Genomic DNA, 112,043 nt, shown 5'->3' on the forward strand with positions numbered 1-112,043 from the left:
TGCTTGATCCACAGGGTTTGTACGAATGGGACGCCAAGGGCCTGGCGGTGGCCGACCTGGCGGTCGCCCAGGACTCGGCCGGGCTGGTCATGCTGTACCACTTCGAGGGGTACATCGACGCGGGTGAGGCCGGCGAGCAGATCGTCGAGCGGCTCCTGGACACCCTGCCCCATCAGGTGGTCGCCCGCTTCGACGCGGACCGGCTGGTGGACTACCGGGCCAGGCGCCCGCTGCTGACCTTCCAGCGTGACCACTGGACGGAGTTCGAGGAGCCCCGGCTGGAGGTCAGGCTCGTCCAGGACGCCACCGGAGCGCCCTTCCTGCTGCTCTCCGGCCCGGAGCCGGACGTGGAGTGGGAGCGTTTCTCCGTCGCCGTCCGGCAGATCGTCGAGCGCCTCGGCGTCCGGCTCTCGGTCAACTTCCACGGCATCCCGATGGGCGTCCCGCACACCCGCCCCGTCGGCATCACCCCGCACGGCAACCGCACCGACCTCATGCCGGGCCACCGCAGCCCCTTCGACGAGGCGCAGGTACCCGGCAGCGCGGAGTCCCTGGTGGAGTTCCGCCTGTCCCAGGCCGGGCACGACGTGCTGGGCGTCGCCGCGCACGTACCGCACTACGTCGCGCGCTCCGCGTACCCGGACGCCGCGCTGACGGTGCTGGAGGCGATCACCGCGGCCACCGGGCTGGTCCTGCCGGCCGTGGCGCACGCCCTGCGCACCGAGGCGCACCGCACGCAGACGGAGATCGACCGGCAGATCCGCGAGGGCGACGAGGAACTGGTCGCCCTGGTGCAGGGGCTGGAGCACCAGTACGACGCGGCGGCCGGCGCCGAGACCCGCGGGAACATGATCGCCGAGCCGGCGGAGCTGCCGTCGGCCGACGAGATCGGCCGCGAGTTCGAGCGGTTCCTGGCCGAGCGCGAGGGCGAGAACTGACGTACGGGCGGCGCCCCCTATGCTGCGGGGCATGCTGAAAGTAGGCCTGACGGGCGGAATCGGTGCCGGCAAGAGCGAGGTCTCGCGACTGCTGGCGGGGTACGGGGCGATCGTCGTCGACGCCGATCGGATCGCACGCGAGGTCGTGGAGCCCGGTACGCCCGGGCTCGCGGCCGTCGTGGCGGCCTTCGGGGAGTCGGTGCTGACCGCGGAGGGCACGCTCGACCGGCCGAAGCTGGGGTCCGTCGTGTTCGCGGACCCGGCGAAGCTCCGGACGCTGAACTCGATCGTGCACCCCCTGGTGGGGGCCCGGTCGGCGGAGCTGGAAGCCGCCGCGGGGGCCGACGCGATCGTGGTGCACGACGTACCCCTGCTCACGGAGAACGGCCTGGCGCCGCTCTACGACCTGGTCGTCGTGGTGGACGCGACCGCGCACACGCAGCTGGCGCGGCTGACCGCGCTGCGCGGGATGGCCGAGGAGGAGGCGCGGGCCCGGATGGCCGCGCAGGCCACGCGGGAGCAGCGGCTCGCGGTGGCGACCCTCGTGATCGACAACGACGGGCCGCTGGAGGCCCTGGAACCGCAGGTGCGCAAGGTGTGGGACGAGCTCACGGCGCGGGCGGCGGGCGGGTCCGCCTGAGGTAGGCATCTGACGTGTGCATGGAATAGCGGGTGGGGCGGGGGCGTTGAACGCGCCCGGAGAGGGAAGGATTTCGAACGTGTCCGAGACCGCGCGCCCCACACCGTCCAGCCCGGAAACCCACGTCATCGACTACCGGGCCGCCGAGCAGCTGCTCGCCGCCCGCGACCCGCGCGGCGCGGTCAAGCTGCTCGACTCGGTCATAGCCGCCCACCCGGAGAACACGGCGGCGCGGCTGCTGCGTGCCCGGGCCTTCTTCGCGGCGGCGCAACTACGACCGGCCGAGCTGGAGTTCGAGCTGGTGCTGGAGCGGGAGCCGGACAACGCCTTCGCGCACTACGCGCTGGCCCGTACGTTCGAGCGCTCGGGCCGGCCCGAGCAGGCGCGCAAGCACTTCCGCCTCGCCGCGGCTCTCGACCCGCAGCCCGACTACCTGGCGGCGGCCCGCTTCGAGGGCCCGGCCGCGGAGGGCCGGGCGGGAGACGGCCCGGTGGGAGAGGGCTCGGCCGGAGCCGACCCCGCCTGACTCACCGGCCGCGAGGCGGCTCGTACGGCGGGATGTCCGGGCCGGGCTGGTAGTGCGGCCCCTGGTGGATGTGGCGCACGATCATGAACAGGTCCACGGCCACGACCACCGCCAGCGCCCCGCAGGCGGCCGCCCACCCGGGACGGCCCACCAGCGAGAACAAGGCCGTGCCGGCGGCAGCCCAGACCAGCCCCCAGACACCCAGCCAGAACCGCAGCCGCAGCGGACTGCGCGCGGTCACCGGCTCATTTCCGGAACGCATGGACATCGCCTCTCACGTCCATGGTCCCACCCCCCGCCGTCAGGGGTTGAGCTTGTTCACGGCCTTGGTGGTCGTCTTCTTGAAGTCGGCGACCGGGGCGTGGGACAGGTCGCCCATCTGGCCCCACTGCACGACCGTCACCGTGGCGCCGTCGCGCCCGATGCCGAACAGGTGCACGCCGGGCTCGGACTCGGGGATCGAGGTGTGGACCCCGTAGACGTGCGCGCCCTCCTCGACCGGGAGCGTGCCGTAGTCCTGCCAGGAGGCGGTGCCGCCGGGGGTCGTGCGCAGCCAGTCGGCGGCGCAGGCCGCGACCTTCCGCTCCAGGGTGCCGGCGAGCTTGGCGGCTGCGGAGGGGGAGGCGGAGCGTACGGAGACCTGCACGGCGCCGGTGTCGTACTCGGTACCGAAGACGCGGTGCCAACTGCCCGCCGCCGGAAGCACGCCCTCCAGGCAGAACGGCGCGGACTCGGGCAGCCCCTTGGTGACCGCGCCCGCGTACCAGGGCGAGGACGGGTGCGGGGGAAGGTCGGCGCCGGCCAGGAAGCCGGGCGCGGTGGCGGCCGCGGCGGAGGTGGAGGCGGTCAGGACGAGGGCGGCCGCCGCCGCGACGAGTGCGGTGGTGAGCGTGGTGGCGGTGCCGGAACGTCGGAACATGGTCGGTTCTCCCCGTGGGTGCTGTGGTGGTGTGTGCCTGACGAGCCTGTTCCCCGGACGGCGTGGCGGGCGACGGATCGCGACGAATCCGGGACGCTGGAACGGCCGTACGCACCGTCACCTGGGGGAACACCTCATGCATGGAACGCGGTCGCGGGACGCGGAACGGGGGAGTGCGTGAGCGAGGCCGAGGATTTCGCACGGTTGCTGCGGGAGCTGAAGGAGCGTGCCGGGCTCAGTTACGGGGCTTTGGCGCGCCGGTTGCACACGAGTACGTCGACGCTGCACCGGTACTGCAACGGGGAGGCGCTGCCGGCGGAGTTCGCGGTGGTGGACCGTTTCGCCCGGGCCTGCGGGGCGACGCAGGGGGAGGCGTTGGACCTGCACCGGGCGTGGCTGCTGGCGGACGCGCGGCGGCGCGCCGGAGCCGCGGCGCAGCCCGTACCTGTAGCGGTACCTGTGCCGGAGCCCGTACCCGTGCCCGAGCCGGAGCCCGTACCGGAGCCGGAGCCGGTTCCCGAGCCGACCGTGGTGGTGGCGCCGGACACCGGGTCGGAGCCGGTGGCCCGGGGGGCCTGGTACCGGCGGCGGGCGGCCGTGGTCGCCGCGGCGGGCGTGACGGCCGGGGCGGTGGCCGTGGCGCTGCTGGCGGCCGCCGGACCCGAGCGGGGCGCGCCGCACGCGGGCGGAAGTACGGGTACGGGAACGGGGACGAGTGCTGCGGTGTCCCCGGGGTCGGGGTCCGCCTCGGCACCCGCGGCGACGGGCGCACCGGAACCGACACCGCCGGCCGGGTCGGCGGGGCCGACCGGGGCGACGGCTCCGGCGCCCGGCCGGACCTTCGTGTCACCGTCGGCGTCGGCCCCGGGTCGGGCGCCGGTCGTGCCCTTGAAGGCGGCGGTGCGGTCGCACGTGTGGACCGCGGGCTGCGATCACGCCTACCTGAGCGAGCGCGCTCCCGGATCGGTGCCCCCGCCGCCCGTGGAGGCGGACGCGCCCGCGTGGGCGGCGGCGCAGGGCGCGGTGCACGCCGGGTCGCAGATCGTGGAGGTGACCCTGCACGGCACGGGGGAGGGCGCGGTGGTCCTGGAGGACCTGGAGGTACGGGTGGCCGCCCGCCGCAAGCCACCGGCCTGGAACGTCTACCAGATGTCGCAGGGCTGCGGCGGCGGGCTCACCCCCGCCGCGTTCGCCGTCAATCTGGACGCGCCGCGTCCGCTGGCCCGGCCCGTCGCCGGGAACGACGGCGGCGACCCGTTGCCCGCCCCCGCCTTCCCCCTGCGGGTCTCGGCGTCCGAACCGGTCGTCCTGCGGGTGGAGGCGGCCACCACGGGCTGCGACTGCGACTGGTTCCTCGACCTCCGGTGGACCGGCCCGTCCGGGTCGGGCACCCTCCGCATCGACGACGGCGGACGGCCGCTGCGCACCAGCGCCGCCACCGGTCGGCCGGCGTACGGGTACGCGCTGGAGCAGGGCCGCTGGGCCCGCTGAACCGCAGGTCAGAGGGTGTTGTCGGTGGTGGCGCCTAGACTCGTCGGCAGAGGGGACCGACAGATTCGCCAGGCCATCGACGGGCAGACGGGGAGGGGGACACGCCATGACACAGCACGCGTCGGCGCAGGTGCAGCTGCGGCCGCAGGCGCGGCCGCAGCGCTCGTCGCCGCCGCCGGCCACCGCGCTGCTGCGGCACGCCGCGGTCTTCCTGCCCGCCGCCGTTCCCCGCGAGGGGCGCGTCGCCTTCTGGGCGCCCGACGGGGACGCCCTCCCCGAGGTCGGCACGCCGACGCCGCTGACCGTCGTACGTCCGCACGGCGACGGGGTCCGCAGCCGGACCGTGCCCGCGGTGACCCTCTCCGTCGCCTCCGCCCTGCCCCTGCTCGCGCAGGCGCCCCACAGCCCCGCCGCGCATCCCGCCACCCGCGCCTGGGGGACCGCCGCCCGGCAGGCGCTGACCCTGGCCTCCCGTGGCCGGCTCCTGCCCGGACTCACCCCCGAAGGCGTCGACGCCTGGCGCGCCGGACCGCTCGACGCCGCCGACATCGACCACCTCCGCGCGGTGGCCGCCGCGCTGCCGCACGAGGGGTACGCGACGCCCCTGGCCGGGCGTCGCCCGCTCCAACTGCCCGAACCGGAGGCGCTGGTCCGCGCGTTCCTCGACGCCATCGCCGACGGGCTGCCCCGCACCCCGGCCGCCGCCGTGGCCGCCGGGCGGCCGTTCGCCGCGCGGGAGCCGCAGCAGGTGCCCGGGATACAGGACTGGGCCGCGCAGGTCGCGGCCGGCTCCGACACCGGCGTCGGGATCTCGCTCCGGCTGGACCTGTCCTCCTTCCAGCTCTTCGACGAGGCCGAGGAGGATGACATCCGGCGGGCCGGGGCCGCCGTCGTCCAGGTGCACAGCCTCGCCGACCCGACCCTGGTCACCGATGCCGGGCAGCTGTGGGCGGGCACGGCGGCGGCCGGGTTCGGCCCGCGCGCCCGGATCGACGCCGTGCTCGCGCTGCGCCGGGCCGCCCGGATCTGGCCGCCCTTGCTGCGCCTGCTGGACCAGCCCGTGCCCGACGCCCTGGCCCTGTCCGATCCGGAGCTGGAGGACCTGCTGGGGGTGGCCGCGAGCCGACTGGCGGCCGCCGGGGTCCTGGTCCACTGGCCGCGCGAGCTGGCTCGTACGCTGTCGGCGACCGCCGTCGTCCGGTCCACCGCGCCCGGTTCCGCGACCGACGGGACCGCCTTCTTCGACGCCGAGCACCTCTTCGCCTTCTCCTGGGAGCTGGCGCTGGGCGGCGACCGGCTCACCCCGGGGGAGATGGACGCGCTGGCCGCGGCGCACCGGCCCGTCGTCCGGCTGCGCGACCGGTGGGTGCGGGTCGACCCGGAGCTGGTGCGCAAGGCGCGCAAGCGGGAGCTGGGCGTCCTGGACCCGGTCGACGCGCTGGCCACCGTACTGACGGGGACCGCCGAGATCGACGGCACGACCGTCGAAGCGGTCCCGGTGGGCGCGTTGGCCGCCCTGCGGGACCGGCTGACGCGGGAGCAGGCCCCGCTGCCGCAGCCCCCCGCCCTCCAGGCCACCCTGCGCGACTACCAGGCGCGCGGCCTGGCCTGGTTGGACCTGATGACCTCCCTCGGCCTCGGCGGCTGCCTCGCCGACGACATGGGCCTCGGCAAGACCGTCACGCTGATCGCGCTGCACCTGCACCGGGACCGGCCGGAGCCCACCCTCGTGGTGTGCCCCGCGTCCCTGCTGGGCAACTGGCAGCGGGAGATCGAGAAGTTCGCCCCCGGCACGCCCGTGCGGCGCTTCCACGGCAACAGCCGCAGCATCGAGGACCTGACGTCCTGCGCGGGCGGCTTCGTCCTCACCACCTACGGGACGATGCGCGCCAGCGCCGCCCTGCTCGCCGAACAGAGCTGGGGCATGGTCGTCGCCGATGAGGCGCAGCACGTGAAGAACCCGCATTCGGTGACCGCGAAGGCGCTGCGCACGGTGCCGGCGCCGGCCAGGGTGGCGCTGACCGGCACCCCGGTGGAGAACAACCTCTCCGAGCTGTGGGCGCTGCTCGACTGGACCACGCCGGGACTGTTGGGCCCGCTCACCGCCTTCCGGGCCCGCCACGCCCGCCCGGTGGAGCACCAGAACGAGGAGGACGGAGGCAACGAGGCGGCGGTCGCCCGACTGTCCGCGCTCGTCCGGCCGTTCCTGCTGCGCCGAAAGAAGTCCGACCCGGGTATCGCGCCCGAGCTTCCGCCGAAGACGGAGACCGACCATCCGGTCTCCCTCACCCGGGAGCAGGCCTCGCTCTACCGGGCGGCGGTCGACGAGGCGATGGCCGTGATCGAGTCGAGCGAGGGCATGGAACGGCGCGGCATGATCATGAAGTTGCTGGCCTCGCTCAAGCAGATCTGCAACCACCCCGCGCAGTACCTGAAGGAGGAGCAGCCCCGGATCCCGCACCGCTCGGGCAAACTCGCCCTGCTGGACGAGCTGTTGGACACGATCCTGGCGGAGGGCGGCTCGGTGTTGGTCTTCACCCAGTACGTGACCATGGCCCGCCTGATCGAACGGCACCTACAGGCCCGCGGGATCAACTCGCAGCTGCTGCACGGGGGGACGCCGGTGCCGCGCCGTGAGGAGCTCGTGGACCGGTTCCAGGCGGGTGAGGTCCCCGTCTTCCTGTTGTCCCTGAAGGCGGCGGGCACCGGGCTGAACCTCACCCGGGCCGGGCACGTCATCCACTTCGACCGCTGGTGGAACCCGGCCGTCGAGGAACAGGCCACCGACCGCGCCTACCGCATCGGCCAGACCCAGCCCGTCCAGGTCCACCGGATCATCGCCGAAGGCACCGTCGAGGACCGGATCGCCGAGATGCTGGAGGCGAAGCGGGCCTTGGCGGACGCCGTGCTGGGCTCCGGGGAGTCGGCGCTGACCGAGCTGACCGACCGCGAGCTGGCCGACCTCGTCTCGCTGCGGAGGCCCGGATGATCACCGCGCGGGACGATCGCCGCCGCACCTTCGAGACCGTGCCCGTCGGCGCCGAGGCGGTCAGTTGGTGGGGCCGGGCCTGGGTGTCGGCGCTGGAGGAGGTCTCCCGTGACGGGGCCCGCCTGGCCCGGGGGCGTACGTATGCCGAGGGCGGGCACGTCAGCGCGGTCACCGTCACCCCCGGCCGGATCGTCGCGTACGTCCGGGGCAGCCGGCCCCGCCCGTACCGCACCGAGCTGACCCTGCCGGCCTTCCCGGACCCGGAGTGGAACGACCTGCTGGAGACGGTCGCGGCCGACCCCGCGGCGCTCGCCGCCCTGCTGGAGCGGGAGGTCCCGCAGTCGCTCGCGGGGGCCGTCCTGCCCGGCGCGGGCGAGCTCGTCCCGCACTGCTCCTGCCCGGACTTCGGGCGTCCGCCGTGCAAGCACGCGGCGGCCCTCTGCTACCGGGCGGCCCGCCTCCTGGACGAGGACCCCTTCGTCCTGCTGCTCCTGCGCGGCCGCGGGGAGCGGGAGCTCCTCGACGAGCTCACCCGCCGCAATGCCGCCCATGCCGCGCGCGAACAGCCGGACGCGGCGCCCGGCTTCCCCGGCGTCGCGGCCCGGGCGGCGCTCGCTCGCACCGGTCTGCCCCTGCTGCCCGCGCCGCTTCCCGTGCCCGCCGCCGTCGGTCTTCCGCCCGCCTACCCGGCCGACCCGGCGGCGCCGGACCCGCTGGCCCTCGACCAGCTCGCCTCCGACGCGGCCGCCCGCGCCCTGGCCCTCCTCACCACCGGCGAGGACCCGATCGCCGGGCTCACCGTGTGGCAGGACGCCGTCCGGCTGGCGTCCGCGCACCCCACCGCCGGGCTGACCGGCGCGGCCCGCACCCTGTACCGGGAGTTGGCCCGCGCCACCGGCCGCACCACCACCGATCTCGCCCGGGCCGCCGCGGCCTGGCGCCAGGGCGGACGCCCGGCCCTCGACGCCCTCGAAGACCCCTGGGACCCGCCGGCGGGCCCCTTCGACCGGGCCCGCCCGGCCCTGCTCGCTGCCGGCCAGGGCTCCTTCCGCCCCGACCGCAACCGCCTGACGATGCGCAACCGCCAGCTCCGCCTCGGCCGGGACGGCCTCTGGTACGGCTACGAGGACCGCCTCGGCGACCAGGACTGGTGGCCCGTGGGCGACCCCGCCCCGGACCCGGTCAGCGCTCTGCTGCGCTGACGCCCTCCGCCCAGCGGGTCAGGGTGGTGAAGTCGCGGTCGCGCAGTCCGTGGCGGGGGTGGACGCGCAGCAGGAGGGCCGGGGCCGGATGGTGCTCGGCGACCCAGGCGCGGTCGCGCGGGGTGATCATGTCGTCGACCCAGGCGAAGGGCCGGCCGGCCGCCCAGTCGCGGAGATGGCGGGTCTTCCAGGAGAGGCCGTCGGGGTCGTCGGCGAAGAGCTCGGGCCACTCGACGACGGTGAGGTCACCCGGCAGCCCGATGTGCGGGGAGATCATCGTATTGGCCTGGTGCGTCCAGGCGGTGGCCCAGGTCAGCTCGAAGGGCAGGGCCAGCAGCCGTGCTCCGTGGGAGGGGTGAAGGCGTACGCGGGCGCCGCGCCGGGCCCTGCGGGACTCCGGATCGCGGTAGGAGAGCCAGACGTCGGGCCACATCCGGTGGCTCCGGTATCCGCGCAATCCGGCCAGGGGTGAGCGGAACGGGTTGAGGGGGCCGTCCACATCGAGGAGGAGCAGCGGGCGATCGGTCATGAAGTACCCAGTACCCAGTACACGATTGAGTGAAATGTCTACCGTCTCTATAACCCGAATGGGGTCGGCGCGTTGTTCCGGTGCGGGGACATTGCCCGCGAACTTCTCCGGAAGGCAGGGAAACTGATGCGTCACAGTCGTCGGAATGGCTTGATCGCGGCGATGGTTGCGGGAGGCGGACTGGCGGTCGCGGGTGTGGGCGGACTCGCCCACGCCGATGCGGACGCGAGTGGTCGAGCCGAGCGCTCGCCGGGACTGCTGTCCGGAAACCTCGTACAACTGCCGGTGAACCTTCCCGTGAACGCGTGCGGGAACACCGTGAGCGTGGTCGGCGTGCTCAACCCGGCCGCCGGGAACCGCTGCAGCAACCAGTCGTCGGGCGGTGGCGGCGGACACGCGACCTCGGGGACCTCCCACTCCTCGAAGCCGGCGGGCAACAGCGGCGGCAACAGTGGCGGCAACAGCGGCGGAGCCGTCGCCGTGGGAAGCGGAAAGGATTCACCGGGAGTGCTGTCCGGCAACGGGATCCAGCTCCCCGTCGACCTCCCGCTGAACATCAGCGGCAACTCGGTGAACGTGGTCGGCATCGGCAACCCCTCGGTGGGTAATACGTCCGTCAACGGCGAGGTGCCCACGGGCGGCAAGCCCGTCCAGCCGCCGGTCGTCGAGAAGCCGGTGACCCCGGTCGTCCCGGTCGTCCCGGCCGTGCCGACCGCGCCGGTCACGCGGGTCACCCCGCCCGAGGCCCCGCGGCACGAGGCCCTCGCCCACACCGGGGCCGACGGCGCCGGATACCTGGTCCCCGGCGCGGGCGCGCTCCTCCTCGGCGGGGTGCTGCTCTACCGTCGCTTCCGCCTCAACTGAGCGGAGGGGACGACGGGTCCGGGGCGGGCGCGGACGCGTGCCCCGGGGGCGGAACACGCCACCCGTCCAGGATGGCGTCGATCCGCGGAGCCAGCCGGGCGCGGGCCGCGAACCGTGGGACCCCCGCCATCAGCAGGGCGTCGTACTCGGTGTCGGTGTGCCGCACCGCCGCCCGGACCGCGACGGAGACCGCAGGCTCGTCAAGAGCACGACCGGCCGCGGTCCGGCCCACCCGGCCGCTGCCGCGCACCGAGGCGTGGGTGGCGATCGCCACCGCCCGGTCGGCCGGACATCCGGGGAACAGCCGCACGATCTCGGCGGCGAAGGCCGCCGTGAACCGGGTGTCCTCGGCCGCACGCCGCCGCCGGTCGCGCTCCCGGCGGCGCGCCCGCGCCTCCGAGTCCGCGAGGCAGGCGCGCTCCGCGCCGGCCAAGGCGGCTTCCTCGACGAGGAGACCCAGGCGCTCGTAGCGGTGCCGACGCTTGTTGAAGCGAACGACGACCGCGCACAGCGAACTGGCCTCGCGGGAGCGGCGGGTGAGCGCCGTGTCCCCGCGCGGGAGATAGACGAGATGGCCGAGATCCGTACAGTCCAGGCAGCGGGGCACGCCGGACTCGCGGACGAGGTGCCGCAGGGGCCCTTGCCGGCAGTCGGCGCAGTGGATCTGCTTCAGCGATTCGAAAACCACCAGGCTCATAGACGTGTGATACCGCTGTATGACCCTCATATCACCTGGTGAAGACGGCATGTTGATGTTTCGTCGAGTGTTCCTTGATGCCCAGGGGCCCTTTTACCGTGGGGCGGTGGACCGCAGGAGGTCCGCCGAGGAGGGGCACATGGGTGGGCGACGGACGATGACGGCACGGCCGGGCGGGGCATGCGTCGCCACGCTCCCGACTGGCCGGGAGATAGTCATCCCGCCGGGCGGCTGCACAGGCTGGCACTTCCACCGGGTCAGGCTGGACGCGGTGGTCCTGGCGGGGACCCTCACCCGGGTCCTGCACGACCGCACCGTCGAGGTGCACACGGCCGGGACCACCTTCGTGGAACCCGCGGGCATAGGACACATCCACCTGGGGCACAACCTCGGCACCGAGCCGGTCGTGCTCCACGTGACCCCCGCGCTCCCGGCCGGGACGCCCTTCGCGATACCCACCCCGGCCCCGGCCGGCGTCACGCAGGCGGTCTGCGGACAACACGCCCGCTGACCCCGACCGACGCACCTGGCGCGGCCGACGCACCTGACGTGGCCGACGCGCCCGACGCGGCCGTCCCCGCCACCCCGGCCGGACCGCCCCCGGGCCGCCCCGGACCGGCCCGCACCCGGTAGGCGCTCACACCAGTCGGCGTATCTCCCCGCGCACCCGGTAGAAGCCGCCCGAGGCCGCGTGCAGCCCGTCCACCACGTACCGGGCGCCCGCCTCCCGTATCCCGCGCGGGAACTGCACGTTCCACGTGGGTTCGAAGCCGCCCGACACCACCTGCACCCGCATGCGGCCGCCCTGCTGGACGCACTCCACCACCACGCCCGCCGACGGGTCCGAGGTCATCGCCGTCATGGAGACGGTCGCCACCGCCGAGGCCGACGCCGCCGGCGTGAACACCGGGAGCGCCGCCGCCGACTTCACGTCCATCGGCGCGGGCACCGAGCCCTGCTGGGCCGCCGCGATCGCCTGCTCGGTCGCGTCCACACAGACCAGCGACCCGTCGGTGGTCACGAGGTACAGCCGCTCGTCCAGGTACTGCATGGACAGTGCCGACCCGCCGCCCGTCCCCAGTTTCCAGAGCCGTCGGCCGTCGGCGTCGAAGCAGTAGACCGAAGAGGAGGAGTCACCCGCGAAGACGTGCCGTCCGTCGGGCGAGGTCGCGCACGAGTACACCGCCGCGTCACAGGAGTAGGAGGCCTCCACCGACCCCGTCGCCTTCGAGAGCCGCTGCACGGTCTTGTGGGTCGTCCCCGCGTACACCGCGTGGTCCTCCTGCCAGCCGAACAGCACGCCGCCGGGGGTCCTGGTGTGCCACAACTGCCCGGTGCCGTCCGCCGCGTACGCCGTCACACCGCCGCTGTGCCCGTGGAAGACGGCCCGCTCGTCCGCCCGGACCATCCAGGCACCGTGGCCGCCGGACTTCCGGGACCACTGGTGCTCGTCCTCGTGGTCGATGACCGTCAGGCCGCCGTTCGCGTCGGAGACGTTCAGCACGCCCTCGTGGATGTCGAGCCAGTAGATGTCCACGTCCGCGGCGATCGTGTACGCCCCGAACGGCACCTTCGACGACAGGTCGTACACCGTGCCGTCGTCACAGCCCGCGTATATCCAGAACTCGTCCGCCACCAGGCACTTCACCCCGTCCGGCAGCGAATACCGGGCCAGTACCTCGCCGCCGTGGCTCAGCGTGTAGACATCGCCCGCCTGGTTGCCGACCCAGCAGCGGTCCTCGTCCACATGGATGCCGAAGGCCGACGAACCGGTCCGGAAGCGCCACAGCACCGGGGCCACCGCACGCGCCGTCGAGGGCGCCGAGGTCACCTGGCGGCGGGTCACCGATCGCGCGGCGCGCTGCCCCTGCACCGCCGGGGCGTACCCCTTGCGGACCTTCTCCCCGATCTTCTTCGCGGCGGCCGCCCGGGCCTTCTCGGCGCTCGGGAACGCGGAGGTCTGCAGCTGGCCGCCCGCACCGATGCGCCCGTACCGCACGGACACGGCCGTGCCGTCGACGGTCACCTCGTAGAACTTGTGCGCCGCGCCGTCGTCCTGCGACAGCTCCAGATACGTCGTCTCCCGAGCCATGACAAACCTCTCCCCAAAGGCAGCGCCGCCGGCTCCCTTTCGGCCGGTGATCCCCTCGTGAAAAACGCTACGACCCACCACTGACAATGGGGCCGTGCAGTGGGAAGCGATCACATGGCAGCGGATGGCCGAGCGGCTCGCCGGTCACCTCGACGACCCCGACCAGGCCTCCGACGACGCCCCTGACGCGTCGTCCGGCAACGACCCCGACCGTGCTCATGGGCAAGGCGGTTGGCAGCGGGTGGGCATCGACGGCGCCCCCGCCGCCGACACCGGCGTCCTCGCCGGTGAACTGGCCGAAGCGCTGCGGCGGCGCGGACGCCCGTCCCTGGTGGTGCCGGCCGACGGATTCCTGCGGCCGGCCTCCCTCCGCTTCGAGTTCGGCCGGCAGGACGTGGATTCCTACCTCGGCGGCTGGTACGACACGGCCGCCCTCTGGCGGGAGGTCTTCGGCCCCACCGACCCCGGCGGCACCGGCCGGGTCCTGCCGGACCTCTGGGACCCGGTGACCGACCGGGCGACCCGCAGCCCGTACGTCGAACTCCCGCCCGGTGGCGTGCTGCTCGTGCACGGCCCGCTGCTGCTGGGCCAGTGGTTCCCCTTCGATCTGAGCGTCCACATCCGGCTCTCCGCCGGCGCGCTCGCCCGCCGCACCGAGGAGTCCGCGCGCTGGACGCTGCCCGCCTTCGCGCGCTACGAGTCCGACACCGACCCGGCGTCGGCCGCCGATGCGGTGGTCCGGGCCGACGACCCCCGCCACCCCGCGTGGACCGGCATCCGAAGCCGCTGACGGGGAGGGGCAGGCCGGGCCAGGCCGGATCGGGGTGGGCCGGGACGAGACGGGCCGGGACGGCCTCGTCCGCCCGACATCCCTACGGCCGCCCGCCCTGCCGGGTCACCGCCAGGGCCGCGGCCCGGCACCCGGCGCGGGCGGCCTCCGCCGGATCCGCGCCCTCCAGCCGGGCCGCGAGGAAGCCGCCGGTGAAGGCGTCCCCCGCGCCCGTGGAGTCCACCGCCTCCACCGGCTCCGCCTCGACCTCGGCGGTGACCCGGCCGCGTTCGGCGATCAGCGCCCCGGCCGCGCCCCGGGTCACCACCACCAACGGCACCCGCCGGCTGAGCTCCGCCGCCGCCCGATCCACCCCCGTCGGCTCGGGCAGTCCGGCCAGCAGTCGGGCCTCGTCCTCGTTCGGCAGCAGCACGTCCACCCCCGCCACGGCGTCCAGGAAGCGCTGCGGCCCGAGACCGGCCAGGAATCCGGCCGAAGCGGGGTCCACGCTCACCGACACCCCCCGCGTCCGGGCCGCCCGCAGCGCGACCATGGCCAGCTCCCGGCTGCTGTCGGCGAAGAACAGATAACCGGACAGGTGCAGATGGGCCGCCCCGTCCAGCAGGGAAGGGGTCCAGTCGGCGGGGCACAGGCGCAGCGAGGCCCCGCTGTCGGTCAGGAACGTCCGCTCCGCGTCCTTGCCGACCAGCGCGACCACCGTCCCGGTCGGCTCCCGCGCGTCGATGACCAACCGCGGCCGCACCCCCGCGTCGACCAGTGCCCGCTCGTGCCAGCGGGCCGACTCGGCACCCACCCGCGCCAGGAGCCGTACCTCCGCGGTCCCCGTACGGGCGGCCCAACAGGCCGCGTTGGCCCCGGCCCCGCCCGGCAGGGTCCGGATCCGGGCCGCGGTGTCGGTGGCCGGAGCCAGCGGCTCCGGATGTATGGCCACCACGTCCGTCACCACGTCCCCGACGACGAGCAACGCCCCCGGCCCGGTCATGCCCGCGCCGCCCAGGCCCCCGCGATCCGGGCGCCGAGGCGCACGTTGCCGCGTACCGCCGCCAGATTCGCCTCCAGCGAGGCCCCGTCCGTCTCCCGTACCAGGAAGCCCAGCAGGAACGGCGTCACCGCCTGCCCCGTGATCCCGCGCTCGCGGCACTCGGCGAGCGCCTGCGCCAACACCCGGTCGTGCAACTCCGGATCCAGCTGCTCGTCCCGCGCCACCGGATTGGCCACCAGCAGCGCCGAGTCGGCGCCGCCCAGCGCGTCCTGGGCGGCCATCACCGCCGCGACCTCCTCGGGCCCGTGCACCGTCCAGTCCACCGGCTCGCCCGAGTCGGCCAGGTAGAACCCGGGGAAGCGGTCCGTCCCGTAGCCGAGCACCCCCACACCCAGCGTCTCCAGCCGCTGGAGCGTGCCCGGCACGTCCAGGATCGACTTCACCCCCGCGCACACCACGGTGATCCGCGTCCGCGCCAGCAGCGACAGGTCCGCCGACTCGTCCTGCGTCCGGGCCCACTCCCGGTGTACGCCGCCCAGCCCGCCCGTGGCGAAGACCCGCAGGCCTGCCCGGGCCGCGAGGAAGGCCGTCGCGGACACCGTCGTCGCCCCGGTCGCCCCCGTCGCCAGCGCGGGCGCCAGATCCCGGTGACCGAGCTTGCGTACGCCCTCGCCGCCCGCGATCCGCTCCAGCTGCGCCTTGTCCAGGCCCGCGTACGCCACCCCGTCCACGACCGCGATCGTTGCCGGAATCGCGCCCTCCGCACGGACCAGGCCCTCCAGTTCGAGGCCCACCGCCAGGTTGCGGGGGCGCGGCAGCCCGTGCGCGATGATCGTCGACTCCAGGGCCACGACGGGCTTCCCCCGGGCGAGCGCCTCGCGTACCTCGTCCGACAGGACCGGGATCTCAGATGCTCTGTGCTGTGACATGTCCCCATCCATGGCACGGGATTGACGCCCCCAAACTCTCTCCCGCCACACCCGTCCCAACCTGTCCGAGTAGCGTTCCTCCATGGACACCCGCGGCTTCTACGACGAACTGGCCGAGCGATACGACCTGATCTACGCGGACTGGGACGCGAGCATCACCCGCCAGGGCCGAGCCCTCGACACCCTGCTCACCGCCGCGCTGGGCCCCGGCCCGCACAGGGTGCTCGACAACGCCTGCGGCATCGGAACCCAGTCACTGGGCCTCGGCGCGCTGGGCCACCGGGTCACCGGGACCGACCTCAGCCCCGTCTCCGTGGCCCGCGCCGCCCGCGAGGCCGGTCGGCGCTCGCTCACCCTGCCCGTCGCGGCCGCCGACATGCGGGCCCTGCCCTTCGCCGACGCCTCCTTCGACGCCGTGGTCTGCGCCGACAACGCCCTGCCGCACCTGCTGACCGCCCGGGAGGTGGGCGAGGCCCTGGCCGAAACCCGGCGGGTGCTGCGCCCCGGCGGACTGCTGCTGCTCTCCACCCGCCCCTACGGGGAGCTGCGCCGGGCGCGGCCGCAGAGCGCGGCCCCGCACGTCCACCAAGGCCCCGCCGGGCGGACGGTGACCTTCCAGCTGTGGCACTGGCACGCCGACGGGGAGCGGTACGACCTGGAGCTCTTCCAGTTGCAGCCGGACGGCGACGGCTGGACGACCCGGACGTCGAGCGCGACGTACTGGGCGCTGCCCGAGGAGGAGACGGCCGAGTACGCCCGGCGGGCCGGGCTCGCCGACCCGCTCTGGCACGCACCGGCGGACACGGGCTTCCACCAGCCGGTACTCGCCGCCCGGCGCCCGAGCGCGTCATGACGCGCAGGCGTCGGGGCGGGGTGGGCGCTGGACAGGGTGACTCGTCAGGCAGGCCGTTCCTGGACGCTGTGGTCAGCGCGCCGCGGGGTGGGCCGCACTAGGCTGGCGCGCCATGAGCACCAGTGATCACCCCGCCGCCTCCGCACCTGCCCCCGCTTCCTTCTCCGTCTCCGTCGCGGACGTCGAACTGGAGGCGGACGACCTGGACCCCGGACAGATCGTCTCCGGGGAGCCCGTCGTGACGGGCAAGGTGCTGTGGGAGTCGGCGGACGGCAAGCAGGTGCGCGGGATCTGGCAGATCACCCCCGGTGTCGTCACCGACGTCGAGGCGAACGAACTCTTCGTGGTGGTCAGCGGCCGTGCCACCGTCGAGGTCGAGGGCGGCGAGACCCTGGAGGTCGGCCCCGGCTCCGCCTGCGTGCTCCGGGAGGGCGACCGGACCACCTGGACCGTGCACGAGACGCTGCGCAAGGCCTACCACATCAGCTACTGACCACGCCCTTCGCGGGTACGGGGTGGCGGCGCGCGGTGAACAGCGCGAGCGCCGCCATCGGCAGCAGCAGCGCGGCGCCGACGGCGTTCAGCCAGCCGTAGCCCGCGCCGGACATGATCAGGCCGGCGGCCGCTCCGCCCAGGCCGGCGGCCGCGTTCATCGTGAGGTCGCTCAGCCCCTGTACGGCGGCCCGCGCGGGCTGCGGTACCGAGTCGGTCAGCAGGGCCGAGCCGGACACCATCCCGGCGGACCAGCCGAGGCCGAGCAGGAAGAGCCCGAGCGCGCTCCGCCCGTGGCTGGGCCCGGCCGTCCCGGCGAGCAGCGCGGCGACCGACAGGAGCCCCGCGGCCAGCCCGATCACGGAGAGTCGGCCGAGCCGGTCGGCGAGCCAGCCCATCACGGGGGAGAAGGCGAACATGCCCGCGATGTGACCGCTGATCACCAGCCCGATGAGCTCCAGTTCGGCCCCGTGGTGACTCAGGTCCATCGGGGTCATCACCATGATCGAGACCATGGTGGTGTGCGACACGGCGACCGTGAGCAGGGCGAGCCGGGCCCGCGGCGAGGCCTTCACGGCGGCGATGCCGGCCCGCAGCGAGCGTCCTTCGCGGGACTGCTCCTCGGGCGCGGCGAGCGCCCGGGCCGTCAGCAACGGGTCGGGTCGCAGGAGTACGCCGATCAGCGTGCCGGTGAGCAGGAAGACGGCGGCGGCCCAGACGAACGGGCCGGCCGTCTCGGGTATCGCGGTGCCGGCGAAGCTGCGGCTGGCCGGTGCGGACAGGTTGGGCCCGAGCACGGCGCCGATGGTCGACGCCCACACCACGACCGAGATGGCCCGCGCGCGGTGGTCCGGTGCTGCCAGGTCCGCGGCGGCGAACCGCGCCTGCAGGTTGGCCGAGGAGGCGGCGCCGAAGGCGGCCATGCCGAGCAGCAGCAGCGGGAAGCTCTTGATCGTGGCGGCGAGCACGACCAGGCCGGCTCCGGCGGCGCCGATCAGATAGGCCAGGACCAGGCCGGGGCGGCGGCCGCGCGCGTTCATCAGCGCGGCGAGCGGCAGCGAGACGACGGCGGTGCCGATCACCGCGGCCGTGGACGCGACGCCGGACAGTGCCTCGGTGCCGCTGACCTCGGTGGCGAGTACGGGGGCCAGGGCGATACTGATCGGCACGCCGAGGCCGCCGAGGACCTGACCGGCCATGAGGACCCGGGAGGTACGACGCTGCAGTCGGGCCAGCTCGGGCGGGCCGATCGGCCGCACGGGCCGGTCGGTGCCGGGCGCGGCGGTCACGGCGTACACCGGTTGCGCGGGTGCGTGACACGGGGCGCGGGGGACGCGGGGAGGCCGGGTGCGGCGGCAGGAGTAGTCACCGCCGCAGTGTGCCAGCCCTTACCGCGCGACGGAACCGGGAAAGAACCGGGCAGGAGCCGGCCGGAGCCGGGCCGGGGTCGAGCCGGAGCCGGGCCGGGTGTGCGCCGGGGTCCGACCGCGCCCGAGGCAGCCCCGCGGGTCGGGCCGGGGCGGCGGGCCGCAGGTCAGGGCGCGGCTCAGAACAGCGGCTGCGGGAGGACGCCCTCCAGCGCCAGCAGTTGCCGTTTCGTCTCCACCCCGCCGCCGAAGCCTCCGATGCCCCCGTCGTTCTCCACGACCCGGTGGCAGGCCACCACCAGCGGCAGCGGGTTCGATCCCATGGCGTTGCCGACGGCCTGGGCGGCGCCCGGCTGTCCGACGCGGGCGGCCAGCTCCCCGTAGCCGACGACCGATCCGTAGGGCACGGAACGGTCCAGCTCCAGGAGTACCTGCCGGTTGAAGCCGGAGCTCAGGCGCCAGTCCAGCGGCAGCTCGAAGCGCCGCAGCGACCCCTCGAAGTACGCGGTGAGCTGGCGTATCGGCTCGGCCAGCAGTACTTCCTCGCCCGGCGCGGGACGCCGGGCATCGGCGCCGAGCCGGGAGACGAGCGGGCCGATCATCCTGTCGACCCGGTCCGGTTCGGCATGGAACTCCACCCGGACCAGCCCTTCCGGGGTTGCGGCCAGGAGCAAGGGCCCGCCGAGGACACCGTCGCCGGTGACGACGGTCCATTCGAGGTGCGGCCCGCGGGGCCGCTCGGTGCTGTCCACGCGTCCACCGTACGACCACCGACCGACACCGCGGTCACGGTTGTGGATGTCGGCCACATCGCCCGCCCACCCGCACGCCACCCGCCGCCCACCCGCCCGCCGCGCGTGTGCCCGTCCGTCGGCCCGGACGGGGCGCGGGGATCAGAATCCGCCGACCGCGTCCTGGACCACGTCCGGCGCGTTGGTGATGATCCCGTCCACCCCCATGTCCTGCACCTTCCGGGCGGTGGCCGCGTCGTCCACGATCCAGGTGTCCACCTCCATCGCCTTGCCGTGGGCGCCGCGCAGGCTGTGCACGGCCGAGACCCAGTCGGCCGAGATCGTCGTGTGCCACGGGTTGATGCGGTCGGTGAACTCCGCGTAGCGCGGCAGGTCCGCCACGGTGGGGGTGCCCAGGAAGGCCGTCACCAGGTCCGGGCGCAGTCCGTGCACGATGCGCACGGAGTCGGCGCTGAAGCTCTGCACCACCAGCCGCTGCGCGACGTGGCGCGCGTCGAGCCAGCCGGCCTCGTCCAGCACCTTCAGCGTCTGCTCCTCGATCCCGGGGTAGAGCTCCGGCTTCTTGATCTCCAGCAGCAGCCGCTGTCGGTTGCTCTGTACCCGGTCGAGGTACTCCCGCAGGGTCGGTACGGAGGCGCCCGCGTACTCGTCGCCGAACCAGCTGCCCGCGTCCAGCTGGGCGATCTCGGCCGCCGTGAAGTCCTGGACCTTCCAGGGCGCCCGGTCCGGGAACCGCTGCTCGACGTCCGTGGTCCGGGCCAGGGTGTCGTCGTGGATCACCACCAGCACGTCGTCCTTGGTGCGCTGCACGTCGTTCTCGACCCAGTCGAAGCCCATCTGCATCGCCAGGTCGATCGCGTCGAGGGTGTTCTCCGGGGCGTACGCGGAGGCCCCTCGGTGGGCGTACACGACGGGGTCCCCCAGCGCGGCAAGGCCGGGGCCGGTTCCGGGGCCGGTCGCGGATCCGGGTCCGGTGGCGGCGTACGAGGCCGTCCCGCCCAGCAGGGTGAGAGTGAAGCCCAGGAATGCGGCGGCGGCCGCGGCGGCGGGTCGGACGTACATGTGCGTTCTCCTCGGGTCGTGAGCCCTGTTCCTGCGTCAGACGGGTGCGGAGCGGCAGACGTTGTGGCGATGCACTTCACCGCGATCATGGGGTTGAAGATCACTGAGCCGCCACCGAACTACGACAAACGGACCAGAACGAATGACAGCGGCCCGGGCGGCCGGGAGCGGCCGGCGCGCGTCGCCGGCCCCTGGGGGCGCGTGAGTGTCGGTGGGGGGTCGTACGGTTGACCCATGCGGCCCGTATCGAAGATCGAACGCACGGTGGCGCCTTTCGAGGTCGTCAGCCCCTACCAGCCCAGCGGCGACCAGCCGGCGGCCATCGCCGAGCTGGAAAAGCGCATCCGTGCAGGTGAGAAGGATGTCGTCCTGCTGGGTGCGACCGGCACCGGCAAGTCGGCGACCACGGCCTGGATGATCGAGAAGCTCCAGCGCCCCACCTTGGTCATGGCGCCGAACAAGACGCTCGCCGCCCAGCTGGCGAACGAGTTCCGCGAGCTCCTGCCGAACAACGCCGTCGAGTATTTCGTCTCGTACTACGACTACTACCAGCCCGAGGCCTACGTTCCGCAGTCGGACACGTACATCGAGAAGGACTCCTCGATCAACGAGGAGGTGGAGCGACTGCGCCACTCCGCGACCAACTCGCTCCTGACCCGGCGGGACGTGATCGTCGTCGCGTCCGTGTCCTGCATCTACGGCCTCGGTACCCCGCAGGAGTACGTCGACCGGATGGTCTCCCTCAAGGTGGGGGAGGAGGTCGACCGGGACCAGCTGCTGCGCCGCTTCGTGGACATCCAGTACACCCGCAACGACGTCGCCTTCACCCGTGGCACCTTCCGGGTGCGCGGCGACACGATCGAGATCTTCCCGGTCTACGAGGAACTGGCCGTCCGGATCGAAATGTTCGGCGACGAGATCGAGGCCCTCTCCACCCTGCACCCGCTGACCGGCGAGGTCATCAGTGAGGACCGCGAGCTGTACGTCTTCCCCGCCAGCCACTACGTCGCCGGCCCCGAGCGCATGGAGAAGGCGGTCCGCGGCATCGAGGCCGAGCTGACCGAGCGCCTCGCCGAGCTGGAGAAGCAGGGCAAGATGCTGGAGGCGCAGCGGCTGCGCATGCGCACCACCTACGACCTGGAGATGATGCGCCAGATCGGGTCCTGCTCCGGCATCGAGAACTACTCGCTGCACATGGACGACCGTGAGCGCGGCTCCGCGCCCAACACCCTCATCGACTACTTCCCGGAGGACTTCCTCCTGGTCATCGACGAGTCGCACGTCACCGTGCCGCAGATCGGCGCCATGTACGAGGGCGACGCCTCCCGCAAGCGCACCCTCGTCGACCACGGGTTCCGACTGCCGTCCGCGCTGGACAACCGGCCCCTGAAGTGGGAGGAGTTCCAGGAGCGCATCGGGCAGACCGTCTACCTGTCGGCGACCCCCGGGAAGTACGAGCTCTCGCGCGGCGACGGCTTCGTCGAACAGATCATCCGCCCCACCGGCCTCATCGACCCCGAGGTCGTGGTCAAGCCCACCGAGGGGCAGATCGACGACCTGGTCCACGAGATCCGGCAGCGGGTCGAGAAGGACGAGCGGATCCTCGTCACCACCCTCACCAAGAAGATGGCCGAGGACCTCACGGACTACTTCCTGGAGCTCGGCATCCAGGTCCGGTACCTGCACAGCGACGTGGACACCCTGCGCCGCATCGAGCTGCTGCGCGAACTGCGCGCCGGTGAGTACGACGTCCTGGTCGGCATCAACCTGCTCCGCGAGGGCCTCGACCTGCCCGAGGTGTCCCTGGTGGCGATCCTCGACGCCGACAAGGAGGGCTTCCTGCGCTCCGGGACCTCCCTGATCCAGACCATCGGCCGAGCCGCGCGCAACGTGTCCGGCCAGGTCCACATGTACGCGGACAAGATGACCCCGGCGATGGAGAAGGCCATCGACGAGACCAACCGGCGCCGCGAGAAGCAGATCGCCTACAACACGGCCAACGGGATCGACCCGCAGCCGCTGCGCAAGAAGATCAACGACATCGTCGCCACCATCGCCCGCGAGGAACTGGACACCGAGGAGCTCCTCGGCACCGGCTACCGGCAGACGAAGGACGGCAAGGCCGTCAAGGCCCCGGTACCGGCGCTCGGCGGGCGGGCCACCGCGGCCAAGACGGGCGGAAAGGGTGCGAAGGGCGCGAAGGGGGGCGCCGGTGCCGAGGTGCTCACCGACCGGCCCGCAGCCGAACTGGCCGCGCTCATCGAGCAGATGACCGAGCGCATGCGCGGGGCGGCCGCCGAGCTGCAGTTCGAGGTCGCGGCCCGGATCCGCGACGAGGTGGGCGAGCTGAAGAAGGAGTTGCGGCAGATGAAGGAAGCGGGCCTCGCCTGACCGGGAGCCGGTCAGTAGGGTTGGGTCTCAGCCGCAGGTACACGCTGCACGCTCGTCATGGGGCGGGCCAGGGAGAGGGGACAGTACGTGACGGTCAACATGACCAAGGGTCAGGCCATCAGTCTGCAGAAGGCGGACGGAGGCACGCTGACCGCGGTCCGTATGGGCCTGGGCTGGCAGGCGGCGAAGCGCCGCGGGCTGTTCGGCTCGCGCACCCGGGAGATCGACCTCGACGCCTCGGCGGTGCTCTTCGCCGACAAGCAGCCCGTCGACGTGGTCTTCTTCCGGCACCTGCAGAGCGATGACGGCTCTGTGCGCCACACCGGCGACAACCTCGTCGGCGGCGTCGGCCAGGGCGGGGACGACGAGGCGATCCTCGTCGACCTCCAGCGCGTGCCGGTGCACATCGACCAGATCGTCTTCACGGTGAACTCCTTCACCGGCCAGACGTTCCAGGAAGTGCAGAACGCGTTCTGCCGCATCGTCGACGAGACCAACGGCCAGGAACTGGCCCGCTACACCCTCGACGGCGGTGGCCAGTACACCGCGCAGATCATGGCCAAGGTGTCCCGCGTGGGTGCCGGCTGGCAGATGACGGCCCTCGGGAACCCGGCCAACGGCCGCACCTTCCAGGACCTCATGCCGGCGATCCTGCCGCACCTGTAGCAGTACCGGACAAGAGAAGAAGGCACGGGGGAGGGGCTGCACGATGACGGCCGAACTGGTCCGGGGGCAGAACCACCCCGTGTCCCAGAGCCGGGTGGAGATCAGGGTCTCGGCGGGCACGCCTGTGCTCGCCCTGGCCTCGCTCGCCGACGAACAGGGCCGGTTCTCCGGCAACGGGATACTCGCCCACCCGGGCGCCAGGTCCCTGCCCGGCGTCGAGTCGCCCGCCGAGCTCGCCGACCGGCACACCTTCGCCGTCGACCTCGACGAGGTCGCGGCGGACGTCCACCGGCTCGGCGTACTGCTCGTCCTGCCGCCCGGCGGCCCGGTCCGCTTCGGCGCGGTACCGGCCTCCTACGTGGCCGTGGCCGACCCGGAGGGCGCCGAACTCGCCGGATACACCCTGACGGGGCTCGACGCCGAGACGGCCGTCGTCGCCCTGGAGCTGTACCGGCGCCAGGGCGCGTGGAAGGTCCGCGCCGTGGGCCAGGGCTACGCCGAGGGCCTCGGCGCCCTGCTCACCGACGGCGGGCTGCCCGCGATGGCGGCCGCGGAGCTGGCCGCCGCCGCGCTGGGCACGATCCCCCGTACCGCGGGGGCCGACGCCACCCTCGCGACCATGCCGACCCTCGTCGGCGACCTCCGCGCCCCGCAGACCCCGGCGCAGGCCCCCGCGCCCACCCCCGAACCGCCGGACCCGCTCCCCGTCTCCGGGCACCCGTACGCCGGCACCCCCGGACCCGGTGACACCCCGACCGCCCCGCCCACCATCAGCTACGCCCACCCGCGGCGCCGCCGCACCAGCACCGAGCCGCCCGAGCCCGCGCCGCGGGCCGCCGCGCCGCAGGAACCGGGCCAGGCACCGCGGCCCGTCGCCGGGGACGCCAGCGGCTGGTCCATGGAGGAGCGGCTCTACAACCAGGTCTGGGGGATGTTCGAGGACCTGGCCCGCACGGTCGCCGCCTACCGCAGCGCCGTCGAGTTCGCCGACTCCCGCATGGACCGCGAGCTGGACGAGGCCCTGTCCGACCCGCGCCACCGCCTCGGCGGTTCCGGGAACGCGGCCCGCGACACCGCGCGGGCCCGCCGCGAGGAGCTCGTCGCCCAGGCCCAGGCCGTCCTAGACCGGGACCTGGCCCAGCTGATCGCCGAGTCGGAGGTCGTCGAGCCCGCCCTGCCGGCCGCGTACGCCCGCTGGGACAACCCGGTCTGGCACGGCCACCGCACGCCCGAGGAGAGCCCGCTGGCCCTGCGCCTGGGCGACCTGCACCTGCCCGAACGGCCCGATCTGCGCATCCCCATGCTGAGCCGGCTCCCGCTGGAGCGCGGGCTCTGGATCGACAACGGTCGGACCGGCTCCGAGGCCGCGATGACCATGGACACCGACCGGCTGCGCCGGGCCGCCATGGACATGGCCGTCACCTTGGCGGTCCGGCTGCTCGCGGTTCACCCCGCAGACCGGTTCTCCGTCCATGTCATCGACGCGGCCGGGGCGGGATCCGCCTCCCTGGCGCCGCTGGTGCGCGCCGGGGTGCTGGCCGGGCCGCCCGCCGCCGGGGCCGCCGGAGTCACGCAGACCCTGGCGGGGCTGACCCGGCGGGTGGACCTCGTACAGATGGCCCTGCGGGCCGGCGCCCCCGAGGACCTGCCGCCCGATGTGGACACGGCCGACCAGCTGCTGATCGTGCACGACTTCCCGCACGGCTTCGACGACCGCGCCGTGACCCAGTTGCGCTACCTCGCCGACGAGGGCGCGGCGGTCGGCGTCCACCTGCTGATGGTCGCGGACCGCGACGAGGCCTCGGCCTACGGACCGCTGCTCGACCCGCTGTGGCGGTCCCTGATGCGGCTCTCGCCGGTACCGGACAACCACCTCGCCGACCCCTGGGTCCATCACGCCTGGACCTTCGAACCGGACCTGCCCCCGCAGGGCAGCAGGGTCCTCGACCAGGCACTGGAGCGGGTGATGGAGGCCCGGCGCACTACCCGCCCGTGACCATTCTTTGGGACTCTCTTTACCTAAACCGTCTCCGGCAGGTATGCTCGTGTGTGCGGAGGGGAGTATTCCTGCTTTCCTGCTACGGCGTACCCGTCAATACGGATCACTTCGACTGAACGGACGAAGTCGGTCCCGGGGCGTCGGCCCACGGCCTCCAGGCCTCCTGGGTGGAAGAGACCTCCGGCAGCGATGACGCTGACGAAGTGCTGAGCCATCCGCCGGAGGCGTGTTTCACCATGGAAGTTTCCTGGGCCCTTTGGGCGCTGACCATTCTCGGTCTCTCCCTTCTGATCGGCGCCGATTTCTTCATCGGCCGCAAACCGCACGACGTGTCCATCAAGGAAGCGGGCACCTGGACGATCATCTGGATCGTCCTCGCCGGACTCTTCGGCCTCGGCCTCTGGTTCTTCGGGAACGGCCAGGCCTCACAGGAGTTCTTCGCGGGCTTCATCACCGAGAAGTCCCTGAGCGTCGACAACCTCTTCGTCTTCGTCCTGATCATGGCGAAGTTCGCGGTGCCCTCCCACCTCCAGCAGCGGGTGCTGCTCGTGGGCGTGCTCATCGCACTCGTCCTGCGCGCGATCTTCATCGCGGCCGGCGCCGCGATCATCGCGAGCTTCTCCTGGGTCTTCTACATCTTCGGCGCGTTCCTGATCTACACCGCGTGGAAGCTGATCCAGGAGGCCCGCAAGGACGAGGAGGACGAGGAGTTCGAGGAGAACCGCCTCCTGAAGTCCGTCGAGAAGAAGTTCGGCGTCGCCGACCGGTACCACGGCACCAAGCTCTTCATCCAGAACAACGGCAAGCGCGTGCTGACCCCGCTGATGGTCGTCATGCTCGCCATCGGCACCACCGACGTGCTGTTCGCCCTGGACTCGATCCCCGCGATCTTCGGCCTGACCCAGGACCCGTACATCGTCTTCACGGCCAACGCCTTCGCCCTGATGGGTCTGCGTCAGCTGTACTTCCTCATCGGCGGCCTGCTGAAGAAGCTGGTCCACCTCAGCTACGGCCTGTCGATCATCCTCGGCTTCATCGGCGTCAAGCTCGTGCTGCACGCCCTGCACGAGTCCGGACTGCACGTCCCGGTGATCTCGATCCCGGTCTCCCTCGGCGTCATCTGCGGTGTCCTGGTCATCACCACGATCACCAGCCTGATGGCCTCGAAGAAGCAGGCGGCGGCCGAGGCCGCCGCCCGCCCGGAGAACATAGACGCGTAACCGGATCGGTGGATCCACGGATCCACCGATCCGCGGGTCTACGGATCTACGGATCTACACGGGGGCGGCCGCTTCGGCCGCCCCCGTTTCCGTCGCCCGGACCGCGACCGCCCGCTTGTGCACGGCCGCCGGACCGGTCTCCGGCAGCAGGGCGAAACAGACCAGGCTGACCAGGGCGATCCCGGTCAGGTACAGCGCCACGCCCCACGGCGGCCCGGATCCGTCCGCCAGGGCCGTCGCCACGATCGGGGTCAGCGCCCCGCCCAGCACACCACCCAGGTTGTAGCCGACGGCCGCGCCCGTGCAGCGGATCCGCGGCGCATACAGCTCGGGCAGGTACGCGGCCACCACCGAGAACATCGTCACCATGCCCAGCAGCGCACCGACGAAGCCCACCGTCATCAGCAGCGGATCGGCCGTCCGCAACAGCGCCACCAGCGGGAACATCCACACCGCGCAGATCGCGCACCCGATCAGGCACAGCGGCCGCCGCCCGTAGCGGTCACCGAGCACCGCGATCAGCGGGGTCACCATGCCCTTGATCGCGACCGCGACCATGATGCAGGCCAGCATCGTCGTACGGCCCACCGAGAGGTGCTCGGTCGCGTAGGCGAGGGACCATGTGGTGACCGCGTAGAAGACGGCGTACCCGACGGCGAGCGCCCCGCCGGTCAGCAGGAGCAGCCGCCAGTGGCCCCGGAACACCTCGGCCAGCGGGGCCTCGGCCCGGCGGTCCGTCGCGGCGAGCGCCCGGAACTGCGGGGTCTCCTCCACCGAGCGGCGCAGCCACAGCCCGGCCAGCGCCAGCACCCCGGCCGCCCAGAACGGCACCCGCCACCCCCACGCGGTGAACTGTGCGTCGGTCAAGGACGCGGACAGCCCCAGCATCAGACCGTTGGCGAGCAGGAAGCCGACCGCCGGCCCCATCTGCGGGAAACTCGACCACAGTCCGCGCCGCCGCTCGGGGGCGTGCTCCGCGGTCAGCAGTACGGCGCCGCCCCACTCCCCGCCGAGCCCGAGGCCCTGCACGAAGCGCAGCAGGAGCAGGAGTACGGGCGCGGCCGTGCCGATCGAGGCGTACGAGGGCACGCAGCCGACGGCCACCGTGGCGAGCCCGGTGAGCAGCAGGGAGGCGAGGAGCACCGGGCGCCTGCCGTAGCGGTCGCCGATGTGGCCGAAGACCGCCGAGCCGAGCGGGCGGGCCAGGAAGCCGACGCCGAAGGTGCCGAAGGCGGCGAGGGTTCCGGCGAGCGGGGAGAAGGACGGGAAGAAGAGCGGGCCGAGCACGAGGGCCGCGGCCGTCCCGTACACGAAGAAGTCGTAGAACTCGATCGCGGTGCCGGCGAGCGAGGCCGTGGCCAGGCGCAGCATGCCGGGTCCGGCAGAGCCGTCGGCTTCGACGGGCGGGGGCTCGGGCGCGCGTTCGCGCCGGGTGGCGGGGGAAGGGGCGGGGGAGGCCTCGGGGGCGGAGGAGGCCGGTGGCGGGGACGGGTCGTGTGGCATGCCGCACCAGATACCCGTTCCCCGCCCCTCAGGACGTGAGTTCGGTCGTAAGCGACCGGAAGGAGTGCGTCGCGTCTCGAAGTTGACGCGTTGCGGTGCCTACCAGCCGCGCTCGCGCCATTCGGCCAGGTGCGGCCGCTCGGCGCCGAGGGTGGTGTCGTTGCCGTGGCCCGGGTAGACCCAGGTCTCGTCCGACAGCTGCTCGAAGAGCTTGTGCTCGACGTCGTCGAGCAGGTCGGTGAAGGCCTTCGGGTCGTCGTGCGTGTTGCCGACGCCGCCCGGGAAGAGGCAGTCGCCGGTGAACACGTGCGCGTGCCCGTGCGGGTCGTCGTAGACCAGGGCGATCGAGCCGGGGGTGTGGCCGACCAGGTGGCGGGCGGTCAGGCTGACCCGTCCGACCGTGACCGTGTCCCCGTCGGCGACGAGCACGTCGGTCGCCACCGGGATGCCCTCGGCGTCGAAGGCGCCCGCGTAGGTGCGCGCTCCGGTCGCCTCGACCACCTCGGCGAGCGCGCCCCAGTGGTCACCGTGCCGGTGCGTGGTGACGACGGAGGTGATGCCGTCGTCGCCGATCAGGCTGAGCAGGGTGCCCGCCTCGGCGGCCGCGTCGATGAGCAGCTGCTCGTCGGTGGCGCGGCAGCGCAGCAGGTAGGCGTTGTTGTTCATCGGGCCCACCGCGACCTTGGAAATCATCAGGTCCGCAAGTTCGTGCACGTCGGCGGGACCGCCGACCTTGACCTCTCCGGTGTACGTCATGTCCTGATCCTAGAGCGGCGGGAGCTCGGGGAGCGGGCCGCCCGAGGTGGTCAGGGAGGCGCCCTTGTCGCCACGGCCGGCCAGCCAGGCCAGTAGGCCCGCGGGGGTGCCGGACACGGTCACGGCGGGATCCCCGGCGGAGCCGGTCCGCCAACGCCGGCCGTCGTCCGCGACGAGGGCCACCGGGGGCACCTCGGGGCGGCCGGACCAGCGGTCGGCGAGGAAGACGATCTCGTGCTCGGTGAACTCGTCCGGGAGGTCGGAGAGCTCGTAGCCGATGTCGAGGTCGACGTGGTGCAGGTCGACCTCGACCCAGCGGCGGAAGGGCACGTTGGCGGCGAGGTCGGTGATGCCGTTGCGCAGCTCCACCGTGCGGGACCAGTCCTGGTCGTGCTCGGTGGTGGCCAGGAAGCGGGCCCCGGAATCACGGAGGTCCGTCAGGTGTTCTTCCAGGGGCCTGCCGGCGTCGCGCTCGATGTCCGCGTCGCGGGCGGTGGCGCTCTCGTACATCGGGCGCCCCTCGAAGACGTTGACGAGGGCGTCGGCGTTGCGTGCGAGGTGGGCCAGGATGTGGCCGCGGGTCCAGCCCGGAAGGTGTGACTCCTCGGCGAGGACCGCGTTGTCCAGTTTCGCGACTGCGGTCAGCAGCCGGTCCGTGGCTTCACGTACAGATCGCAGGTCGTGCACATGATCAGTCATGACGGCGAGCCTAGTGGCTCACCCGGCCCGGCCACACGATTGGGTGAAGCGGTCTGCGGAGTGCCGTAAATCGAATGTGCGTGCTATACGCTCGGAAGTCCAAGGACCCAGTCCATCGCAGAGGCGCCCCCCATACCCTGGGACGGGGGCCCGTGCCCCCGCTCTCTCAAGAAAGGTGCGGACCGGCGTGACCGACCGTCTCATCGTTCGTGGCGCTCGCGAGCACAACCTGAAGAACGTCTCGCTCGACCTGCCCCGCGACTCACTCATCGTCTTCACCGGACTCTCCGGGTCGGGCAAGTCCTCCCTGGCCTTCGACACGATCTTCGCCGAGGGTCAGCGCCGCTACGTCGAGTCGCTCTCGTCGTACGCCCGCCAGTTCCTCGGGCAGATGGACAAGCCCGACGTCGACTTCATCGAGGGCCTCTCCCCGGCCGTCTCGATCGACCAGAAGTCGACCTCGCGCAACCCGCGCTCGACCGTGGGCACCATCACCGAGGTCTACGACTACCTCCGTCTCCTCTTCGCCCGTATCGGCAAGCCGCACTGCCCCGAGTGCCGCCGGCCGATCTCGCGCCAGTCGCCGCAGGCGATCGTCGACAAGGTGCTCGCGCTTCCCGAGGGCAGCCGCTTCCAGGTGCTCTCGCCGCTGGTGCGCGAGCGCAAGGGCGAGTTCGTCGACCTCTTCTCCGACCTGCAGACCAAGGGCTACAGCCGTGCGCGGGTGGACGGGGAGACCATCCAGCTGTCCGAGCCGCCCACGCTGAAGAAGCAGGAGAAGCACACCATCGAGGTGGTCATCGACCGCCTCACCGTCAAGGAGAGCGCCAAGCGCCGGCTCACCGACTCCGTGGAGACCGCCCTCGGCCTCTCCGGCGGCATGGTGATCCTGGACTTCGTCGACCTCGCCGAGGACGACCCCGAGCGTGAGCGGATGTATTCCGAGCACCTCTACTGCCCGTACGACGACCTGTCCTTCGAGGAGCTGGAGCCGCGCTCCTTCTCCTTCAACTCCCCCTTCGGCGCCTGCCCCGAGTGCACGGGTATCGGTACGCGCATGGAGGTGGACCCGGAGCTGATCATTCCGGACGAGGACAAGTCCCTGGACGAGGGCGCGGTCTCGCCGTGGTCGCTCGGTCACACCAAGGACTACTTCCAGCGACTGATCGGCGCACTCGCCCAGGAGCTGGGCTTCCGTACCGACATCGCCTGGGCCGGGCTGCCGGCCCGCGCGAAGAAGGCCCTGCTGTACGGCCACAAGACGCAGATCGAGGTCCGCTACCGCAACCGGTACGGCCGGGAGCGGGCGTACACGACGGCCTTCGAGGGCGCCGTACCGTTCGTCAAGCGGCGGCACGCGGAGTCGGAGAGCGACGCCAGCCGCGAGCGCTTCGAGGGCTACATGCGCGAGGTGCCCTGCCCGACCTGTGAGGGCACCCGCCTCAAGCCGATCGTGCTCGCCGTGACGGTGATGGAGAAGTCCATCGCCGAGGTCGCCGCCATGTCGATCAGCGAGTGCGCGGACTTCCTGGGGCGGATGCGTCTCGACGCCCGCGACAAGAAGATCGCCGAGCGGGTCCTCAAGGAGGTCAACGAGCGGCTCCGCTTCCTCGTGGACGTCGGTCTCGACTACCTCTCGCTCAACCGGGCCGCCGGCACGCTGTCGGGCGGCGAGGCCCAGCGCATCCGGCTCGCCACCCAGATCGGCTCCGGCCTGGTCGGCGTGCTCTACGTGCTGGACGAGCCGTCCATCGGTCTGCACCAGCGCGACAACCACCGGCTGATCGAGACCCTGGTGCGGCTGCGGGACATGGGCAACACGCTCATCGTGGTCGAGCACGACGAGGACACCATCAAGGTGGCCGACTGGGTCGTGGACATCGGTCCGGGCGCGGGCGAGCACGGCGGCAAGGTGGTCCACAGCGGCTCGCTGAAGGAGCTGCTGAAGAACACCGAGTCGATGACCGGGCAGTACCTCTCGGGCAAGAAGTCCATCGAGATCCCGGACATCCGCCGGCCCGTGAACGGAGAGCGCAAGCTGACCGTCCACGGCGCCAAGGAGAACAACCTGCGGGACATCGACGTGTCCTTCCCGCTGGGTGTGCTGACGGCCGTGACCGGTGTCTCGGGCTCCGGCAAGTCCACGCTGGTCAACGACATCCTCTACACGCACCTGGCGCGCGAGCTGAACGGCGCCCGCTCGGTGCCGGGCCGGCACACGCGGGTCGACGGCGACGACCTCGTCGACAAGGTCGTGCACGTCGACCAGTCGCCGATCGGCCGCACCCCGCGGTCCAACCCGGCCACGTACACGGGCGTCTTCGACCACGTCCGCAAGCTGTTCGCGGAGACGATGGAGGCGAAGGTGCGCGGCTATCTGCCGGGCCGCTTCTCCTTCAACGTGAAGGGCGGCCGGTGCGAGAACTGCGCCGGTGACGGCACGATCAAGATCGAGATGAACTTCCTGCCGGACGTCTACGTCCCGTGCGAGGTCTGCCACGGCGACCGGTACAACCGGGAGACGCTGGAGGTCCACTACAAGGGCAAGTCCATCGCCGAAGTCCTGAACATGCCGATCGAGGAGGCGCTGGGCTTCTTCGAGGCGGTCCCGACGATCTCGCGTCACCTCAAGACGCTCAACGAGGTCGGGCTGGGCTACGTCCGCCTCGGCCAGTCCGCGCCGACCCTGTCGGGTGGTGAGGCGCAGCGCGTGAAGCTGGCCTCGGAGCTCCAGAAGCGGTCGACGGGCCGGACGGTCTACGTGCTGGACGAGCCGACCACCGGTCTGCACTTCGAGGACATCTCGAAGCTGATCAAGGTGCTCTCCGGGCTGGTGGACAAGGGGAACTCGGTGATCGTCATCGAGCACAACCTGGACGTCATCAAGACCGCCGACTGGGTCATCGACATGGGCCCGGAGGGCGGCTACGGCGGCGGTCTGGTGGTGGCCGAAGGCACGCCGGAGGCGGTCGCCTCGGTGGGCGCCAGCCACACGGGCAAGTTCCTGCGGGACATCCTCGGCGCGGACCGGGTCTCCGACGCGGGCGCGTCCCCGGTGCGGGCCGCGGCGAAGAAGGCTCCGGCCAAGAAGGCCCCTGCGAAGAACGCTGCCGTGAAGCAGGCTCCCGCGAAGAAGGCCGTGGCCACCAAGGCCGCCGCCGCGAAGAAGGCGGCCCCGGCGAAGAAGGCGACGTCCCGGGCACCCAAGGCGTAGCCGCCGCGCGGCGTTCGCTCGGGTTCGCGTACGACGGAAGGGACGGAAGGGTCCGGCCCATGGCCGGGCCCTTCCGCGTCCTCGTCCTTGCGGACGGACGCGGAAGGGCGGCCCTGCTTCCAGCGGGCCTTCTTCCTGCACTTCTCCGGGGCCCATGTGGTCCAGCCCGTCGAGGAGTTCGCCCCGGCCATGGCGCGTACCGTCTGGGCGGCGCTGCGCTGATCGGAGCGCCGCCCAGCCGTCACCGTTGCGTCCAGCCGTCAGAGCTCCGCCGCGTACGGCGGCTCCGCTCCCGCCCGGGTGCAGGTCAGGGCCGCCGCGTGGGCGGCGTGGGCCAAGACCTCCGGCCAGTCGACCGGACCGCCCGGCGCGCCGACGAGCCGGTGCAGCAGGGCGGCGTTGACGGTGTCGCCCGCGCCGATCGTGTCCACCACCGCCACCGGACGGGCCACCGCCGAGTGCTCCCCACCTTCGCGGGTCCGGACCGTCAGGCCCGCCGCGCCCCGGGTCAGCACCACCGCCGACGGCCCGGCGGCCAGCCAGTCCTCGACCCGGCCACCCAGCCAGGCCGCGTCCTCCTCCGACAGCTTCAGCACGCTCGTGTGCGGCAGCAGCCGCTCCAGGAAGCGCGCACGGTAGGCCGCCGGGTCGGCGATCAACGCGGGCCGGATGTTGGGGTCCAGCAGGGTCAGCACCCCGCGCCGGGACTCCCGGCGCAGCAAGGCCTCGTACGCGCTCGCGCCCGGTTCCAGGACCAGCGAGCACGTACCGAGCGCGAGGGCCCGTACCCCGTCGGGGAGGGTCGGCGGCAGCGTGAACAGGCGGTCCGCCGTGCCCTCGACGTAGAAGCCGTACGAGGCCGACCCGTCCGGGGCCAGCGAGGGCACGGCGAGCGTGGTCGGCTCCGGCCCGCGCTGGACCAGTGACAGGTCCACCCCGGCGGCCCGCAGCCCGGCCAGCAGACTCTCGCCGAAGCCGTCCGAGGAGACCCGGGAGCAGAACGCCACCTCGGCGCCGAGCCGCCCGAGCGCGAGCGCGGTGTTGTACGGTCCGCCGCCCGGCCGGGGCAGCAGCGCCCCCGCCGGCTGCGCGACGGGCACCAGGTCGATGAGGGCTTCTCCGCCGACGACGATCACGCGGGGGAAGCTACCTCATGGGGCGGGGGTATCGTCGGGTGGGCCGGAGCCCCGGCCGGGTTCCGGCCCGCGCCCCGATCCCGCGCCCCTTTCCCAGGTGCCCGCACCTCGTCCCGTAGCCCAGGAGAACCGCATGCCCGCGCCCCAGTCGCCCGCCCGCCGTACCGTCCTCAGGGGCGCCGCCGCGCTCGCCGGGGCCGCGGGCGCCGGAGCGACCCTCGCGGCGTGCTCCACCGAGACCGACAGCGGAGGCCACACCCCCGCCACCCCCGGCGCGCCGGTGGACCTCGGCGCCGCGGCCGACGTCCCGGTGGGCGGCGCGAAGCTGTACCGGGAGAGCAAGCTGATCGTCAGCTGCCCGGCGGCGGGCGAGTACAAGGCCTTCAGCGCGCAGTGCACGCACGCCGGCTGTGTCCTGGACAAGATCGTCGAGGGTGAGGGGAACTGCCCCTGCCACGGCAGCCGCTTCGACGTGAAGACCGGCAAGGTCCTGCGCGGTCCGGCCGCAGCCCCGCTGCCCGCGGTCCCGGTCCGGGCCGAGAACGGCAAGCTCGTCGCGGGCTGACCTGGCCGGCCTGGCCGACCCGGCTGGGCCGACGGCTGCCGGTGGCGCGCCCGGACGTCCGGATCAGTCCCAGTCCCAGGCGATCCCGAGGATTCCGCGCCGCACCGACTGCTCCACCAGGTGCACCGCCCGGTGCCGGCCGCTGGGCGTCAGGTCCACCAGGCCGGTGCGCGGGGCCTCGGGGCCGCTCCGGGCGAAGCGCCGGCAGCGCACCGGCAGGGCCGCCTCGTCGAAGCTGACCTGGAGCATGTACTGGCCGCCGGCGTAGCTGAACCCGCGCACGTACTCGCCGCTGCGGGCTCCGGTGCCGTCCTCGACCCCGTAGCCGAAGACATGCGTGTCCCCGCGCCGCAGCCGCGCGTCGAAGAGCAGTTCCGCGACCACCACCCCGGACTCCGGGTGGCACCGCACCCGGCCCGTGCGGCAGTTCTCGTACGCCGTCACGCGCATCCGGGACACGTCGCAGCCGGGGTCGCCGTGGTGGACGGCGAGGTAGCGGTCGACACCGTCGCGGTGCGCCCGGACGATCTGCTGGGACTCGCGGACCCGCAGCTCGCCCGCCGGTCCTATGCGGACTCGCTCGTGGTGGCCGACCGAGTGCAGCCCGCCGTCCGGCGGGAGGTCCATCCCGTCCAGCAACCGCTCCACCGTCCCACCCATGCTGAACAGCGCCCGGTAGGAGCGGGTGGGCGGGCGCGCCGACCCGGGGCCGGGATCCTCGGCGGCCAGCAGGCGCAGGAGGGCGCCGTCGGGCAGTTCCAGGATCCGCTCCAGGGCGGTGACCGCCCGCAGCGACTCCGGGTGACGCGGCCGCCGGGCGCCCTGCTGCCAGTAACTGAGGCTGGTGACACCCAGCTTGATGCCCTGCCCGGCGAGTCGGTGCTGCACCCGGTGCAGGGGCAGTCCGCGCGCGGCGAGGGCGGCGCGCAGTGCGAGGTGGAAGGGGCCGCCGCGCAGCAGCCGGCCGAGTTCCGTCGTGTCCTCGGTCGGTCGCACGGCGACTCCTTCGTGAACGTTCACACGGGCCGGCGCGGGGGATCGCGGCGGGGGCTCCGGGAGACCAGGTGACACGGCAGCAACCGTTCACACCGCAGCCCCACCGTTCACACAGCAATGTCACCGCGTATTGAAGCGTGTTGACCTGATCGCGACAACTGCCTGATGCTCCTGGACAGCGTCCGGACGCGCTCCTCCACCCCCACACCCCACATGGGAGGAACGCGATGCGCAAGCGAAACCGGCGGCATTCCCCAGCTGCCGCCTGCCTCACCGCAGTGCTCACCGCTCTGCTGTTCACCCTGCCCCTCGGCGTCGGCACCGCCGCCGCCGCCGAGGTCGGCACCGACTCCGCCCTCGCCACCAAGCGCCTGAACATCACCATGCAGGCACAGCAGAAGACCAACTGGTGCTGGGCCGCCGGCGGCAACACCATCGCCACCTGGTTCGGCCGGAACTACAGCCAGAACCAGTTCTGCAACGCCGCCTTCAACCGCGGCCAGGGCAGCGAATGCCCCAACAACCAGGCCACCCTCGGCAACGTCCAGACCGGGCTGCGCTGGGCGGGCGTCAACCCCGGCTCGTACGTCAGCGGCTGGCTCCAGTACTCCACCGTCCAGACCGAGATCAACGCCGACCGGCCCGTCGAGACCCGCATCCAGTGGTCGAACGGCGGTGGCCACATGCACGTCCTCTACGGCTACGACACCGCGAACAACTGGGTCTACTGGGGCGACCCCTGGCCCTCCAGCGACCGATACAACTGGGCCTCCCACGCCTGGTACGTCAACAACAACACCTTCTCCTGGACCCACTCCCTCTACCGGATCGGGGCGTGACCGCCATGACCCTGCGCGCTTCGGCCGCCGCGGCCGTCCTCGCCGCCACCGCCCTCCTCGGCCTCGCCCCGCAGGCCGCCGCGGCTCCCGGGGGCGGCCCGGTGCCGCAGCCCCAGGCCGTGACCGCCGAGAACAAGGCCGCCGCCGCGCAGGCGGCCACCGCCCCCGACACCCTGGCCACCCTCTCCCGCTTCTTCGCCCGGGAGGGCAAGGTCTCCCTCACGGCCGCGCAGCCCCGGATCGAGGGTGAGGCGATACCGGTCAACCACCTCTCCCCGGAGTTCGTCGCGGGCAGAGCGGGCGCAAGCGTCGCCCGACTGGAATTCCTCGCCAGCCGGGCCGTCTCCTCCGACGGACAGCAGGCCGCGCTGTGGACCGCCCGGACGGAGGCCGGCTGGGCGGTCGTCAACATCGCCACCGGCGACGACGAATTCCGCTACGCGCGGCTGGGCGCGGCGAAGCTGCCGGGTGGGACGGTGTTCCGGGAGCCGCAGATCGACGCCTGGTACGTGGCCGGGGGCAGCCGAGTGCTTCCGCTGGACGAGGACGCGGTGCGGGTGGTGGGCGCGGGCGGGACGACGCTCGGCGCCTATCGCGCGCGGGTCGCCTCGGCGTACGGGGACAAGCTCCCCGGGTCCCCGTACGCCGAGCGTGGCGCGGCCGGTGGCTACGCGGAGGGCTCCGCGGGTGCCGGGGCCCCGGTCGCGGCGGCGGTGGCCGGTGGCGCCGGGGCGCTCGCGCTGGGCGGGGGCGGTGTGCTGCTCGCCCTGCGGCGGCGGCGGACCGTGGCCGCGGGGTAGCCGCTGCACCGCCCGCAGGGTCCGGCTCCCGCCGAGGCCGGGCCCTGCGGGCGGCTCTCCCCGCCCCGCCCTTTCGCCGTTTCCCGGGCTCAGCCCGGACCCGCGCCTCAAACGCCGGCGAGGCTGAAAGAGCGGGGCTGAGCCCGGTGCCCCGGCGCGCGGATTCCGGATGCCGGCCCGGAGGGCTACGGCCTGTTGTCGGTGCGCGCAAGTAGGGTGGTCGGCATGGCCGACCCTTCCAGCTATCGCCCCGAGCCGGGCCAGATCCCGGACTCCCCGGGGGTCTACAAGTTCCGCGACGAGCACCGCCGGGTGATCTACGTCGGGAAGGCCAAGAGCCTGCGCCAGCGCCTGGCCAGCTACTTCCAGGACATCGCCGGCCTGCACCCCCGTACCGCCACCATGGTGACCACGGCCGCCTCCGTCGAGTGGACCGTGGTGTCCACCGAGGTCGAGGCGCTCCAGTTGGAGTACTCGTGGATCAAGGAGTTCGACCCCCGGTTCAACGTCAAGTACCGGGACGACAAGAGCTACCCCTCCCTCGCCGTCACCCTGAACGAGGAGTACCCGAGGGTCCAGGTCATGCGGGGCCCCAAGAAGAAGGGCGTGCGGTACTTCGGCCCGTACGGTCACGCCTGGGCGATCCGCGAGACCGTCGACCTGATGCTCCGGGTCTTCCCGGTACGGACCTGCTCCGCGGGCGTGTTCAAGCGCTCCGCGCAGATCGGCCGCCCCTGCCTGCTCGGCTACATCGGCAAGTGCTCCGCCCCCTGCGTCGGCCGGGTCACCCCCGAGGAGCACCGCGAACTGGCGGAGGACTTCTGCGACTTCATGGCCGGCCGCACCGGCGCCTACCTCTCCCGGCTGGAGAAGGAGATGCACATCGCGGCCGAGGACATGGAGTACGAGAAGGCCGCCCGGCTGCGTGACGACATCGGGGCCCTGCGCCGGGCGATGGAGAAGAACGCCGTCGTGCTCGCCGACGCCACCGACGCCGACCTGATCGCCGTCGCCGAGGACGAGCTCGAAGCCGCCGTACAGATCTTCCACGTCCGCGGCGGCCGGGTCCGCGGCCAGCGCGGCTGGGTCACCGACAAGGTCGAGGCCGTCGACACGGCCGGGCTCGTCGAGCACGCCCTCCAGCAGCTGTACGGCGAGGAGAAGGGCGAGGCCGTGCCCAAGGAGGTGCTGGTCCCGGCCCTCCCCGAGGACACGCAGGCGCTGGGCCTGTGGCTCGCCGAGCGCCGGGGGTCCCAGGTCAGCCTGCGGATACCGCAGCGCGGCGACAAGAAGGCCCTGATGGAGACCGTGCACCGCAACGCGATCCAGTCCCTCGCCCTGCACAAGACCAAGCGCGCGGGCGACCTCACCACCCGCTCCCGGGCCCTGGAGGAGATCGCCGAGGCCCTGGACCTCGACAGCGCCCCCCTGCGCATCGAGTGCTTCGACATCTCCCACCTCCAGGGTGACGACGTCGTCGCCTCGATGGTCGTCTTCGAGGACGGGCTGGCCCGCAAGAGCGAGTACCGGCGCTTCCAGATCAAGACGTTCGAGGGGCAGGACGACGTCCGCTCCATGCACGAGGTGGTCTCCCGGCGCTTCCGCCGCTATCTCCAGGAGAAGCTGAAGACGGGCGAGTGGGACCCCGAGGAGGGCGAGGACGCCGCCGGGTCGGTCCCGGAGGACGACGGGCGGCCCAAGCGGTTCGCGTACCCGCCCCAGCTGGTGGTGGTCGACGGCGGACAGCCGCAGGTCGCCGCCGCCAAGCGGGCCCTGGAGGAGCTCGGGATCGACGACGTCGCCGTGTGCGGTCTGGCCAAGCGGCTGGAGGAGGTCTGGCTGCCCGGGGAGAGCGACCCCGTCGTGCTGCCGCGCACCAGCGAGGGCCTCTACCTGCTCCAGCGGGTGCGTGACGAAGCCCACCGGTTCGCCATCCAGTACCAGCGGAACAAGCGCGGCAAGCGCCTGAAATCCGGCCCGCTGGACGAGGTGTCCGGCCTCGGCGAGAGCCGCAAGCACGCCCTGATCAAGCACTTCGGTTCGGTGAAGAAGCTGAGACAGGCGACAATCGACCAGATCTGCGAGGTCCCGGGCATAGGCCGTAAGACGGCCGAGACGGTGGTCGCGGCCCTCGCCCAGGCGGTTCCCGCTGGTCCTGCCGTCAACACGGCCACAGGAGAGATCATTGAGGATGAGACCCCCGCGCCAGCGGGAGCATCATCCGAACGGGGGACCGAGCAATGACCGAGCACGAGACCGCGCACGACCGAGACGGAGCACAGGTGAGTACGGGCACGACAGTGGAGCCCGGCGAGACCGCCGAGGCGGCCATCCCCGAGCTGGTGATCATCTCCGGCATGTCCGGGGCAGGCCGCAGTACGGCGGCGAAGTGTCTGGAGGACCTCGGCTGGTTCGTCGTCGACAACCTCCCGCCGGCCCTGATCCCGACCATGGTCGAGCTCGGCGCGCGCTCCCAGGGCAACGTGGCGCGCATCGCCGTCGTCGTCGACGTCCGCGGCCGCCAGTTCTTCGACGCCCTGCGCGAGTCCCTCGCCGACCTCGACAGCAAGGGCGTCACCCGCCGCATCGTCTTCCTGGAGTCCTCCGACGACGCGCTGGTCCGCCGCTTCGAGTCGGTCCGCCGCCCGCACCCGCTGCAGGGCGACGGGCGCATCACCGACGGCATCGCCGCCGAGCGCGACCTGCTGCGCGAGCTGCGCGGCGACGCCGACCTGGTGATCGACACCTCCAGCCTGAACGTGCACGAACTGCGCGCGAAGATGGACGCCCAGTTCGCCGGGGACGAGGAGCCCGAGCTGCGGGCCACCGTCATGTCCTTCGGCTACAAGTACGGCCTCCCCGTCGACGCCGACCTCGTCGTCGACTGCCGCTTCATCCCCAACCCGCACTGGGTCCCGGAGCTGCGCCCCTTCACCGGGCTCAACGAGGAGGTGTCGGGGTACGTCTTCAGCCAGCCCGGCGCCAAGGAGTTCCTCGACCGCTACACCGAGCTGCTCCAGCTGATCGCCACCGGCTACCGCCGCGAGGGCAAGCGGTACGTGACCATCGCGGTCGGCTGCACGGGCGGCAAGCACCGCAGTGTGGCCATGTCCGAGAAGCTCGCCGCCCGCCTCGCCTCCGAGGGAGTCGAGACCGTCGTCGTCCACCGGGACATGGGGCGCGAGTGACCGCACGGACCCCGCGGCTGAGCCGCCTGCGCCGCCTCACCCCGGGACGGGGCGAGGACGGCGGGGGCCGCTCCGGCCGCTCCGGCCGCAGACGCGGCGCCACGCCCAAGGTGGTGGCGCTCGGCGGCGGCCAAGGCCTGTCGGCCTCCCTCGCCGCCCTGCGCCGGATCACCGGTGACCTCACCGCCGTGGTCACCGTCGCCGACGACGGCGGTTCCAGCGGTCGGCTCCGGGAGGAGCTCGGCGTGCTCCCGCCCGGCGACCTGCGCAAGGCGCTGGCCGCGCTGTGCGGTGACGACGACTGGGGCCAGACCTGGGCCCGGGTCATCCAGCACCGCTTCCAGTCCGAGGGCGACCTGCACGGGCACGCCGTCGGCAATCTGCTGATCGTCGCCCTGTGGGAACAGCTCGGCGATCCCGTCCAGGCCCTCGACCTGGTCGGGAAGCTGCTCGGCGCGCAGGGCCGGGTGCTGCCGATGTCGGCGGTGCCGCTGGAGCTCCAGGCACTGGTCAGAGGGCACGACCCGGCCCGTCCCGAGGACGTGGACACCGTCCGCGGGCAGGCCACGGTGGCGCTGACCCCGGGCGAGGTGCTCTCCGTACAGGTGGTGCCCGGCGACCCGCCGGCCGTGCCGGAGGCCGTCGCCGCGGTCCTGGACGCCGACTGGGTGGTGCTCGGTCCGGGGTCCTGGTTCTCCTCGGTCATTCCGCACCTGCTGGTGCCGGAACTGCTGGACGCGCTCATGGAGACGAAGGCCCGGCGGGTGCTCTCGCTGAACCTCGCGCCGCAGCCCGGCGAAACAGAGGGCTTCTCTCCGCAGCGTCATTTGGAGGTTTTGGCCCGACACGCCCCTAAACTCGCCCTGGACGTGGTGCTGGCCGACGAGGCCGCCGTGCCCGACCGCGAGTCCCTCGCCGATGCCGCGAAACGGTTCGGTGCCGCGGTCGAGCTGGCGCCCGTGGCCAGGCAGGACGGTTCTCCGAAGCACGATCCGGAGCTGCTGGCCGCCGCGTACGACCGTATTTTTCGGATGCATGGAAGGATCGGCCCATGGCGATGACGCCTGCGGTGAAGGATGAGATCTCCCGCCTGCCTGTCACCCGGACCTGCTGCAGGAAGGCGGAGGTCTCGGCGATCCTTCGGTTCGCGGGCGGGCTGCACCTGGTGAGCGGCCGCATCGTCATCGAGGCGGAGCTGGACACGGGGATCGCCGCCAGACGCCTGCGCAAGGACATCCTGGAGATCTTCGGCCATTCCTCGGACCTCGTGGTGATGGCCCCCGGCGGACTGCGCCGCGGCAGCCGCTACGTGGTCCGCGTCGTGGCCGGCGGCGACCAGCTGGCGCGCCAGACGGGCCTCGTGGACGGCCGCGGCCGCCCCATCCGGGGTCTTCCCCCGCAGGTGGTCTCCGGGGCCACCTGTGACGCCGAGGCGGCCTGGCGCGGCGCCTTCCTGGCCCACGGCTCGCTCACCGAGCCGGGCCGGTCCTCCTCCCTGGAGGTCACCTGCCCCGGCCCGGAGGCCGCCCTGGCCCTGGTGGGCGCCGCCCGCAGGCTGTCCATCGCCGCCAAGGCGCGCGAGGTGCGCGGGGTGGACCGGGTCGTGGTCCGCGACGGCGACGCGATCGGCGCCCTGCTGACCAGGCTCGGCGCGCACGAGTCGGTGCTGGCCTGGGAGGAGCGGCGGATGCGGCGCGAGGTGCGCGCCACCGCCAACCGCCTGGCCAACTTCGACGACGCCAACCTGCGCCGCTCGGCGCGGGCCGCGGTGGCCGCCGGAGCCCGCGTGCAGCGCGCGCTGGAGATCCTCGGCGAGGAGGTCCCCGAGCACCTGGCCGCGGCCGGCCGGCTGCGCATGGAGCACAAGCAGGCCTCCCTGGAGGAGCTGGGCGCGCTCGCGGACCCGCCGCTGACCAAGGACGCGGTCGCCGGCCGGATCCGCCGCCTGCTGGCGATGGCCGACAAGCGGGCCCAGGACCTCGGCATCCCGGGCACCGAGTCGAACCTCGACCTCAGCGAGGAGATGGCCGACAACATGGCCGGTTAGCTCGTCCGGTACGGCTGAAGGGGCTCGCGCGATCACTCGTGCGGGCCCCTTTGCCGCACGCCCCATTGACATGAGCATGGGCCGGTCTTGAGTCTGGCGTCCGAACGCTTTCGTGGCAGACGACGCCCAGGGGGGCACATGAGTCACCGCGCGAGATCGATCCTCGCCGCAAGCGCACTCGTCTTCGGAACCACACTCGCCGTGCTACCCGCCACGGCGCAGGCCCGGCCGGTACCCGGCCCCGCGTCCGACGCCGCATCCGGCGCCGACGAGGTACGGGTCTACGACGCCGACATCACCCGGGAACAGGTCCCGCTCGTCCTCGCCGCGGGGCAGGACGCGCACGAGCTCAGCGAGCGGGCCCCGGAGACCGGGACGGCCCGGGTCGAACTCTTCCTCAGCGGTGCCCAGGCCGGGGAACTGGCCGCCCAGGGCGTCAAGCTGGCCGAGCGCAAGGTTCCCGCCCAGGGCCTCGCCCGTGCCAAGGCCGCCGGGGACGGGGTGTTCCGCCCGTACAGCGGCAAGGGCGGTCTCCAGGAGGAGATCCTGCGGACCGCGCAGGAGAACCCGGGGCTCACCAAGGTCGTCTCCATCGGCAAGACCGTCCAGGGCAAGGACATCCTCGCCCTGAAGGTCAGCAAGAACGCCAAGAAGACCAAGGACGGCGACAAACCGTCGGTCCTCTACATGTCCAACCAGCACGCCCGTGAGTGGATCACCCCCGAGATGACCCGGCGGCTGATGCACCACACGCTCGACAACTACGGCAAGGACGCGCGGATCACCCAGCTGGTGGACTCCAGCGAGCTGTGGTTCCTGCTCTCCGCCAACCCGGACGGGTACGACTACACGCACGCGGCCGACGGCCAGCGGCTGTGGCGCAAGAACCTGCGGGACAACAACGGAGACGGGAAGACCGGCCCCGGCGACGGGGTCGACCTCAACCGGAACTTCGCCTTCAAGTGGGGCTACGACAACGAGGGGTCCTCGCCGGACCAGGCGAACGAGACCTACCGCGGCCCGCGCGCCTCCTCCGAGCCCGAGACCGTCGCCCTCGACCGCTTCGAGAAGCGCATCGGCTTCGACTACGCCATCAACTACCACTCGGCGGCCGAGCTGCTGCTCTACGGCGTGGGCTGGCAGGTCGCCACCCCCACCCCCGACGACGTCGCCTACAAGGCGCTCGCCGGCACCCCGGAGAACCCGGCCGTCCCGGGCTACTACCCGCAGGTCTCCTCCGAGCTCTACACCACCAACGGCGAGGCCGACGGCCACGCCTCCAACGTCAACGGCATCATGATGTTCACGCCGGAGATGACCACCTGCCAGACCGCCTCGGCGAGCGACCCGAACGATCAGTGGAAGCCCGAGGACTGTGCCTCCGGCTTCAACTTCCCGGACGACGAGAAGCTCATCCAGGCCGAGTTCGCCAAGAACGTCCCCTTCGCGCTGTCGGTCGCCGAGAGCGCCGCGACCCCGGACCGGCCGAAGTCCTCGCTGGGCCTGAGCGCCGCCGACTTCACCGTGGACGCCTTCGCCACCTCCTACGTCGCCCGCGGCGAGGACCAGACGGTCTCCGTCACGGCCCGCAAGGCGCTGAAGGACAAGGAACTCAACTTCCGGATCAACGGCGGCCGCACGCACGACGAGGACCTCAAGGCCTGGAAGGGCGGCGAGGTCTACGGCGGCGACGACAACAACTGGTTCGACGAGTACCGCGCCGAGGTCGACGGCGCGAAGCCCGGCGACAAGGTCGAGGTCTGGTTCACCGGCCGCGACCGCTCCGGCAAGCAGGTCTCCAGCGAGCACTTCACGTACACGGTGGCCGAGCGGCCGCGCGCGGACGTCCTGGTGATCGCGGAAGAGGGGGCCAAGGCCCAGCACGCCCAGACCTACGTCGACGCCCTGCGCGCGAGCGGTAGGTCGGCGGCGGTCTGGGACGTGGCCGCCCAGGGTGCCCCGCACCACCTCGGGGTCCTCTCCCACTTCAACACCGCCGTCCACTACACCGGGGCCAAGACCCCCGGCGGCGACACGCAGTTGGCGGTGCGCGACTTCCTCAACGAGGGCGGCAAGCTGATCGAGGCCGGTGAGCTGGCGGGCGGCAACGCCCAGGTCGGCCGGGCCGTGACCAACGACTTCAGCCAGTACTGGCTCGGCGCGTACAGCCGTGCGAGCACTCCCGGGGCCACCGGCTTCGCCGGCGCCGGCGCCCTGAACGGGTCGCGGGGCACCGTCGGGGACGCCGCGGGCAACCCGCTGAACGCCCCCGGCGGATACACCGTGACCTCCGAGACCCTGGCGCCCGCGCAGTTCCCGCAGTTCAAGAGCGCCCAGGCGGGAGCCTTCAGCGGGGTCGTGAACCCGTACGCCCCCTACGCCGGCACCGGCATGGCCTCGGCCCTGCACACCGACGACGACTGGAAGCGCCTCACTCGTACGATCGACCTCACCGGCGTCACCGCGGCCGACCAGCCGCAGCTGAAGCTGGCGCTCAACTGGAACGTCGAGGAGGGCTACGACCACGCCGCCCTGGAGGCCCGCACCGCCGGCGGCGACGACTGGACCACCCTGCGGGACATGGGCGGTCTGACCGGTTCCGCGGTCCCGGAGGAGTGCGCGGCCGGCTTCTTCGTCAACGGCCACCCGTTCCTGCGCCACTACCTCACCCTCGACGCCGCCGGCTGCAGCCCGCAGGGCACCAGCGGCACGTGGAACAGCTTCACCGGATCCTCCGGCGGCTGGAAGCAGGTCTCCTTCGACCTGAGCGCCTACGCCGGCAAGTCCGTCGAGCTCTCGCTGTCCTACATCACCGACCCGGGCTCGGGCGGCCGCGGCGTCTTCGCGGACGACGCGCGCCTGTCCCTGCGGGGAGCGGACCAGCCCGTCGAGGGCTTCGAGACGTCCCTCGGCGCCTGGACGGCACAGCCCGCTCCGGCCGGCAGCCCCGATGTTCCCGGCGACTGGGCCCGGACCGGGGAGCTGTTCAAGTCCTACGCGGCGGTCACCACACGTGACACGGTGCTGCTGGGCTTCGGCCTGGAACACATGCCCAACGCGGCCGACCGAGCCCTACTCATCGGTAAGGCGCTGCGCACACTGCACCACTGACGAACGCCCCGGTCGTCACTCACCCTGAGTGACGGGGGTCGCAGTCCGAGGGTCCCGTTCCGCAGTGTCCGGAACGGGACCGTCGCAGGAGTACCCCCGGGAAGTAGGGGGAGTGTCAGGTCCCGACCGATGTCACCCAAAAGCTCACGGAGAGGTAGGGTCGTAAGCGGTCGGGGACATCCCATTTCAACTCGCCGGCGCTCTTACCGGCGCACCAACGAGGAGATCGGTTCGTGACGATCCGCGTAGGCATCAATGGTTTTGGCCGAATTGGCCGTAACTACTTTCGGGCGCTCCTGGAGCAGGGAGCGGACATCGAGATCGTCGGTGTCAACGACCTGACTGACAACGCCACCCTGGTGCACCTTCTCAAGTACGACACCATCCTGGGTCGCCTCAAGGCCGAGGTCTCCCACACCGACGACACCATCACGGTCGGCGGCAACACCTTCAAGACCTTTGCCGAGCGCGACCCCGCGAACCTGCCCTGGGGCGAGCTGGGCGCCGACATCGTCATCGAGTCGACCGGCATCTTCACGAAGAAGGCCGACGCCGCCAAGCACATCGCGGCCGGCGCGAAGAAGGTCCTCATCTCGGCTCCGGCCAAGGACGAGGACATCACCATCGTGATGGGCGTCAACCAGGACAAGTACGACGCGGCCAACCACCACGTCATCTCCAACGCCTCCTGCACCACCAACTGTGTGGCGCCGATGGCCAAGGTCCTCGACGAGAACTTCGGCATCGTCAAGGGCATGATGACGACGGTCCACGCGTACACGAACGACCAGCGCATCCTGGACTTCCCGCACTCCGACCTGCGTCGCGCCCGCGCCGCGGCCGAGAACATCATCCCGACCTCCACCGGTGCCGCCAAGGCCACCGCGCTGGTCCTCCCACAGCTCAAGGGCAAGCTCGACGGCATCGCCATGCGCGTCCCGGTCCCGACCGGCTCGGTGACCGACCTGGTGCTGGAGCTCTCCCGTGAGACCACGGTGGAAGAGATCAACGCGGCCTTCCAGAAGGCTTCGGAGGGGCAGCTCAAGGGCATCCTCGACTACACCGAGGACGCGATCGTCTCTTCCGACATCGTGAACTGGCCCGCGTCCTGCACCTTCGACTCCTCCCTGACCATGGTTCAGGACGGCACGCAGGTCAAGGTCGTCGGTTGGTACGACAACGAGTGGGGCTACTCCAACCGTCTCGTCGACCTCACCGTCTTCGTCGGCGGTCAGCTCTAAAAACGTAGGGCAAGGCACCACGATGTGAAGCACAGGGTCCGAGCAGCGCGACGAAGCGCCGCACGGGCCCTGTTGCTTGCCTCGTTATCCTTCCTCGCCCTTCGAGTGAAGGCTCAAAGGAGTAGAAATACATGAAGACGATCGATGAACTGCTCGCCGAAGGCGTCAAGGGCAAGCGGGTCTTCGTCCGCGCGGACCTGAACGTCCCGCTGGCCGAGGGCACCATCACCGACGACGGCCGCATCCGCGCCGTCCAGCCCACGATCGCGAAGCTCGCCGAAGCCGGCGCCCGCGTCATCGTGGCCTCGCACCTGGGCCGCCCCAAGGGCACCGGCGTGGAGCCGGCGTTCTCGCTCGCTCCGGCCGCCACGCGCCTCGGCGAACTGCTCGGCACGGACGTGGCGTTCGCCACCGACACCGTCGGCGCCTCCGCCAAGGAGACCGTCGCGGCGCTCACCGACGGCCAGGTCGCCGTCATCGAGAACCTGCGCTTCAATGCCGGTGAGACGTCCAAGGACGACGCCGAGCGCGGCGCCTTCGCGGACCAGCTCGCCGAGCTCGCCGACATCTACGTGGGCGACGGCTTCGGCGCCGTGCACCGGAGGCACGCCTCGGTCTTCGACCTGCCGGCCCGCCTCCCGCACGCGGCCGGCTACCTCATCGCCACCGAGGTCGGCGTCCTGAAGAAGCTGACCGCCGAGGTCGAGCGCCCGTACGTGGTGGTCCTGGGCGGTGCCAAGGTCTCCGACAAGCTCGCCGTGATCGACGAGCTGCTCGGCAAGGCCGACCGCATCCTCATCGGCGGCGGCATGGCCTACACCTTCCTCTACGCCAAGGGCTACGAGGTCGGCATCTCCCTGCTCCAGAAGGATCAGGTGGACGTCGTCAAGGAGTACATGAAGCGCGCCGAGGACACCGGGGTCGAGCTGGTCCTCCCGGTCGACGTCCTGGTCTCCTCGGAGTTCCCCGACCTCAAGGGCAAGACCCCGGCCACCTTCGAGGTCGTCGACGCGGACAAGATCCCCGCCGACCAGGAGGGCCTGGACATCGGCCCGAAGACGCGCGAGCTGTACGCGTCGAAGATCGCCGACGCCAAGACCGTCTTCTGGAACGGCCCGGTGGGCGTCTTCGAGCACCCCGACTACGCCGGGGGCACCACGGCCGTCGCCCAGGCCCTGCTCGACAGCAGCGCCTTCACCGTCGTCGGCGGTGGCGACAGTGCCGCCGCGGTCCGCATCCTGGGCTTCGACGAGAATGCATTCGGCCACATCTCGACCGGTGGCGGCGCCTCCCTCGAATACCTCGAGGGCAAGACGCTCCCCGGCCTCGCCGCCCTGGAGGGCTGAACCCGTATGACCACGCGCACCCCGCTCATGGCGGGCAACTGGAAGATGAACCTCAACCACCTCGAGGCCATCGCCCACGTCCAGAAGCTCGCCTTCGCCCTCGCCGACAAGGACTACGACGCCGTCGAGGTCGCGGTCCTGCCGCCCTTCGTCGACCTGCGCTCGGTCCAGACCCTGGTCGACGGCGACAAGCTGAAGATCAAGTACGGCGCCCAGGACATCTCGGCGCACGACTCCGGTGCCTACACCGGTGAGATCTCCGGCCCGATGCTGTCGAAGCTGAAGTGCACGTTCGTGGCCGTCGGCCACAGCGAGCGCCGCCAGTACCACGGCGAGACCGACGAGATCTGCAACGCCAAGGTCAAGGCCGCCTACCGGCACGGGATCACCCCGATCCTGTGCGTCGGCGAGGGCCTGGACGTCCGTAAGGCCGGCGAGCAGGTCGCCCACACCCTGCGCCAGCTCGACGGCGGCCTCGAAGGCGTCCCGGCCGAGCAGGTCGAGTCCATCGTGATCGCCTACGAGCCCGTCTGGGCCATCGGGACCGGCGAGGTCGCCACCCCCGACGACGCCCAGGAGGTCTGCGGGGCGATCCGCGGCCGGCTCGCCGAGCTGTACTCGCAGGAGCTGGCCGACAAGGTCCGCATCCAGTACGGCGGCTCCGTGAAGTCCGGGAACATCGCGGCGATCATGGCTCAGCCCGACGTCGACGGCGCCCTGATCGGCGGCGCCGCGCTGGACGCGGAGGAGTTCGTCAAGATCGTCCGCTTCCGCGACCAGTGAGTATGCGGTAGGGCGGATCCGTCGTACCCTTGCGGGGGCCAGAGGCTGAAGCATCAGCCCCTGGCCCCCGTGCACATCTCGCAAAGCCGGAAAGCCCGAAAAAGCCAGAAAGTAGGAATCAGCCGTGATTATGGGGTTCTCGATCGCCCTGATCGTGTTCAGCGCCCTGCTGATGCTGCTCGTGCTGATGCACAAGGGCAAGGGCGGCGGCCTCTCCGACATGTTCGGCGGCGGTATGCAGTCGTCGGTCGGCGGTTCCTCCGTCGCGGAGCGCAACCTCGACCGCATCACCGTGGTCGTCGGTCTGCTGTGGTTCGCGTGCATCGTCGCGCTCGGCCTGCTGACGAAGTCGAGCAGCTGACCGTTCTGGCCATTCCGGCAGTCCGGTCGGCACCGCCCGGCCTATCATGAGGTCCTGCGCCCTGGTTGCGGAACGAGTTATTCTGCTCCCCCCACCCGAGGGGATGATCCCTCCGCACACTGAACGTGAGTTGGGCTTTTCGTACCGGGGCATTACAGCAGGAATACCCTCACGCTTGGCGGCACCATCACGCAGGGGAGTTACGACCGTGGCAAGTGGCAACGCGATCCGTGGTAGCCGGGTCGGAGCGGGGCCGATGGGTGAGGCGGAGCGCGGCGAGTCCGCGCCCCGTCTGCGCATCTCCTTCTGGTGCTCGAACGGGCACGAGACGCAGCCGAGCTTCGCCAGCGACGCGCAGGTGCCGGACACCTGGGACTGCCCGCGCTGCGGGTTCCCGGCCGGTCAGGACCGGGACAACCCGCCCGCGCCGCCGCGTACCGAGCCGTACAAGACGCACCTGGCGTACGTACGGGAACGGCGCTCGGACGCCGACGGCGAGGCGATCCTCGCCGAGGCGCTCGCCAAGCTCCGCGGCGAGATCTGAGCCGGCTCGAAGAGTCCGACGTGAGGCCCGGTCCCACAGGAACTTCTCCTGTGGGACCGGGCCTCTTTGTGTGCGTTCTGCCGCTTCTGATCCCTTAGGTTGGAGCCGGCGGGGCACGACAGGACGGAAGAAGTGGGTTGATGTCCGAGATGAACGCAGGCAGCCGTACGAAGCTCAACCGGACGCCGGAGTGGCTGGCACTCGGCAAGCACCGGGAGGAATTCGGGCAGACGCATCTGCGGGAGCTGTTCCAGGAGAATCCCGGCCGCGGCGCCGGCTACACCCTGCAGGTCGGGGACCTGCACATCGACTACTCGAAGCACCTCGTCACCGACGAGACGCTCGCGCTGCTCCACGAACTGGCCGACGCCACGGGCGTGGCCGAGCTGCGCGAGGCGATGTTCCGCGGCGAGAAGATCAACACGACCGAGGACCGGGCCGTGCTGCACACCGCCCTGCGCGCACCGGCCGACGCGGTCGTCGAGGTGGACGGCGAGAACGTCGTCCCCGAGGTGCACGCGGTCCTCGACAAGATGGCGGCCTTCTCCGACCAGATCCGGTCGGGAGCGTGGACCGGCTTCACCGGCAAGCGCATCCGCAACGTCGTCAACATCGGCATCGGCGGCTCCGACCTCGGCCCGGCCATGGCCTACGAGGCCCTGCGCGCCTTCACCGACCGCGATCTGACGGTGCGCTTCGTCTCCAACGTCGACGGCTCCGACCTGCACGAGGCCGTGCGGGGCCTGGACCCGGCCGAGACGCTGTTCATCATCGCCTCCAAGACCTTCACCACCGTCGAGACCATCACCAACGCCACCTCGGCGCGCGGTTGGCTGCTCGCCGGACTGGGCGGCGACCAGGCCGCCGTGGCCCGGCACTTCGTGGCGCTGTCGACCAACGAGGAGAAGGTCACCGACTTCGGCATCGATCCGGCCAACATGTTCGGATTCTGGGACTGGGTCGGCGGACGCTACTCCTTCGACTCCGCCATCGGCCTCTCGCTGATGATCGCGATCGGCCCGGACGCCTTCCGCGAGATGCTCGGCGGCTTCCACGCCATGGACGAGCACTTCCGTACGGCGCCCGCGCACGAGAACGCCCCGCTGCTGATGGGCCTGTTGGGGATCTGGTACGGCGCCTTCTTCGACGCCCAGACGCACGCGGTGCTCCCGTACAGCCACTACCTCTCCCGGTTCACGGCGTACTTGCAGCAGCTCGACATGGAGTCCAACGGCAAGTCCGTGGACCGCGAGGGCAATCCGGTGGAGTGGCAGACCGGTCCGGTGGTCTGGGGCACGCCCGGCACCAACGGACAGCACGCCTACTACCAGCTGATCCACCAGGGGACCAAGGTGATCCCGGCGGACTTCATCGGCTTCGCCCGGCCGGTGGCGGAGCTGGAGGCGGCCCCGGCGGCCCAGCACGACCTGCTGATGGCGAACTTCTTCGCGCAGACCCAGGCGCTGGCCTTCGGCAAGACGGCGGACGAGGTACGCGCCGAGGGCGCCCCGGAGTCCCTGGTCCCGCACAAGACCTTCCACGGGAACCACCCGACGACCACCATCCTGGCCGGGGAGCTCTCCCCGTCGGTGCTGGGTCAGCTCATCGCGCTCTACGAGCACAAGGTGTTCGTCCAGGGCGCCGTGTGGAACATCGACTCATTCGACCAGTGGGGCGTCGAGCTGGGCAAGGTGCTCGCCAAGCGCGTCGAGCCCGCGTTGACCGAGGGCGCGGACGTGCCGGGGCTGGACGCCTCGACGAAGGCCCTGGTGGCCACGTACCGGAAGCTGCGCGGCCGCGGCTGATCCGGATGTGTGAAAGGGCCCGCCTCCCGATATCGGGAGGCGGGCCCATTCACGTCGGTGGCCGTCAGGAGGAGGCCGGGGGGTACATCCCGGTCGGCAGCTTGGCCGCCGCCGCGCGGTCCAGGAGCCACAGGGTGCGGGAGCGGCCGTACGCAGCCGCCGCCGGGGCCTGGACCTCGCCCGCGCCGCCGAGGGCCAGGGAGACCGCCCCGGCCTTGTCCTCACCCGCGGCCAGCAGCCAGACCTCACGGGCCGCCCGGATCGCCGGGAGCGTGAGCGAGATCCGGGTGGGCGGGGGCTTCGGCGCGCCGTGCACACCGACCACCGTCCGCTCGGTCTCGCGGGCCGCCGGGTGCTCCGGGAACAGCGAGGCCACGTGGGTGTCCGGGCCCACGCCCAACATCAGCACGTCGAAGGTGGGGACCGGACCGTGGTCCTCCGGACCGGCCGCCTTCGCCAGCTCGGCCGCGTAGGAGGCCGCCGCGGCGTCCACGTCGGCCCCGTACGGGCCGTCCGAGGCGGGCATCACGTGCACGCGCGCGGGATCCACCGGGACCGCGTCCAGGAGGGCCTCACGGGCCTGGGTGTGGTTGCGCTCGGGGTCGTCGGCGGGGACGTACCGCTCGTCGCCCCACCACAGGTCCAGCCGGGACCAGTCGATCGCGTCCCGAGCCGGTGCGGTGGCCAGGGCCGCGAGCAGGCCGTTGCCGTTGCGTCCGCCGGTGAGGACCACGGACGCGGTGCCGCGGGCCGTCTGCGCGTCCACGATCTTCGTGATGAGCCGGGCCGCGGTGGCCTGGGCCATCAGTTCCTTGTCCCGGTGGACGACGACCTGGGGAGTCGTCATACCCATGTTGCTGCCGCCTTGTCGGTAGATCGGGGTGCGGGTGCGGGAGCCGCTGCGCGGCCCCGGTCCTCAAACGCCGGACGGGCTGAAAATCAGCCTCGCCGGCGTTTGAGGCGCGGGGTCCGGGGCGGAGCCCCAGCAGCCGACCCGCAAGGGCCCTACTTGGCCGGGGCCTTCTTCGTCGGCTTGGCGGCAGGCTTGGCCGGCTTGGCCGGGGCCGCCTCCGCGGGAGCTTCGGCGGGGTCCGCCTCCGCCGGGGCCGCCGACGCCTCCAGCCGCGCCACGCCGAACTTCAGCGAGGCCTCGTACGTGTTGTCCGGGTCCAGCCGGCGCAGCTCCTCCGCCAGGAGCTCGGCCGTGTCGCGGCGCTTGAGCGCCACCGCACGGTCGGGCTGCCCCGGCATGCACAGCGTGGCCAGCGCGCCGTCCGCCCGGTCCAGGACGATGTCGCCGTCCTTGGTGGACAGGCGTACGGCCGTCAGGCCCGGGCCCGACGACAGCGTGCGCTTGACGGGGACCTGGAGCCGGTCCGCCAGCCACATGGCCAGCAGTTCGCAGCTCGGGTTCTCGTCCTCGCCCTCGACGGTCGCCGAGACGACCGACAGGGCCTGCTGGTCCAGAGCCGCGGCCAGCATGGAGCGCCACGGGGTGATCCGGGTCCACGACAGGTCCGTGTCCCCGGGGGCGTACGCCCCGGCCCGGCCGCCGAGCGCCCTGATCGGGTCCTCGCAGGAGTACGTGTCCGTGATCCGGCGCTGCCCCAGCGCACCCAGCGGATCGCCCGCCAGGTCCGCCGGTGCCCCGTCCGGCCACCAGACGACCACAGGGGCGTCCGGCAGGAGCAGCGGGAGAACCACCGACTGGGCGTGGTCGACCAGTTCGCCGTGAAGGCGGAGCACAACCGTCTCACCGCTGCCGGAGTCCGCCCCGACGCGGACTTCCGCGTCGAGCCGGGCGTCGCGGCGGCTGCGTGGCGAGCGGCTGGCCCGCTTGATGACGACGACGATCCGCGAGGGGTGTTCGTGGGACGCGTCGTTCGCCGACTTGAGCGCGTCGTACGCGTTCTCCTCGTCGGTCACGATCACCAGCGTGAGGACCATGCCGATGGCCGGCGTGCCGATGTCCCGGCGTGCCTGCACCATCGCTGCATTGATCTTGCTGGAGTTGGTCTCCGTGAGGTCGATCTTCATGGCCGGCGCCAGCTCCGTCCGTCTCGTGCGAGCATCTCGTCCGCCTCGACCGGCCCCCAGGTGCCCGACGGGTACTGCGCGGGCTTGCCGTGCTTGTCCCAGTACTCCTCGATCGGGTCGAGGATGTTCCAGGACAGCTCGACCTCCTGGTGGCGCGGGAAGAGGTTCGCGTCGCCGAGGAGCACGTCGAGGATGAGTCGCTCGTACGCCTCGGGGCTCGACTCCGTGAAGGACTCGCCGTAGGCGAAGTCCATCGTGACGTCCCGGACCTCCATCGAGGTGCCCGGGACCTTGGAGCCGAAGCGGACCGTCACGCCCTCGTCCGGCTGGACCCGGATGACCAGGGCGTTCTGCCCCAGCTCCTCGGTCGCGCCCGACTCGAAGGGCAGGTACGGGGCCCGCTTGAAGACGACCGCGATCTCGGTCACCCGGCGGCCCAGGCGCTTGCCCGTCCGCAGGTAGAACGGGACGCCCGCCCAGCGGCGGTTGTTGATCTCCAGGCGGATGGCCGCGTAGGTGTCGGTCTTCGACTTGGGGTCGATGCCGTCCTCTTCGAGGTACCCGACGACCTTCTCGCCGCCCTGCCAGGCCGCCGAGTACTGGCCGCGCACGGTGTGCTTGCCCAGGTCCTCCGGCAGCTCCACGGCGGTCAGCACCTTGAGCTTCTCCGCCACCAGCGCCTTGGGGTGGAAGGAGCCGGGCTCCTCCATCGCGGTCAGCGCGAGCAGCTGCAGCAGGTGGTTCTGGATGACGTCACGGGCGGCGCCGATGCCGTCGTAGTACCCGGCCCGGCCGCCGATGCCGATGTCCTCGGCCATGGTGATCTGCACGTGGTCGACGTACGACCGGTTCCAGATCGGCTCGAACATCGTGTTGGCGAAGCGGAGCGCCAGGATGTTCTGGACGGTCTCCTTGCCGAGGTAGTGGTCGATCCGGAAGACCTCGTCACGCGGGAAGACCTCGTGGACGACCTTGTTGAGTTCCTCGGCGCTCTTCAGGTCGTGCCCGAAGGGCTTCTCGATGACGGCACGCCGCCAGGAGCCCTCCTTCTGCGCCAGCCCGTGGTCCTTGAGCTGCTGGACCACCTTGGGGAAGAACTTCGGCGGGACGGACAGGTAGAAGGCGAAGTTGCCGCCCGTGCCCTGTGCCTTGTCCAGCTCCTCTATGGTCGCCTTCAGCGTCTCGAAGGCGGCGTCGTCGTCGAAGTCGCCCGAGACGAAACGGCAGCCCTGCACGAGCTGCTGCCACACTTCCTCGCGGAAGGGCGTCCGGGAGTGCTCCTTGACGGCGTCGTGGACCACCTGCGCGAAGTCCTCGTCCTGCCACTCGCGACGGGCGAACCCGATCAGCGAGAAGCCCGGCGGGAGCAGGCCTCTGTTGGCAAGGTCGTAGACGGCAGGCATCAGCTTCTTGCGCGACAGGTCACCCGTAACGCCGAAAATGACCAGGCCGGACGGCCCCGCGATACGCGGGAGCCGCCGGTCCTGTGCGTCACGAAGCGGGTTCGCTCCGTTTACAGACAAGGTGTTCAGGCCTCCGTGGGGGCGAGGCGCTCAAGCTCCGCCTCGGTCGACTTCAGCAGGTCGTTCCAGGACGCCTCGAACTTCTCGACGCCCTCGTCCTCGAGCAGCTGCACCACATCGTCGTACGAGATGCCCAGCTTCGCGACCGCGTCGAGCTCGGCGCGCGCCTGCTCGTAGGTGCCGCGCACGGTGTCGCCCGTGATCTGCCCGTGGTCGGCGGTGGCCTCCAGGGTGGCCTCCGGCATGGTGTTCACCGTGTTCGGGGCGACCAGGTCGTCCACGTACAGGGTGTCCTTGTACGCCGGGTCCTTGACGCCGGTCGAGGCCCACAGCGCACGCTGCTTGTTGGCGCCGACCCGCTCCAGGGCGTTCCAGCGCTCCGAGGAGAAGACCTCCTCGTAGGCCTCGTAGGCCAGACGGGCGTTGGCGAGCGCCGCCTTGCCCTTGAGGGCCTTCGCCTCGTCGGTGCCGACCGCGTCGAGGCGCTTGTCGATCTCCGAGTCCACACGGGACACGAAGAAGGAGGCGACCGAGTGGATCAGCGAGAGGTCCAGGCCGGCGGCCTTGGCCTTCTCCAGACCCGACAGGTACGCGTCCATGACCTCGCGGTAGCGCTCCAGCGAGAAGATCAGCGTGACGTTGACGCTGATCCCCTTGCCGATGACCTCGGTGATCGCCGGCAGGCCGGCCTTGGTCGCCGGGATCTTGATGAGCGTGTTCGGGCGGTCCACCAGCCAGGCGAGCTGCTTGGCCTCGGCGATGGTCGCCGGGGTGTTGTGCGCCAGGCGCGGGTCGACCTCGATCGACACGCGGCCGTCCTGGCCGTCGGTGCGGTCGTAGACCGGGCGCAGGATGTCGGCGGCGTCCCTGACGTCCGCCGTCGTGATCATGCGCAGGGCCTCTTCCACGGTGACCTTGCGGGTCGCGAGGTCGGTGAGCTGCTGCTCGTAGCCCTCGCCGCCGCTGATGGCCTTCTGGAAGATCGCCGGGTTGGTGGTGACACCGACCACGTGCGACTGGTCGATGAGCTCGGCCAGGTTGCCGGACGTGATGCGCTTGCGGGACAGGTCGTCCAGCCAGATCGCGACGCCTTCGTCGGAGAGGCGCTTGAGTGCGTCTGTCATGGGATTACATCTCCTACTTGGTTCCGGACCGGCGTCAGCGCGCGGCGGCGAGGGATTCGTTGGCGGCGGCCACCACGTTCTCGGGGGTGAAACCGAACTCGCGGAAGAGCACCTTCGCGTCGGCCGAGGCACCGAAGTGCTCCAGCGAGACGATCCGGCCGGCGTCGCCGACGTAGCGGTGCCAGGTCAGACCGATGCCCGCCTCGACCGCGACACGGGCCTTCACCGACGGCGGCAGGACGCTGTCCTTGTACTCCTGGTCCTGCTCCTCGAACCACTCGACGGACGGCATCGAGACGACCCGGGTGGGAACGCCCTGGGCCTGGAGCTGCTCACGGGCCTCGACGGCGAGGTGCACCTCGGAGCCGGTACCGATGAGGAGGACCTGCGCCGGGCCGCCCTCGGCCTCGAACAGGACGTAGCCGCCCTTGGCGGCCGCCTCGTTGCGCTCGTAGGTCGGCACACCCTGGCGGGTCAGCGCGAGGCCGTGCGGGGCACCCTTGCCGAAGACCTTGGTGTGGCGGCGCAGGATCTCGCGCCAGGCGATGGCGGTCTCGTTGGCGTCGGCCGGGCGGACGACGTTCAGGCCCGGGATGGCGCGCAGCGAGGCGAGGTGCTCGACCGGCTGGTGGGTCGGGCCGTCCTCGCCCAGACCGATGGAGTCGTGCGTCCACACGTACGTCACCGGCAGGTGCATCAGCGCGGAGAGGCGGACGGCGTTGCGCATGTAGTCGGAGAACACCAGGAAGGTGCCGCCGTAGATGCGGGTGTGGCCGTGCAGGGCGATGCCGTTCATGGACGCGGCCATGGCGTGCTCGCGGATGCCGAAGTGGATGGTGCGGCCGTACGGGTCGGCCTCCGGCAGCGGGTTGCCCACCGGCAGGAACGAGGAGTCCTTGTCGATGGTGGTGTTGTTCGAGCCGGCCAGGTCGGCCGAGCCGCCCCACAGCTCCGGGATGACCGCGCCGAGCGCGCCCAGGACCTTGCCGGAGGCGGCGCGGGTGGCGACACCCTTGCCGGCCTCGAAGACGGGGAGCTTGTCCTCCCAGCCCGCGGGCAGCTCGTTGGCGTTGATGCGGTCGAACTCGGCGGCGCGCTCCGCGTTGGCGGTGCGCCAGGCGGAGAACTCCTTCTCCCACTCGGCCTTGGCCTCGCGGCCGCGGTCGAGGGCCTTGCGGGTGTGGGCGATGACCTCGTCGGAGACCTCGAAGGTCTTCTCCGGGTCGAAGCCGAGCACGCGCTTGGTGGCCGCGACCTCGTCGTCGCCGAGCGCCGAGCCGTGGGCGGCCTCGGTGTTCTGGGCGTGCGGCGCGGGCCAGGCGATGATCGAGCGGGCCGCGATGAAGGACGGGCGGCCGGTCTCGGCCTTGGCGGCCTGGAGGGCGGCGAAGAGCGCCTTCGGGTCGAGGTCGCCGTTCTCCTGCTGCGCGACGCGCTGGACGTGCCAGCCGTACGCCTCGTAGCGCTTCAGGGTGTCCTCGGAGACGGCCGTCTCCGTGTCACCCTCGATGGAGATGTGGTTGTCGTCCCACAGCAGGACGAGGTTGCCGAGCTTCTGGTGGCCGGCCAGCGCGGACGCCTCGTGGGAGATGCCCTCCTGGAGGCAGCCGTCGCCCGCGATCGCGTAGATCATGTGATCGAACGGGGAGGTGCCGGGGGCGGCCTCCGGGTCGAACAGGCCGCGCTCGTAGCGCGAGGCCATGGCCATGCCCACCGCGTTGGCGATGCCCTGGCCGAGCGGGCCGGTGGTGGTCTCGACGCCCTTGGTGTGGCCGTACTCCGGGTGGCCGGGGGTCTTGGATCCCCAGGTGCGGAACGCCTCGAGGTCCGCCAGCTCCAGCCCGAACCCACCGAGGTAGAGCTGGGTGTAGAGCGTCAGGGACGAGTGCCCCGCGGAGAGCACGAAGCGGTCGCGGCCCACCCACTCGGGGTCCGCCGGGTCATGCCGCATCACCTTCTGGAAGAGGGTGTACGCGGCGGGGGCCAGGCTCATCGCCGTACCGGGGTGGCCGTTTCCGACCTTCTGGACCGCGTCGGCGGCCAGGATGCGGGCGGTGTCGACGGCCCGCTGGTCCAGTTCGGTCCACTCGAGCTCTGTGGTGGTCGGCTTGGTGCTCACCGTGGGTCAGGGCTCCTCTCCACATGTATGAATCCCGGTGACGAACGGTGCACCGGCGCGATTCCGAGCCTACCCCCGCAACGGCGTGCAGCTATTCGAGTGCAGGCAGTCCGTCACCGCGCCGCCGACCCTTGTTCACTCGCCCACGGGTGTCCGGCGCGGCCTGTGCCCCGTATATATGCACGGTCCGATCGGCCCAACACGAAGCGACCCCGGCGCGGGGCGACGTAAGCGCAACGTCTACAGTGGCGTGGTACGCGCAAGCCTTAACCGGGCCTTCATGTTGTGAACGGCCCGAGTCGGAGCTTGCTGGATTCTCTCTCAGGGGTGTGCGTGACGGCCGTCGAATCCCGTCCAGCGGGGGTGCTCGGGACGAGCCCCGGTCAGCGGCCGCTCGGGACCCGCGTCATGGCTTTCGTGGCATTGACCAAGCCGCGGATCATCGAACTTCTGCTGATCACCACAGTGCCGGTGATGTTCCTGGCCGAGCAGGGTGTGCCGTCGATGTGGCTGGTCCTCGTGACCTGCTTCGGCGGCTACTTGTCGGCCGGCGGCGCCAACGCGCTGAACATGTACATCGACCGCGACATCGACGCGTTGATGGACCGGACCTCGCAGCGCCCGTTGGTGACCGGCATGGTCAGCCCGCGGGAGTGCCTGGCCTTCGGCCTCACGCTCGCGGTCGTCTCCACCCTCTTCTTCGGCCTGCTCGTCAACTGGCTGTCGGCGGCGCTGTCACTCGGGGCGCTCCTCTTCTACGTCGTGGTCTACACGATGCTGCTGAAGCGGCGCACCGCGCAGAACATCGTCTGGGGCGGCATCGCCGGCTGCATGCCGGTGCTGATCGGCTGGTCGGCCGTCACGAACTCGGTCTCCTGGGCCGCGGTCATCCTCTTCCTCGTCATCTTCTTCTGGACGCCGCCGCACTACTGGCCGCTGTCGATGAAGGTGAAGGACGACTACGCCCGCGCCGGTGTGCCGATGCTCCCGGTCGTCGCGGGCAACAAGGCCGTGTCGCGCCAGATCGTCCTCTACAGCTGGGTGATGGTGGCGGTCTCGCTGCTGCTGACCCCGCTGGAATACACGGGCTGGTTCTACACCGCGGTCGCGCTGGCGGCGGGTGGCTGGTGGCTGTGGGAGGCGCACGCGCTGCACGCACGCGCCAAGGCGGGTGTCACGGGCGCCAAGCTCAAGGAGATGCGCCTGTTCCACTGGTCGATCACCTACGTGTCGCTGCTGTTCGTGGCGGTGGCCGTGGATCCCTTCCTCCGGTGATTACTCGCCGGTAGCATGGCTTCCATGGGAGACACCGCAGACACCGCCGCCGCGGAGACCGCAGGCGCCGCGGAGAAGAAGCAGGACCGTAGGGCCGCCAAGCTGGCCAAGCAGATCGGCGCGTTCGCCAAGCAGCACGGCGGCGCCGAGGGCCAGCTCGCCCACATCGGCCAGGCCGGCACCCGGATCGTGCTCGTGGGCACGGACGGCGGCTGGGGCGACCTGGTGGCACCCACCTTCACCGTGGCGCAGCTGGCCGCGGAGAAGGCCGGGCTGACCCTGCACGACGAGTTCGACGGGGAGTTCGCCGCGCGCGTGCGCACCGGCCCGTACGAGTGGACGCGGATGGCCGGCATCCAGATCGGCGGACCCGAGAACCCGGCGGCCTGACCCCGGGAAAAGGGCCGGGGGACGCGGGAGTGCCGGCTCGGTCAACAGCCCGAGCAACACCTCACACCCCGCTCACCCGTTAGGACGTGTGGAAGCCCCTTCCTCACGTCCGCAACGGGATGCCCGGATGATCGAAACGCCGCCCCTGGTGGACCAGTACTGCCACGGAGTACTCCGTACGGAGCTGGGCCTGGGCACCTTCGAGGCCCAGCTGATGCGCTCGGCCGGCCCGCCCGCCGCGGGCACCACCTTCTTCGACACGCAGATCGGCTTCGCGGTACGCCGCTGGTGCCCACCCCTGCTGGGACTGGAACCGCACGCCGCCCCCGCCCGCTATCTGGCGCGCCGGCGCGAGCTGGGCGTGGCCGAGACCACCCGGCGGCTGCTGAGGGGGTCGGGCGTCGCGGCCTATCTGGTCGACACCGGGGTGCCCGGGGACCTCACCGGGCCCAAGGAACTGGCGCTCGCCGGGGACGCCGAGGCCTTCGAGTCGGTCCGGCTGGAGTTACTCGCCGAACAGGTCGCCGACACCTCCGGGACGGTGGGCGCCTTCCTCGCCAATCTCGCCGAGGCCGTCCACCACGCCGCCACCGGGGCCGTGGCCTTCAGCTGTGCCACGGCCTTCACCCGCGCGGACGGCCCCGCCGTCGCACCCGAGCCGCCCGGTCCCGGCGCGGTGCGCGGGGCGGCGGGGCGGTGGCTGGCCGGGCGGGCGAGGGGCGAAGCCGTGGGCGACCCGGTCCTCCTGGCCCACCTGCTGTGGAGCGCGGTGGCGTCGGGGCTGCCGCTCCAGCTGCACACGGACGAGGCCGACCCGGCGGCGCTGACCGGGTTCGTACGGGCCACCGCGGGCCCGGGGACCCGGCTGGTCCTGCTCGGCGGACATCCGCACCACCGCCGCACCGCGCAGCTCGCGGCGGCCTTCCCGCACGTCTACGCCGATACGGGCCCGGCCCTCGGGCAGACGGGGGCGCGGGCCGCGGCGGTCCTGGCGGAGCTGCTGGAGATCGCGCCGTTCGGAAAGGTGCTGTTCTCCAGCGGGGGTCGGCAGCTGCCCGAACTGCACGCGGTGGGCGCCCTGGTGTTCCGCGAGGCGCTGGGCCGGGTGCTGGGCGGCTGGGCCGCGGAGGGGTCCTGGTCCTGGCGGGACGCGGAACGGGTGGCCGCCCTGGTCGCGGCGGGCAACGCCCGCCGCGTCTACCGCCTGGACGCCGGCTAGGCGGCGGAGAGCTGCGGGTCGCTCTGGGCGGGGATCTCCGCCTGCCCGGACGGCCGCTCGCGCAGGCTCAGGGCGATCCGGACCACGGCGATCCACACCAGGCAGGAGCCGAACATATGGGCGGCCACCAGGGCCTCGGGGACCTGGGTGGCGTACTGCACGTAGCCGATCGCGCCCTGCGCGAGCAGCACGATCAGCAGGTCACGGGCGCGGGCCCGGGTGTCGGCGGGAGCGTCCACGACGCGCAGGACCAGCCACATCGCGATACCGAGCGCGCACACCACCCAGGCGGCGACGGCGTGCACGTGAGCGGTGGTGTCCCAGTCGAAGGGCATCCGCTTGATCTCGCTGCTGTCACCGGCGTGCGGACCGGAACCGGTCACGACGGTGCCCGCCGCGATCAGGACGAGAGTGGTCGCCAGCAGCGCCCACGACAGCTTGCGCACCGGGCCGGGCACGCGCGGCTTGGGGGCGCCGTCACCCTCGCGGGTGCGCTGCCAGGTGACCGTCGTCACGGTGATCAGGGCGGTGGCGAGGAGGAAGTGCCCGGCCACGCTGTACGGGTTGAGCCCCGTGAGGACGGTGATCCCGCCGAGCACGGCGTTGGCCATCACGATCGCGAACTGGACCCAGCCGAGCTTCGTCAGGGAGTGCCGCCAGGGCTTGGCCGAGCGGGAGGCGATGATTCCCCAGCCGACGGCCGCGCTGAGCACGTAGGTCAGCATGCGGTTGCCGAATTCGATGGCGCCGTGGAAGCCCTGCTCCTGCGTCACGATCAGGCTGTCGTCGGTGCACTTGGGCCAGGTGTCGCAGCCGAGGCCGGATCCGGTCAGCCGTACCGCGCCGCCGGTGACGACGATGACCACGCTCATGACGAGCGCGGCGAGTGCGGCCCGCTGGACGGTCCGGGGTGACGGGGTCCAACGGCTGGCGATGTGGGCGAGGGGGTTCAACACGCCCCATATCGTAGGCGACCACTTGTGCAAAGTTTCACGAGGGGGTGGTCAGGGGCGCGTCCGGCCCCACGACCAGCCGGAATCGCGCTCCCGCGGGGTCCCCTTCCTCGTGCCACCACAGCAGGACGCGCCAATGGGCGCCGTCGCCCGGGTACTCCGGCGAGCCGGTGAACCCTCGCAACAGGTCGTCCGCCACATCCTTGGCCGTCCGATTCCTTACTTCTGTGGTGCTGTGCCAGGGATGTTCCAATGCGTTCCACAGTCCGTCAGGTCCGCGCACCTCGAAGCGCCACACCGCGAGCCAGGGGGTGACCTCCAGCATCGTGCGGACCTGTTCGGCGTCGAGACCCAGCCCGGCCGCGATCCCCGGCTCCGCCACCCCCTGGATACGGGCGGCCACCACGGCCCGGGGCAGCAGCCGTTCGGGCAGCAGCCCCTGCGTGCGCAGGCTGACCAGCGAGCCGAAGGTCAGGAAGCGCAGCCGCAGTTCCAGCTGGCGGCCGAGGTGGTCGAGGGCCTCCTCCGCCTCCCCGGACTCCTCCGCGGCCGGGTCCGCGAGCAGCAGCTGCCGGAAGTCGGACTCGGCGGCCACGGCCCAGGCCACGGCCTCCTCGGCGAACCCCAGCTCGGCGAGGCGGTCCCCGAGGAACACCTTGGCCTGGGCCAGGCCCCGCCGGTTCACCGGATCCCGCTGGTCCAGTCCCGCCCACACCTCCACGGCGGTACGGGTCAGATCGCGGGCGCGCTCACCGGCCGCCCGCTCCATGGCGCTCGGACCCTCGCCCACGGCCGGGCCCAGCGGGTGCTTCGGCAGCCGGGCCCCGTCGCTGAGCGGCCAGGACAGCCAGACCCCGTGGTTGATCAGCCCCCGGGCGTACCAGCGGGCGAACTCGGGGGAGTGCCCGGCCGCCCGCTCGGAGCTGCGTAACCCCTCCTCGATCGTGGCGAGGGCGCCGGCCCGGTCCCCCGCGGCGAACCGCACGGCGGCCCGGTCGGCGAGGCGCAGCCCGAGCAGCGCGGTGCACCGCGGGTCGTCCGTGAAGGGGCGCAGGGCGCCGATCAGCTCGTCGAGGAGCCGCGCGCGCTCCGCGGGCTCCGCGTGCTCCGCCCCCGCCCGCACCCGCGCCCATCGATCGTCCAGCCGTAGAACGGCGTCCCGCTGCACCATGTCCGCCCCCCGGCTTCATGTGTGAGGGGCCCATCCTCGCGGCATCGTCGCCAGGAGGGGAGGGATTTCATTCCCAGCGGAAGAGCCGCGCGGCGGCGCCCAGACCGAGTACGGCCCAGCCCGCCAGGACGGCCGCGTCGCCCCACGGGAGCGAGGCCCCGTGCTGGAGCACCTCGCGCAGTCCGTCGGACAGGGCCGAGATGGGCAGCAGCTCCAGGACCGACCGCACGGCGTCCGGGAACTTCTCCAGCGGCACGATCACCCCGCCGCCGACCAGCAGCAGCAGGAAGACCAGGTTGGCCGCGGCCAGGGTCATCTCGGCCTTCAGGGTGCCCGCCATCAGCAGCCCGAGGCCGGAGAAGGCGGCGGTGCCCAGCAGGATCAGCGCCGCCACCGACAGCGGGTCGCCCTGCGGGGACCAGCCCAGCGCGAGGGCGATCACCGTCAGCAGGGCGATCTGCAGCACCTCGGTGAACAGCACCGACAAGGTCTTGGCGGCCATCAGGGCCCGGCGCGGCAGCGGGGAGGCCCCCAGCCGCTTGAGGACCCCGTAGCGGCGGTCGAAGCCGGTGGCGATGGCCTGGCCGGTGAAGGCGGTGGACATCACGGCGAGCGCCAGGATCCCCGGCGCGAGGAAGTCCACGGACTTCCCGCTGCCCCCCTCCTGAGTGGGCACATCGACGATGTCGACCACGGAGAACAGGGTCAGCAGCAGCGCCGGGATGATCACGGTGAGCAGCAGCTGCTCCCCGTTGCGCAGCAGCATCCGGGTCTCCAGCGCCGTCTGCGCGAGGATCATGCGGGACACGGGCGCGGCCCCCGGGCGGGGGGTGAACGTACCGGCGCTCATGCGCGCAGCTCCTTACCGGTCAGTTCCAGGAACACGTCTTCGAGGGTGTGCCGCTCCACGGTGAGGCTGCTCGGCATCACGCCGTGCTGCGCGCACCAGGAGGCGACGGTGGCCAGCAGCTGCGGGTGGACGTCGCCGGTGACCCGGTAGACGCCCGGAGTGAGCTCGGCGGCCTCGGTGCCGTCGGGCAGCGCCTTCAGCAGTGAGGCGAGGTCGAGGGAGGGCCGGCCGGTGAAGCGCAGGGTGTTCTCGGCGCCGCCGCGGCACAGCTGCTCGGGGCTGCCGTGGACGACGACCTTGCCCGCGTCCACGATGGCGACCTCGTCGGCGAGCTGCTCGGCCTCGTCCATGTGGTGGGTGGTGAGGACGACGGTGACCCCGTCGGTGCGCAGTTCCCGTACGAGGTCCCAGGTCGCGCGGCGGGCCTGCGGGTCCAGGCCGGCGGTGGGCTCGTCGAGGAAGACCAGCTCGGGGCGGCCGACCACGGCCATGGCCAGGGCCAGGCGCTGCTGCTGGCCGCCGGAGAGCCGGCGGTAGGGGGTGCGGCCGCAGCCGCCGAGTCCGAGGCGTTCCACCAGGGGGGCGACGTCGAGCGGGGCGGCGTAGAGCTTGGCCATGTGGCGGAGCATCTCGACGGCGCGGGCTCCGGAGTAGACGCCTCCGGACTGCAGCATCACGCCGATTCGCGGGCGCAGGGCCTCGGCCTGGGCGACCGGGTCGAGGCCGAGGACGCGGACGGTGCCGGCGTCGGGGCGCAGGTAGCCCTCGCAGGTCTCCACCGTGGTCGTCTTGCCCGCGCCGTTGGGACCGAGGACCGCGGTGACGGAGCCGCTCCGGACGGTGAGGTCCAGGCCGTCCACCGCGGTCTTGGTGCCGTACCGCTTCACCAGTCCGCGGATCTCCACGGCGGGGTCGTTGCTCATGAGGGGTGAGTCTACGGAGCCCGGGGAGGGGTCGTAGGTGCCGGGGTCATGGCCCCTTCGTCCTCGGTTCGTGGCCGCTTCTTCGCCGCTTCGTCGCCGGTTCGTGCGCGGAGAATCGAACGCCCCTTCACGAAAACCGCTCTTTTTCAGTCTTCCGGTCCTGGAGACGTCGGCATGTTTCGGTGATCTTTTCCGGACCTCGGTCCTCCTGGCGCCCAGGAACCGCCGCGAGCACAGGTGTGCTGGTGGGAGCGGTTCACGGGCTCCTCGAAGGCGTTCCGGAAGATAGCGGAATGTCCCCGTCCGAATAACTCTCCGTCGATAAATAAGGTAACCCTTAGTGATGGAGGCCACCAGGGGTGGCGTCCATCACGGCTTGTCGCGGCTCGGTTAATTACGCAACAATGGCGTTGTGAAATACGGCGAACGGCAGATCGACACCCCTCAGGGGGAGCTCGGCACCGGGGAGCGGTCAACCCGCAACCGCGTGGCGCGCTCGATCCTGGACCACGGTCCGTCCACCGTCGCCGACCTCGCCCAGCGTCTCGGCCTCACCCAGGCCGCCGTCCGCCGCCACCTCGACACGCTCGTCACCGACGACGTGGTCGAACCCCGTGAGCAGCGTGTGTACGGTGCGCGCACCCGGGGTCGGCCCGCCAAGGTCTTCGCGCTCACCGACTGCGGCCGCGACGCCTTCGACCAGTCCTACGACACGCTCGCCGCGGACGCCCTGCGCTGGATCGCGCAGTCGGTCGGCGGCGGCGAGCAGGGCGAGGTGGCCGTCGCCGCCTTCGCCAGGTCGCGGATGGAGGCGCAGGCGCGGGCGTACCAGGAGGCCGTCGAGGCCGCCGCCCCGCAGGAGCGCGCGGAGGCCCTTGCCAGGGCGTTGACCGTGGACGGGTACGCTGCTACGGCGAAGAGCGCTCCCGGTCCGCACAGCGGTGAACAGCTCTGCCAGCACCACTGCCCGGTCGCGCACGTCGCCGAGCAGTTCCCGCAGCTGTGCGAGGCGGAGACCGAGGTCTTCTCCCGCCTGCTCGGGACCCATGTGCAGCGCCTCGCCACGATCGCGCACGGCGACGGGGTGTGCACGACGTTCATTCCGCGTAGCGCGAGCACCACACAGACCGACACATCAGTATCTGCAAGTACGGCCGGGAGGAACCCCGCATGACCACGGAGATCGCTCACCCTGAGCTCGATGGCCTGGGCACCTACGAATACGGCTGGGCCGACTCCGACGCGGCCGGCGCCGCTGCCAAGCGGGGTCTCTCCGAGGCTGTCGTCCGCGACATCTCGGCGAAGAAGTCCGAGCCGGAGTGGATGCTGAAGCTCCGCCTCAAGGGCCTGAAGCTGTTCGACAAGAAGCCCATGCCGAACTGGGGTTCCGACCTCTCGGGCATCGACTTCGACAACATCAAGTACTTCGTGCGTTCCACCGAGAAGCAGGCCGCTTCGTGGGAGGACCTGCCCGAGGACATCAAGAACACGTACGACAAGCTCGGCATCCCGGAGGCGGAGAAGCAGCGCCTCGTCGCCGGTGTCGCGGCCCAGTACGAGTCCGAGGTCGTCTACCACCAGATCCGTGAGGACCTGGAGGAGCAGGGCGTCATCTTCCTCGACACGGACACCGCGCTCAAGGAGCACCCGGAGCTCTTCCAGGAGTACTTCGGCACGGTCATCCCGGTCGGCGACAACAAGTTCGCGTCGCTGAACACCGCAGTGTGGTCCGGCGGCTCCTTCATCTACGTCCCCAAGGGCGTGAAGGTCGACATCCCGCTCCAGGCCTACTTCCGTATCAACACGGAGAACATGGGCCAGTTCGAGCGGACGCTGATCATCGTCGACGAGGACGCCTACGTCCACTACGTCGAGGGCTGCACCGCCCCGATCTACTCCTCGGACTCGCTGCACAGCGCCGTGGTCGAGATCATCGTCAAGAAGGGCGGCCGCTGCCGCTACACGACCATCCAGAACTGGTCGAACAACGTCTACAACCTGGTCACCAAGCGCGCCGTGGCGTACGAGGGCGCGACCATGGAGTGGATCGACGGCAACATCGGTTCCAAGGTCACCATGAAGTACCCGGCCGTCTACCTGATGGGCGAGCACGCCAAGGGCGAGACCCTGTCCATCGCCTTCGCGGGTGAGGGCCAGCACCAGGACGCCGGCTCCAAGATGGTCCACATGGCGCCGAACACCTCCTCGAACATCGTCTCCAAGTCGGTGGCCCGAGGCGGCGGCCGCACCTCGTACCGAGGCCTGGTCGAGATCGGCGAGGGCGCCCACGGTTCGAAGTCCAACGTGCTGTGCGACGCGCTCCTGGTCGACACCATCTCCCGCTCGGACACGTACCCCTACGTGGACGTCCGCGAGGACGACGTCTCCATGGGCCACGAGGCCACGGTCTCCAAGGTCTCCGACGACCAGCTCTTCTACCTGATGAGCCGCGGTATGACGGAGTTCGAGGCGATGGCCATGATCGTGCGCGGCTTCGTCGAGCCCATCGCGCGTGAGCTGCCCATGGAGTACGCCCTGGAGCTGAACCGGCTGATCGAGCTGCAGATGGAGGGATCGGTCGGCTGACCGCCGACCGCGCGGCATTCCCCGCCGCACATCCTTCTACGTAGGCAGTGTTCTTCAAAGAGAGTGAGCAAGACGACAGCCATGGCTGAGGCTCAGAACATTCCGGCGGGTTCGACCACCGCCGGCGCGATCGCGGTGGCCGCCGAGTCCACCGTCGCCACCCGGATGAGTGCGCCCCCGTCCTTCGACGTGGCGGACTTCCCGGTTCCGAACGGCCGCGAGGAGGAGTGGCGCTTCACGCCGCTCGCCCGCCTCAAGGGCCTGCACGACGGCACCGCGGTCGCCGACGGCACCATGAAGGCCCAGATCGACGCGCCCGAGGGCGTCACGGTCGAGTCGGTGGAGCGCGGCGACGCGCGCATCGGCAAGGCCGGTACCCCGGTGGACCGGGTCGCCGCCCAGGCGTTCGCGTCCTTCGCCAAGGCCACGGTCGTCACCGTGCCCAAGGAGACGGTCCTGACCGAGCCGGTGCGCGTGACGCTGCACGGCGAGGGCGGCACCACCTTCGGCCACACCGTCTTCGACGTGCAGGCCTTCGCCGAGGCCGTCATCGTCATCGACCACACCGGTGACGGCGTGCGCGCCGCCAACGTCGACTTCCTGGTCGGCGACGGCGCCAAGCTCACCGTCGTGTCCGTGCAGGACTGGGACGACACCGCCGTCCACTGCTCCCAGCACAACACGCTGGTCGGCCGTGACGCGACCTTCAAGTCGATCGTGGTCACCTTCGGTGGCGACGTCGTCCGCCTCCACCCGCGGATCAGCTACGCCGGCCCCGGTGGCGAGGCGGAGCTCTTCGGCCTGTACTTCACGGACGCCGGCCAGCACCAGGAGCACCGTCTCCTGGTCACGCACGACGCCCCGCACTGCAAGTCGAACGTGGTCTACAAGGGCGCGCTCCAGGGCCAGGACGCCCACGCGGTCTGGATCGGTGACGTGCTCATCGAGAAGACCGCCGAGGGCACCGACACCTACGAGATGAACCGCAACCTCGTCCTCACGGACGGCGCGCGGGTCGACTCCGTGCCGAACCTGGAGATCGAGACCGGCGAGATCGTCGGCGCCGGCCACGCCTCCGCGACCGGCCGCTTCGACGACGAGCAGCTCTTCTACCTGCAGGCCCGTGGCATCCCGGCCGACGAGGCCCGCCGCCTGGTCGTCCGCGGCTTCTTCGCGGAGCTCGTCCAGCAGATCGGTGTCGACGACATCGAGGAGCGTCTGCTCGCCAAGATCGAGACCGAGCTCCAGGGTTCCGTCTGATGAATTACGTCAAGGCCTGCGCGCTCAGCGAGCTGGAGGAGGACACCCCGAAGCGGGTGGAACTCGACGGCACGCCGGTGTCCATCGTCTCCACCGAGGGGGAGGTGTTCGCGATCAACGACATCTGCTCGCACGCGAACGTCTCGCTCTCGGAGGGCGAGGTCGAAGACTGCATGATCGAGTGCTGGCTGCACGGGTCGGCCTTCGACCTGCGCACCGGCAAGCCTTCGGGTCTGCCCGCGACGCGCCCCGTACCCGTATACCCCGTAAAGATCGAAGGGGACGACGTGCTCGTCTCCCTCACCCAGGAGTCCTGAGGTATCCATGGCAACGCTTGAAATCCACGACCTGCACGTCTCCGTCGAGGCCGAGAACGGCGCCCGCGAGATCCTCAAGGGCGTCGACCTCACCGTCAAGCAGGGTGAGACGCACGCCATCATGGGTCCGAACGGCTCCGGCAAGTCCACCCTGGCCTACTCGCTCGCCGGTCACCCGAAGTACACCATCACCGGTGGCACCGTGACCCTCGACGGCGAGGACGTCCTGGAGATGTCCGTCGACGAGCGCGCCCGCGCCGGCGTCTTCCTCGCGATGCAGTACCCGGTCGAGGTCCCCGGTGTCTCGGTCTCCAACTTCCTGCGCACCTCGGCCACCGCGATCCGCGGCGAGGCGCCGAAGCTGCGTACCTGGGTGAAGGAGGTCAAGTCCGCGATGGAGCAGCTCCAGATGGACCCGTCCTTCGCCGAGCGCAACGTCAACGAGGGCTTCTCCGGCGGTGAGAAGAAGCGCCACGAGATCCTGCAGCTGGAGCTCCTGAAGCCGAAGATCGCGATCCTCGACGAGACCGACTCCGGCCTCGACGTCGACGCCCTGCGCATCGTCTCCGAGGGCGTCAACCGCGTCCGCGAGACCGGTGAGGTCGGCACCCTGCTGATCACCCACTACACGCGCATCCTGCGCTACATCAAGCCCGACTTCGTGCACGTGTTCGCGAACGGCCGTATCGCCGAGTCCGGTGGCGCCGAGCTCGCCGACCAGCTGGAGGCCGAGGGTTACGACAAGTACGTGAAGGGTGGCGCGACCGCGTGACACAGCTGCCTGGCCTCCTCGACATCGAGGCGATCCGCAAGGACTTCCCCCTGCTGGATCGTGTGGTCCACGACGGGAAGAAGATCGTTTACCTGGACAACGCTGCGACCTCGCAGAAGCCGCGCCAGGTGCTCGACGCGCTGAACGAGTACTACGAGCAGCACAACGCCAACGTCCACCGTGGCGTGCACGTGCTCGCCGAGGAGGCCACGGCGCTGTACGAGGGCGCTCGAGACAAGGTCGCCGCCTTCATCAACGCACCGAGCCGCGACGAGGTGATCTTCACCAAGAACGCCTCGGAGTCGCTCAACCTGGTCGCGAACATGCTCGGCTGGGCCGACGAGCCCTACCGGGTCGACCGCGAGACCGAGATCGCCATCACGGAGATGGAGCACCACTCCAACATCGTGCCGTGGCAGCTGCTCTCGCAGCGCACCGGCGCGAAGCTGAAGTGGTTCGGCCTCACCGACGACGGCCGGCTCGACCTGTCCAACATCGAAGAGGTCATCACGGAGAAGACGAAGATCGTCTCCTTCACGCTGGTCTCCAACATCATGGGCACGGTCAACCCGGTCGAGGCGATCGTGCGGCGCGCCCAGGACGTCGGCGCCCTCGTGCTGATCGACGCCTCCCAGGCCGCCCCGCACATGCCGCTGGACGTGCAGGCGCTCGGCGCCGACTTCGTGGCCTTCACCGGCCACAAGATGTGCGGCCCGACCGGCATCGGCGTCCTGTGGGGCCGCCAGGAGCTCCTGGAGGACCTGCCTCCGTTCCTCGGTGGCGGCGAGATGATCGAGACCGTGTCGATGCACGCCTCGACCTACGCCCCGGCACCCCACAAGTTCGAGGCGGGTACGCCCCCGATCGCCCAGGCCGTCGGCCTCGGCGCGGCCGTGGACTACCTGACCGCGATCGGCATGGACAAGATCGCCGCGCACGAGCACGCGATCACCGAGTACGCGATCAAGCGCCTCGCGGAGGTGCCCGACCTGCGGATCATCGGCCCCACCACGGCCGAGGACCGCGGCGCCGCGATCTCCTTCGTCCTGGGTGACATCCACCCGCACGACGTCGGTCAGGTACTGGACGAGCAGGGCATCGCGGTCCGCGTGGGACACCACTGCGCGCGACCCGTCTGCCTGCGCTACGGAATTCCTGCGACGACGCGAGCGTCTTTCTACCTGTACTCCTCTCCGGCCGATGTCGACGCGCTGATCGACGGGCTGGAGCACGTACGGAACTTCTTCGGCTGACGGACGAGGCGACGAGGACGCAGTGAAGCTGGATTCGATGTACCAGGAACTGATCCTGGACCACTACAAGCACCCGCACGGGCGTGGCCTGCGCGACGGCGACGCCGAGGTGCACCACGTCAACCCGACGTGCGGTGACGAGATCACGCTGCGCGTGAAGTACGACGGCGAGACGTTGACCGACGTCTCCTACGAGGGCCAGGGCTGCTCCATCAGCCAGGCCAGCGCGTCCGTACTGAACGAGCTGCTCGTGGGCAAGGAACTGGCCGAGGCGCAGAAGATCCAGGGTGTCTTCCTGGAGATGATGCAGTCCAAGGGCAAGATCGAGCCCGACGAGGCCATGGAGGAGGTGCTGGAGGACGCGGTCGCGTTCGTCGGCGTCTCCAAGTACCCGGCTCGTGTGAAGTGTGCTCTGCTGAGCTGGATGGCGTGGAAGGACGCGACGGCCCAGGCTCTGGGCGACGCGGAGAGGAAGACGGCATGACCGAGAACGCGACGCCCGAGGCGTCGACCAAGCCGGCCACCGAGGAGGAGGTCCGCGAGGCCCTCTACGACGTGGTCGACCCCGAGCTGGGCATCGACGTCGTCAACCTGGGCCTGATCTACGGCATCCACATCGACGACGCGAACATCGCCACCCTCGACATGACGCTGACGTCGGCGGCCTGCCCGCTGACGGACGTCATCGAGGACCAGGCGAAGTCGGCGACGGACGGCATCGTCAACGAACTTCGGATCAATTGGGTCTGGATGCCGCCGTGGGGTCCGGACAAGATCACGGACGACGGTCGCGAGCAGCTCCGCGCACTCGGCTTCAACGTCTGAGTCCGATCGGTTCCGCACGAGGAAGGGCCCCCGGCACCATGCCGGGGGCCCTTCTCGTGTCCGCCGGGCGGCCCGTCGGGCCGCTCAGTCGTCCGTCGGTCGGTCCGTCGGCTTGTCCGCGGGCTTGTCCGTGGGCTTGTCCGCCGGTTCGTTCGGCAACGTGTTCGGCAGCGTCTCAGGCTCCGGGTCGGTTCGCGGCTGCGGCCGGTCCGGGTGCGCGACGGTGGGCGCGTCCGCGTCCGTGAGGGTGGGCGTCAGCGTGGGTGCCTTCGCGTTCGCGGCCGCGGCTGCGTCCGTGGGTACGGGGCCGGGAGCAGGGGCAGGGGCGGCGCCGGGGGCCTGTGCGGCGAGTTCGGCGAGGAGGGCCTGGGCGAGGTTCTCGCGCCGGATCCGCTGGTCCACGTACAGCAGACCGCTGAACAGCTGCGTGTACCCGATGTGGAACATCTGGCTCACGCCGGAGCCGATCATGATGCACGCGAAGCCGATCACCAGGGCGACGATCATTCCCGTCGACGGATCGCCTCCTTCGCTCCCCTCGGCCATGACCGGGATCATCCCGAACGTGCCGACGAGCTGGAAGGGCATCTGGATCAGGTAGGCGACGCTCATCGCGATCATGCTGCCGATCAGGGTGATGCCGAAGATTCGCCACCAGGCGCCCTTGACCAGCGCGGCCGAGCGACGCAGTGCGGCGACGGAGCCGGCCTTCTCCATGACCGCCACGGCGGGGGCCAGGCTGAGCCGGGTGCCGAGCCAGATGGACACCGGGATGGCGGGCAGCAGGAGCAGCGGCAGCAGGAGCACCGCTCCGGGGGACGGCTCCTCGGCGGAGACGGAGACGACCAGCACCGGAATCCACACCGCCAAGGCGGCGAGCACGGGTGCTCCCGCGATCAGTCCCGTGAGCAGCAGCGCGCCCAGGACGGAGGGAGTCCGCCGCAGGGCCGCGCGCCACATCGCGCGGAAGGTGGTGGGCCGGCCGACGACCGCCTCCTGCAGGATCGCCGGGCACAGAGCGGTGAGCACGGCCATGCTCAGCAGCCCCACGGCGAACAGCAGCACGAACAGCGTGACGGCCGCGACGATGACGGGGGTGAGGTGCTCGGCCGCCGGCTCCTGCCCGTAGGGCGCGTCGAAGACCGGTTCGAGGTGGTCGTACACCGCGGCGACGGTGATGCCCGCCAGCAGGCTCATGGTCAGCAGGCACAGGCCCAGTACGGCCAGCATCACGCCCGCGAGCTGCTTCCAGTAGCGGCCGAGCGTGGCGAAGGAGGAGCTCACGATCTCCCCGAGGCCCAAGGGCTTCAGGGGCACCGTCCCGGGCTGGGGCGGTGGCGGCGGGGCCCACCCTCCCCATTGCGGCGCGCCGCCCGGGCCTCCCGGCCCGGGCGCCCCCGTGGATCCCCACCCTGTGTTCTGCGTCATGCGTGTGCTCCGTCTTCTCGTTCCCCCGGCGAAGGCACACCGTATATCAGCATGTCAGGAGCATGGCAGTCGATATCCCTGGATGTGTACGCACGTACGCATCCATGTGTACAGTTGTACGCATGCCCTACGTCATGCTTGCCGCGGCCATCGCCGCCGAGGTCGCCGGAACCACCGCCATGAAGTACAGCGACGGTTTCACCAAGCTGTGGCCGTCGCTGGGCACCCTGCTGGGCTACGCCATCGCCTTCACCCTGCTCGCGCAGACGCTGAAGTCGATGTCGGTCGGCACGGCGTACGCGATATGGGCGGGAGTCGGCACCGCCGCGATCGCCGCGATCGGCATGGTGTTCCTGGGGGAGGCGGCCACCGCCGCCAAGATCGCCGGGATCGCCCTGGTGATCGGCGGCGTGGTCCTGCTGAATCTCGGCGGGGCCCACTGATGCCCTCCGGCGGGCGGCGCTACGACCCGGACCGACGACAGCGGATCATCGACGCCGCGCTCCGCGTGGTGGGCGAGCGGGGCATCGCCGGACTGACCCACCGCAGCGCGGCCGCCGCCGCCGACGTACCGCTCGGGTCGACGACGTACCACTTCAAGACGCTGGACGACCTGCTGGTCGCCGCGCTGCGTCAGGCCAACGAGGGCTTCGCGCAGACGGTGGCCCGCGCCACCGCGCAGGTCGACCCGGACGCGGACCTCGCGGAGGTCCTGGCCCGGCTGCTCGGGGAGTCCCTGGCGGCGGACCGGGGTCAGGTCGAGCTGGAGTACGAGCTCTACCTCGCGGCGCTGCGCCGCCCGGCGCTACGGCCGGTGGCGGCGCAGTGGTGCGCGGCGATGGCGGATGCGCTGACCCCGCGGACCGACCCGGTGACCGCGCGGGCGCTGGTGGCGGCCATGGACGGGATCGGCCTACAGGTCCTGCTGACGGACGCCCCGTACGACGAGGCGTACGCCCGCGAGGTCCTGCGGCGGATCATGCGGCGGGGCTGAGCGGATCCAGGCGGATCCAGGCGGATCGAGACGGTCGAGGCGGATCGAGGCGGGTCAGGTGGCGGCGTCCGTGGAAGCGGCGGCGTCCGTGGAAGCGGTGCGGACCGCCGTCAGCGCCGTCCGTACGCTCGCCTCGATGTCCTGGATCGGGTAGATCACCTCGTGGATCGTGCGGTCGCGGTCGACGACCAGCGTCAGCCGCTTGATCCGGCTCGTGCCCGCCGCGCGGAACGTCGGCAGGCGCAGCGCGGCCGTCAGGGCCAGGTCCGCGTCCGACAGGAGGGGGAACCGCAGCCGCTCCTGGTCCGCGAACTGCCGCTGCTCGTCGGGGCGCTGGGTCGACACCCCGTGCACGGTGGCGCCGGCCTCGGTGAACTCCGCGAGCTGGTCGCGGTAGGTGCACGACTCGAAGGTGCAGCCCCTGGCGCCCGGGATCCCGGCCCAGCCGGGCGGGTAGGACTCGGCGCGCGCGTAGGCGCTCGGGAAGCAGTACAGGACCGTGAACGGGGTGTCCGCCACCGGGTCGCTCAGGCCGCCGAAACGGTCCGGCAGCAGCAGTGGCGGCACCCGGGTGCCGCGCAGTGCGTGCACCCGTTCCGCCTCGCGTGAGGCTTCGTCGGTCGTCGCGGTCATCTCTCCCTCTCCCAGGACCCAGGTGTCTCCCCAGTCCTGGAGGGCCACCAGGACGGGCAGCAGCCCCCGCCCGCGCGGGGTCAGCCGGTACTCGTGCCGCACCGGACGTTCCTGGTACGGCTCGCGCGACAGCACCCCGGCCTCGACGAGCAGCTTCAGCCGCTCCGCCAGCACCTTGCGGGACATCCCCAACTCGCGCTGGAGCTCGTCGAAGCGGTGCACACCGCGCGCGGCGTCGCGCACGATCAGCAGCGTCCACCAGTCGCCCACCACGTCGAGGGCCTGGGCGATGGCGCAGTCCGCGTCGCCGAGGTGTGTGCGCTGGGCCATGGGAACTCCTTTGTCCGTTGACCCAAGGCTGTCATGCTGACATAGTCCGTTCCCAAAAGGAACTTACTCATCGAGCAAGGCGGGGGCACGGGTGTGCTGCAGGGGTTCAAGGACGTACCGAGGGTCGTGTGGCTGCTGGCTGCGGGGATCTTCGTCAACGCCGTCGTCGGTTTCACCTTCGTCTTCGTCTTCCTCTACCTGACGGGCCCGCGCGGCCTCGGCGTCGCCCAGGCGGGCCTGGTCGTCGGCATCGGCGGCGTCGCCCTGGTCGCCGGCAACTTCACCGGCGGCTGGTACGGCGACCGCTTCGGCCACCGCCGCGTCCTGCTCACCGCCTCCGCGCTCGGCGGCGCCGCCCTCGTCGTCCTGCCGGCGGTCCCGACAAGCCTGCTGGCCCTCGTCCTGGCGCTCGCCCAGTACGCCTCCGGAGTGATTCGCGCGGCCAACTCCGCGCTGGTCGCCGTCACCGTGCCGGAGGGCTCCCGGCGCCAGGCCTTCGCCGTCACCCGCTGCATGTCCAACGCCGGCTTCGCGCTGGGCGCACCGCTCGGGGCCTTGGTCGCGACCGGACTCTCGTACGACTGGCTCTTCGTCGCGGACGGCCTCGGCACTCTCTTCTTCGCCCTCTGGACCGCCCGGGTCGTCCCTGCCAGGGCAGCCACAGCTCCTGCCGCGGCCCCGGACGGGGGTCTGGGCCGCGGAGGGCTGTGGCGGGAGCTGCGTGCGCGGCCGGCCGTCCTCGTGCTGCTCGGCGCGATCGTCGTCATCGACCTCGTCTACCGGCAGCACTACACGACGTTCCCGGTGTTCCTCGCCGACCACGGCATGGACACCCGCGCGTACGGGCTGCTCATCGGGATCAACGGCGGCGTCATCATGCTCCTGGAGATCCCCGCCGCCCTCGCCCTGCGCCGGCGTTCCCCGCTGCACGTCATCGGCGCCGGTCTGGTGCTGGTGGGCGGCGGCTACGCGATGCTGATGCTCGGGGTGGGCATCGCGACCACCGTCGCGATGATGGTGCTGCTCACCTTCGGCGAGATCCTCTACAAGACCACCGCCACGGCGTACGTCGCGGACGAGTCGCCCGAGCACGCCATCGGCCGCTTCCAGAGCCTGTACGCGGGCGTCTCCGTCACGGGTGTCGTGCTCGCCGCGCCCCTCGGCGGAGCCCTGTACGACAGCACGCCGGACCTGCTGTGGCCGCTGTGCGCGGTGCTCGGCGCGGCCGCCGGGGGGATCGTGCTGGTCATGGGCGCGCGGGGGGTGCGGCGACCCGCCCGCCCGGCACATGAGACCGGTTCGCGACCGGAGGCCGTCGCCGGTTAGGTTTCGGATATGACTGCTACGCGTACCACCGGCGCCGTCGCCGCCGGACTTGCCACCATCACCGCCGACGGCACCGTCCTCGACACCTGGTTCCCCGCTCCCGAGCTGGTCGCCGAGCCCGGTCCGGCCGGCACCGAGCGCCTCACCGCCGACCAGGCCGTGGAGCTGCTGGGCGCGGCCGCGGCCAAGGCGATCCGTGACGACGCGGTCCGCGGCGTCGAGGTCGTAGCCGTCCGCACCGTCATCTCCTCCCTGGAGGACAAGCCGCTGGACGCGCACGACGCGTACCTGCGCCTGCACCTGCTCAGCCACCGCCTGGTCAAGCCGCACGGCCAGAACCTCGACGGCGTCTTCGGCCTGCTGACCAACGTGGCCTGGACCTCACTGGGCCCGGTCGCCGTCGACCAGGTCGAGACCGTCCGCCTCAACGCGCGCGCCGAGGGCCTGCACCTCCAGGTCACCTCGATCGACAAGTTCCCGCGGATGACGGACTACGTCGCGCCCAAGGGCGTGCGCATCGCCGACGCGGACCGCGTCCGCCTCGGCGCGCACCTCGCCGAGGGCACCACCGTCATGCACGAGGGCTTCGTCAACTTCAACGCCGGCACCCTCGGCACCTCCATGGTCGAGGGCCGCATCTCCGCGGGCGTCGTGGTCGGCGACGGCTCCGACATCGGCGGCGGCGCCTCCACCATGGGCACCCTCTCGGGTGGTGGCAAGCAGATCATCTCGATCGGCGAGCGCACCCTGATCGGTGCCGAGGCGGGCGTGGGCATCGCGCTGGGCGACGAGTGCGTGGTCGAGGCCGGCCTCTACGTCACCGCGGGCACCCGCGTGACGCTGCCGGACGGCCAGATCGTCAAGGCCCTGGAGCTCTCCGGCGCCAACAACATCCTCTTCCGCCGCAACTCGGTGACCGGTGCCGTCGAGGCGCGCCCGTACAAGGCGGCCTGGGGCGGCCTGAACGAGGTCCTGCACAGCCACAACTGACGCCTGATCCGTCCCCGATCGCCCTCCCGGCCCACCCGGCCCGGAGGGCGTTCGGCTGTTCGGTGACGCTGTTCGGTGACCTCCGGGCGAGCCCGGTGGCCGGCGGTCAGCCCGCTCGGCGTTCGACCGCGTCCGGCTGCAGCCGCAGCTCCTGGGGCTGGTAGCAGTCCGAGTAGACGGTGGCGACGACCGCACCGCAGGCGCACACCAGGTTCGGACCCCATTCGCCGTCCATCCCGCAGCAGTACCCGCGGCGCATCGCGACGTCCGGGTGCGCTTCGAGGCCGATGCCGTCGCCGGGGTGGAGCACGATGGTGCCGCTCGGGCCGGACTCGACGAGCAGGCCGGACGAGTCCTCCAGCACGTACGGGGGGCCGCAGGGCGCGGGGTCGATCGCGAAGGTCCCGGGGGCCATCCGCACGATCGGTTCGTCGGTGTGGCCGTTCTCGTCCATGGGCCCCTGCTGTGGCCGGTACCACTCGTCGTCCACGTTCGGGTCCGGCAGCGGCCGCTCGGTGACGACCGGAGTCACGGCGCGGCGGCAGCCACGGCACAGGAAGACCGTCGTCAGGGGCGTGTGCATCGGGCGGACGCTCAGTGCAGGGGGATCGTGCGGACCAGGCCCGCGAAGGCCTGCTTCTCCGCCTCGGTCAGCTCCACCGACTCCATCGGGTGCCCGGCGGCGCCGCGCTGGCCCGGGATCATCGGCAGGCCCTCGGCGACGGCGGGCTCCGCGTGGTGGAACCGGTCCTCGCCCCGCAGGTGGCGCAGGCCGGTGAACGAGACGATCGCGGCCACGAGCAGGACGGCGAGGCCGATTTCCTGGGCGAGGGAGATGGAGGGGAGCACGAGGATCCTCCAGGAGTGCGGTCGGTACGAGCCGGTACAAGATCGAGCGTGGAAATACTCAACCACCACAACGGGCCGATTCGGCAGGGATGTGTCGAGCGTCACGCCAGGGCCGAAAGTCCCTACCTTGTCCGGGAAGGCCCGGTTACGGCTCCAGGTGCAGCTTGAAGCCCTCGTGGCTGCGTGCGAAGCCCAACCGCTCGTAGAAGCGGTGCGCGGCCGTCCGCCGCTTGCTGCTGGTCAGCTGGACCAGGCCGCAGCCACGCTCGCGGGCCCGCTCGACGGCGAGCCGCATCAGCTCGGCGCCGAGCCCGGAGCCCCGCCGGTCCGCGCGGATGCGTACCGCTTCCACCAGCGCCCGCTCCTTCCCGTTCTGGCCCAGGCCCGGGATGTACGTGAGCTGGAGGCAGCCGAGGACGACCTCGCCCGGCGCGTCCGATCCGCCGGCCGCGTGCGACCTGCCCGCCGGGTGCGACCCGCCGGCCGGATCCGCCTCGTCGGTGAGGACCAGCAGCTCGTTGCGCGGGTCCGCCTCGATCGCCGCGAAGGCCCGCTCGTGCGCCTCGCCGACCGAGATCGACGCCGGGTCCGGGACAGCGTCCTCGTCGGCGAGCAGGGCGAGTACGGCGGGCAGGTCCCGGCGGGTGGCCTCACGGAAGATCATGGCCGGAATTGTGACAGGGGGCCCGGCCGGGACGGCGGCCGGACCCCCTGCGCCTGCGCACCCCGAAGGGTTACGGGCGGAAGCGCAGCACCTGCGGGTCGTGGTCGCTGTTCTGCGCCGAGAACTCCGCGTTGATGTGCACGCTGTCGTACGTGAACTTCTTGATCGCCGGGCTGGTCAGGATCTGGTCCAGCACCTGCGCGTTGCCCTGGTAGACGTACGAGTAGCGCTCGGCCTTCGGCAGCGACTTGATCGCCGGGTACAGCGCCCCGCCGTCCGCCAGCGCGTCCGTCGTCGCCGAGAACTCGAAGTCGTTGATGTCACCGAGGACGAGGACATTGGCGTTCTTGTCCTCGGCCAGGATCTGCTTCACGAAGCCGTTCACGGCCTGCGCCTGCTGCAGCCGCTTGGCCTCCGAGGAGCGGACCGGCGGCTGGTGGTGCGAGGCCAGGCCCTCGTCGCCACCCTTGGAGCCGAAGTGGTTGGCGATCACGAAGACCGTCTTGCCACGGAAGACGAACTCGCCGGCCAGCGGCTTGCGGCTGTCCGCCCACGCCGGGTTGGCGGGGTCGACGCGGCCGGGGGAGTGGGTCAGGGCGGCCTTGCCGTTCACCTTGGTCACGCCGGTCGCCGTCACCGCGTCACCCGGGGCGCGCTCGGTGAAGGAGACCCGCGCCGGGTTGAAGAGGAACACCTGGCGGATGTTGCCGCCGGGCTCGCCGCCGTCCTTCTTGTCCTCCGGGTTGACCGTCCGCCACTGGTAGGCCGGGCCGCCGGCGGCCGAGATCGCCGCGGTGAACTTGGTGAGGGTCTGCTCGGCCGAAACGGTGCCGTCGTTCTTGGCGCCGTTGTCGTCCTGGATCTCCTCCAGGGCGAGGACGTCGGGGGAGGCCAGGTTCTCCACGACGGCCTTCGCCAGCGCGTCGAACTTCTCCTGCGGGTCGGTCGGGTCGAGGTTCTCGACGTTGTACGTGGCCACCGCGAGCTCCTGCTCGGCCTGCGGCTTGGTCTTCTCGGGGGCGAGGGTGCCCGCCTTGACGGTGCCGAGGGTGCGGGCCACCAGCGTGTAACCGCCGAACTGGTTGAAGTCCAGCGGGCCTTCCGTGGTGCCGGTCAGCCGGTCGCCGACGTTGGCCACCGGGAAGGGCTGCTGCGCGATGGGCGCGAGCTGCTGGATCTGCAGACGGCCGGTGTTCTGGGACTCGTACGAGCCGTAGATGGTGCCGCCGCGCTTGGCGGTGTTCTCCCAGCCCTTCACCGTGACCCACAGCTCCGAGTACGGGTCGGTGGCGCCGACCACGCGGGAGGTGCCGATCTTGACGTTCATGCCCTCCAGCGACTCGAAGTAGTCCAGGGCGTAGCGCGCGGGCTCCAGGGCCAGGCCGTTGATGCTGCCGGCGGCGGCCGCGTCACCGGCCGGGGCGTACTCGGCGGGCACCGTGTACTCGTTGATCGCGGTGGCCTCGGGCAGCGCGTTGCCCGAGGAGACCACGGCCACCGTCGGCTTGGAGATCTGGGTGACCGACTGGTTGCCGGAGGTCAGGCCGCCGGGGATGTACTCACCCACGGTGCCGGAGACCTTGACCGCGTCGCCCACGGCGACGGTCGGGACCGCGTTGGTGAAGACGAAGACGCCCTCGCTCGTGGCGTCGTTGTCGTCCGCGTCCGGGTCCTGGATCCAGAAGCCGCGCGAGCCGTAGGTGCGGACACCCGTCACGATGCCCTCGACGTCCGTGACCTGCTTGCCGTTGAGCGGGGATATCCGGGTGGTGCCCTGAATGTCGTGGATGCGTATCGGATCGGCGGACACGGCGCCTTCGGCCGCGTCGGCGGAACCCGCGAGCAGGCCGGTGGCCAGTGCGGTGGCGACGAGGGCCGCGACGGCGGCGGAACGGGGATGCGAGGAGCGCATGGGCGGGAACTCCGGTGTGGGAGAGGGAAAAGGTGGGGGGTGCGGCAGTGAGATCTGCGGAAGGCAAGCCGCTCCCTATACATCTACGCGCGTCAATTTCCTGTGTGGTCAGCAAAGTTGTCAAGCCCTCCAGGGAATACGACAGCTGACTGTGGGATGAACCAAAGGGGATGGCCCGCCGGACACGCCCGAAATGCGTCTACGCTGGAGCGCCGTACGAAGGCCACGCCTGTCATCTGCGCCACATCCGCATGCCCGCACTGCCCGTCATGTCGGCCATGTCAGCGAAATCCGGGCGCATATGACGGTCCGGCCGGCAGTACGGCCGTGTCACCAACGCCACACCCCGTCCCACCGCGTCCGCGAGGAGAACCGCCCCATGTCCGCAGACTCGCACCCCACGCTGCCGCCCGTACGGCTGCGCTCCGACGCGGAACTGGCCCGCGACGCTCTCGGCGCCCCGCTGTTCGCGCGCGCCGTACGGCTCGCCCGCTGGGCCGGACCCGACACCCGGGTCGGAGTCGGTGGCGAGCTCGCCACCGACCAGCTGCCCGAGGCCGCCGCGGTGCTCGGCCTCGACGCCGCGGACGAGGACTCGGCCGGGTACGCGAGCCAGGCCTGGCGGGTGGCCGTGGACACCGGGCTGGTCGACGTGACCGAGCCGGAGGACGACCACGGGGACGACCACGGGGACGACCACGGGGACGGCGACGGGGACGACCACGGGGACGGCGACGGGGACGACCACGGGGACAGCGACGGGGAGCGCTTCGGTACGGCCGCGCCCGGCGAGGACCTCGCGCTGGTGACGAGCGGTGCGCCCGGCGACGTACTCGATCTCTGGCTGGCCGCCCTGGACACGGTGCTGGCCGACGCGGCCGTGCCCGACCTGGACGACCTCGTCGACGCGCTGGACGCGGGCGGCGAGATCGACTTCGACCGGCTGGACTGGAACCCGGGGCGCGAGGCGGACTTCCTCGACGGGGTCCTCGCCAACCTCTACCTGCTCACCGTCACCGAGGGCGGGGCCGCGGACGGACCGATTCCGCTGCCGGTGCTCGCCGCGTCGATGATCGTGCCCGACGACATGGGCGAGCCGACCGATGCCGTGCTGGAGCAGGTCTCGGACGCGATGATGCGCCTCGACGACCAGTTCCGGCAGCTGGCGCCGATCGGCCTGGTGGACTTCCGGCCCGTCGACGAGGAGCTGATGGCGGAGGCCGACAGCCCCCTGGAGTCGGAGCCCGCGGACACCGGCGGCGGTGGGGCGGGTGCGGGCGCCGCGGACGACGAGGACGTCTCCCGCTACGGGATGGTCCGCCTGACCCCCCTCGGCCTGTACGGGATCCGGGCCCGGATGCTGGAGGCCGGGGTCGATGCCCCCGCCGTCGGCGAACTGGCCGAGAAGGGCGCCGACGCGCTCCTCGACGCGGTCTCCCTCTACTCCGAGAACGCCGCCCAGGCCGAGATCGAGCACTGGCTGGCCGGCCGGGAACAGCCCGCCGCGGCCGCCGAACTGCTGGCCGCCGCCCGCGGGGACGACGAGGGCGGCCCGCTGCGCCGGCTCCGCTGCCAGCAGGCCCTGGCGCCGGCCGGGCCGGAGGCCGAGCCCGCGGTCCGCTCGGTCCTGGACGACCCGGAGCTCGGCGGGCTCGCCCGGGTCTGGTTGGCGGAGCGCGGGGTGGGCGACGTACCGGCGCCGGACCCGGAGATGGTGTTCTGGCTGACGGTGGACACGATCGCGGCGCAGCTCGCCGCCGACGGGGAGACGGAGGAGCTGCCGCTCCTGATGCAGACCCTGACCGCTCATCACACGGGCTTCTTCGAGCAGGTGTGGCGGGTGGAGCACCCGGCGACGGCGTACGTCCTGGAGGCGATGGGCCGCCTGCACCCGGACAAGAAGGCGGCCAAGGAGGCCCGCAAGGCCGCGTTCAAGGCCCGCTCCCGCCGCCCGGCCTAGGGTGCGCGTGTCTTTCGGATCAGGCCGGATGGCCGGCGGAGTGGCGACCGAGGACAACGCGGCGAGCGTGCGTGCCGTGCACCGCGACCCCGGCATGATCCGAAAGACAGCCTCAGGTCCCGGCCGGTGTCTTGCCGATCAGCCGGCCCGATCGGCAAGACGTCCCCGGGGCCGTCTCTGCCGGAGACCGCGCCGGAGACCTGCCAGGGGCCCGCGCCGTCCGACCCGCACGGCGCACCGCTCGGCAGGTTCCGGCAAGGACGGCTCAGCCCGGCATGTGCCAACCACCGCCCGCAATGCCCCAGCCGGTGAGCTCGGGATCGACCGGAGGGAGCGCCCAGGGGTCCAGGGTCCCGTCGCAGAGCTCCGCCAGGAACTGGACCATTCCGCCCTCGTAGTGCCACCAGGCGCTGTTGTGCGAGCTGATCGTGACCGGCCACCGGTCCGGATCACCCCCGAGCACACTCCAGAAGAAGTCGTCACCCTCCTTCGAGTCCGCCCAGAGCAACAGGTTCGTCGAGGCGAGCTCGACGGGACGCAGCTCGGGACCCTCTCCGTCGAGCTCCCGCGCCCACGCCTTCGCCCGGTCGCTCTCCTCCCCGGGCAAAAGGCCGGACAGGCCCAGGAAGTCGCCCAGTTCGAAGGGCGGATACCACTCGGTGAGCGACTTGAAGTCGGACGGTAGAGCCGTTCCGATCCTCTCCTCGACCGCGTGCCAGTCGAGAACCGCCGGTTCCTTGCGACGGAGCTCCACCAGCCCGGGCACGGCGCGCTCCAGGGAGGCGATCGCCCGGTCGGGATCAAGGGTCCTGCGCACCGGCTACTGGGTACCTATGAACTCATCCACGGGCGCAGCCTGCCAGAACCGGCGGCCCGCGACCGTGGACGGGGTGGGTGCCCCGTCCGGGTGTGGGGGAGTCGCCCGGACGGGTGGTGACAATGCGCCGTTCCTGGGGCCGGAGTTGGCCATTCCGGGGCGCGGCAAGGCATCGGTTCCTCTTGGTGGGTAGTTCAGCCGCCGTTCACGTGCGGGCGAGAGCGTGTGCGCCGACGACCGCACGACAGGCGCACCACCTCCCCACCCCTGGAGACCTGATGCCGCTCAGCCGCAGAGACTTCACCGCCCGTACCGTCATCGCCGGCGCGGGAGTCGCGCTCACCGGGACGGTCGGCGCCCTCGCCACCGCCCCGGGGGCGCTCGCCGCCGAGGACAGCACCGATCGCGACGCGCACGGGCGGCCCTGCGAGCCCGGCTACGGCCCGCTCGTCCCCGACCCGGCCGGACTGCTGGCCCTGCCCGCCGGGTTCACGTACCGCGTCATCACGCACAGCGGGGTCACCAAGCTGGACTCCGGCGAGAGCACCCCGTCCAACCACGACGGGACCGCCGCCTTCGAGGGCCACCGCGGGGTCACCCTCCTCGTCAACAACCACGAGCTCAAGGGCAAGCGGGAGAGCTGGCCCCACCCCGTCCCGCTCACCGACGGCCTGGTCTACGACCCGGCAGCGGCCGGCGGGTGCACGGTCGTCGAGGTCCGGCGCGGCGGCGAGGTCGCCGAATGGGTGGGCGTCGCCGGTACGTCGACCAACTGCGCGGGCGGCGCCACCCCCTGGAACACCTGGCTGACCTGCGAGGAGACCGAGGACCTCGCGGGGAAGAACGGCATGACCAAGGACCACGGGTACGTCTTCGAGGTCGACCCGCACGACCGGCGTGCCAACCGCGACCCGCGGCCGATCAAGGCCTTCGGCCGGTACGCCCACGAGGCCGTGGTCATCGACCCGCGCCAGGGCCACGCCTACCTCACCGAGGACGCCTCCGGCCCCAACGGCCTGCTCTACCGCTGGACCCCGCCCCGCGGGTTCCACCACGGGCGCGGCAGGCTCCGTACGCTCGCGGCCGACGCAGGTGTGCTCCAGGCCGCCAAGTGCATCGACAGCTCCGGCCGGTTCGTCGACGACTTCTCGCGCGCCACCAAGATCGGCACCGTGTACGGGGTCGACTGGGTGGACGTGCCCGACCGCGACGCCCGGACCGTACCGGTGCGCAAGCAGTTCGCCGACGGGGTGGTGACGCGCGGGCGCAAGCTGGAGGGCATGTGGTGGGCGGACGGCGGCGCGTACTTCGTCTCGTCCTACGCCCGTGAGGAGAGCCCGGGCGCGGCCCACGACGGTCAGGTCTGGTTCTACGACCCCAAGCGGCGCACGGTCCGGCTCACCGTCCTCATCGGGGTCAACGCCACCCCGTCGGTCGACGGCGGCTACGACGGCCCCGACAACATCACCGTGTCGCCGTACGGCGGCCTGATCATCGCGGAGGACGGCTCGGGGCTGCAGCACCTGTTCGGCGCGACCGAGTCGGGACGCACCTACCCGCTGGCGCGCAACGAGCTGAACAACGGGTCGGTGGAGGAGCCGGAGTACTCCGAATTCACCGGTGTCTGCTTCTCGCCGGACGGGCGCACGCTGTACGCCAACATCCAGGACCCGGGCATCATGCTGGCCATCACCGGGCCGTGGCGGCGCGGGCACTGACGTCGACGGCGCCCCGGCGCGGGCGCCACGCGGGCGGCCCGCGGTGCGGGCGCCGGGGCACCGCACGGGCCGCCTACTGGGCCGGGGAAACCTCCGTGCGAGAGGCCTCGGCCCACTCGGCGAGCAGGAACTCGTACGCCTCCGAGGGCCACTCGCCGTCCACCCGGGTCTCGACAAGGTGCCGTATCGCCTCGTTCGCCTCTGCGGCGGACGGGCGGGCGGGACCCGCGGGGCTGAGTGTCTTGTACATGGTTTCAAGGCTACGGGCGGGCACTGACAGCCACCTACGGATTACGCGTGGCATCCATCACCCGGATCGCGCACCGGTGGCCGCATGTGCCCGCCCACCTGCTCAGAGTGCCTGCGCGGCGGGCTTGACCATGCCGCGCACTGTGCGCGACTTCACAAAGTCGCCCATGGCGGTCATCTCCCATTCGCCGGAGAACTGCTTGATCAGCTTGGCCATCATCACGCCGGTCTGGGGCTCGGCACTCGTCAGGTCGAAGCGCACCAGCTCCTCGCCGCTCGCCGCGTCGATGAGCCTGCAGTAGGCCTTGGCCACCTCGGTGAACTTCTGGCCGGAGAAGGAATTGACCGTGAAGACCAGGCCGGTGGCGTCGGCGGGGATCCGGCCGAGGTCCACGACGATCACCTCGTCGTCGCCGGCGCCCTCACCGGTGAGGTTGTCACCGGAGTGCTTGACGGCGCCGCCGAGGATGGACAGCTTGCCGAAGTAGCAGCTGTCGATGTGGTTGCGCTGGGGGCCGTACGCGATGACGGAGGCGTCGAGGTCGATGTCCTTGCCGCGGAAGGCGGGCTCCCAGCCCAGTCCCATCTTGACCTGCGAGAGCAGCGGACGGCCGCCCTTGACGAGGGAGACGGTCTGGTTCTTCTGGAGGCTGACCCGACCCTTGTCGAGGTTGATCTTCCCGGCGCCGGCGCCGGCGGCGGGGGCCGGCGGCGCGGGCGGCGCGACGGGGGCGGCCGGGGCGGGAGCCGCGGGCTGGGTGGCGCCGCCGAGCCAGGGGGAGGCCGGGTAGGAGACCGGCGGGGCCGGGGGAGCGGCGGGCGCCGGCGGGGTCACGGCCTGGGGCGCCGCGGGCTCCTCGTCCACGGAGACCCCGAAGTCGGTGGCGATGCCGGCGAGGCCGTTAGCATACCCCTGGCCGACCGCGCGCACCTTCCACACGCCACCGCGCAGGTAGATCTCGACGACGACGAGCGCGGTCTCCGTGCCCAGCTGCGGCGGGGTGAATCCGGCGATCACCGCGCCGCCGTCGGCGTTGCGCACGGTGGCGGTGGGCTCGATGCCCTGGAAGCTCTGCCCGGCGGCGTCCGGGCTGGCCGTGACCACGATTCGCTCGATGCCCGGGGGCACGGCGCCGGTGTCCACGGTGATCGAGTCCGGCGTCGAACCGCCGCCGGACCGGTAGCTGACACCGGGCCCGGTGGGCTGGTTGAAGAAGATGAAGTCGGCGTCGGAGCGCACCTTGCCGTCCGCCGTCAGGAGCAGCGCCGATACGTCGAGACGCACCGGCGCAGCCACGTCGACCGTCACGCGGACGGCATTGAGCGGCAGGTTGGATCCAGGGGTCATAGCGGTCATGCCCGGAGAACGACCGGAGGTGCTTTGCCGTTCCCTTACCCTCGCGACATTTCCGCGCCGCGTTTCCGTTCCGCTTGCGGCGGGTGGGCTCGTACGGCCGCGGGGAGCCCGCCGCCGAAACGGCGGTGGGCTCCCCTGCCGGGCCCGCGTAGGGACGGGGGGTGACCTGCCGGATGTCAGGGACGACGTTCGAAACGGAAGACGGCCGCCGCACCCCAGGCCGTCACCCCGATGGTGAACCAGTCGTCCGTCCGGTCCGAGCCCATGAAGAACGCGATGAATCCGGCGATGAAGGCGATCAGGCCGCACACCCCCAGCGTGATGCCGAGCGCCGGGCGGACGGTACGCGCCAGCTGGCGGCGCAGGACGCGGCGGCGGGCGCGGCGCCGACGGCGCTTCAGCCGGCGGATCTCGGTCTTCTGCCGGGCGACCTCGCCGTTGCGGCAGAGCAGCTCGTGCTCGGCCGCGGCGATCAGGTCGTCCAGGGTGTGCCCCAGGACCGCCGGGGCGTTCGGGTGTTGCGGACCGTACTCATCGGGCATGCTGCTCATGGGATGTCCTTTCACAGGGGTGTCCGTCGGCCCGCTGCTCTCGGTTCGAAGGCCTGGCGAGCAGCGGGCTTCATGCTGCGCGGGGTTACTGCAGCCGTACGGCGCAGACCGCGGTGAGTGCCGCGGCGCCGATCGTGAGCCAGAGCGGAGCCGCGAACGGCCAGCGCGGCAGAGCCGCCCAGATCTGACCGGGGGGGATCAGCTGCCAGCCCCCGTCCGCCCGTGTACGGCGCCCGTGGTTGCGGCGCCCCTGGCTACGGCGTCCGCGCCAGAGCCGCCCTTCGGTCTTTTCGGCCGCGCCCTCCTCGAGCCGGGCGAGACGCTGGGCGACCTCGGCGTACACGTGGTCGAGCTCTGGTTCGACGTCCCTGACGGTGAGCCGCGCACGGGCCCAGGCGTGCAGCGCCCGGAGGTGCCGGCCGTACCAATTCTCGAAGCCGAGGTTTTCGCCCTCGTTCGTCATGTGCATCCTCTTTCCAACTTGGCTCTCACTGGCCGGGTAGTGGGCGGGGCCGTCGCCTGGTTGCAGCCGTACGACGGCCCCGCCCGCGTGTGTGCGGGACTGCCGTGGTCACTCGTCGCTTTCGATGTAGCCGGTCTTCTCGCCGAAGGGGCGGAGGGCCTCCTTCAGGCTGGGAAACTTCTCCTCGGCGCGCTTGACGGCCGTACGCACCGTCCGGCGGGACACCCCGAGCCGCTTGGCGATCTTCGCGTCGCTGAGCAGGGCGCCCTCCTCGCTGAAACGCATTTCGAGGATGGCGCGCTGACGGCCTTTGAAGTGCCTGCGGAAGAGGTTCCAGAACGCGTTGAGCTCGTCCGGGGCGAACCGGAAGTCGTCCTTGTCCTCGTCCTCGTTCCGGTTCTCGGGTTCCGGTGGCTCGTCGTCGGGGCCGCCGGGGTCGACGAGGTGGTCGAAGTACGTCGTGGGGTACGCGTTCCTGCGGTCGCGGTTCTCCTTCCGGTTCAGGATCTTGATCTGGTTGAAGATCTCGTCGGTGAGGAGGTCCGTCACCTCCTCCAGTCCGGGATTCCTGTCGGCCTGGTCGAGTCGTACGAGCAGGCAAATGGCCGCCTCGCTCATGACCTGGATCTTGCTATCGCCCGATAGGGCGCGGAAGTCAGGGCTGACCAGTGCCCTCGACTCTGCGGCCCGGTACGCCTCGCGAAGGGTCTCGCGCGGCGGAGGCCCGCATCGCTGGGCAGGAATCTCGGTCACCGGTTGCCTCCACGCACTTGCCGACTCGGGGGTGGGACCGCCTGAAGGTGGTCCTACCCCTTGCGGAAATCGGCGGCAAAGTAGCCCGAGGCATCCATGTGGGTGCAGTTGACGGAGCGCCACATGGAGAGGGGGTGTTGCGTACGAAAGGCGGCCGCCCTCCCGGGATCGGGAAGGCGGCCGCTCGGGTCGCACGGGGCTGGGGCTGTGAAGCCGGGCCCCTTCGACGGTGCCGGTGGTGGCGCCGGTGGTGGTTGCGGTGGTCGTTCCGGCTGCCGTAGCGCGGCGCGCGTTCCGCTCAGCCTCCGGTGACCTGGCGCGGCAGTCCCAGCGGGTTGGACTCGCGCAGCTCCGGCGGAAGGAGCGCGTCCGGCACGGACTGGTAGGCCACCGGCCGCAGCCAGCGCTCGATCGCGGTGCCGCCCACCGAGGTGGAGTGCGAGGTGGCCGCCGGGTAGGGGCCGCCGTGGTGCTGGGCCGGGGCCACCGCCACCCCGGTCGGCCAGCCGTTGACCACGATCCGCCCCGCCAGCCCGGTGACCTGCCCGATCAGCGCGGCGGCCGGACCCGGCGCGCCCTCGGTCTCGGCGGCCGACAGCTGGAGCGTGGCGCTCAGGTTCCCGCCGAGGAGCCCGAGGACCGCGCCCGCCTCGTCCTGATCGGCGTACCGCACGACGACGGTGACCGGACCGAAGCACTCCTCCAGGAGGACGTCGTACGCACCGCCCTCCAGGAGCTGTTCGGCCCGCACGGTCAGATAGCCCGCCCCGACGGTGTGTTCCCCGCCGGAACCGGGGGTCACGGGTGCGTCGACGCCGGGCAGCGCGGTCCGTTCGCGTACCCCGGAGACGAAGTTCTCCCGCATCCGGTGGTCGAGCAGCACCCCCGGCTCGATCTCCCCGAGCGCCTTGGTGAGCTCTCCGGTGATCCGGTCGCCGTCCGGGCCCTCGGGGACCAGTACCAGGCCGGGCTTCACGCAGAACTGCCCGACGCCGAGGGTGACCGAGCCCGCGAGCCCGGCGCCGATCTCCTCGGCGCGTTCGGCGGCGGCGGCCGGGGTGACCACGACGGGGTTCAGGGAGCCCAGTTCACCGTGGAAGGGGATCGGCACGGGCCGGGCGGCGGCCGCGTCGAACAGAGCCCGCCCGCCCCGGATGGAACCGGTGAATCCGGCGGCCGCCACCAAGGGGTGGCGGATCAGCTCCAGGCCGGCGTCGAACCCGTGGACCACGCTCACCACTTCGGCCGGGAGCCCGGTCGCGACTGCGGCCCGGCGCAGCAGCGAGGCGCACAGCTCGGAGGTGGCGGGGTGGTCGGGGTGCGCCTTGACGACCACGGGGCAGCCGGCCGCGAGCGCGCTCGCGGTGTCGCCGCCGGGGACGGAGAAGGCGAGCGGGAAGTTGGAGGCGGCGTAGACGGCGACCACGCCGAGCGGGATCTTGTAGCGGCGCAGCTCGGGGCGCGGCGGGCTGAGGGTGGGATCGGCACGGTCGATCCGGATGTCGAGGTAGGACCCGGCGTCCACGGCGTCGGCGAAGGCGCGCAGCTGGCCGGTGGTGCGGGCCAGTTCGCCGGTGAGCCGGCCCGGGCCCAGCGCGGTCTCGGCGTCGGCGGCCTCGATCACATGGGCGGCCGACTCGTCCAGCAGCGCGGCGGCCGCACGCAGGAAGGCCGCGCGGACGGTGGCATCGGCGAGCGCGCCGCGGGCGGCGTGGGCGGCCCGTACCGCTTCGTCCACCTCCTGGGGTGTGGCCTCCACCGCAACCTGTTCGCGCTGCTTCCCGGTGCGGGGGTCCACACTCCAGACTGAAGTCGTTGTCATGGCCCGCCGCCTCCTGGATCGTTCAGTATTCTGAACGTCGTTCTGGTGGATGAATGATCACATCTGCTGTGGACTCTATTTCCGCGTCCTCGGCGTGACAAGAGGCGACCAGAGGGGGAGCAGGCGTATGACGACGGCCGAGTCGGGGATTCCGGTCCAGGCGGCGCCGGTCAAATCGGCGGTGCGGACCGTTCTGCTGCTGGAGCATTTCGCCGCGCGACCGGGCCTGCACAGCCTGGCCGACATCCAGAACGACCTCTCGCTGCCGAAGTCCAGCCTCTACATGCTGCTGCGGACGCTGGTGAACCTGGGGTGGGTGGAGACGGACGCGACGGGCACCCGGTACGGCATCGGCGTACGGGCCCTGCTGGTCGGCAGCTCGTACATCGACGGCGACGAGGTGGTCGCCGCCGCCCGGCCCACCCTGGACCGGCTCTCCGACGACACGACGGAGACGATCCACCTGGCCCGACTGGACGGGACGAGCGTGGTCTACCTCGCCACCCGGCAGTCCCAGCACTACCTGCGCCCCTTCACCCGGGTCGGGCGGCGGCTGCCCGTGCACTCGACGGCGCTGGGCAAGGCCCTGCTGGCCACGCACACGGACCAGGAGGTACGGGGGCTGCTGCCGCGGCGGCTGGAGGCGGTCACCGAGCACACCGTCACCGACCGGGAGCAGCTGATCGAGGAGTTGGCGCTGGTGCGGGAGCAGGGGTACGCGGTGGACCGGGAGGAGAACACGCTCGGGCTGCGCTGCTTCGGAGTGGCCGTGCCGTACCGGACGCCGGCGCGGGACGCGGTGAGCTGCTCGGTGCCGGTGGCCCGGCTGACGGGGGAGCACGAGCAGCTCATCAAGGCGGCGCTGTTCGAGGCGCGGGACCGCCTGTCGGTGGTGACGCGCCGCATGTGACGTGCCGCGTGTGACGCGCCGCGTGTGACGTGCCGCGTGTGACGCGCCGCGTGTGACGCGCCCGTGGGTGGGTCGGGTGCTGTTCCTCCCCCGTGCGGGGGAGGCGGTTACCCATCACGGGGGAGGCGGCGGGGACGCGCAGCCGCGAACGTCGAGTCATGAACACGCGAGAGACGCACCCGAGTCACCTGACGGAAGCCGAGCCGCCGTCGCCCTCCCCCCTGGGGTCCGGGCGGCGGGTCCTGCGGGCGGTGGCCCTGGCCTCCACCGTGCCCTATCTGGGGCTCAAGACGCTCTGGCTGTGCGGGAGTCACCTCGGGATACCCGAGGGCAGCGTGCTGCGGGAGCCGGGCCCGTTCTTCATGGCGGCCAATTCCGTCACGTTGGTCATGGACGCCTGCGTGATCCTGCTCGTGTTCGTGCTCACCGGACCGTGGGGCATACGGGTCCCGGGCCCGCTGCTGACCGTCCCGGTGTTCGTGGCCACCGGACTGCTGACCCCGATCCTCCTCGGCTTCCCGGGCCAACTGCTCGTACGGGCGCTCGGCTTCGGGACGGACCCGACGGGACAGGCGGCGCGGGAACCCTTCCTGGACCCGTGGGTGTTCCACGTCGTCTACACCGGATTCTCGATCCAAGGACTCGCCCTGGCGGCTCTGTTCGTGCCCTATGCGCGCGAGCGCTGGGGATGGGCCTGGCGGGGCGTGACGGGGGAGCGGCTGCCGTCGTCCACGGGGGTGGTGGCGGCAGCCGCGGCGGCCGCCGGCCTGGCGGTCGCGGGGGTGTCGCTGTACTGGGCCTTCGGTGGCGCCGCCGGCCTGGGCGCCGAGCGGGCGGCCGCCTACTGCGCCGACACGGCCGTGGTGTCCGCGGTCCACGCGGCGTGCGCGGTCGCCGCCGGAGCCGGCGCTCTGCTGCTGGCCCGTGGCGGGACGCTGCGGGCGGTGTGGTCGCTGGGCCTCGCCTGGGTCGGCGGGGCGGCGACGCTGAGCTGGGGGGCATGGATGACGGTCGCCGCGCTGGGACCGCAGTTGGACGCCGGTGAAGGGCCTCCCGGCACCACGGTGTTGATCTACGCTGGCCAGATGATCACCGGACTGCTCGCCGGCACCGTCCTCATACGGTTCCTCGCCACCCGCCGCCCGGCGTGAACCGGTCGGCGGTGGCGAGGGCCCGGTGGCGCTGGGTGCACCTGATCCTCGGCGGCGCCCTGCTGATGCCGTACTTCCTCCTCACGGAGGTGGTGGTCGGTGTCGTCGCGGGTGGGGTCAACGCGCTCAACTCCGGCTCCCTCACCCTCCTGTCCTACGCCGCCTCCCTACCCCTGGTCGCCGTCACGGCGCTGTTCGGGCCGGTCCGGCCGATGTCGGTGGCCGCCGTCCGGGCCATGTGCGAGGTGCCGGGAGAGGGGTTGGCCGACGGGCCGGCGAGGTCCTGGGCCGCGCGGGTGCGGGCCTCGGCCTGGTGGACCCTGCACCTGGGGATCGGCGCGCTGATCAGCGCGCTGACCCTCGCGCTACCGCCCATGGCGGTCCTGCTGATCGCGGTGCCCGTGGTGGGGCGGATGCGGGACGTCGAGTTGGGGTACGGCTGGTTCTCCACGGCCGCCGACCCGTACGTCGCCCCCCTGCTCGGCATCGGACTGCTCGCGGGGCTCACCCTGTGCGCGGTCGGAGCCGGGAGGCTGCTGGCCGGGACGGCGCCCGTACTGCTCGGGCCCACGGCGGCGGACCGGCTGGCCGCGGCCGAGGAGCGGGCCGCCGACCTGGCGGTGCGCAACCGGCTGGCCCGCGAGCTGCACGACGCGGTCGGGCACGCCCTGAGCGCCGTCACCCTCCAGGCCGCCGCCGCCCGGCGGATGCTGGAGCGCGACCCCGACTTCGTACGGGAGGCGCTGGCCGCCATCGAGGACACCACGCGGCGGACGGTGGGCGAGCTCGACGCCGTGCTGGGCCTGCTGCGGGACGGGGACCCGGCCCGGCCGGACACCGCGCCGGCGCCCACCCTCGCCGCCGACCTCGACGGGCTGCTGGCCCGGACCCGGGCCGCCGGTACCACCGTCGTCGCCCACCAGGACCCCGGACCCGCCGGGGACTGGGCCGCCCTCCCCGCGATCGCCTCCCGCGAGGCGTACCGGATCGTCCAGGAGGGCCTCACCAACGCCCTGCGCCACGGGGCGGGCCCCGTGGATCTGCGGATCCGCGTCCAGGCCGGCCCCGACGCCGCACACCGTGAACTGGAGATCATCATGACCAATCCCCCGGTGGACCCCGCCGAGGCCCGGGAGACCCGTACCACCGGGGGCCGCGGACTGCGCGGCTCCGCGGAGCGGGCCGCACTGCTCGGCGGCAGCGTCGAAGCCGGCCCGTACGGGGACCGGTGGCGGCTGCGGGCCGTCCTGCCGCTCGCCGGGGAGGACCGATGACCGTGCCCGCGACCACTCCCACCACCACTCCCACGACCACTCCGGCACCGCGGCCGCCGTTGCGCATCGTGCTCTGCGACGACGAGCGGATGGTCCGCACCGCGCTGCGGGTCATCCTGGAGGCCGAGGCCGACCTGGAGGTCGTCGGTGAGGCGGCCACCGGGGCCGAGGCGGTTCCGCTGGTCCGCTCACTGGCCCCCGACGTCGTGCTCATGGACGTCCGGATGCCCGAGATCGACGGCATCCGGGCCACCGAGCAGATCCTCGCCACCATGGCCGAGCCGCCCCGGATCGTGGTCGTCACCACCTTCGAGAACGACGCCTACGTCTACGACGCGCTGCGCGCGGGAGCCGCCGGCTTCCTCCTCAAGCGGGCCGACCCCGACGAGCTGATCGGCGCGGTCCGGCTCGTCGCCCGCGGAGACTCGCTGCTCTTCCCGGCCGCCGTCCGCTCCCTCGCCGCCGCCCACACGGCCGGCGCCCCGCCCGCCGTCGCGCCCTGGGTGGCCCGACTCACCGAGCGCGAGGCCGACGTACTGCGTCTGATGGCCACCGGGCTGTCCAACCACGAGATGAGCGAGCGCCTCGGGGTCGGACCGCAGACCGTCAAGACCCACGTCGCGGCGGTCCTCACCAAGACCGGCTCCCGCGACCGTACCCAGGCGGTCATCGCGGCCTACGAGGGAGGCTTCATCATGAAGAAAGGCTGAGACCCCCGCCACAATCGGGTCAGAGCGGAACGGTCGGCGCGGTTGGGACGTCCTTCTGGGGGATGAACAAGACGATCAGGCGTGCGTCGGTCTTCTGTCTGCTTCTGGTGCTGGCCCTGCTGGTCCGTGTCACCTGGGTGCAGGCATACCAAGGCCAGGCCCTCGCAGAAGACAAGCACAACCGCCGGAATCTCATCGCGCAGTACGAGAACCCGCTGGGCAACATCATCGTGGGCGGGGAGGCGATCACCGGCTCGGAGAAGACGGGCGGCAAGGACTTCGGCTACAAGCGGACCTACGTCGACGGCCCCCTCTACGCACCCATCACGGGCTACAGCTCCCAGGCCTACGGCACCACCCTGCTGGAGGGCATCTACAAGAACATCCTCAACGGCTCCGACAGCCGGCTGAGGACCGCGATGGACATGCTCACCAACAAGCGGGCTTCTCCCGGCAATGTCCTGACCACCATCGACAAGGACGTCCAGAAGGCCACCTACGACGCGCTCCAGGGCAAGCAGGGCGCGGCCGTCGCCATGGACCCCAAGACCGGCGAGATCCTGGCCGTCGTGAACAACCCCTCCTTCGACCCGGGCAGCATCGCCGGCGCCAACGACGAGAAGGCCTGGACCGAGCTGTCCGCCGACAAGGGCAAGGCCATGGAGAACGTGGCGCTGCGCAAGCCGCAGGCGCCCGGCTCCACCTTCAAGCTGGTCACCCTCGCCGCGGCGATCGAGAACGGCCTCGTCACCGACCTCGACCGACAGACCGGGATCGCCGATCCGTACACGATCCCCGGCACCCGCACCCCGCTGCCCAGCGAGGCGGGCTCCGCGGCCTGCAACAACGTCTCGGTGCGCACCGCCCTGCGACTCTCCTGCAACAACGTCTTCGCCGAGCTCGCCTCCAAGCTGGGCCAGGACAAGATGCGGGCGACGGCCGAGAAGCTCGGTTTCAACGTGCAGATCGACACCCCGGTCCGCACCAACCCGCCCAGCAAGTACCCGTCGAAGAAGATGTCGATCGACCAGGTCGCGCAGACCGGTATCGGCCAGTTCGACGTGCAGGCCACCCCGCTCCAGATGGCGATGGTGACGGCCGCGATCGAGAACGGCGGCAAGCTCGTCGCCCCGCACCTGGTCTCCGAGGTCACCGACTCGGGCGGCGACGTGCTGGAGAGCTTCAAGGACCCGAAGTCCCAGCAGGTCATGGGTGAGAAGACCGCCTCGATGATCCGCGACGCCATGCGTACGGTCGCCACCGAGGGCGGCGGCAAGCCGGCCCAGGTGTCCGGCGCCGAGGTCGGCGGCAAGACCGGTACCGCCCAGCGCGGCGTCAACAACAGCCTCGCTCCGCTGGCCTGGTTCACCTCCTACGGCAAGTCGAACGGCAAGCAGATCGCGGTCGCCGTGGTGATCGAGAACTCCGACACCGACCGCTCGGAGATCGGTGGCGGGAAGCTGGCGGCCCCGATCGCCCAGAAGATGATGGCGGCGTGGCTGAAGAAGTAGCCACGAACGCCGCGCGGCCGACGCGCCGGGAACCGTCGAGGTTCCCGGCGCGTTCCCACTCCCATGATCAGAGCCGCGCACCCCGCCGACGTCCCCGCGATCGCCGCCCTGCACGCCCGGGCCCGCGCCACCTACTACCAGGGCCACATCCCCGAGCAGGCCTACCTGGGCGACGCCGAACTCCAGCGGACCCGCGAGGGCTGGTCGCGAGCCCTCGCGGACACCGCCGAGGGTGAGGTGCTCTGCGCCGAGCAGGACGGCGAGCTCACGGGGGTCGCCGCGTTCCGCACCCGGGACGGCGAGACCACCCTCACCCAGCTCCACGTCGACCCCGTCCACTGGCGCCGCGGCACCGGGGCCGCCCTGCACGCCGCTTGCCTGGACGCCTGGCGGCGGGCCGGAATCCGCCGGGTCCGCCTGGAGGTCTACGAGCACAACCTCCGCGCCCAGGCCTTCTACGCCACCCAGGGCTGGCTCGCGGACCCGTCGGCACCCCGCTCCGGCTCCCACCGGACCCTCTGGCTGCGGGTGGAGCAGGTGCCGGTTCCGTCCGGGGAATGAGACGGGCCCCCGAGTGGTTGAACCACAAACCGTTTCACCCCCCCCTGAACCCGGAGAGAAGAAGGATCATGCGCGTCGAGATCTGGAGCGACATCGCTTGTCCCTGGTGCTACATCGGCAAGGCCCGTTTCACCAAGGGGCTGGCCGAGTTCGCTCACCGCGACGAGGTGGAGGTCGTCTTCCGGTCCTTCGAGCTCGACCCGGGCGGCGCGAAGGGCGTCACCGCTCCCGTCGTGGAGATGCTCGCGAAGAAGTACGGCCGCACGCTCGACGAGGCGCGCGGCATGGAGGAGCACGTCGCCGCCAGTGCTCGCGCGGAGGGGCTCACCTACCTCACCGAGGGCCGCGACCACGGCAACACCTTCGACATCCACCGACTGCTGCACCTGGCCGCCGCCCGGGGTCGGCAGGAGGAGCTGCTCGACCTCGCCTACCGGGCCAACTTCGGCGAGGAGCGCTCCGTCTTCGACCCCGAGGTGCTGATCGCCCTCGCCGTCGAGGCCGGACTGGACGAGGCCGACGCCCGCGCCGTCCTCGCCGACGACTCGGCCTACGCCGACGAGGTCCGGGCCGACGAGCGCGAGGCCGCCGAGCTGGGCGCGAACGCCGTACCGTTCTTCGTCCTGGACCGCCGCTACGGGATCTCCGGCGGACAGCCGGCCGAGGTGTTCACCCAGGCCCTGGAGCAGGCGTGGGCCGGGCGCGAGGTCGAAGAGCCGACCGAGACTGCCGAAGCCTGCGAGCCCGACGGCGCGTGCGCGGTCCCGCAGGCGTAAGGATCGCCCGGAAAGGTTCGCAGACTCGGCGAACTCGGCAATGGACTGGCGGTCGTTCCTGACGCAGAGTTGAAGGCATGGATCTTGCGCTAGCCGAAGCGACCCGTGCCGAGTTCGCCCCCTCCACCATCTACCTCAACACTGCCAAGTGCGGGGTCGTCCCGCGCTCCGCCGTCGCGGCCGTCCGGGAGCTGGCCGAAGCGGCGGGGGCCGGGCTCCCCACCGGTTTCGGCGACTTCGACCGCGTGGACGGGGCCCGGGCGGCCTTCGCCCGCCTCGTCGGGGTGGACATCGACCGGGTGTCCATCGGCTCGGCCGTCTCCACCCACGTCGGCCTCGTCGCCGCCTCGCTCCCGTCCGGCGCCGAAGTGCTCTGCCCCGAGGGTGAGTTCTCCTCGGTGATCAACCCCTTCGTGGCACGCGGCGACCTCAAGATGCGCTTCGCCCCGCTCGAATCCGTCGCCGAGCACGTCGGCCCCGGCACCGCCCTGGTCGCGCTGAGCGTCGTGCAGTCCGCGGACGGCCGCAAGGCCGATCTGGCCGCGGTGCGCGCGGCGGCGACCGCGCACGGGACCCGGATGCTCGTGGACGCGACCCAGGCGGCCGGCTGGCTCCCCTTCGACGCCTCGCCCTACGAGTACACGGTCACCGGCGGCTTCAAATGGCTGCTCGGCGTGCGCGGAGCCTCGTACCTGACGGTGTCGCGCGAGGCCCAGCACACGCTGACCCCGCTGCACGCCGGCTGGGTGCCCGCGGTCGCCGACGGGGACGCCACCTACGGGCCGATGGCGGGACTCGCCCACGGGGCGCGGCGGTTCGACGAGTCCCCCGCCTTCCTGGCCTACCACGCGTCCGCGCCCGCGCTGGCCCTGCTGGAGCGGATCGGCATCGAGGCCGTGCACGCCCACGACACCGCCCTGGCCGCCCGCTACCGGGCGGGCATCGCGAGCCTGGGCCACGAGCCCGTCCCCGGCGACGCCGCCATCGTCTCCGTGCCGGGCCTCGTGGACCGGCAGCCCGCCCTGGAGGCCGCCGGCATCGCCACATCGGCCCGCGCGGGCCTGCTGCGGGCCTCGTTCCACCTCTACAACACGGAGGCGGACGTGGACCGGCTCCTGAACGCCCTCGCCGGCTCCTGACGCGGCAGGTCCCGTGCGTACAGTGCCGCCATGAGCGATGCGAGGGATGGGAGCGACGTGAATGGTGTGAACGGCGTGAGCGACGTGCTGCACGTGAAGGGGCGGGTACTGGTCGGGCCCGACGAGGTACGCGACGAGCTCTGGGTGGTCGGCGGGCGGATCTCCTACGAGCGCCCGCTCGGCGCCCGTGAGATCACCACGGTGACCGGCTGGGCGCTGCCCGGACTGGTCGACGCGCACTGCCACGTGGGGCTGGACGCCCACGGCCCGGTCGACGCCGAGACCGCCGAGCGCCAGGCCCTCACCGACCGCGACGCCGGGACGCTCCTCATCCGCGACGCCGGATCGCCCTCCGACACCCGCTGGATCGACGACCGCGAGGACCTGCCGAAGATCATCCGGGCCGGTCGGCACATCGCGCGCACCCGCCGCTACATCCGCAACTACGCCCACGAGATCGAGCCGGCCGATCTCGTCGAGTACGTCGGCCGCGAGGCGCTGCGCGGCGACGGCTGGGTCAAGCTCGTCGGCGACTGGATCGACCGCGACGCCGGTGACCTCGCCGCCTGTTGGCCGCGCGCCGAGGTCGAGGCGGCCATCGCCGAGGCGCACCGGCTGGGTGCCCGGGTCACGGCGCACTGCTTCGCCGAGGACTCGCTGCGCGACCTCGTCGAGGCGGGCATCGACTGCATCGAGCACGCCACCGGCCTCACCGAGGACACCATCCCGCTGTTCGCGGAGCGCGGGGTCGCGATCGTCCCGACGCTCGTGAACATCGCGAACTTCCCGAAGATGGCGGCGGGCGGCGAGGCGAAGTTCCCGAACTGGTCGGCGCACATGCGACGGCTCCACGAACGGCGCTACGACACCGTCCGAGCCGCCTACGACGCGGGCATCGAGGTCTTCGTCGGCACGGACGCGGGCGGCTCGCTGCCGCACGGCCTGGTCGCGGCGGAGGTCGCGGAGCTGGTCAAGGCCGGTATCCCGGCGATCGACGCCCTCTCCGCGACGGCCTGGGCGGCCCGTGAGTGGCTCGGCAGGCCGGGGCTGACCGAGGGGGCGCCCGCCGACCTGGTGGTGTACGCCGCCGACCCGCGGGCCGACGTGGGCGTGCTGGCGCAGCCGCTTCGGGTCGTCGTGAACGGCAGGGTCCGGGCCTGAGCCGTGGGTCGGCGCCCGGTTGACGTCGCGTGACATCGGTGGCCCGTCGGTCGTTGAAGACGACCGCGCGGGCGGGATCTCCGTGAAAGGAGGGCACTTGCGTTCACGATGAGGCGCAATGATTCGAATATGCGCCCGGAAACCACCCTTTGGGGTGAAGTAACGTCAGCTTGCCCCTCGTTCACCCACAGTGCGTAAAGATTCCGGGGTCGAGTCCGTCGGCGCCCGCGGTGTCCCCCATCGGCGGCGCGACGGCACCCAACTCCCCGGGGGTTCCACCACCGTGAACAGCCATACCTTCCGCATGCCCGCGGCCGTCCTCCTCGCCACGGGAGCGGTCGCCCTGCTCACCGCACCGCCCGCCTTCGCCACGGGAGGAGGCGCGGCGGGGGGTGAGGGCAAGGCCGGCGCCGTCGTCCTGCGCGCCGGACTGGACGTGCGCCTGCTCAGCACCGTGCACGTCCCGCTGAAGACGACCCTCAACGAGGTCAGTGCCCCGGCGACGGCCGAGAAGACCGCGTTGACCGTCACGCTGGACGGTGTCGAGGGGAACAAGCCGGTCAGTGTGCTGCGCGCCGAGGTGGCCACCTCCAAGGCGACCGCCGACAAGGCCCGATCCGAGGCGGAGGCGAACCTCGCCAAGGCCACCGTCCACGTCCCCGGACTGCCGCTGCTCTCCCTCATCGAGGTGGAGAAGGTCACCTCCAAGGCCGTCTGCGAGGCGGGCAAGAAGCCGGTGGCCAGTGCGAACGTCCTCGGGACGGTGACGGCGCTCGGCAAGAAGGTCACCCTGTCCGCGGGCGGCCCCACCAAGGTGGAGGTCCCGGGAGTGGGCCGGATCGACCTGGAGTTGTCCGGTACGGAGACCACCTCCACCACGGCGGCCGCGGCCGCGCTCCGCCTGAAGATCGCGGTCGACCCGCTCAACCTGAACGTGGCGAAGGTCGACGGCGAGATCGTGCTCGCCGAGGCGCACTGCCAGTCCCCGGCGGGCGCGGCGCCGGCCCAGCCCGCGAACCCGGACATCAAGCCCCAGACGGCGACCGGTACGGGCGCCGGCCCGGCCACGTCCGGCGGCGCTGCCGGCACCACAGGCACCACCGGCGCCAACCTCGCCGAGACCGGCGGCGGTTCACTGACCCCCTACGTCGCGGGCGGGGCCCTGACCCTGCTCGCCATCGGCGGGGGCGCGCTCCTGATCACCCGACGGGGCAGGGCCTCGTAGGGCGGCCGGGAGCCCCGGGCCGCCACCCGGCACGCCCACCCCGAGGAGCGCACGGAGGGGAGCGCTCGACGGGGTGACGGGCGAGGACGGGCGGCGGCCCGGGGCGACCCACGGCCGACGGGCTCCCGGCGCGCCCCGGTGCTCCTCAGCGGGCGGCGTGCTCCAGGCCCTGTCCGCCCGCGCCGCGTGTCATCACGGCCTCGGTGACCTGCTGGTCGATCCGCGCGTACTCGCTGCGCTTCGCGGCCGGGAGCGAGGTGTCCGAGGCCGCGCAGGAGGCGCAGACGACACGGAACGGCGGCCCCATGTCCGAGTACTGCGTGAGGTATTCGGCCTTCACCACCTCCCAGCGGCCCGGCCGGCCCGCCGCCGGGGAGAAGGTGAAGCGGGGGACCGAGGACTGGTTGCCGCGCAGCTTGTCGGCCGGCACGAAGCTGGCGACCTGGTCGCCCATCCCGAAGACCACCCAGGTGCCGTTGATCTTCTCGTAGGGCTGCGGAACGTGGTTGTGGGTGCCGATGATCAGATCGATGTCGGGGAGCCCGTCGGCCGCACGGGAGGCTGTCAGCGCCTGCGCCAGCGCCTTCTGCTGCTCGTCGGGCGCCGTCTGCCACTCGGTACCCCAGTGGACGCTCAGCACCACCACGTTCGCGCCCTGCGCCCGGGCGGCCCGGGCGTCCGCGATGATCCGGTCCTGGTCGATCAGATTTACGGCCCACGGCTTGCCCTGCGGAAGCGGGATGCCGTTCGTGCCGTACGTGTAGGAGAGCTGGGCGACCTTCGCCCCGCCCGCCGCGAGCAGCGCCGGAGCCTTCGCCTCCTCCGCGCTGCGGGCCGAGCCGACGTGCGGGATGCCGACCCGGTCGAGGTGCTCCAGGGTGCGGGCGAGGCCCTCGTAGCCGTCGTCCAAGGTGTGGTTCGAGGCGGTGGAACAGCTGTCGTACCCGGCGTCCTTGAGTGCGTCCGCCAACTGGTGCGGGGCCTTGAAGGTGGGATAGCCGGTGTAGGGGCCGCCGGGGCGCCCGTACGGTATCTCGTGGTGGCATATCGCCAGGTCGGCGGCGGACACCAGGGGTTTGACCCCGGCGAGTATCTTCCGGAAGTCGTACTCCCCGGCCTTGCCCGCGTCGTCCGCCGACCGCTGGACGATCGACGGGTACGGGATGATGTCGCCGGTCGCCACCAGGGTGAACGGCTTCCCGGCGGCCGCCGGGGCGGTGCCCTCGGGCGTGTCCGCATCGCTCTGCGCCGGCCTGCCCTGGAACCGCTGCCCCGTGGCGGGCGCCGCCCCGTCGTCCAACAGTCGCGGGACGGCGTAGATCCCGCCGCCCACGACCGCCAGCGCGGCCAGTACCGCGCCCGTCCTCATGGATGCCTTCATGTCCGCCCCCGATGTCATGCGCCGATGCGGGGATCCTCACCCGGCCCCGCCCCCGCGGCCATCGTAAGGGGCCGAACGGGTGACGGCCCTGTCGGCGCTCGGTGACGAGCCCAGGTCAGGAGCCTGCCGAGGAGGCAGGCGGAACCGGCCCGCCCGCCCCGGCTCGGCGCGCGGTCAGCGGGCGGCCAGTGCGAGGGCGTGGTCCATGGCCTGGAGCAGCCGGCCCGTCGTCGCCCGGTCGCGCACCGCCAGGCGCAGCCAGGAGTGGTCCAGCCCCGGGAAGGTGTCCCCGCGGCGGACGGCGAAGCCGAGGGCGCGCAGCCGGGTGCGGACCTCCGCCCCGCCCGCCACCCGGATCAGGACGAACGGCCCCTCCGCCACCCCGACGGACGTCACCTCGTCGAACTCCGCGAGCCCGGCCAGCAGGTGCGCCCGGTCCACCGCGATCCGCCGGGCCGCCTCCTCCGCCTCGGCCAGCGCCGCCGGAGCCATGCAGGCCTCGGCCGCCACCAGAGCCGGGGTCGAGACCGGCCACAGCGGCTGCGCGGCCGCCAGCTTCGCGATCACCTCGGGCTCGGCCAGTACGTAGCCGATCCGCAGCCCCGCCAACCCCCACGTCTTGGTCAGGCTCCGCAGCACCACCAGCCCCGGCAGGTCCATCCGTCCGGCCAGGGCCTCCCGCTCGCCCGGGACCGCGTCCATGAACGCCTCGTCCACGACCAGGATCCGGCCGGGCCGGGCCAGCGCGGCCAGGGTTCCCGCCGGGTGCAGTACGGACGTCGGGTTGGTCGGATTGCCGATCACCACGAGATCCGCGTCCTCGGGCACGTCCGCCGGGTCCAGCCGGAAGCCGTCCGCCGCCCGCAGCACCACCCGCTCGACCTCGTGCCCGGCGTCCCGCAGGGCCGCTTCCGGCTCGGTGAACTGCGGATGCACCACGACCGGTCGTACGGCTCCCAGAGCCCGGGCGATCAGTACGAAGGCCTCCGCGGCCCCGGCCGTCAACAGCACCCGCTCGACCGGCAGCCCGTGCCGAGCCGCCACCGCCGCGCGGGCGGGCCGCCCGTCGGGATATGCGGCCAGATCCCTGAGCGAGGCGGCGATCCGCTGCTTGAGCCAGTCCGGGGGCGTGTCCGCACGGACGTTGACGGCCAGGTCCACCAGCGCCGAGCCCGCGTCGATCACCTCGGCGTCCCCGTGGTGGCGCAGGTCGTGCGTGTGCGCCGTGGCCACGGCGCAGGTCGCCGCCACCGACCGCCGCTTGGGCACGAGGAGTTCCCCACCGCCCGCGAGGGCGGCGGCCTCCGCCACCGAGGGGGTCCCGGTGGCGGCACGCGCCGCCTCCGAGGGATGCGGCACGGTGATGGCGGCGAGCCGGTCGACGGGATAGCTCACCAGGGGAACGCCGAATCGTTTCGCCGCACCCGTGATCCCGGGCTCGTCCGCCTTCGACTCCACCGTGGCCAGCGCCGTCACCGACCCCACGGCCAGCCCGGCCCCCCGCAGCGTCTCCTCGACCAAGGCGCAGACCTCCGCGACGGAAACCCCCTCGCGTCCGCCGACCCCGACCACCACCTGCGTCGTGTACTCGCCCACCGGGGGCCCTCCCTCCGTAGTCACCGTCACCGCCGCCGGCATGGGAACCGGCACCGTCACTTGCACCGAGACAGCACCGGCACCGCTACCGGAACCGGCCGTTCGTCAACACTCGGTTACCCGCCACCCGCGCGCGGACGTGCGCGCGGCGCGAGGAGTCTGTATTCAGGGGCGCATGGCCGTGATCGTGGCGCTGGGCGCGTTCCTGATGACCCTGGCGGGCGGATGGGCGGCGCAGCGCGTCACCGACCGCCGCCACCTCGTGCTGGGCCTGGCCGGCGGGCTGATGCTCGGCGTCGTCGGCCTCGACCTGCTCCCGGAGGCGCTCCACGCGGCGGGCGACGAGGTGTTCGGTGTCCCGCTCGCCCTGCTGCTCTTCGTGGCCGGCTTCCTGGTCGCGCACGTCGTGGAACGGCTGCTGGCGGTCCGCCAGGCCGCGCACGGCGCCGAGGACGGCGCCCGCGTGCCCCAGGTCGGGCTCACCGCGGCCGCGGCCATGGTCGGCCACAGCCTCGCCGACGGGGTGGCCCTGGGCGCGGCCTTCCAGGTCGGCGGGGGGATGGGGGTGGCCGTGGCGCTGGCCGTCATCACCCACGACTTCGCCGACGGGTTCAACACCTACACCCTCACCAGCCTCTACGGGAACGACCGCCGCAAGGCCCTGATCATGCTCTTCGCGGACGCCGTCGCCCCGGTCGTGGGCGCGGCGTCCACTCTGCTGTTCACCCTTCCGGAGGAACCCCTCGGCGCGTACCTCGGCTTCTTCGGAGGCGTCCTGCTGTACCTCGCGTCCGCCGAGATCCTCCCCGAGGCCCACCACAAGCACCCCGCCCTGTCCACGCTGATGTGCACGGTGGGCGGGGTGGCCGGGATCTGGCTCGTGGTGGGCATCGCGGACTGAGCGTCGGCCGGGGACGGAGGTCACCGCCGTGCTGCCGCGGCTTCCGTGAAGCGACGGGCGACGGACGGCTCCGCCGCCCAGTGCGTGTGCAGGTAGCTGGCGTGCACGCCCTGCTGCACGAAGCCCTCGACCCGGCGTTCCGGGTGGGTGAACCCCCAGGCCGGAGCCGCACCGGCGCCCGGCTCGATCACCGTCCGGTGGAACTCGTGCCCGCGCAGGCGGGTCCCGGCCCGCGCGAGCGCGCTGTCCGACACCGCCACCGCCTCGCGGTAGCCGAGGGTGAGGCGTTCCGACATCCGCGCGTCGGCGTCGAGCACCCCGCACATGGGCTTCCCGTCCAGCGACCGGCCCAGGTAGAGCAGCCCGGCGCACTCGGCGGCGACCGGGCCGCCGGCCGCGGCGAAGGCGGCGACGGCCGCCCGCAGCGGCTCGTTGGCGGACAGTTCGGGCGCGTACATCTCCGGGAAGCCGCCGCCTATCACCAGGCCGGCGGTGCCGGGCGGGAGTGCCTCGTCCCGTAGCGGGTCGAAGGTGACGACCTCCGCTCCGGCGGCGGTGAGCAGCTCGGTGTGTTCGGCGTAGGAGAAGGTGAACGCGGCGCCGCCGGCGACCGCGATCACCGGTGCGGCTCCGCCGGCGGCGAGGCCGCCCTCGGACCCGGGCGCCTCGAACCCCGGGGAGGCCGCCTCCGGCCGATGGGGCGACCACGCCTCGCACTCCAGGGGCGGGGCCGTGCGGGCCAAGGCCATCAGGGCATCCAGGTCGCAGCCCGCCCGGACCTGCGCGGCCAGCGCCGACACCGACGCCAGCGCGTCGGTGTGCCGCTCGGCCACCGGGACCAGCCCCAGGTGGCGCGACGGCGTGGCCACCTGCGGAGCCCGCCGCAGGACGCCGAGCACCGGCATCCCCGCCTCCTCCAAGGCCTCCCGCAGCATCACCTCGTGCCGGTCGGAGCCGACCTTGTTCAGGATCACCCCGCCCAGACGTACCTGCGGGTCGAAGGACGCGAAGCCGTGCACCAGCGCCGCCACCGACCGCGACTGCGAGGAGGCGTCGACCACCAGCACCACCGGTGCCCGCAGCAACTTCGCGACCTGCGCCGTCGACGCCAGTTCACCCCGGCCCGCGGCGCCGTCGTAGAGCCCCATGACGCCCTCGACCACGGCCAGATCGCACCCGGCCGCCCCGTGCGCGAACAGCGGAGCGACGAGGTCCGGCCCGCACATGAAGGCGTCGAGGTTGCGGCCCGGCCGGCCGGTGGCCAGCGCGTGGTAGCCGGGGTCGATGTAGTCGGGCCCGGCCTTGTGCGGGGACACGGCGAGGCCGCGCTCCGAGAAGGCCGCCATCAGGCCCGTGGCCACGGTGGTCTTGCCGCTCCCCGAGGAGGGAGCGGCGATGACCAGCCGTGGAATAGGGAACGAAGTCACCACTCGATGCCCTTCTGGCCCTTCTGCCCCGTGTCCATCGGGTGCTTGACCTTGGTCATCTCGGTGACCAGGTCCGCGAACTCCACCAGCTTCTCCGGCGCGTTGCGGCCCGTGATCACCACGTGCTGCGTGCCGGGGCGGGTCCGCAGCACCTCGATCACCTCGTCGACGTCGATCCAGCCCCAGTGCATCGGGTAGGCGAACTCGTCGAGCACGTACAGCTTGTGCGTCTCGGCGGCCAGATCGCGCTTGACCTGCTCCCAGCCTTCCTTGGCCGCCTGCTCGTTGTCGAGCTGCGCGTCACGCTGGACCCAGGACCAGCCCTCGCCCATCTTGTGCCAGACGACGGATCCGCCCTCGCCGGAGGCGCCGAGCACCTTGAGCGCGTTCTCCTCGCCGACCTTCCACTTCGCCGACTTCACGAACTGGAACACCCCGATCGGCCAGCCCTGGTTCCAGGCGCGCAGCGCCAGCCCGAAGGCCGCCGTGGACTTGCCCTTGCCGGGGCCGGTGTGGACGAAGACCAGCGGCCGGTTGCGGCGCTGGCGCGTCGTGAGCCCGTCGTCCGGAACGACGGACGGCTGTCCCTGAGGCATTACGCGGCCCTCCTGTTGCTGCTGTTGGGTGAAGCGGTGGACGCCACCGCGGTACGTACGTTCTTCACGAGCCCGGCCAGCGAATCCGCCCGCAGCCCGTCCAGCGTGACGGCGGGCCCGCCCAGGTCACGGGCCAGCACGTCGGCCAGCCCCAGCCGGACCGGCCCGGACTCGCAGTCCACGACCACCGAGGCGACGCCCCCGGCCTGCAGCAGCCGCGCGCTGTGCCCCGCGAGCTCCCGCGGGCTGCTGTCCGTACGGCCCCCGACGTTCCCGGCCGAGGTGGCCCGCCCGTCGGTGACCACCACGAGCAGCGGCCGGCGCGAGGGATCCCGGAGCCGCTCGATCCGCAGCACCTCGTGCGCCTTCAACAGCCCGGCGGCCAGCGGGGTCCGGCCGCCCGTCGGCAACTGCTCCAGCCGGGCCGCCGCCGCGTCCACCGAGGAGGTCGGCGGCAGGGCCAGCTCGGCCGTGGCACCCCGGAAGGTGATCAGGCCGACCTTGTCCCGGCGCTGGTACGCGTCGAGGAGCAGCGACAGCACGGCGCCCTTGACCGCGCTCATGCGCTGCCGGGCGGCCATGGAACCGGAGGCGTCGACGACGAAGAGGACGAGGTTGCCCTCGCGGCCCTCCCGTGTGGCCTGGCGCAGATCGTCCTTGCGGATCACGAGACCGCGCCCGTCGCGACCGCGCGCCTTCTGATGCGGGGCGGCGGCCTGGATCGTCGCGGTCAGGTGCAGCTTCGTCAGGTGCCCGCGCGGGCGCTGGGCCCCGGTGGTGCGGCCGTGGGCGGTGCGGGCGCGGGAGCGGCGTCCGGACGCGCCCTCGCCCAGGCCCGGCACGCTGAGCATCTTGGTCCGGAACGGCTCGGCGGCACGCACCGCGGCCTGCTCGGGGCCGGCGGCCTCCTGGGCGGAGGGCTGCGGAGCCTCGGGCGTCTCCGCGGGGGCCTCGCCGGAGTCGGGGGCCTCGGCCTCGGGGGTCTCGGCCGGGGCGCCCGGGTCCTGGGACCCGTCGCCCTGCGGGGGCGTACCACCGGGGCCTCCGTCGGGACCGCCGTCCTCGGGGCCGCTGTCGTCAGGGCCCTCCGGCTCCGGCTCCGGCTCGGGCTCCGGGTCCTCGTCGGGGAACTCGTCCAGGATCCGATCGAGCATGTCCTCGTCCAGCCCGGGCGCGTCGAACGGGTTGCGGCGCCGCCGATGGGGGAGCGCCAGCAACGCGGCCTGCCGGACGTCTTCCTTCCGTACGTCGGTCCGACCGGCCCAGGCGGCCAGCGCGGTCGCGGTCCGCGCCATCACGATGTCGGCCCGCATCCCGTCGACCTCGAACCCGGCGCAGGTCGCCGCGATCTGCAGGAGCGCGGTGTCGCCGAGCGAGACCTTCGGGAGCAGCGCCCGCGCGGCCACCACCCGGGCGCGGACCTCGTGCTCGTCCCCGGCCCAGCGGGTCGCGAAGCCCGCGGGATCGTCCTCGTAGGCGAGCCGGCGGCGGACCACCTCGACGCGCTGGGCGGGCTCGCGGGAGGCGGCCACCTCGACGGTGAGCCCGAACCGGTCGAGGAGCTGCGGGCGCAGCTCGCCCTCCTCGGGGTTCATGGTGCCGACGAGCAGGAACCGGGCGGCGTGGCGCACGGAGACGCCCTCGCGCTCGACGTAGGACGACCCCATGGCTGCGGCATCGAGGAGGACGTCCACCAAATGGTCATGGAGAAGATTCACTTCATCCACGTAGAGGATCCCGCGGTGGGCGTCGGCGAGCAGGCCGGGCTCGAAGGCCTTCACACCCTCGGCGAGGGCCCGTTCGATGTCGAGGGCGCCGACGAGGCGATCCTCGGATGCGCCGACGGGCAGCTCCACCATGCGGGCGGGCCGGACTCCACCAGGGCCGGACTCGTGCGGGCCGTCCGGGCAGGCCGGGTCCGGCGTGGTGGGCGCGCACGAGAACCGGCAGCCGGGCACGACCTCGACCTGGGGCAGCAGCGCCGACAGCGCGCGCACGGCCGTGGACTTGGCGGTCCCCTTCTCACCGCGCACGAGCACGCCGCCGACGGCGGGGCTCACGGCGTTGAGCAGCAGCGCCAGCCGGAGGTCGTCCTGCCCGACAACGGCGGAGAACGGGAAGTGGACGCTGCTCATGAAACGGCAACTCCTTCGAGTGGCTTGCGATGGATGTCGGCACCGAGACGGCGACGGTTCGCCAGGCTCGACGCATGCTCCCTGCGCCGGCAGGGATGACCCTCTGCTGCACGAGCACCTGATCGAGCTGTTGCTCTGCTCCCCGGGACAGCGGGGATGGCGGACCCCTTCGGGGCGAGGACCGCCCGCGGGGCTCCGCCCGTCACGGCGCGCCCGGCGGCAGGAAGGGGAGCCCGGTGGGGGCGCCCCCCTCGATCAGCTTCAGCAGGGCATCCGTGTCCGCGTGCTGCTCGATCAGGTCGCCCAACAGGTCCAGCTGTTCCTCGCGCAGCGCGCCGAACGAGGTGTCCGGCGCGGGGACGAAGCGCCGCCCCGCGGCCGCGGCCACCTCCCGCAGGAACGCCCGGCGGAAGCCGTCCGACTCCAGCGATCCGTGCCAGTGGGTGCCCCACACCGACCCGACGCGGCAGCCGTCCAGGAAGGCCTCGCCGCCGAGCACCTCGGCCACGCCGTGGTGGATCTCGTAGCCCGCGACGTCCTCGCCCAGCGCCGAACCCACCGGCCGGGCCAGGGTCTTCTCCCGCTCGAAGCGGACCCGAACGGGGAGCAGCCCGAGGCCGTCGACCTCGCCCGCCCGCGATTCGACCTCGTCGGAGATCCGCTCGCCCAGCACCTGGAACCCGCCGCAGATGCCCAGCACCGGCCGCCCCTCGGCGGCCCGCCGCAGCAGCGCGTCCGCGAGCCCGCGTTCCCGCAGCCACGCCAGGGCCTTCACCGTGCCCCGGGTGCCCGGTACGACGACCAGGTCCGCGTCGACCAGTTCCTCGGCCCGGTCCACGAACCGCACCACGACCCCCGGCTCCGCCGCGAGCGCGTCCACGTCCGTGAAGTTCGACATCAGCGGCACCGCGCACACCGCGACCCGCAGCACGTCCTCGCCCACCGGCGGCGCGACCACGGACTCGCGTACCGCACCGCGCAGGGAGACCCGCAGGCCGTCCTCCTCGTCGATGCCCAGGCCGTGCTGGAACGGCAGCACCCCGTAGGTGGCCCGGCCCGTCAGGCCGCGCAGCATCTCCATGCCCGGCTCCAGCAGCGACACGTCGCCGCGGAACTTGTTGACCAGATATCCCGCGATCAGGGACTGGTCCTCGGGGGAGAGCAGCGCCGTCGTCCCGAAGAAGGACGCGAAGACCCCGCCGCGGTCGATGTCCCCGACCACGACCACCGGGAACCGCGCGGCGCGCGCGATGCCCATGTTCACGATGTCGGTCCGGCGCAGGTTGATCTCGGCCGGACTCCCCGCCCCCTCGCAGATCACGGCGTCATACGTGCCCCGCAGCTGCTCCAGGCAGTCCGTGACGATGCCGAGCAACTGCTCCTGACGCCCTCCGTGGTAGCCGCGGGCGCTCATCTCGCCCACCGGCTTGCCCAGCAGCACCACCTGGCTGCTGCGGTCGCTGCCGGGCTTGAGCAGCACCGGGTTCATCAGCGCGGTCGGCTCCACGCGGGCCGCCTGGGCCTGCATCGCCTGGGCGCGCCCGATCTCGGCGCCCTCCAGCGTCACGAAGGAGTTCAACGACATGTTCTGCGCCTTGAAGGGCGCCACCTTCACACCCTGCCGGGCCAGCCAACGGCAGATGCCCGCCGTGACCACGCTCTTGCCCGCGTCCGACGTGGTGCCCGCGACCAGCAGACCCCCGCCGCGCTTCGCGCCGCTCATGCGCGTCCCCCTCGTACTCGTGCCACCAGAGTCCGCGCCACCACGCAGGCGCCCAGCGTCAGCCAGGTCACCTGGCGCGACAGCCGTACCGCCCGCTCGATGTCCGCGACCTCCACCGGCCGCCCCGCCCCGCCGTTCAGTACGGCCCGGTGCTCGACCCGGCCGCCGTAGGCGAGGGTTCCGCCCAGTCTGACGCCCAGCGCCCCGGCGAAGGAGGCCTCCACGGGGCCGGCGTTGGGGCTCGGGTGTGCGGCGGCGTCGGCGCGCCAGGCCCGTACGGCGCCCCGCCGGTCGGGTCCGGCCACTGCGGCGGCGACCGCCGTCAGCCGGGCCCCCGGCCAGCCGGCCAGGTCGTCGAGCCGGGCGGAGGCCCAGCCGTAGCGCAGGTGTCGGGGGGACTTGTGGCCGACCATCGCGTCCAGGGTGTTCACGGCGCGGAAGGCCAGCAGCCCGGGGACTCCGGCGACGGCGCCCCATACGAGGGCCCCGACCACCGCGTCGGAGGTGTTCTCGGCGACGGACTCCACGACGGCGCGGGCCATCTGCTGCCCGTCCAAGGCCTGCGGGTCGCGTCCGCACAGGTGGGGCAGCCGCTCACGGGCCACCTCGATGTCCCCGGCGGCCAGCGCGCCGCCGATGGCGCGGGCCTCGCGGCCCAGCGAGGTGCCGCCCACGACGGCCCAGGTGGCGGCGGCGGTCAGGGCGATACGGGCGGCCGCGGGCCGGGAGCGCACGGCGCGGGCGCCCAGCGCTCCGACGGCGGCAGCGCCCCCGGCGCACACCAGGGTGTGCAGGAGGCCTCGGGCGCGGTCGTCGCGCCACAAGGAGCGTTCGACGGCGGCGGCGGCCCGTCCGAAGGCGGCCACGGGGTGCCCTCGGCGCGGATCCCCGAGGATCCGGTCGCCGATCAGGCCCGCCGTGGCGCCGTACGCGAAGACGCGATCGGCACGCATGGTGGCAGGTATGTCCTCACTCAGGGTCCGCGCCCTGGTTCGACGTGTCCGGCGGCGAGAGTTCCTGGCTCCCGGGACGCACGCGCGGCGTGCGATTCCGGTGACAGTGGCGGGACCGCGCCGGATTCGCACCGGACTTCCTCTCCATGCCGCCGTATTGGCTCGGGCAGTCCACC

103 protein-coding genes and 1 riboswitch (2 of these 104 running past the window's edge) are annotated in these 112,043 nt (G+C 72.0%); of the genes, 59 read left to right on the forward strand and 44 right to left on the reverse strand.

Annotation, left to right across the window (positions count from 1 at the left end):
* From BCL76_RS28105 to BCL76_RS28115, 3 genes are all read left to right on the forward strand, one after another.
* Positions 1-938, forward strand: partial view of a PAC2 family protein gene (locus tag BCL76_RS28105; RefSeq protein WP_109782312.1) — the 3' portion only. Its footprint begins 1 nt before the window's first position; only the last 938 of its 939 coding nucleotides appear in the window; its start codon straddles the left edge of the window (only 2 of its three bases are visible, at positions 1-2); the stop codon is at positions 936-938.
* 31 nt (positions 939-969) lie between these two features.
* Complete coding sequence (gene coaE / locus BCL76_RS28110) at positions 970-1,578, forward strand: dephospho-CoA kinase (protein WP_109782313.1); 609 nt, start codon at positions 970-972, stop codon at positions 1,576-1,578.
* A gap of 79 nt (positions 1,579-1,657) precedes the next feature.
* On the forward strand, positions 1,658-2,104 hold the full coding sequence (locus BCL76_RS28115; RefSeq protein WP_109782181.1) for a tetratricopeptide repeat protein: 447 nt from the start codon (positions 1,658-1,660) through the stop codon (positions 2,102-2,104).
* Between the two features lies 1 nt (position 2,105).
* On the opposite strand, the gene BCL76_RS28120 is transcribed toward BCL76_RS28115, so the two are convergent.
* Both BCL76_RS28120 and BCL76_RS28125 read right to left on the reverse strand, forming a co-directional pair.
* Positions 2,106-2,366 (reverse strand): DUF6343 family protein, encoded by a 261-nt coding sequence (locus BCL76_RS28120; protein ID WP_109782314.1) that lies wholly within the window; start codon positions 2,364-2,366, stop codon positions 2,106-2,108.
* Positions 2,367-2,405: 39 nt separating this feature from the next.
* Positions 2,406-3,023: a hypothetical protein gene (locus tag BCL76_RS28125; RefSeq protein WP_109782182.1), complete on the reverse strand. Its 618-nt coding sequence runs from the start codon at positions 3,021-3,023 to the stop codon at positions 2,406-2,408.
* A gap of 177 nt (positions 3,024-3,200) precedes the next feature.
* On the opposite strand from BCL76_RS28125, the gene BCL76_RS40405 reads away from it, so the two are divergent.
* From BCL76_RS40405 to BCL76_RS28140, 3 genes are all read left to right on the forward strand, one after another.
* On the forward strand, positions 3,201-4,514 hold the full coding sequence (locus BCL76_RS40405) for a helix-turn-helix domain-containing protein (protein WP_181382760.1): 1,314 nt from the start codon (positions 3,201-3,203) through the stop codon (positions 4,512-4,514).
* 106 nt (positions 4,515-4,620) lie between these two features.
* On the forward strand, positions 4,621-7,503 hold the full coding sequence (locus BCL76_RS28135) for a DEAD/DEAH box helicase (protein ID WP_258309940.1): 2,883 nt from the start codon (positions 4,621-4,623) through the stop codon (positions 7,501-7,503).
* Complete coding sequence (locus BCL76_RS28140; RefSeq protein WP_109782183.1) at positions 7,500-8,705, forward strand: SWIM zinc finger family protein; 1,206 nt, start codon at positions 7,500-7,502, stop codon at positions 8,703-8,705. The genes BCL76_RS28135 and BCL76_RS28140 overlap by 4 nt, the downstream gene beginning before the upstream one ends.
* Here BCL76_RS28140 and BCL76_RS28145 read toward each other — a convergent pair.
* On the reverse strand, positions 8,686-9,234 hold the full coding sequence (locus BCL76_RS28145) for a hypothetical protein (protein ID WP_109782184.1): 549 nt from the start codon (positions 9,232-9,234) through the stop codon (positions 8,686-8,688). The two genes, BCL76_RS28140 and BCL76_RS28145, sit on opposite strands and share 20 nt — an antisense overlap.
* Before the next feature lie 162 nt (positions 9,235-9,396).
* Here BCL76_RS28145 and BCL76_RS28150 point away from each other — a divergent pair, with 162 nt between their 5' ends.
* Complete coding sequence (locus BCL76_RS28150; RefSeq protein ID WP_309136868.1) at positions 9,397-10,098, forward strand: chaplin; 702 nt, start codon at positions 9,397-9,399, stop codon at positions 10,096-10,098.
* Here BCL76_RS28150 and BCL76_RS28155 read toward each other — a convergent pair.
* Complete coding sequence (locus tag BCL76_RS28155; protein WP_109782186.1) at positions 10,091-10,795, reverse strand: DUF2293 domain-containing protein; 705 nt, start codon at positions 10,793-10,795, stop codon at positions 10,091-10,093. The two genes, BCL76_RS28150 and BCL76_RS28155, sit on opposite strands and share 8 nt — an antisense overlap.
* Positions 10,796-10,901: 106 nt before the next feature.
* Here BCL76_RS28155 and BCL76_RS28160 point away from each other — a divergent pair, with 106 nt between their 5' ends.
* The gene (locus tag BCL76_RS28160) at positions 10,902-11,306 is read left to right on the forward strand and encodes a cupin domain-containing protein (protein ID WP_146228438.1); all 405 of its coding nucleotides are present in this window, start codon (positions 10,902-10,904) and stop codon (positions 11,304-11,306) included.
* Between the two features lie 126 nt (positions 11,307-11,432).
* On the opposite strand, the gene BCL76_RS28165 is transcribed toward BCL76_RS28160, so the two are convergent.
* Positions 11,433-12,887 (reverse strand): WGR domain-containing protein, encoded by a 1,455-nt coding sequence (locus BCL76_RS28165; RefSeq protein ID WP_109782188.1) that lies wholly within the window; start codon positions 12,885-12,887, stop codon positions 11,433-11,435.
* A gap of 94 nt (positions 12,888-12,981) precedes the next feature.
* Between BCL76_RS28165 and BCL76_RS28170 the strand changes: the two genes are divergently transcribed.
* Positions 12,982-13,677 (forward strand): uridine kinase, encoded by a 696-nt coding sequence (locus BCL76_RS28170; protein WP_109782189.1) that lies wholly within the window; start codon positions 12,982-12,984, stop codon positions 13,675-13,677.
* Between the two features lie 82 nt (positions 13,678-13,759).
* On the opposite strand, the gene BCL76_RS28175 is transcribed toward BCL76_RS28170, so the two are convergent.
* Both BCL76_RS28175 and BCL76_RS28180 read right to left on the reverse strand, forming a co-directional pair.
* A complete protein-coding gene (locus BCL76_RS28175) occupies positions 13,760-14,659 on the reverse strand; it encodes a carbohydrate kinase family protein (RefSeq protein WP_109782190.1) in 900 nt (299 codons plus the stop codon).
* Positions 14,656-15,588, reverse strand: coding sequence for a pseudouridine-5'-phosphate glycosidase (locus BCL76_RS28180; protein ID WP_109782191.1), 933 nt, complete (start codon positions 15,586-15,588; stop codon positions 14,656-14,658). The genes BCL76_RS28175 and BCL76_RS28180 overlap by 4 nt, the downstream gene beginning before the upstream one ends.
* An 82-nt stretch (positions 15,589-15,670) precedes the next feature.
* Here BCL76_RS28180 and BCL76_RS28185 point away from each other — a divergent pair, with 82 nt between their 5' ends.
* Both BCL76_RS28185 and BCL76_RS28190 read left to right on the forward strand, forming a co-directional pair.
* Positions 15,671-16,441, forward strand: a complete 771-nt coding sequence (locus tag BCL76_RS28185; protein WP_109782192.1) for a class I SAM-dependent methyltransferase — start codon at positions 15,671-15,673, stop codon at positions 16,439-16,441.
* Positions 16,442-16,553: 112 nt separating this feature from the next.
* A complete protein-coding gene (locus BCL76_RS28190) occupies positions 16,554-16,934 on the forward strand; it encodes a cupin domain-containing protein (RefSeq protein ID WP_109782193.1) in 381 nt (126 codons plus the stop codon).
* Here BCL76_RS28190 and BCL76_RS28195 read toward each other — a convergent pair.
* The 3 genes from BCL76_RS28195 to BCL76_RS28205 form a co-directional block, all read right to left on the reverse strand.
* Complete coding sequence (locus BCL76_RS28195; RefSeq protein WP_109782317.1) at positions 16,924-18,132, reverse strand: MFS transporter; 1,209 nt, start codon at positions 18,130-18,132, stop codon at positions 16,924-16,926. The two genes, BCL76_RS28190 and BCL76_RS28195, sit on opposite strands and share 11 nt — an antisense overlap.
* 347 nt (positions 18,133-18,479) lie before the next feature.
* Entirely contained in the window at positions 18,480-19,052 is a 573-nt protein-coding gene (locus BCL76_RS28200; protein WP_109782318.1) for a methylated-DNA--[protein]-cysteine S-methyltransferase, read from the reverse strand.
* Between the two features lie 141 nt (positions 19,053-19,193).
* Positions 19,194-20,114, reverse strand: coding sequence for a glycerophosphodiester phosphodiesterase (locus BCL76_RS28205; RefSeq protein WP_109782194.1), 921 nt, complete (start codon positions 20,112-20,114; stop codon positions 19,194-19,196).
* Between the two features lie 234 nt (positions 20,115-20,348).
* Here BCL76_RS28205 and uvrB point away from each other — a divergent pair, with 234 nt between their 5' ends.
* The 4 genes from uvrB to BCL76_RS28225 all read left to right on the forward strand — a co-directional run bounded on the left by uvrB (position 20,349) and on the right by BCL76_RS28225 (position 26,390).
* On the forward strand, positions 20,349-22,505 hold the full coding sequence (uvrB, locus tag BCL76_RS28210; protein ID WP_109782195.1) for an excinuclease ABC subunit UvrB: 2,157 nt from the start codon (positions 20,349-20,351) through the stop codon (positions 22,503-22,505).
* 87 nt (positions 22,506-22,592) lie between these two features.
* Positions 22,593-23,171, forward strand: a complete 579-nt coding sequence (locus BCL76_RS28215) for a TerD family protein (RefSeq protein ID WP_030720460.1) — start codon at positions 22,593-22,595, stop codon at positions 23,169-23,171.
* 43 nt (positions 23,172-23,214) lie between these two features.
* Complete coding sequence (locus BCL76_RS28220; protein ID WP_109782196.1) at positions 23,215-25,167, forward strand: TerD family protein; 1,953 nt, start codon at positions 23,215-23,217, stop codon at positions 25,165-25,167.
* Between the two features lie 239 nt (positions 25,168-25,406).
* A complete protein-coding gene (locus BCL76_RS28225; protein WP_030762437.1) occupies positions 25,407-26,390 on the forward strand; it encodes a TerC family protein in 984 nt (327 codons plus the stop codon).
* Between the two features lie 54 nt (positions 26,391-26,444).
* Here the strand turns inward: BCL76_RS28225 and BCL76_RS28230 are convergent, their stop codons facing one another.
* The 3 genes from BCL76_RS28230 to BCL76_RS28240 form a co-directional block, all read right to left on the reverse strand.
* Positions 26,445-27,761, reverse strand: a complete 1,317-nt coding sequence (locus BCL76_RS28230) for an MFS transporter (RefSeq protein WP_109782197.1) — start codon at positions 27,759-27,761, stop codon at positions 26,445-26,447.
* Positions 27,762-27,992: 231 nt separating this feature from the next.
* Positions 27,993-28,649, reverse strand: a complete 657-nt coding sequence (locus BCL76_RS28235; protein ID WP_109782198.1) for an MBL fold metallo-hydrolase — start codon at positions 28,647-28,649, stop codon at positions 27,993-27,995.
* A gap of 9 nt (positions 28,650-28,658) precedes the next feature.
* Positions 28,659-29,348, reverse strand: a complete 690-nt coding sequence (locus tag BCL76_RS28240) for a maleylpyruvate isomerase family mycothiol-dependent enzyme (protein WP_109782199.1) — start codon at positions 29,346-29,348, stop codon at positions 28,659-28,661.
* Between the two features lie 187 nt (positions 29,349-29,535).
* On the opposite strand from BCL76_RS28240, the gene uvrA reads away from it, so the two are divergent.
* Positions 29,536-32,562, forward strand: a complete 3,027-nt coding sequence (uvrA, locus tag BCL76_RS28245) for an excinuclease ABC subunit UvrA (protein WP_109782200.1) — start codon at positions 29,536-29,538, stop codon at positions 32,560-32,562.
* A gap of 87 nt (positions 32,563-32,649) precedes the next feature.
* Positions 32,650-32,784, forward strand: coding sequence for a hypothetical protein (locus BCL76_RS40010; RefSeq protein ID WP_258309942.1), 135 nt, complete (start codon positions 32,650-32,652; stop codon positions 32,782-32,784).
* Positions 32,785-32,822: 38 nt separating this feature from the next.
* Here the strand turns inward: BCL76_RS40010 and BCL76_RS28250 are convergent, their stop codons facing one another.
* Entirely contained in the window at positions 32,823-33,698 is an 876-nt protein-coding gene (locus BCL76_RS28250; RefSeq protein WP_109782201.1) for a carbohydrate kinase family protein, read from the reverse strand.
* A gap of 133 nt (positions 33,699-33,831) precedes the next feature.
* Here BCL76_RS28250 and BCL76_RS28255 point away from each other — a divergent pair, with 133 nt between their 5' ends.
* Positions 33,832-34,263, forward strand: a complete 432-nt coding sequence (locus BCL76_RS28255) for a Rieske (2Fe-2S) protein (protein WP_109782202.1) — start codon at positions 33,832-33,834, stop codon at positions 34,261-34,263.
* A gap of 63 nt (positions 34,264-34,326) precedes the next feature.
* Here BCL76_RS28255 and BCL76_RS28260 read toward each other — a convergent pair whose 3' ends face one another.
* On the reverse strand, positions 34,327-35,259 hold the full coding sequence (locus tag BCL76_RS28260) for a hypothetical protein (RefSeq protein ID WP_109782203.1): 933 nt from the start codon (positions 35,257-35,259) through the stop codon (positions 34,327-34,329).
* 227 nt (positions 35,260-35,486) lie between these two features.
* Here BCL76_RS28260 and BCL76_RS28265 point away from each other — a divergent pair, with 227 nt between their 5' ends.
* From BCL76_RS28265 to pgi, 13 genes are all read left to right on the forward strand, one after another.
* A complete protein-coding gene (locus BCL76_RS28265) occupies positions 35,487-36,098 on the forward strand; it encodes a papain-like cysteine protease family protein (protein WP_109782204.1) in 612 nt (203 codons plus the stop codon).
* A 5-nt stretch (positions 36,099-36,103) separates the two neighbouring features.
* Complete coding sequence (locus BCL76_RS28270) at positions 36,104-36,898, forward strand: hypothetical protein (RefSeq protein ID WP_109782319.1); 795 nt, start codon at positions 36,104-36,106, stop codon at positions 36,896-36,898.
* A 225-nt stretch (positions 36,899-37,123) separates the two neighbouring features.
* Positions 37,124-39,142: an excinuclease ABC subunit UvrC gene (gene uvrC / locus BCL76_RS28275; protein WP_109782320.1), complete on the forward strand. Its 2,019-nt coding sequence runs from the start codon at positions 37,124-37,126 to the stop codon at positions 39,140-39,142.
* A complete protein-coding gene (rapZ, locus tag BCL76_RS28280; RefSeq protein ID WP_030009073.1) occupies positions 39,139-40,086 on the forward strand; it encodes an RNase adapter RapZ in 948 nt (315 codons plus the stop codon). Before uvrC ends, rapZ begins: the two co-directional genes overlap by 4 nt.
* Positions 40,083-41,147, forward strand: a complete 1,065-nt coding sequence (locus tag BCL76_RS28285; RefSeq protein ID WP_109782205.1) for a gluconeogenesis factor YvcK family protein — start codon at positions 40,083-40,085, stop codon at positions 41,145-41,147. The genes rapZ and BCL76_RS28285 overlap by 4 nt, the downstream gene beginning before the upstream one ends.
* Positions 41,138-42,133: a DNA-binding protein WhiA gene (gene whiA / locus BCL76_RS28290; RefSeq protein WP_030009075.1), complete on the forward strand. Its 996-nt coding sequence runs from the start codon at positions 41,138-41,140 to the stop codon at positions 42,131-42,133. Before BCL76_RS28285 ends, whiA begins: the two co-directional genes overlap by 10 nt.
* 138 nt (positions 42,134-42,271) lie before the next feature.
* Positions 42,272-45,244 (forward strand): M14 family metallopeptidase, encoded by a 2,973-nt coding sequence (locus BCL76_RS28295; protein WP_109782206.1) that lies wholly within the window; start codon positions 42,272-42,274, stop codon positions 45,242-45,244.
* A 233-nt stretch (positions 45,245-45,477) separates the two neighbouring features.
* Complete coding sequence (gene gap / locus BCL76_RS28300; protein ID WP_030762471.1) at positions 45,478-46,485, forward strand: type I glyceraldehyde-3-phosphate dehydrogenase; 1,008 nt, start codon at positions 45,478-45,480, stop codon at positions 46,483-46,485.
* Positions 46,486-46,616: 131 nt separating this feature from the next.
* Entirely contained in the window at positions 46,617-47,831 is a 1,215-nt protein-coding gene (locus BCL76_RS28305) for a phosphoglycerate kinase (protein WP_109782207.1), read from the forward strand.
* Positions 47,832-47,837: 6 nt separating this feature from the next.
* Positions 47,838-48,614, forward strand: a complete 777-nt coding sequence (gene tpiA, locus BCL76_RS28310; RefSeq protein ID WP_109782208.1) for a triose-phosphate isomerase — start codon at positions 47,838-47,840, stop codon at positions 48,612-48,614.
* Between the two features lie 130 nt (positions 48,615-48,744).
* On the forward strand, positions 48,745-48,975 hold the full coding sequence (secG, locus tag BCL76_RS28315; RefSeq protein WP_030009080.1) for a preprotein translocase subunit SecG: 231 nt from the start codon (positions 48,745-48,747) through the stop codon (positions 48,973-48,975).
* 256 nt (positions 48,976-49,231) lie between these two features.
* Positions 49,232-49,519: an RNA polymerase-binding protein RbpA gene (locus BCL76_RS28320; RefSeq protein WP_019885342.1), complete on the forward strand. Its 288-nt coding sequence runs from the start codon at positions 49,232-49,234 to the stop codon at positions 49,517-49,519.
* Between the two features lie 149 nt (positions 49,520-49,668).
* Entirely contained in the window at positions 49,669-51,324 is a 1,656-nt protein-coding gene (pgi, locus tag BCL76_RS28325) for a glucose-6-phosphate isomerase (RefSeq protein WP_109782321.1), read from the forward strand.
* A 64-nt stretch (positions 51,325-51,388) separates the two neighbouring features.
* Here pgi and pgl read toward each other — a convergent pair whose 3' ends face one another.
* From pgl to tkt, 5 genes are all read right to left on the reverse strand, one after another.
* The gene (gene pgl, locus BCL76_RS28330; RefSeq protein ID WP_109782209.1) at positions 51,389-52,171 is read right to left on the reverse strand and encodes a 6-phosphogluconolactonase; all 783 of its coding nucleotides are present in this window, start codon (positions 52,169-52,171) and stop codon (positions 51,389-51,391) included.
* Between the two features lie 158 nt (positions 52,172-52,329).
* Positions 52,330-53,361: a glucose-6-phosphate dehydrogenase assembly protein OpcA gene (gene opcA, locus BCL76_RS28335; RefSeq protein WP_109782210.1), complete on the reverse strand. Its 1,032-nt coding sequence runs from the start codon at positions 53,359-53,361 to the stop codon at positions 52,330-52,332.
* The gene (zwf, locus tag BCL76_RS28340) at positions 53,358-54,884 is read right to left on the reverse strand and encodes a glucose-6-phosphate dehydrogenase (protein ID WP_030720386.1); all 1,527 of its coding nucleotides are present in this window, start codon (positions 54,882-54,884) and stop codon (positions 53,358-53,360) included. The genes opcA and zwf overlap by 4 nt, the downstream gene beginning before the upstream one ends.
* 5 nt (positions 54,885-54,889) lie before the next feature.
* A complete protein-coding gene (gene tal, locus BCL76_RS28345; protein WP_030762490.1) occupies positions 54,890-56,008 on the reverse strand; it encodes a transaldolase in 1,119 nt (372 codons plus the stop codon).
* Positions 56,009-56,042: 34 nt separating this feature from the next.
* The gene (tkt, locus tag BCL76_RS28350) at positions 56,043-58,127 is read right to left on the reverse strand and encodes a transketolase (RefSeq protein ID WP_109782211.1); all 2,085 of its coding nucleotides are present in this window, start codon (positions 58,125-58,127) and stop codon (positions 56,043-56,045) included.
* Between the two features lie 333 nt (positions 58,128-58,460).
* Here tkt and BCL76_RS28355 point away from each other — a divergent pair, with 333 nt between their 5' ends.
* The 3 genes from BCL76_RS28355 (at position 58,461) to BCL76_RS28365 (ending at position 61,011) form a co-directional block, all read left to right on the forward strand.
* Positions 58,461-59,402 carry a heme o synthase gene (locus tag BCL76_RS28355; RefSeq protein WP_109782322.1) on the forward strand — a complete coding sequence of 314 codons (942 nt, stop codon included), beginning with the start codon at positions 58,461-58,463 and terminating at the stop codon, positions 59,400-59,402.
* Positions 59,403-59,426: 24 nt separating this feature from the next.
* Positions 59,427-59,792 (forward strand): hypothetical protein, encoded by a 366-nt coding sequence (locus BCL76_RS28360; protein ID WP_181382761.1) that lies wholly within the window; start codon positions 59,427-59,429, stop codon positions 59,790-59,792.
* Between the two features lie 127 nt (positions 59,793-59,919).
* Positions 59,920-61,011, forward strand: coding sequence for an amidohydrolase (locus BCL76_RS28365; protein ID WP_109782213.1), 1,092 nt, complete (start codon positions 59,920-59,922; stop codon positions 61,009-61,011).
* On the opposite strand, the gene BCL76_RS28370 is transcribed toward BCL76_RS28365, so the two are convergent.
* The 4 genes from BCL76_RS28370 to BCL76_RS28385 all read right to left on the reverse strand — a co-directional run bounded on the left by BCL76_RS28370 (position 61,008) and on the right by BCL76_RS28385 (position 64,908).
* On the reverse strand, positions 61,008-61,976 hold the full coding sequence (locus BCL76_RS28370) for a COX15/CtaA family protein (RefSeq protein ID WP_375137976.1): 969 nt from the start codon (positions 61,974-61,976) through the stop codon (positions 61,008-61,010). The two genes, BCL76_RS28365 and BCL76_RS28370, sit on opposite strands and share 4 nt — an antisense overlap.
* Before the next feature lie 25 nt (positions 61,977-62,001).
* Positions 62,002-63,135, reverse strand: a complete 1,134-nt coding sequence (locus tag BCL76_RS28375) for a hypothetical protein (protein ID WP_109782215.1) — start codon at positions 63,133-63,135, stop codon at positions 62,002-62,004.
* Positions 63,136-63,202: 67 nt separating this feature from the next.
* Positions 63,203-63,985, reverse strand: coding sequence for an ABC transporter permease (locus BCL76_RS28380; protein ID WP_109782216.1), 783 nt, complete (start codon positions 63,983-63,985; stop codon positions 63,203-63,205).
* Positions 63,982-64,908, reverse strand: a complete 927-nt coding sequence (locus tag BCL76_RS28385; protein ID WP_109782217.1) for an ABC transporter ATP-binding protein — start codon at positions 64,906-64,908, stop codon at positions 63,982-63,984. The genes BCL76_RS28380 and BCL76_RS28385 overlap by 4 nt, the downstream gene beginning before the upstream one ends.
* 412 nt (positions 64,909-65,320) lie before the next feature.
* Between BCL76_RS28385 and BCL76_RS28390 the strand changes: the two genes are divergently transcribed.
* The 8 genes from BCL76_RS28390 (at position 65,321) to BCL76_RS28425 (ending at position 71,921) form a co-directional block, all read left to right on the forward strand.
* On the forward strand, positions 65,321-66,082 hold the full coding sequence (locus BCL76_RS28390; RefSeq protein ID WP_181382762.1) for a helix-turn-helix transcriptional regulator: 762 nt from the start codon (positions 65,321-65,323) through the stop codon (positions 66,080-66,082).
* The gene (gene sufB / locus BCL76_RS28395; RefSeq protein ID WP_109782218.1) at positions 66,079-67,494 is read left to right on the forward strand and encodes a Fe-S cluster assembly protein SufB; all 1,416 of its coding nucleotides are present in this window, start codon (positions 66,079-66,081) and stop codon (positions 67,492-67,494) included. Before BCL76_RS28390 ends, sufB begins: the two co-directional genes overlap by 4 nt.
* 81 nt (positions 67,495-67,575) lie before the next feature.
* On the forward strand, positions 67,576-68,754 hold the full coding sequence (gene sufD, locus BCL76_RS28400) for a Fe-S cluster assembly protein SufD (RefSeq protein WP_109782219.1): 1,179 nt from the start codon (positions 67,576-67,578) through the stop codon (positions 68,752-68,754).
* Positions 68,754-69,071, forward strand: a complete 318-nt coding sequence (locus BCL76_RS28405; protein WP_030388907.1) for a bifunctional 3-phenylpropionate/cinnamic acid dioxygenase ferredoxin subunit — start codon at positions 68,754-68,756, stop codon at positions 69,069-69,071. Before sufD ends, BCL76_RS28405 begins: the two co-directional genes overlap by 1 nt.
* Before the next feature lie 7 nt (positions 69,072-69,078).
* Positions 69,079-69,843: a Fe-S cluster assembly ATPase SufC gene (gene sufC / locus BCL76_RS28410; protein ID WP_109782220.1), complete on the forward strand. Its 765-nt coding sequence runs from the start codon at positions 69,079-69,081 to the stop codon at positions 69,841-69,843.
* Positions 69,840-71,096 carry a cysteine desulfurase gene (locus tag BCL76_RS28415; protein WP_030762523.1) on the forward strand — a complete coding sequence of 419 codons (1,257 nt, stop codon included), beginning with the start codon at positions 69,840-69,842 and terminating at the stop codon, positions 71,094-71,096. The genes sufC and BCL76_RS28415 overlap by 4 nt, the downstream gene beginning before the upstream one ends.
* Positions 71,097-71,118: 22 nt before the next feature.
* Positions 71,119-71,580 carry a Fe-S cluster assembly sulfur transfer protein SufU gene (sufU, locus tag BCL76_RS28420; protein WP_030292254.1) on the forward strand — a complete coding sequence of 154 codons (462 nt, stop codon included), beginning with the start codon at positions 71,119-71,121 and terminating at the stop codon, positions 71,578-71,580.
* Entirely contained in the window at positions 71,577-71,921 is a 345-nt protein-coding gene (locus tag BCL76_RS28425) for a metal-sulfur cluster assembly factor (protein ID WP_030027092.1), read from the forward strand. The genes sufU and BCL76_RS28425 overlap by 4 nt, the downstream gene beginning before the upstream one ends.
* An 84-nt stretch (positions 71,922-72,005) precedes the next feature.
* Here BCL76_RS28425 and BCL76_RS28430 read toward each other — a convergent pair whose 3' ends face one another.
* Positions 72,006-73,205 (reverse strand): hypothetical protein, encoded by a 1,200-nt coding sequence (locus BCL76_RS28430; protein WP_146228439.1) that lies wholly within the window; start codon positions 73,203-73,205, stop codon positions 72,006-72,008.
* 266 nt (positions 73,206-73,471) lie between these two features.
* Between BCL76_RS28430 and BCL76_RS28435 the strand changes: the two genes are divergently transcribed.
* Positions 73,472-73,792: a DMT family transporter gene (locus BCL76_RS28435; RefSeq protein WP_030720338.1), complete on the forward strand. Its 321-nt coding sequence runs from the start codon at positions 73,472-73,474 to the stop codon at positions 73,790-73,792.
* Complete coding sequence (locus tag BCL76_RS28440) at positions 73,792-74,343, forward strand: TetR/AcrR family transcriptional regulator (protein ID WP_109782222.1); 552 nt, start codon at positions 73,792-73,794, stop codon at positions 74,341-74,343. Before BCL76_RS28435 ends, BCL76_RS28440 begins: the two co-directional genes overlap by 1 nt.
* A 54-nt stretch (positions 74,344-74,397) precedes the next feature.
* Here BCL76_RS28440 and BCL76_RS28445 read toward each other — a convergent pair whose 3' ends face one another.
* Positions 74,398-75,306 carry a winged helix-turn-helix transcriptional regulator gene (locus tag BCL76_RS28445; RefSeq protein ID WP_109782223.1) on the reverse strand — a complete coding sequence of 303 codons (909 nt, stop codon included), beginning with the start codon at positions 75,304-75,306 and terminating at the stop codon, positions 74,398-74,400.
* Between the two features lie 96 nt (positions 75,307-75,402).
* On the opposite strand from BCL76_RS28445, the gene BCL76_RS28450 reads away from it, so the two are divergent.
* Both BCL76_RS28450 and dapD read left to right on the forward strand, forming a co-directional pair.
* Complete coding sequence (locus BCL76_RS28450) at positions 75,403-76,632, forward strand: MFS transporter (RefSeq protein WP_109782324.1); 1,230 nt, start codon at positions 75,403-75,405, stop codon at positions 76,630-76,632.
* Between the two features lie 9 nt (positions 76,633-76,641).
* Complete coding sequence (dapD, locus tag BCL76_RS28455) at positions 76,642-77,622, forward strand: 2,3,4,5-tetrahydropyridine-2,6-dicarboxylate N-succinyltransferase (protein WP_030762538.1); 981 nt, start codon at positions 76,642-76,644, stop codon at positions 77,620-77,622.
* Between the two features lie 106 nt (positions 77,623-77,728).
* On the opposite strand, the gene BCL76_RS28460 is transcribed toward dapD, so the two are convergent.
* The 4 genes from BCL76_RS28460 to BCL76_RS28475 all read right to left on the reverse strand — a co-directional run bounded on the left by BCL76_RS28460 (position 77,729) and on the right by BCL76_RS28475 (position 81,047).
* Positions 77,729-78,205 (reverse strand): hypothetical protein, encoded by a 477-nt coding sequence (locus BCL76_RS28460; protein ID WP_109782224.1) that lies wholly within the window; start codon positions 78,203-78,205, stop codon positions 77,729-77,731.
* An 11-nt stretch (positions 78,206-78,216) separates the two neighbouring features.
* Entirely contained in the window at positions 78,217-78,471 is a 255-nt protein-coding gene (locus BCL76_RS28465; RefSeq protein WP_109782225.1) for a hypothetical protein, read from the reverse strand.
* A gap of 145 nt (positions 78,472-78,616) precedes the next feature.
* Positions 78,617-79,135, reverse strand: a complete 519-nt coding sequence (locus BCL76_RS28470) for a GNAT family N-acetyltransferase (protein ID WP_109782226.1) — start codon at positions 79,133-79,135, stop codon at positions 78,617-78,619.
* A gap of 70 nt (positions 79,136-79,205) precedes the next feature.
* Positions 79,206-81,047: an endonuclease/exonuclease/phosphatase family protein gene (locus tag BCL76_RS28475; RefSeq protein WP_109782227.1), complete on the reverse strand. Its 1,842-nt coding sequence runs from the start codon at positions 81,045-81,047 to the stop codon at positions 79,206-79,208.
* A 379-nt stretch (positions 81,048-81,426) separates the two neighbouring features.
* Here BCL76_RS28475 and BCL76_RS28485 point away from each other — a divergent pair, with 379 nt between their 5' ends.
* Positions 81,427-83,007, forward strand: coding sequence for a hypothetical protein (locus BCL76_RS28485; protein ID WP_181382763.1), 1,581 nt, complete (start codon positions 81,427-81,429; stop codon positions 83,005-83,007).
* A 265-nt stretch (positions 83,008-83,272) separates the two neighbouring features.
* Here BCL76_RS28485 and BCL76_RS28490 read toward each other — a convergent pair whose 3' ends face one another.
* A complete protein-coding gene (locus BCL76_RS28490) occupies positions 83,273-83,824 on the reverse strand; it encodes a hypothetical protein (RefSeq protein WP_258309944.1) in 552 nt (183 codons plus the stop codon).
* Between the two features lie 278 nt (positions 83,825-84,102).
* On the opposite strand from BCL76_RS28490, the gene BCL76_RS28495 reads away from it, so the two are divergent.
* Complete coding sequence (locus BCL76_RS28495; protein ID WP_109782230.1) at positions 84,103-85,542, forward strand: alkaline phosphatase PhoX; 1,440 nt, start codon at positions 84,103-84,105, stop codon at positions 85,540-85,542.
* A 73-nt stretch (positions 85,543-85,615) separates the two neighbouring features.
* On the opposite strand, the gene BCL76_RS39170 is transcribed toward BCL76_RS28495, so the two are convergent.
* From BCL76_RS39170 to BCL76_RS28520, 6 genes are all read right to left on the reverse strand, one after another.
* On the reverse strand, positions 85,616-85,792 hold the full coding sequence (locus BCL76_RS39170; protein ID WP_181382764.1) for a hypothetical protein: 177 nt from the start codon (positions 85,790-85,792) through the stop codon (positions 85,616-85,618).
* Between the two features lie 102 nt (positions 85,793-85,894).
* On the reverse strand, positions 85,895-87,139 hold the full coding sequence (locus BCL76_RS28500; protein WP_109782231.1) for a TerD family protein: 1,245 nt from the start codon (positions 87,137-87,139) through the stop codon (positions 85,895-85,897).
* Between the two features lie 185 nt (positions 87,140-87,324).
* Positions 87,325-87,699, reverse strand: a complete 375-nt coding sequence (locus tag BCL76_RS28505; RefSeq protein ID WP_109782232.1) for a hypothetical protein — start codon at positions 87,697-87,699, stop codon at positions 87,325-87,327.
* 85 nt (positions 87,700-87,784) lie between these two features.
* The gene (locus BCL76_RS28510) at positions 87,785-88,162 is read right to left on the reverse strand and encodes a hypothetical protein (protein ID WP_109782233.1); all 378 of its coding nucleotides are present in this window, start codon (positions 88,160-88,162) and stop codon (positions 87,785-87,787) included.
* Between the two features lie 108 nt (positions 88,163-88,270).
* The gene (locus tag BCL76_RS28515; protein ID WP_109782234.1) at positions 88,271-88,780 is read right to left on the reverse strand and encodes an HTH domain-containing protein; all 510 of its coding nucleotides are present in this window, start codon (positions 88,778-88,780) and stop codon (positions 88,271-88,273) included.
* 433 nt (positions 88,781-89,213) lie between these two features.
* A complete protein-coding gene (locus BCL76_RS28520) occupies positions 89,214-90,737 on the reverse strand; it encodes an aldehyde dehydrogenase (NADP(+)) (RefSeq protein ID WP_109782235.1) in 1,524 nt (507 codons plus the stop codon).
* Between the two features lie 127 nt (positions 90,738-90,864).
* Between BCL76_RS28520 and BCL76_RS28525 the strand changes: the two genes are divergently transcribed.
* The 10 genes from BCL76_RS28525 (at position 90,865) to BCL76_RS28570 (ending at position 101,155) form a co-directional block, all read left to right on the forward strand.
* Entirely contained in the window at positions 90,865-91,647 is a 783-nt protein-coding gene (locus BCL76_RS28525; protein ID WP_109782236.1) for an IclR family transcriptional regulator, read from the forward strand.
* A 158-nt stretch (positions 91,648-91,805) separates the two neighbouring features.
* Positions 91,806-92,798, forward strand: coding sequence for a hypothetical protein (locus BCL76_RS28530; RefSeq protein ID WP_109782237.1), 993 nt, complete (start codon positions 91,806-91,808; stop codon positions 92,796-92,798).
* Between the two features lie 65 nt (positions 92,799-92,863).
* On the forward strand, positions 92,864-94,072 hold the full coding sequence (locus BCL76_RS28535; RefSeq protein ID WP_109782325.1) for a sensor histidine kinase: 1,209 nt from the start codon (positions 92,864-92,866) through the stop codon (positions 94,070-94,072).
* On the forward strand, positions 94,069-94,782 hold the full coding sequence (locus tag BCL76_RS28540; RefSeq protein WP_109782238.1) for a response regulator transcription factor: 714 nt from the start codon (positions 94,069-94,071) through the stop codon (positions 94,780-94,782). Before BCL76_RS28535 ends, BCL76_RS28540 begins: the two co-directional genes overlap by 4 nt.
* Positions 94,783-94,844: 62 nt before the next feature.
* The gene (locus BCL76_RS28545; protein ID WP_109782239.1) at positions 94,845-96,293 is read left to right on the forward strand and encodes a peptidoglycan D,D-transpeptidase FtsI family protein; all 1,449 of its coding nucleotides are present in this window, start codon (positions 94,845-94,847) and stop codon (positions 96,291-96,293) included.
* 63 nt (positions 96,294-96,356) lie between these two features.
* Positions 96,357-96,854, forward strand: coding sequence for a GNAT family N-acetyltransferase (locus BCL76_RS28550; RefSeq protein WP_109782240.1), 498 nt, complete (start codon positions 96,357-96,359; stop codon positions 96,852-96,854).
* 68 nt (positions 96,855-96,922) lie between these two features.
* Positions 96,923-97,630, forward strand: coding sequence for a DsbA family oxidoreductase (locus BCL76_RS28555; protein WP_109782241.1), 708 nt, complete (start codon positions 96,923-96,925; stop codon positions 97,628-97,630).
* Between the two features lie 77 nt (positions 97,631-97,707).
* Positions 97,708-98,769, forward strand: coding sequence for an aminotransferase class V-fold PLP-dependent enzyme (locus tag BCL76_RS28560; RefSeq protein ID WP_109782242.1), 1,062 nt, complete (start codon positions 97,708-97,710; stop codon positions 98,767-98,769).
* Between the two features lie 30 nt (positions 98,770-98,799).
* Positions 98,800-99,930: an amidohydrolase family protein gene (locus tag BCL76_RS28565; RefSeq protein ID WP_181382767.1), complete on the forward strand. Its 1,131-nt coding sequence runs from the start codon at positions 98,800-98,802 to the stop codon at positions 99,928-99,930.
* A 283-nt stretch (positions 99,931-100,213) separates the two neighbouring features.
* Positions 100,214-101,155 (forward strand): SCO1860 family LAETG-anchored protein, encoded by a 942-nt coding sequence (locus BCL76_RS28570; RefSeq protein WP_109782243.1) that lies wholly within the window; start codon positions 100,214-100,216, stop codon positions 101,153-101,155.
* Between the two features lie 145 nt (positions 101,156-101,300).
* Here the strand turns inward: BCL76_RS28570 and BCL76_RS28575 are convergent, their stop codons facing one another.
* Positions 101,301-102,524: a CapA family protein gene (locus BCL76_RS28575; RefSeq protein WP_181382768.1), complete on the reverse strand. Its 1,224-nt coding sequence runs from the start codon at positions 102,522-102,524 to the stop codon at positions 101,301-101,303.
* 186 nt (positions 102,525-102,710) lie between these two features.
* Entirely contained in the window at positions 102,711-104,174 is a 1,464-nt protein-coding gene (gene cobC, locus BCL76_RS28580) for an Rv2231c family pyridoxal phosphate-dependent protein CobC (protein ID WP_109782244.1), read from the reverse strand.
* Positions 104,175-104,307: 133 nt separating this feature from the next.
* On the opposite strand from cobC, the gene BCL76_RS28585 reads away from it, so the two are divergent.
* Positions 104,308-105,033: a ZIP family metal transporter gene (locus BCL76_RS28585; protein ID WP_109782245.1), complete on the forward strand. Its 726-nt coding sequence runs from the start codon at positions 104,308-104,310 to the stop codon at positions 105,031-105,033.
* Between the two features lie 20 nt (positions 105,034-105,053).
* Here the strand turns inward: BCL76_RS28585 and BCL76_RS28590 are convergent, their stop codons facing one another.
* The 5 genes from BCL76_RS28590 to BCL76_RS28610 all read right to left on the reverse strand — a co-directional run bounded on the left by BCL76_RS28590 (position 105,054) and on the right by BCL76_RS28610 (position 111,867).
* On the reverse strand, positions 105,054-106,463 hold the full coding sequence (locus tag BCL76_RS28590; RefSeq protein ID WP_109782246.1) for a cobyrinate a,c-diamide synthase: 1,410 nt from the start codon (positions 106,461-106,463) through the stop codon (positions 105,054-105,056).
* Positions 106,457-107,056 (reverse strand): cob(I)yrinic acid a,c-diamide adenosyltransferase, encoded by a 600-nt coding sequence (gene cobO / locus BCL76_RS28595; RefSeq protein ID WP_030762617.1) that lies wholly within the window; start codon positions 107,054-107,056, stop codon positions 106,457-106,459. The genes BCL76_RS28590 and cobO overlap by 7 nt, the downstream gene beginning before the upstream one ends.
* The gene (locus BCL76_RS28600; RefSeq protein WP_109782247.1) at positions 107,056-109,191 is read right to left on the reverse strand and encodes a putative cobaltochelatase; all 2,136 of its coding nucleotides are present in this window, start codon (positions 109,189-109,191) and stop codon (positions 107,056-107,058) included. Before BCL76_RS28600 ends, cobO begins: the two co-directional genes overlap by 1 nt.
* 202 nt (positions 109,192-109,393) lie before the next feature.
* Positions 109,394-110,914, reverse strand: coding sequence for a cobyric acid synthase (locus BCL76_RS28605; RefSeq protein ID WP_109782248.1), 1,521 nt, complete (start codon positions 110,912-110,914; stop codon positions 109,394-109,396).
* Entirely contained in the window at positions 110,911-111,867 is a 957-nt protein-coding gene (locus tag BCL76_RS28610; protein ID WP_109782249.1) for a cobalamin biosynthesis protein, read from the reverse strand. The genes BCL76_RS28605 and BCL76_RS28610 overlap by 4 nt, the downstream gene beginning before the upstream one ends.
* A 37-nt stretch (positions 111,868-111,904) precedes the next feature.
* Positions 111,905-112,043, reverse strand: a riboswitch (cobalamin riboswitch) (it continues 14 nt past the right edge of the window).

It is taken from the genome of Streptomyces sp. CG 926 (assembly GCF_003148825.1).
GTDB lineage: Bacteria > Actinomycetota > Actinomycetes > Streptomycetales > Streptomycetaceae > Streptomyces.

What these genes read in the sequence shown, in the direction of transcription:
- BCL76_RS28120 (WP_109782314.1), bottom strand. Translation starts at nt 2,366, where the DNA reads ATGCGTTCCGGAAATGAGCCGGTGACCGCGCGCAGTCCGCTGCGGCTG.
- tal (WP_030762490.1), bottom strand. Translation starts at nt 56,008, where the DNA reads ATGACAGACGCACTCAAGCGCCTCTCCGACGAAGGCGTCGCGATCTGG.
- BCL76_RS28475 (WP_109782227.1), bottom strand. Translation starts at nt 81,047, where the DNA reads ATGCGCTCCTCGCATCCCCGTTCCGCCGCCGTCGCGGCCCTCGTCGCC.
- BCL76_RS28360 (WP_181382761.1), top strand. Translation starts at nt 59,427, where the DNA reads ATGGGAGACACCGCAGACACCGCCGCCGCGGAGACCGCAGGCGCCGCG.
- BCL76_RS28605 (WP_109782248.1), bottom strand. Translation starts at nt 110,914, where the DNA reads ATGAGCGGCGCGAAGCGCGGCGGGGGTCTGCTGGTCGCGGGCACCACG.
- BCL76_RS28240 (WP_109782199.1), bottom strand. Translation starts at nt 29,348, where the DNA reads ATGACTGATCATGTGCACGACCTGCGATCTGTACGTGAAGCCACGGAC.
- BCL76_RS28305 (WP_109782207.1), top strand. Translation starts at nt 46,617, where the DNA reads ATGAAGACGATCGATGAACTGCTCGCCGAAGGCGTCAAGGGCAAGCGG.
- uvrB (WP_109782195.1), top strand. Translation starts at nt 20,349, where the DNA reads ATGCGGCCCGTATCGAAGATCGAACGCACGGTGGCGCCTTTCGAGGTC.
- BCL76_RS28220 (WP_109782196.1), top strand. Translation starts at nt 23,215, where the DNA reads ATGACGGCCGAACTGGTCCGGGGGCAGAACCACCCCGTGTCCCAGAGC.
- sufC (WP_109782220.1), top strand. Translation starts at nt 69,079, where the DNA reads ATGGCAACGCTTGAAATCCACGACCTGCACGTCTCCGTCGAGGCCGAG.
- coaE (WP_109782313.1), top strand. Translation starts at nt 970, where the DNA reads ATGCTGAAAGTAGGCCTGACGGGCGGAATCGGTGCCGGCAAGAGCGAG.
- BCL76_RS28405 (WP_030388907.1), top strand. Translation starts at nt 68,754, where the DNA reads ATGAATTACGTCAAGGCCTGCGCGCTCAGCGAGCTGGAGGAGGACACC.
- BCL76_RS28155 (WP_109782186.1), bottom strand. Translation starts at nt 10,795, where the DNA reads ATGAGCCTGGTGGTTTTCGAATCGCTGAAGCAGATCCACTGCGCCGAC.
- sufB (WP_109782218.1), top strand. Translation starts at nt 66,079, where the DNA reads ATGACCACGGAGATCGCTCACCCTGAGCTCGATGGCCTGGGCACCTAC.
- uvrC (WP_109782320.1), top strand. Translation starts at nt 37,124, where the DNA reads ATGGCCGACCCTTCCAGCTATCGCCCCGAGCCGGGCCAGATCCCGGAC.
- secG (WP_030009080.1), top strand. Translation starts at nt 48,745, where the DNA reads ATGGGGTTCTCGATCGCCCTGATCGTGTTCAGCGCCCTGCTGATGCTG.
- BCL76_RS28565 (WP_181382767.1), top strand. Translation starts at nt 98,800, where the DNA reads ATGAGCGATGCGAGGGATGGGAGCGACGTGAATGGTGTGAACGGCGTG.
- opcA (WP_109782210.1), bottom strand. Translation starts at nt 53,361, where the DNA reads ATGAAGATCGACCTCACGGAGACCAACTCCAGCAAGATCAATGCAGCG.
- BCL76_RS28195 (WP_109782317.1), bottom strand. Translation starts at nt 18,132, where the DNA reads ATGGCCGGTCAGGTCCTCGGCGGCCTCGGCGTGCCGATCAGTATCGCC.
- BCL76_RS28445 (WP_109782223.1), bottom strand. Translation starts at nt 75,306, where the DNA reads ATGGCCCAGCGCACACACCTCGGCGACGCGGACTGCGCCATCGCCCAG.
- BCL76_RS28555 (WP_109782241.1), top strand. Translation starts at nt 96,923, where the DNA reads ATGCGCGTCGAGATCTGGAGCGACATCGCTTGTCCCTGGTGCTACATC.
- BCL76_RS28385 (WP_109782217.1), bottom strand. Translation starts at nt 64,908, where the DNA reads ATGAGCAACGACCCCGCCGTGGAGATCCGCGGACTGGTGAAGCGGTAC.
- BCL76_RS28505 (WP_109782232.1), bottom strand. Translation starts at nt 87,699, where the DNA reads ATGAGCAGCATGCCCGATGAGTACGGTCCGCAACACCCGAACGCCCCG.
- BCL76_RS28125 (WP_109782182.1), bottom strand. Translation starts at nt 3,023, where the DNA reads ATGTTCCGACGTTCCGGCACCGCCACCACGCTCACCACCGCACTCGTC.
- BCL76_RS28575 (WP_181382768.1), bottom strand. Translation starts at nt 102,524, where the DNA reads ATGAGGACGGGCGCGGTACTGGCCGCGCTGGCGGTCGTGGGCGGCGGG.
- BCL76_RS28545 (WP_109782239.1), top strand. Translation starts at nt 94,845, where the DNA reads ATGAACAAGACGATCAGGCGTGCGTCGGTCTTCTGTCTGCTTCTGGTG.
- whiA (WP_030009075.1), top strand. Translation starts at nt 41,138, where the DNA reads ATGGCGATGACGCCTGCGGTGAAGGATGAGATCTCCCGCCTGCCTGTC.
- sufD (WP_109782219.1), top strand. Translation starts at nt 67,576, where the DNA reads ATGGCTGAGGCTCAGAACATTCCGGCGGGTTCGACCACCGCCGGCGCG.
- BCL76_RS28375 (WP_109782215.1), bottom strand. Translation starts at nt 63,135, where the DNA reads ATGGTGCAGCGGGACGCCGTTCTACGGCTGGACGATCGATGGGCGCGG.
- BCL76_RS28230 (WP_109782197.1), bottom strand. Translation starts at nt 27,761, where the DNA reads ATGCTGCGCCTGGCCACGGCCTCGCTCGCCGGCACCGCGATCGAGTTC.
- BCL76_RS28610 (WP_109782249.1), bottom strand. Translation starts at nt 111,867, where the DNA reads ATGCGTGCCGATCGCGTCTTCGCGTACGGCGCCACGGCGGGCCTGATC.
- BCL76_RS28270 (WP_109782319.1), top strand. Translation starts at nt 36,104, where the DNA reads ATGACCCTGCGCGCTTCGGCCGCCGCGGCCGTCCTCGCCGCCACCGCC.
- BCL76_RS28440 (WP_109782222.1), top strand. Translation starts at nt 73,792, where the DNA reads ATGCCCTCCGGCGGGCGGCGCTACGACCCGGACCGACGACAGCGGATC.
- BCL76_RS28560 (WP_109782242.1), top strand. Translation starts at nt 97,708, where the DNA reads ATGGATCTTGCGCTAGCCGAAGCGACCCGTGCCGAGTTCGCCCCCTCC.
- BCL76_RS28225 (WP_030762437.1), top strand. Translation starts at nt 25,407, where the DNA reads ATGGAAGTTTCCTGGGCCCTTTGGGCGCTGACCATTCTCGGTCTCTCC.
- BCL76_RS28255 (WP_109782202.1), top strand. Translation starts at nt 33,832, where the DNA reads ATGCCCGCGCCCCAGTCGCCCGCCCGCCGTACCGTCCTCAGGGGCGCC.
- BCL76_RS28460 (WP_109782224.1), bottom strand. Translation starts at nt 78,205, where the DNA reads ATGCACACGCCCCTGACGACGGTCTTCCTGTGCCGTGGCTGCCGCCGC.
- BCL76_RS28515 (WP_109782234.1), bottom strand. Translation starts at nt 88,780, where the DNA reads ATGAGCGAGGCGGCCATTTGCCTGCTCGTACGACTCGACCAGGCCGAC.
- BCL76_RS28600 (WP_109782247.1), bottom strand. Translation starts at nt 109,191, where the DNA reads ATGAGCAGCGTCCACTTCCCGTTCTCCGCCGTTGTCGGGCAGGACGAC.
- BCL76_RS28540 (WP_109782238.1), top strand. Translation starts at nt 94,069, where the DNA reads ATGACCGTGCCCGCGACCACTCCCACCACCACTCCCACGACCACTCCG.
- dapD (WP_030762538.1), top strand. Translation starts at nt 76,642, where the DNA reads ATGACTGCTACGCGTACCACCGGCGCCGTCGCCGCCGGACTTGCCACC.
- BCL76_RS28185 (WP_109782192.1), top strand. Translation starts at nt 15,671, where the DNA reads ATGGACACCCGCGGCTTCTACGACGAACTGGCCGAGCGATACGACCTG.
- BCL76_RS28265 (WP_109782204.1), top strand. Translation starts at nt 35,487, where the DNA reads ATGCGCAAGCGAAACCGGCGGCATTCCCCAGCTGCCGCCTGCCTCACC.
- BCL76_RS28175 (WP_109782190.1), bottom strand. Translation starts at nt 14,659, where the DNA reads ATGACCGGGCCGGGGGCGTTGCTCGTCGTCGGGGACGTGGTGACGGAC.
- BCL76_RS28495 (WP_109782230.1), top strand. Translation starts at nt 84,103, where the DNA reads ATGCCGCTCAGCCGCAGAGACTTCACCGCCCGTACCGTCATCGCCGGC.
- BCL76_RS28585 (WP_109782245.1), top strand. Translation starts at nt 104,308, where the DNA reads ATGGCCGTGATCGTGGCGCTGGGCGCGTTCCTGATGACCCTGGCGGGC.
- BCL76_RS28145 (WP_109782184.1), bottom strand. Translation starts at nt 9,234, where the DNA reads ATGACCGATCGCCCGCTGCTCCTCCTCGATGTGGACGGCCCCCTCAAC.
- BCL76_RS28190 (WP_109782193.1), top strand. Translation starts at nt 16,554, where the DNA reads ATGAGCACCAGTGATCACCCCGCCGCCTCCGCACCTGCCCCCGCTTCC.
- BCL76_RS28365 (WP_109782213.1), top strand. Translation starts at nt 59,920, where the DNA reads ATGATCGAAACGCCGCCCCTGGTGGACCAGTACTGCCACGGAGTACTC.
- BCL76_RS28520 (WP_109782235.1), bottom strand. Translation starts at nt 90,737, where the DNA reads ATGACAACGACTTCAGTCTGGAGTGTGGACCCCCGCACCGGGAAGCAG.
- BCL76_RS39170 (WP_181382764.1), bottom strand. Translation starts at nt 85,792, where the DNA reads ATGTACAAGACACTCAGCCCCGCGGGTCCCGCCCGCCCGTCCGCCGCA.
- BCL76_RS28380 (WP_109782216.1), bottom strand. Translation starts at nt 63,985, where the DNA reads ATGAGCGCCGGTACGTTCACCCCCCGCCCGGGGGCCGCGCCCGTGTCC.
- BCL76_RS28525 (WP_109782236.1), top strand. Translation starts at nt 90,865, where the DNA reads ATGACGACGGCCGAGTCGGGGATTCCGGTCCAGGCGGCGCCGGTCAAA.
- BCL76_RS28485 (WP_181382763.1), top strand. Translation starts at nt 81,427, where the DNA reads ATGTCCGCAGACTCGCACCCCACGCTGCCGCCCGTACGGCTGCGCTCC.
- BCL76_RS28550 (WP_109782240.1), top strand. Translation starts at nt 96,357, where the DNA reads ATGATCAGAGCCGCGCACCCCGCCGACGTCCCCGCGATCGCCGCCCTG.
- BCL76_RS28530 (WP_109782237.1), top strand. Translation starts at nt 91,806, where the DNA reads ATGAACACGCGAGAGACGCACCCGAGTCACCTGACGGAAGCCGAGCCG.
- pgl (WP_109782209.1), bottom strand. Translation starts at nt 52,171, where the DNA reads ATGACGACTCCCCAGGTCGTCGTCCACCGGGACAAGGAACTGATGGCC.
- BCL76_RS28135 (WP_258309940.1), top strand. Translation starts at nt 4,621, where the DNA reads ATGACACAGCACGCGTCGGCGCAGGTGCAGCTGCGGCCGCAGGCGCGG.
- pgi (WP_109782321.1), top strand. Translation starts at nt 49,669, where the DNA reads ATGAACGCAGGCAGCCGTACGAAGCTCAACCGGACGCCGGAGTGGCTG.
- BCL76_RS28470 (WP_109782226.1), bottom strand. Translation starts at nt 79,135, where the DNA reads ATGATCTTCCGTGAGGCCACCCGCCGGGACCTGCCCGCCGTACTCGCC.
- BCL76_RS28500 (WP_109782231.1), bottom strand. Translation starts at nt 87,139, where the DNA reads ATGACCCCTGGATCCAACCTGCCGCTCAATGCCGTCCGCGTGACGGTC.
- BCL76_RS28425 (WP_030027092.1), top strand. Translation starts at nt 71,577, where the DNA reads ATGACCGAGAACGCGACGCCCGAGGCGTCGACCAAGCCGGCCACCGAG.
- BCL76_RS28140 (WP_109782183.1), top strand. Translation starts at nt 7,500, where the DNA reads ATGATCACCGCGCGGGACGATCGCCGCCGCACCTTCGAGACCGTGCCC.
- cobC (WP_109782244.1), bottom strand. Translation starts at nt 104,174, where the DNA reads ATGCCGGCGGCGGTGACGGTGACTACGGAGGGAGGGCCCCCGGTGGGC.
- BCL76_RS28150 (WP_309136868.1), top strand. Translation starts at nt 9,397, where the DNA reads ATGGTTGCGGGAGGCGGACTGGCGGTCGCGGGTGTGGGCGGACTCGCC.
- BCL76_RS28320 (WP_019885342.1), top strand. Translation starts at nt 49,232, where the DNA reads ATGGGTGAGGCGGAGCGCGGCGAGTCCGCGCCCCGTCTGCGCATCTCC.
- rapZ (WP_030009073.1), top strand. Translation starts at nt 39,139, where the DNA reads ATGACCGAGCACGAGACCGCGCACGACCGAGACGGAGCACAGGTGAGT.
- BCL76_RS28165 (WP_109782188.1), bottom strand. Translation starts at nt 12,887, where the DNA reads ATGGCTCGGGAGACGACGTATCTGGAGCTGTCGCAGGACGACGGCGCG.
- BCL76_RS28510 (WP_109782233.1), bottom strand. Translation starts at nt 88,162, where the DNA reads ATGACGAACGAGGGCGAAAACCTCGGCTTCGAGAATTGGTACGGCCGG.
- BCL76_RS28295 (WP_109782206.1), top strand. Translation starts at nt 42,272, where the DNA reads ATGAGTCACCGCGCGAGATCGATCCTCGCCGCAAGCGCACTCGTCTTC.
- BCL76_RS28535 (WP_109782325.1), top strand. Translation starts at nt 92,864, where the DNA reads ATGCCGTACTTCCTCCTCACGGAGGTGGTGGTCGGTGTCGTCGCGGGT.
- tpiA (WP_109782208.1), top strand. Translation starts at nt 47,838, where the DNA reads ATGACCACGCGCACCCCGCTCATGGCGGGCAACTGGAAGATGAACCTC.
- cobO (WP_030762617.1), bottom strand. Translation starts at nt 107,056, where the DNA reads ATGCCTCAGGGACAGCCGTCCGTCGTTCCGGACGACGGGCTCACGACG.
- BCL76_RS28235 (WP_109782198.1), bottom strand. Translation starts at nt 28,649, where the DNA reads ATGACGTACACCGGAGAGGTCAAGGTCGGCGGTCCCGCCGACGTGCAC.
- BCL76_RS28180 (WP_109782191.1), bottom strand. Translation starts at nt 15,588, where the DNA reads ATGTCACAGCACAGAGCATCTGAGATCCCGGTCCTGTCGGACGAGGTA.
- BCL76_RS28435 (WP_030720338.1), top strand. Translation starts at nt 73,472, where the DNA reads ATGCCCTACGTCATGCTTGCCGCGGCCATCGCCGCCGAGGTCGCCGGA.
- BCL76_RS28205 (WP_109782194.1), bottom strand. Translation starts at nt 20,114, where the DNA reads ATGTACGTCCGACCCGCCGCCGCGGCCGCCGCCGCATTCCTGGGCTTC.